Source organism: Microbacterium algeriense, from assembly GCF_008868005.1.
GTDB classification, from domain to species: domain Bacteria; phylum Actinomycetota; class Actinomycetes; order Actinomycetales; family Microbacteriaceae; genus Microbacterium; species Microbacterium algeriense.
Window position 1 is genome coordinate 1 of sequence record NZ_WAAO01000002.1, and the last position, 113879, is coordinate 113879.

The following is a 113879-nucleotide window of genomic DNA, read 5'->3' on the forward strand; positions in this document are numbered from 1 at the left end:
CCACCACCGCACCCTCCCCACCAGCGGATGGGACATCCGCATGCACCACGGCACCCCCCACATCCGCGGCCCCGCCTGGTGGGACCCCACCCGACAATGGCGCACCCCACACGTCAAACCACATCGGAGCGGCCCGTCGCGGGACAGGCACGCGACCGTTCGGGCCTGAACCGGCGGGCGTGGCACACTGAGGCTGTGAGTCAGACGGTCGAGGGCGCGGCGCAGCCGGCGAAGCGCGGACGTCCGGGGTACGACCGCAGCGGCCTGCTCGACGCCGCCGTCGCCGTGTTCAACGAGTCCGGCTATGACGCGACGTCCGTCTCCGCACTCGCCGCGCGCCTCGGCCTCTCTAAGGCCGCGCTCTACCACCACTTCTCCTCGAAGGAGGAGATCCTCGAGACCGCGCTGAGCGAAGCGCTCGACGGACTCGAGGGTGTGCTCGTCCGCACGCAGTCGGTCGTTCCGAGCGAACGCCTCGCCGCGGTGCTGGAGGGTGCGGTGCGCGTCCTCGCCGCGCACCTGCCCGCGGTCACGCTGCTGTTGCGCGTGCGAGGTAACAGCGAGATCGAACGTCGCGCGCTCGAACGACGCCGGGCGTTCGATCAGCAGGTCACCGGCATCGTCCGCGCGGCGCAGAAGGAGGGCACCGTGCGGGACGACGTCGACGCCTCCGTCGCGACCCGGCTCCTGTTCGGCATGGTGAACTCCCTCGTCGAGTGGTACCGGCCGGGCGGGGCCGAAGACGCCGACGCCCTCGCGCGCGACGTGCTCACCGTCGCGCTCGACGGTCTCCGCACGCGCTGACCCGACGGTCCGCCGCGGGCAACCCTTCGCACTCGGACATCTGCGGCGCGCTCCGCGACAAGTGCGGCGCGAGACCGCGCCCGACAATGAGAGAGGCGACCGCTTCCCCACGGCCGTCGACCAGCGCCACGCTCGAAGGAGAGTCCCTGATGTCCGATTCCGCCGTTTCCGTCCCCGTCGCATCCGGACCCGCCGATTCCGCGGCAGCCGCCGCGGCCGCGCTGCTCGACCGCATCCAGGCGCCGGAGGGCGCGGGCCGGGAGATCCCGGACGCCGCGACCCGCGAGGTCATCGGCAGGGCTCCCGTCGCCTCGGTCGAGGATCTGGACGACGCGATCGCCCGCGCGAAGGCCGCGCAGCCCGCGTGGGAGGCGCTCGGACACGAGAAGCGGAGTGAACTGCTCCTGGCCGCCGCCGACGCCATCGATGCGAACGCCGAGGGCCTGGCGTACCTCCTGTCGCGGGAGCAGGGCAAGCCGCTCAACGGCCCCAACGCACGGTTCGAGCTCGGCGCGTGTTCGGCGTGGCTGCGCACCAACGCCACCACCGTCATCGAGCCGCAGGTGCTCGTCGATGACGAGACGCTGCACGCCGAGCTCGTCTACAAGGCGGCCGGCGTCGTCGGCGCGATCGGACCGTGGAACTGGCCGCTCATGATCACGATCTGGCAGATCGGGCCATCGCTGCGCATGGGGAACACCGTCGTCGCGAAGCCCAGCGAGTACACACCGCTGAGCGTGCTGGCGATGCTCGCCGTGATGAACGAGGTGCTCCCCGCCGACGTCCTCATCGGGGTCTCCGGCGATCGCGAGGTCGGCGCGCGTCTCGCCTCGCACCCCGACATCGACAAGATCATGTTCACCGGTTCGACCGCCACGGGCCGTCGCATCATCGAGAGCTCCGCGGGCAACCTCGCCCGTCTCACGCTCGAGCTGGGCGGCAACGACGCGGGCATCGTGCTTCCGGGCACGGATGCTTCGGCCATCGCGGAAGACCTCTTCTGGGGCGCGTTCATCAACACCGGACAGACCTGCGCCGCCATGAAGCGCCTCTACGTGCACGACTCCGTGTATGACGAGGTCGTGGACGCGCTCGCTGCCATCGCCGAGCAGGTGCCGATGGGCAACGGCCTCGACGAGGGCAACGTGCTCGGACCGCTGCAGAACCGTCCGCAGTTCGACATCGTCAGCCGTCTGGTCGACGACGCGAAGAGCCGCGGCGCGCGCATCGTCACCGGCGGCGAACCGGCATCCGACCTCGGCGAGCTGTTCTACCGTCCGACGATCGTCGCCGACATCGACAACGACGCCGCGCTCGTGCAGGAGGAGCAGTTCGGCCCGGCGCTCCCGGTCATCCGGTACAGCGATGTCGACGAGGCCTTCGAGCTGGCGAACTCGCTCGACGTCGGCCTCGGCGCCTCGGTGTGGTCGAGCGACCCCGACGAAGCGCGGGCCGTCGCCGCACGCATGCAGTCCGGCACGGTGTGGATCAACTCCCACGGCGGCCTGCACCCGATGGTGCCGTTCGGCGGGGTGAAGAGCTCGGGGTACGGGTTGGAGTTCGGCGTCGAGGGGCTCAAGTCCGTCGCCGTCACCCAGGTCGTCTCCGGACCCGGCCGGAAGGCCTGACCGTGACCGGCGCGAACAGCGGGGTCCGCTCCGCCATCGTCGTCGGAGCCGGCACCTCGGGGGCCATCGTCGCCCGGCGGCTCACCGATGCCGGCGTCGCGGTGACGCTCGTCGAGGCGGGCGGCTACGACACGAACCCGGCGATCCATGACCCGTCGCGGGCGGGGGAGCTGTGGCACTCGACCGAGGACTGGGACTTCTTCACCGTGCCGCAGCCGCACGCCGGCGGCCGGCAGCTCCACCTCCCGCGAGGCAAGGTGACCGGCGGCTCGCACGCGCTGAACGCCATGATCTGGGTGCGCGGCGCGGCCTCGGACTACGACGCCTGGGAGGCCGCGGGGGCGACGGGGTGGGGTTGGGCCGACGTCGAGCCGATCTACGACGCGATCGAGAACGATCTGCTGCCCGTGACCGACGACTACGCGCTCTCGCCCATCCAAGCCTCGATCATCGATGCCGCGGTCGAGGAGGGACTGCCGCGCAACCCGAACTACAACGGCGGCACGCTCGACGGGGTCTCGCAGGAGCAGGTCACGATCAAGGACGGCCGGCGCGTCAACACCTGGACCGCCTATGCGCAGCCGGTCGCCGAGCGGATGACCATCCTCACCGGCCGCGCCGTCCACTCCGTGATCGTGCGCGACGGGCGCGCGGTGGGCATCCGGCTGGGGGAGGGCGACGAGGCCGAGGAGGTCTTCGCGGACGAGGTCATCCTGTCCGCAGGCGCGCTCGGCACGCCCGTCATCCTGCTCCGCTCAGGCATCGGCCCCGCCGCCGAGCTGGCCGCCCTCGGCATCCCCGTCGTCCATGACGCCCCCGGAGTGGGCAAGAATCTCCACGACCACCTCCTCTCGCCGGTGATCTTCGCGACCGAGAAGAAGCCGGTAGGGCCGCCGCAGCCGGGCGTCTCCGTCACGCAGAGCCACCTGTTCTGGCGCAGCCGTGACGGGCTCCCGCAGCCCGACACGCAGCCCATCCACTTCTCCGTGCCGATGTGGGGCGAGCTGGAGCCGCGCGGCACCGACGGGTTCACGCTCATGGCCGGCCTGGTGACGCCGTACAGCCGCGGCGAGCTGCGTCTCACCGGCCCCGGCCTCGACGACCTGCCGCACATCGACCTGGCGGCGCTGGAGGATCAGCGCGACGCCGACGCCCTGGCCGCGTCCGTGCGCCAGTGCCGCCGCATCGGCGGGCAGCCCGCGCTCGCCGAGGAGTGGGGAGCGGTCGAGGTCTACCCCGGGCCGGACGTGGCGGACGACGACGTGGAGGAGTGGGTGCGCCGCACCGCCATCACCTACCACCACCAGGTCGGCACGTGCCGCATGGGCTCCGATCCGCAGGCCGTGGTCGACCCGCAGCTCCGGGTGCGCGGGATCGAGGGGCTCCGGGTGATCGATGCCTCGGTCATTCCGACCGTGCCCACGGGCAACACCAACGCACCCGCGGCCATGATCGGCGAACGCGGCGCGCGGTTCCTCCTCGCCGGGTGAGGGAGGGCGGCGAGGACGCGGGGCGGCGCGGCGCGAGCCGCGGTCGCCCCGCGCTCCCGCGCCACCCCTTCGGACGAGGGCTCAGCCGGTGAGCAGTGCGACCATCACGAGCGCCAGCGCGACGACGCCGAAGCCGGTCGCGAACACCGTCAGCACGAGCGGGAGCACGCCGCCCGGCAGCGGTCCGCTCCTGCGCGCGGTGAGCACCGCGGTCGTCCGACGCTGCCGCCGACGCGCGGCGATCCAGAGCAGCGCCGCCGTGCCGACGCCCAGCACGCCCGGTACGAGGCCCCACCCCTCGGCGCCGGCCGGCAGCACCAGGGGGAAGACCCGCAGCGACAGCAGCGAGCCGATCGCGATCGCGAGGGCCGTGCGCCGCCAGGCCAGCTCGGTCCGCTCCGGCTGCAGCCCGGGGTCGTACAGATCGGGCGCGGGGGTGTCGGGCGTGGTCATCGTCTCCGCTCCGTCAGCGCCACAGCACCCCGGCGAGGACGAGCAGCCCCGTCGCCACCACGACCACGGCGAGCACCACTGCCGACAGCGCGCCGGGCAACGGTCGTCCCTGCCGCAGGGCGCGCTCGGCCCGCATCCACTCGAACCAGGCGAGCGGCGCCACGGCCGTGCCCGCGATGATCAGCAGCAGCGATGCGGCCAGGCGGAAGCCCGGGTGCAGATCGAGCCCGAGGACCTCGAGCGCGACGCCGCCCGCGATCAGCGCCAGGCCGGTGCGGGTCCAGGCCAGGAACGTGCGCTCGTTGGCGAGGGAGAACCGGGGATCGGGCTCGTCCCCGACCCGGTAGACGGAGGCGGGGAAGCGGCGCATGCGCCCATCGTACGGCGCGGCCCGCTCAGCGCTCGTGCACCGCGCGTCCGGCGAACCACGTCGAGACGACCTCGGTGTGCACGATCTCCTCCGCCGGTCCGCCGATCGCGTCCCGTTCCAGGATCACGAAGTCGGCCGATTTGCCGGGGGTCAGGGAACCGGTGTCGGCGCCGAGCCCCATCGCCGTGGCGGCATTGATCGTGAAGACCTCGAGCGCCTCCTCGGCCGAGATCGCCTGTTCCGGCCAGAGCGTGCCCGCAGCCCGGCCGAGCGGATCGGCCCGTGTCACCAGCCCCTGCAAGCCCTCGAGCGTGTTCGGCGACTCGCTCACCGGCCAGTCCGAGCCGCCGGCCACCAGGGCCCCCGCGTCCAGCAGCGCGCGGTTGGGCTGGGAATGCTCGGCCCGGTCGCCCAGCACGTCTGCCAGCGCCTGCGGGATCACACCCGGGTACCAGATGAAGGGCGAGATATCCGCCGAGACGTCCAGCACGGAGAGTCGGGGGATGTCGCTCTCCGCGAGGAACTGTCCGTGCGCAATCTGCACCGGCGTCGTGAAGCCGTCCGCGCGCAGGCGCTCCGCGGCGTCGAGCACGAGGCGCGCGGAGCCGTCCCCCGTGCAGTGCACCTTGGCACCGAGGCCACGCTCGGCCACGGTGCGCAGCCACCCCGTGAGCTCGTCGAGGGTCATGGTCGTCTCGCCGTGGAAGTGCGCCCCGTGCACGGGATCGGCCGGATACGGGTCAAGGAAGGAGGCCGTCCGGGCGGGCGGCACGCCGTCGAGGAAGATCTTCACGAAGTCGGGACGGTGATGCGGCGTGCGGAACTCCTCGCCGCGGTCGAGCAGGGGAGCGCCGATGGGGTCGAACCCGAAGATCTCGTCGTTGATGAGGAGCGAGGAGACCACCCAGGCGTGCAGCTCGTCGGCGCGGTCGAGTCCGGCGAGCGCGGCGAGGATGTCGATGGAGACCCCCGCGTCCTGGAACGCCGTGATCCCGAACGAGTTCAGCAGCTCGATCCCGCGGCGGGAGGCGGCCGCGTGCTGCTCAGCGGTGAGTCCGCCGCTGCGGTCGTATGCCTCCTGCACCGGGATGCCGGCGGCTTCCAGGAGCACTCCCGTGGGGGTGCCGTCGTCGGGGTCGAGCACCGTGACCCCGGAGGTCGGGATGCTGGCCGCCGTGATGCCGGCGAGCTCCAGCGCCCGGGTGCTGGCCCAGCGGTTGTGGCGGGAGTCCTCCATGAGCGCCACGGGCCGTCCGCCCGCTGCCTCGTCGAGACGCAACCGCGTGGCGGTGTTGGCGAGGGTGGGAAGCAGGGTCGTGGCCACGGCGCCGCCGACGATCCACGCGTCCTCGGGCAGGGTCTGCGCCTTCTCCCGCACTCGGTCGAGGATCTCGTCGAGCGTGAGGGAAGGGGCCAGCGACAGTTCGAAGAGCTCGGTCCGTCCGGCGAGCGCGTGGTGGTTGTGCACGTCCACGAACCCGGGATAGACCGCCGCGTCGCCGACCTCGACCAGCCGCGTGCGGCGGCCCCGCAACGGCTCCACGTCGGCGCGGTCGCCGACGGCGAGGATCCGTCCGTCGCGCACGGCGAAGGCCTCGGCGCGCGGACGGGCACGGTCGGACGTGCGGATCACGGAGCCGGTGACGATGAGGTCGGCGACGTCGGTCATGTCAGGCGTCTCCGAAGGTCGCGGGCTCGAGCGACGGGGTGTGGTGGGTGGTCGACAGCAGGCGGCCGTGCGCGCCGAACGTGAAGTGCGTCGGCACCTCACCGCTCTCGTCCAGGCCGAACAGCACGCCGTGGGAGCGGATCGCGTTGACGTCGCGGTGGTCGGCGATCGTGACCGAGGCGCACGGGATCACCTTCTCGCGCCACGCGAAGATGTAGATCCCGGGGCGCACCTCCCACACACTGTTCTCGTCGGTGTCGGCGAGCCCGCGCTCGGGACCGGCCAGGCACTGCCACGAGTACCAGCGCGGGGAGAGGTACACGTGCTCGTAGGCGTGCTCCTCGCTGTAGACCCACTCGACGCGGCGGCCGATGAGCGTGGTCGTGGGGGCGGCCTCGGCACCGGTGACGGCGGCGCCCTCGATGGTGCCGGGGGCGAAGTGGTGCTGCACGCGGGTGCGGCCCTGCTCGGGCGCGGGGAGGATCTCGGAGATCACGGCGAGGGAGCGTCCGTGCCGTAGATCGAGCACGAGCGAGACCGCCTCGTTCGGGAGGTAGCGGTGGTGGAACTGCACGAAGTAGAGCTCGTCGTCGACCTCGAACGCCTCGTAGTCGTCGGTGTCGGACGCGGCCTCCGTGGGGTCCTCGGTGCCGGGCTGGTACTCCCAGGCGACCGTCGAGTCGTCGAAGCGGTGGACGATGCGGGTGCCGCGGGCGTCGACGACAGCGATCTCGCGACCGCTGAGCGCGGTGCTGTGCGGGGCCTTGTTGGCGTCGAAACCGGGGGCGAGGCCTTCCAGCGGCAGCCAGGTGGAGGTGTCGGCGGGGTTGAGGGTCGTCATGGGGATTCCTTCCTTCGGAGAACGGGGTCGGGGCGGACGTCAGCGATCGCTGAACCGCTCCAGGTCGGTGGCGAGGCCGTCGTACACGGCGGGCTTGGCGCGGCGGAGGTAGGCGGCGTAGACGATGCCGCCGATCAGCGCGAGCACGAGCAGGAGCGGCATCAGGCGGATCGCCAGCTCCTCGGAGCCGGCCACGATGTTGAAGTTCACGATCGCCAGGATCGAGATGGCCGCGATGCCGAGGAAGCCGATGCCCGGCGCGATGAAGGTGCTCCACCACCGCGGGTCGTTCCGGCGCCGGAAGTACACGACGATCGAGATCGCCGCGAGCCCCTGCAGGATCAGCACGCTGAGGGTGCCGAAGCCGAGCATTGCGGGCACGAGCGTGACGATGGGGTCGGCGCCGGCGAGGGCGAACAGGATCGCCATGATCGCCGCGAAGCCGGCCTGCACGATGCCCGCGAGCTGCGGGGCGCCGTTCGGCCGGGTGCGGGCGAGGGCCTGGGGGAGGATCTTCGCGCGACCCAGCGAGTACAGGTAGCGGGTGGCCGAGTTGTGGAACGCGAGCATCGCCGCGAACAGGCTCACCAGGAGCAGCACCATCATCACGGTCGTGAGCGGACCGCCCAGGTACTGCTGCGAGAGCGAGAAGATGAGGTCGCCGGTGGGCAGGTGCTCCAGCGCCGTGGCCTGCGCCTGTGCGACGCCGGTCGCGCTCACCACGGCCCAGGTCGTGACGCCGAGGATCACGCCGATCGCGATGATCGAGGTGTAGGTCGCCCGCGGGATGGTGCGCAGCGGCTGCTTGGCCTCCTCGCTGAAGAGCGCAGTGGCCTCGAAGCCGAGGAAGCCGGTCGCCGCAAGCAGCAGGCCGATGGGCAGCGAGCCGGAGAACACGGCCTCCGGGCTGAACGCCGACACGTCGTAGCCGGTCTGCACGAGCACAGAGACGTCGAACACGACGAGCATGAGCACCTCGAGCACGAGGCACACGCCGAGGATCTTCGAGCTGAAGTCGACGCCGATCCGCGCGAGGATGAAGCACACGACGATCGACAGCAGGCCCCAGACGAGCCAGTGCACGTCGAGTCCGGTGAGGTCGCGGATGATCGTCTGCATGAAGAAGCCGCTGGTGCCGATCGTGCCGACGACGAAGAAGTTGTAGCCGAGCGTGGCGATGAGGCCCGCGACGAGTCCGCCGGTGCGGCCGAGGCCCTTCACGACGAAGGCGTAGAAGCCGCCCGCGTTCACGAGCTGCTTCGACATCTGGGCGTAGCCGATCGCGAACAGCAGCAGGATGGCCGCGACGAGGAAGAATGACATCGGGGTGCCGCCGCCGTTGCCGAGGGCGATGGCGAGGGAGGCGACGACCACGATGCCGGTCAGCGGGGCCACCGCCGCGAGGACGAGGAAGACGATGCCCGCGACGCCGAGGGCGCCGGGGCGGAGAGAGGTATGGGTGTGCGTCGTGGACGCGGATGTCGGGTCTGCCACGTCGGCTCCTTTGCTGGGTGACGGCCGTGCGGACACGGCACCGACGACGAGGGGAATCGTCGATAGAGCGAGTCTGCTCGCGCGGTCGCCGTCGCACTTGACCCTGAGGGAAGGACGATGGTGCCAGCGTGCACAGCCCGCACTCGCGCGTCGCCGCGACCGAGCAGGGGGAGCAGGATGACCGGGAAGACACCGCCGTCCTCCCTGCGCACCACCGGGTGCCGGACGGCACGCGAAGGACGAGATGGATCTGCAGCTGCTCGGCACCACGGCCCTGATCACGGGCGCCGGAAGCGGCATCGGCCGTGCCACGGCGGTCGCGCTCGCCGCAGAGGGGGTGAGAGTGGCGCTGCTCGACCGCGATCCCGACGCGCTCGAGAGCACCGCGGATCTGCTCCGGGGGGAGGGGAGCGCGCTTCCGGTCGTGGTCGTGGCGGACGTCACCGCCGAGGACCAGGTGCAGGTCGCCGTCGCCGCCGCTGTCGCGGAACTGGGGCGACTCGATGCGGTCGTCTGCTGTGCCGGGGTCTCCGGGCCCGTCGGCTCCTCGATCGAGAAGATCGACCTGGCCGCGTGGAACGCCGTGTTCGCGGTGAACGTGACCGGGCCCTTCCTCGTGCTCCGACACGCGCTTCCCGCCCTGCGTGCTGCAGCTTCAGCGTCGGTCGTGCTGCTCGCGAGCGACTCCGCCTCGGTCGCCTCGCCCGGCATGGTGCCCTACTGCGCGTCGAAGGCCGCTCTCGTCCAGTTCGGACGCGCGTTGTCGGTCGACCTCGCCGGCACCGGCATCCGGGTGAACGCCGTGGCCCCCTCGATCGTCGACACCCCGATGAGCCGAGGCGACCTGGGAGCGCAGGCCTTCGTCGATCCCGGGTTCCCCGTGCAGACGGCGGCAGAGGTCGCCGCCCACGTCGCGTACCTGGTCTCGCCGCGTGCGAAGGCCGTCAACGGGACGACCCTCCTCAGCGACTTCGGGTATGCCGCCCGTTCCGGATTCCCGGCCTGACGCGACCGCGGCAGGCCGACAACCACCGCGCGAGTTCGCGCCAGAGCAGTGCAGGAGAAGACATGGGACTGGTCGTCGGATCGAGCGTCTCCGGACGCGTCGTCGTCATCACGGGAGGCGGCACCGGCATCGGCGCGTCGATCGCCGAGCGGTACGCCGCCGAGGGCGCGCACGTCGTCGTGGTCGGTCGCCGACCCGAGCCGCTGCACGAGGTCGAGCGGGCCGTCGGCGCGATGCCCATCATCGCGGACGCGGCGGACACGGAATCCGCCAAGGCGGCGGTCGCGGAGGTGCTCGCCCGGTTCGGACGCATCGACGTGCTGGTCGCCAACGCGGGCGGTCACGGGTTCTCACCGGTGGCCGAGACCGACGACGCGAGCTGGGAGGCGGCGATCCGCGCGAACCTCACCACCGCGTTCACGATGGCGCGGGAGGCGCTTCCCGCATTGATCGAGGCGAAGGGCCAGATCGTGATCGTCTCGTCGCTCGCCGGGCTGTTCGCCGGGCCGTCGGTGGCGGGGTACACGGTGGGCAAGCACGCGCTGATCGGCCTGACCCGCACGCTCGCGCGGGACTACGGCCGGCACGGGGTGCGGGTGAACGCGATCTGCCCCGGGTGGGTGCAGACGCCGATGGCGGACGAGGAGATGGACGAGTTCGCCGCGCACGCCGGGCTCGCATCACGGGAGGAGGGCTACGCCACGGTGACGGCGGATGTGCCGCTGCGCCGACCGGCGCGCCCGTCCGAGATCGCGTCCGTGGTGCGGTTCCTCGGGTCGGGGGAGTCGTCGTACATCACCGGCGCGGTGATCGTGGCGGACGGCGGGTCGCACGTGGTCGACGTTCCGACGATCGCGTTCGACCACGCAGGGATGTAGCCGGAGGGCGCGTCAGGAGGCCTTGTCGGCCGCGGAGCGGTAGCGGAGTCCGTCCACCAGCAGCCCGACCAGGATCTGGCTCTGCTCCTCCGATCCCGCGGAATGGCAGAGGTTCGCCGCGGCGTACAGGAGCTGCGTCGCGTCGACGTCGGGACGGATCGTCCCCGCCTCAGCGGCGGCGTCGAGGAGACGTTCGAGGGCTCCGCCGAGCTCGGCGGTGAAATAGGACGGCAGGGCCTCGAAAGCCGGGTCGCCGGAGTGCAGCGCGGCGGCGAGGCCGCGCTTCGTGGCGATGAACTGCGTGAAGCGCTGCAGCCACTGGGCGAGCGCTTCATCCGGAGCGTGCGCCGCGGCGAGTTCGTCCGCCGCCGCTGCGGTGGCGTCGACGGCGTGCCGGAACACGGCGACCACGAGATCCGAACGCTGCGGGAACCGCCGATACAGGGTGCCCACGCCGACACCTGCGCGCTCGGCGATCAGCCGCGCGGGCGCATCGACCCCCTCTGTCGCGAAGATCTCGCGCGCGGCGTCGGTGAGAGCGTCGGCATTGCGGCGGGCGTCGGCGCGCATGGTTCCTCCCGGGGTTGCGTAAACGGAACAACGTTCCGTATGCTTCCGGAAAGGCGTTCCACTTCGGTCAAGGATAAGGCACCGGACAGCAGGGCGCCATCGACGGAAGGAACACGACATGCAGTACCGCACTCTCGGCCGGACCGGCATCCAGGTCAGCCCCTTCGCTCTCGGCGCCATGATGCTCGGGACCGACGGCAGCATCGGCAACGGCGACGAACGGGATTCGATCCGCATCGTGCACCGCGCCATCGACGCAGGCATCAACATCATCGACACGGCCGACCGCTACTCGCAGGGCGGCTCCGAGGAGCTCATCGGCAAGGCGCTCGCCGGGCGCCGCGACGACGTCGTCCTCGCCACGAAGTTCAACGGGCCGATGGGCGATGACCCCAACAGCCGCGGCAACTCGCGCCGGTGGATCATGCGCGCCGTCGAGGGCTCGCTCCGTCGGCTGGGAACCGACTACATCGACCTGTACCAGGCGCACCGTCCGGACGACACCGTCGACCTCGAGGAGACGCTCTCCGCGCTGACCGATCTGGTCCGCAGCGGCAAGGTGCGGGCGATCGGCAGCTCCGACTTCCCCGCATCGATGCAGGTCGAGGCGCAGTGGACCTCGGAGCGTCGGGGCCTCGAGCGCTTCCGCACGGAGCAGCCGACCTACTCGATCCTGAACCGGGGCATCGAGCGGGAGGTCCTGCCCGTCGCACAGCGCTACGGCATGGGCGCTCTCGTCTGGAGTCCTCTCGCCGGCGGCATGCTGACCGGGCGGTTCCGGAGGGGACAGCAGACCGACCTCGCCCGCGCGACCATGTTCCGGCACAACCAGGACGAGCGGAGGATCGACGCGGTGGAGCAGGTCGTCGCGCTCTCCGAGGAGACCGGCATCCGGATGACCCACCTCGCGATGGCGTTCGCGATCGCGCATCCCGGCGTCACGAGCGCGCTGATCGGCCCGCGATCGATGGAGCAGCTGGACGACCTGCTCGCGGGAGTGGACGTCGCGCTCACGGATGAGGTGCTCGACCGCATCGACGCGATCGTCCCGCCCGGCACCGACGTCGGGCGCCTCGACCAGCAGTACAACCCGCCCGCCGTGCTCGAGTCCGCCCTGCGACGGCGACCCGTGGCGCAGCGCTCCGCCGCCTAGCCGGCGCGGCGGGCGCGGCTGCGGCCGATCAGCCGATCCGGAGCTCGAAGCCCTCGTCGCGGGCGGCGATCGACACGTGCGTGAGGTCGTCGACGTGCGCGGTCGGGGCGTGGGCGGCCGCGTGCGGGCCGACCCCGATCACGCGCATGCCCGCGGCGTGGGCGGCCTGGATCCCGGCGCCGGAGTCTTCGAACACGACGCAGTCGGCCGGGTCGATGCCGAGGGTGCGCGCGGCCAGGAGGAAACCCTCCGGGTCCGGCTTCGAGGCGGACACGTTCTCGGCTGTCACGGCGAGGGCGGGCACGGTCAGTCCGGCCTGCCGCATCCGCGCGGTCATGAGGGCGACGTTGGCCGAGGTCACCACGGCGTGGGGGAACGGCTCCAGGGCGTCGAGCAGACCGTCGGCGCCCGGGATCATGATGACGCCGTCCACGTCGGACGCCTCGTTCGCGAGCATGACCTCGTTCTCGCGGAGGTTGATCGCGTGATCGCGCTCGGGCAGCATGATCGCCATGCTCTGGTGGCCCTGACGCCCGTGCACGACGCTCAGCACCGTCTCGGGGGCGATCCCGTGCGGCTCCGCCCAGGCCAGCCACAGCCGCTCCACCACAGCTGTCGAGTCGACGAGGGTGCCGTCCATGTCGAGGAGGGCGGCGCGGGCGTGGATGGTCTGGGTCATCGTCTCAGGCTAATCCCCACGTCCCGTTCATCGCCGCCGGTCGCTCGCCCCTGACACGTGCTCAGCCGCCGAGGTACGCGCGGTGGAGGAGGGCGGGGTCGGCCTGCAGGGCCTCGGCCGTGCCCTGGAACGACACGCGACCCCCGGCGACCACCACCGCTTCCTCGGCCAGCCCGAGAGCGAGCTGGGTGAACTGCTCGACGAGCAGCACACCCACCCCGGACTCGGCGATCGACTGCACGATCGGCATCAGCCGCATGAACACCACGGGTGCCAGCCCCAGCGACATCTCGTCGATGAGCAGGATCCGCGGCTTCGCGGCGAAGGCCCGCGCCAGCACCACCATCTGCTGCTCGCCCCCGGAGAGGAGGGCCGTCGGCGCGTCGATGCGCTTCTCCAGCTCCGGGAACTGCGCCAGCACCGCGTCCTGCTCCGCAGAGGTGCGCGCCGTGAGGGAGATGTTCTCGCGCACGGTGAGCGAGGGGAACACTGCCCGCCCCTGCTCGATGTGAACGATCCCGCGACGGGCCCTGGCGACGCGGGACAGCCTGTCGATCGGCTCCCCGTCGAGCGTGATGGTTCCGGCCGAGTGCGGTGTCACACCCGACACCGATTCGATCAGGCTGGTCTTGCCTGCGCCGTTCGGGCCGACCAGGGCCAGCACCTCTCCGCCGGCGACGCGCAGGGAGACGTCGGAGATCACCGGACCGGCGCCGCGGCTCACGGTCACGGCGTCGAGGACGAGTTCGCTCATGTCAGCAGCTCCGTCTCTCCCATGTACGCCTTGACGACGTCGGGGTTCGCGAGGACCTCGGCCTGGGGCCCGGTGGCTAGCACTCGACCGAAGTCGAGCACGGTCAGGGTCGGGCACACCGAGCGGACGAGGTCCAGGTCGTGTTCGATGATGATGAGGGCGACGCCGTAGCGCGTCGGCAGCTCGCGCAGCCGGGCGGCGAGGGCGAGGTGCTCCTCGTGAGAGAGCCCGGCAGCGGGTTCGTCGAGGATCAGCAGGCGAGGGCGGGCCGCGACGTTCGCGGCCACCTCGACCAGTCGGCGCGTCCCCACATCGACGCTCGACAGCCGCGATCGGGCGGGCGGGCAGCCGAAGAACGCCAGCACCTCATCGATGTCCGCGGTGGCGAGACGACGCCGGGCGACGAAGCGCACATACGCCCCGACGGTGAGGGATGGAGGGACGCGATCCTGTTGGAACGTGCGACGCAGGCCGAGCCGGGCGCGCCGTGTCGGGGAGAGGCCGGCGAGGTCGCGGTCGCCCAGCAGCACCCGGCCGCCGTGCTTGGGAAGGAATCCGCTGATCGCATCCACGAAGGTCGACTTGCCTGCGCCGTTCGGGCCGATGAGCCCCATGATCGAAGCGGCCGGCACCGTGAACGACACGTCGTCCAGCGCCTTGAGGGCCCCGAACTGCACCGTGAGCCCCTCGACGGTCAGCACGGGAGCGCCGTCGAGGGCGGCCTCGTCCACGGTCGCCGTGGTCGTGGTGGTGATCGCTGCGGCATCCGTCCCTGCGTCGGGTGGCAGTGCGGAGAGCTCGGCGTTCGCCGTCCGCCGGTCGGCGCGCCGGTAGAGCAGATTGCGGATGCCCTGGCCGAGGTTGGTGCCGCTGGTGAGGGCCTGCACCCCGAGCACGCCGAAGACGACGAAACCCCAGTCCTGCGGCACGCCCCAGCGCTTCAGGAGCTCCGGCACGAGCACCCAGAGCAGGCCGCCGAAGATCGACATGTCGATGAGGTGGGCGCCAGACATGATCGCCAGCACGTACAGGGCGAGCGACTGCAGCGGCGTGAAGCTCGACGCGAACGGCAGCTGCACCTGTCCTGCGAGGAGCCCCCCGGAGATGCCTCCGAGCGCGGCGGACACGGCGAACGCGGTCAGCTTCGCCGACTGCACGCTCTGGCCCGCGGCGGCGGTTCCCCGTTCGGAGAACGCCACGGCCTTCCAGCTCGAGCCCCAGCGGCCGCGCTGCAGGAAGAACACCCCGAGCGCGCAGACCGCGAGCACGATGATCGAGAGGAAGAAGAACTGGCGGTCGTTGGAGAACATCGCAGGCCGCTCGATGGCGGTGCCGTCGGCGGACCCGGGGAACTGGATCTGCACGAGCGTCACGTCGGCCGCGGCAGCGAACCCGAGGGTGACGACCGCGAGGTTCACGCCGCGCAGGCGCAGCGCGGGGAGCCCGACGAGGATGCCGACGAGTCCGGCGGCGATGCCGCCCAGGAGCAGCCACACGAGGAACCCGCCGGGCGCCTGCATCACGTTGAGCAGCGAGACGATCCACGCGCCGACGGCGGCGAAGGTGAGCTGGCACAGGGCGATCATCCCCGCTGAACCGGTGACGATGCCGAGGCCGAGGATCGCGATCGCCGCGGTGACGGCGCTGATGGCCAGGAACACGAAGTATCCCGGCAGCGCCGAGCTGAGGATGGCGCCGACACCGATCCCCGCGAGGGCGACGGCGAACGGCCAGGTGGCCCGGAACCAGGGGCGGTCAGCGAGCGGCATCCCACACCTCCTTGCGTTGCGTCCACAGCAGCAGGACGACGATGAACAGGAACGGGAGGAAGTTGCGCACCAGCGCCACCTCGTCGATCTGAGCGACGAGGCCGCCGAGCACTCCCAGGACGATGCCGCCGACCACGGCCAGGTCCAGGCGGCGGAACCCGCCCAGGAGCGCGGCCGCGGCCGCCGGCACGATCAGCATCGACAGGCTCGTGGCGTCGTTGGACTGCGAGGGCGCGACGATCATGATCGCGATCGCGCTGATCACGCCGGTGACGAACCACACCGCGATGGAGAGAGGGCGGGACCGGATGCCGAGCAGTTCGGCGGTCGTTGGCCGCTCCGAGAGGGCGCGCAGCTGCGTGCCGACCCTCGTGCGGCGCAGGACGATCCGCACGAGGATGGCGGTGACGATCGCCATCGCCACGGTCGCGACGGTTACCTGGCTGACGACGACGCCGCCCAGGGAGAAGGCGGGCCCGGCGATGATCGGCGCGAACGGCTGCGGCTTGTTTCCGAACAGGATGAACGACATCGAGATCAGCAGCAGCAGCGGTCCGACGGTCATGGCCGAGCGGGTGGTGGTGGAGGCTTCGGAGAGCCACGTCGCGGCGATGAACCCGATCGCCGCGGCCAGGAGCCCCGCGATCAGGACGCCGAGAACGGAGCCGAGCCAGATCGGGAGTCCGATCTCGCGGACGAACCAGACCGCGGTGAACGCGCCGAACATGCCGGTCGCGGCTTGGGCGAAGTTCACGACCCGCACCAGGCGGGACATCAGGGTGAGGCACACGCCGAGAACGGCGTAGAGGCCGCCGGCGGCGAGTCCGGCGATGGCGCCTTGCAGCATGAGGCGTCCTTTCTGGTGAGGGCCCTTCGACAAGCTCAGGGACCCAAGGGGCGACGGGGCGGGGGCTTCGACAGGCTCAGGGACGCACCGGAGTGGGTCGCTGAGCCTGTCGAAGCGCGGGTCACTCGCCGATGCGCAGCCAGTCGTCGGCGACCTGCTCCCAGGCGTGCGTGCCGGACTTCAGGATGATCGGCCAGCCCGCGGTGTTCTGCGTGCCGAAGGCGTACGGCGTGCCCACCATCGGGTTCTCGATCGGGTCCATGTCCTTCAGCGCCGCGGAGACGCTCTCCCTGGTGATGTCTCCGTCGATGCTCTTGAGAACCTCGATGAAGTAGGTCGCCGCGAGGTAGCCGCCCTGGCTGAACGAGGTGAGCGCGATGTCGTTCTTCTCCATCAGCTCGCGCCAGTCGGCGTTGATCTCGCTGTCGTCCGTGAACGGGTAGAACTCGGCGGGCACGTAGATGCCGGCGCCCGCGTCGTCGATCGCCTGCGCGAAGTTCTCGCTGTAGACGCTGGTGAGGTACAGCCAGGTGACGTCGTCCCAGCCCTGCGCGTTCGCGGCCTTGACCTGTCCGATCGCATCGGGCTCGACCGGGTTGATCGCCAGCGCCTTGCAGCCCTGGTCGCGTGCCTTGACGATGTAGGGCGTGTAGTCGGAGGCCCCGTACGGGACGGTGTCGTCGACGTACTTCGGCTCCTTGCCGGTGATCTCGGTCCACTTGTCGATCGCCGCCTGATAGGTCGGGCGCGTGGAGCCGGCGATCTCGAGCAGGATGCAGATGTCGTCGAGGCCGAGCACCTCGGACCCGTACTGCAGCGTGAGGGTCATGTCGTTGAAAGGACCGACGTTGGCGGGGGAGATGTTGTCGCTGTCGAAGCAGCCCGTGTCGACGCCGATGCCGGGCATGGAGAGGATGCCCTCCTGCTCGTAGTACTTCGCGTTGATCTCGCACTCGATCAGGCTCGCGGAGCCGACCAGCGCGACCGCACCGTCGCTGCCGACGAGTTCGCGGGCGGAAGCGGTGGCCGTGGCGGGGTCGCCCTTGTCGTCGAGCATCTTGTAGTCGATGGTCCGGCCGTCGAGACCGCCCTCCTCGTTGAAGGCGTCGAAGACGGCGGCGGCGGCCTGGGACGCCTCGGGGAACGTCGCCGGGCCGCTGATGGTGTTGACCGAGCCGACCACGATCGGGGATCCTTCACCCCCGGCTCCGTCTCCGCCGGCACAGCCGGCGAGGGTGAGGGCTGCCACGGCGATGAGGGCCGCGGTGCCGGATACTCGCTTGTTCATGTGATTCCTGCCTCTCGTGTTCGGGTCGTGCTGTCAGCTCGAAGGCTGGGTCGCGGAGCCTGTCGACGGGTCGCGCAGTGCGCGATTGACGAGCTCGGTGTCGGTGAACTGCTCGAAGGCGACGATCTCTCCGTCGGCCACGCGCCAGACGTGGGCGACGCGGGCGGCGAAGAAGCGTCCTGTGCCCTTGTAGGTGCCGGAATAGGTGCCGATGCCGACCACCACGTCGCCGCCGTCGACGACCTCGTCGATCGCGACGGTGTAGTCGTCCCACTCCTCCTGGATGCGGCCGAAGACGTTCTCGGCGACGGCTGCGGGGCCGATGTAGGTGCCGGCGTAGGGGAAGCCGGCGGCCTCCGTCCACTGGATGTCGGCGGCGAAGGGCGCCAGCATGCCGTCGAGGTCGCCGCGGTCGTTGGCGGCGTAGTGCTCGCGGATCAGGTCTGCGTTGCTCATGTGCTTGCTCTCTCTCGTTCTGGGTCCCTGAGCCGGTCGAAGGGTGGGTCCCTGAGCCTGTCGAAGGGCCTATCCCTGAGTCCCGGTCCTGGGTCCCTGAGCCGGTCGAAGGGTGGGTCCCTGAGCCGGTCGAAGGGTGGGTCCCTGAGCCTGTCGAAGGGTCGAAGGGTCAGACGGGCTGGGCGTCGGGGTAGGCGACGCTGCCCAGCGGGTAGATGTGCCCTCCGGCGCGGGAGTGCTCGGACTCGCCGTCGCCGTTGAGCCCGAGGAAGATCCCCGTGGTCATGAGCTGATAGCCGAGGTCGTGCAGCCAGACGCTCGCGACGGCGATGCGGAACTCGCGGAAGCAGAACAGGTACAGCCCGTCGGCGAACTTCCACACGGTCGACAGGTCCATATCGCCGTGCCCCCGCTGCACGCCCTCCAGGCACTGCCACGCGTAGCGCTGACTGGAGACGTACACGTGCTCGTACAGGTGATGCGGGCTGTAGCGGTAGATGTTGCGCTTGCCGATCAGGTCGCGGCTGGGGCCGGGGATCTCGCCGGTCGCGGGGCCCTGGTCGGTCGTCGCGGCCCAGAAGTCCTGACCGACCTGCGGCGTGCCCTCGACGGCCTCCGCGGCGATGCGGGAGCGGATGACCGTCGCCCGGTTCGTCGTGGTCGAGAAGACCACGGTGAGCGCTTCGCGCTCGCGGCTCGCCAGCGGGATGTTCACGAAGACGACGTCGTCGCGCACGCGGACGGCGTCATAGGGATCGGTCCCCGAGGCGTCCAGGCCGCTCCACGTGACGGCGTCCTCGTCGAAGCGGAGCGTCAGCGTGCCGCCGTCGTCCAGGGTCAGCGCGAGGTCGGTGCCGGCGAGCGTCGTGCTCGGCAGGCGGAAGGTGTCGATGCCGGCGGCGAACTCGTCGTAGGTGCGCCATTCGTCGAGTGCCGGGTCGGTGGAGATGTCGGTCATGCGGGTCCAGACGTCGCACGCGGCGGGGCTGCTGCGCCCCGGGCACCGCGTCTTCGCGGTGCGCTTGCCTCATGCTCGGTCCGGGGCCGTCATGCCCTCAAGGTCTCGGCCTCCATCGCGCGCCGAGAGTCAACCGGCGTGCCGTCCGGGGCAAGAGCCTGCGTGACCCGGTCCTGGCTCAGTGCGCGGCGCGGTACTCGCTGGGGGAGACGCCGAACGCCGACTTGAACGCGCGGCTGAAGTGCGCGGCGTCCACGAAGCCCCAACGGGCGGCGATCGCCGCGACCGGACGGTCGGCCAGCATCGGGTCGAGAAGGTCGCGACGGCACTGCTCGAGGCGACGCGTGCGGATCCAGGTGGAGACCGTCACACCCTGCTCCTGGAAGAGTCCGTGCAGGTGACGCGTCGAGATGTAGTGCGCCGAGGCGATCGATGCGGGGCCGAGGTCGGTCGAGGCGAGGTTGCGGTCGATGTAGCCCCGGATGCGCTGGACGAGCGCGCGATGCGGATCGGCGGACACCCCGTCGAGGCCGAGTTCTCGCGTGAAGACGGTGGTGACGAGGTCGAGGGCGCTGTGCGCGAGGCGGGCTCCGGTGGTGCCGGCGAGCTGGTCGAGGTTTCCCGCGAGCTGCGTGAGGTAGGGCACCACCATGCCGCCGAGGCCCTCCTGTCCCGAGATGCGCACGGCGGTGAGCTGGCCGATCATGGTCGACGGCAGGCTGATGAGGTGCTTCGGGAACATGACGACCATGGTGCGGAAGTCGGCGTCGAAGACGAGGGAGTAGGGGCGATCGGTGTCGTACACCGCGAGGTCTCCGGCTTCGAGCACGGCCTCCCGGTCGTCCTGGATGAGCAGGCCGGTGCCGGCGAGCATCAGGCTGACCTTGAAGTACGAGTTGTCCCCCCGGGCGATGAGCTCGGGCGTGCGCTCCACGACGTGCGAGGTCGCCCGCACCTCGGTCACGTGCACCTCGTCGACGGATGCGCCGCGGATGACGCCGCGGAAGTGATCGGGACCCCCGGTGGACACCTGCAGCGGGACGAACGACTCCGAGACGGCGGCGCGGAATTCGCTGATGTTGCGCGCGACGAGCGTGGACACCGATTCGGCAGGGGCGGCGGGTGCACCGTTCATGAATGATCACCTCGGGTGGTGGGAACGACGACGTTGTATACGATCCGTTCCGCGATGGTATCACCGGCGACGCGCGAACGGGACGCCTCCTAGGATGTGGACCGTGAGCGACGGGACGATGCGGGTGATCGGCGACAGGATCGGCCGGGTGCTGCGACAGGTGCGCGGGCCGGACACCTCGGCGGCCGTGTTCGAGGCGACGGCCCTGATCGTGGGCGCGGCGTTCCTCGTGCTCGGGTTCGCGGTGGCGCTCCCGGTCTTCTGGGGGCACGAACTGGCGATCAGCGGTTCCGGGTCGATCGGGGTGTTCGCGGCTTCAGGCGGGGCGATCACCGCAGCGGTCGCCTTCGCGCTCGGTCGGCTGGCGGTGCGCCCCGAGAACGTCGACGCGGAGGCGCTGCGCGACGGATTCAGCGTCCCGGGCGATCGCCTGCGCTGGTACGACCTCGTGGCGATCGCCTTCGCGCATGCCGCGATCGCCTACCTGGGCTGGCTGGGCATCGCCGAGCTGCTGGAGCGCAGCTTCACGGATGCCCCGGTCTTCGCATTCCCTGGTGCCGTGCTCGTGGCCGTCGCCTTCGCGCTCACCGCGTACGTGACGTTCCTCAGCTCGGTGGCGCTCACGCCGATGGTGCTGTCGCTCGTCCTCGCCGTGTTCCTCGTCGTCGGGGCCTTCGCCAGCATGCTCGCCTCGAGCGACGTGCACTGGTGGCGCGACAACCTGTCGGCGCTCGGCATGAGCACGAACAGCTCGTCGGTCGCCTTCAATGCGACCCTCATCATCGCGGGGATCATGGTGACCACGATCTCCCGCTACGCCACCGCGGGCCTCCCGGTCGGCGACGCTGCCGAGCGTCGCGGACGACGGATCGTGCGCGGGGGTCTCATCCTGCTGGGGATCTTCCTCGGATGCGTGGGGATCTTCCCCGTCGACGAGTTCTTCCTGCTGCACAACACCGTCGCGACAGGCATGGTCGTCGTCTTCGCCGTCGTCGTCGTGGGGCTTCCCTGGCTGCTGCCGTCGATCCCGCGGGTGTTCGTCGGGCTCGGGTGGGCCTACGTGCTCGTGATCGTGCTGCTCGCGGCCTTCTTCGCGGTCGGCTACTACAACCTCACCGCGGTGGAGCTCATCGCGGCCGTGCTCATCTTCAGCTGGATCATCGTGTTCCTGCGAACGGCCGGATCCGTCGGATCGGCGGCCGCCCCGCGTGATCAGGCGGTGCCGGCCGTCGGCTGACCGGTCGGCTGAGCGGTCAGCCTCAGCCGCGGAGGGCGTGCGTGGCCAGGCGGGTGCGCTGCAGCGCGTCGACGGTCTCGGCATAGCGGCGCTTGGCGACACCGATGAACAGGCAGTCGACGAGGGTCAGCTGCGCGATGCGGCTGACCATGGCGCCGGCGCGGAAGGCGGACTCCCTGACCTCCGTGAAAAGCGCATGGTCGGCGGCGCGGGCGAGCGGGGAGTCCTTGGCGGAGGTCACCGCGACGGTCGTGCTGCCGTTGGCTCTGGCGGTCTCGAGGAACCGCACGGTCTCCACCGTGGAGCCGGTGTGCGAGAAGCCGATGGCGACGGTCCCGGCGACGGGCAGCACCGTCGCGGCGACGGCCTCGTGCGGGTCGGCGAGCACATGGGCGTTCCGGCCGACGCGCAGGAGCTTGTGCGCCAGATCCTCCGCGACGAACTGGCTCGCCCCGATGCCGTAGAGGAGGATGCGCTCCGCACGGTCCATCGCGTCGATCGCTGCTTCGAGCACCCGGAAGTCGAGTTGGGCCACGGTCTCCTCGATGGCGAGCAGTTCGAGTCCGGCGAGTTTCGACACGGCCTCCTCGAGGGAATCCTCCTCGGAGATCTCCGAACCGAATGCACCGCGGGCGGAGAACTGCGCGGCCTCCTTGCCGAGCTCGGTGGCCAGCGCCATGCGCAGGGGCGCGTATCCGCTGAAGCCGATCGCGCGGCAGAAGCGCACGACGGATGCCACCGAGGTGTTCGACTTCTCGGCCAGCTCGTTGATGGTCAGGTCGATCACGACCGCGGGGTTCTCCCGGATCACGGCGGCGACGCGGGTGAGCGAGGGCGGCAGGGTCGATGCGGCGGCTTCGATCGTCGACTGGATGCTCAATCGGTCCTCCGGGGATGTGGGATTCTCAAGTATGTCGCGACGGCGGCTGCGACATCGATGGTAAATTCTTTTCGGCAGATCCTGCCGCCTTGTACTATCTTTTCAGACCTTCCTGACCGTGTCCCCGAGGAGAGCCGATGAGCGCGCCGACGACCGCCTCCGTCGACCTCGGCAAGTCCCGCTGTCGCATCGTCATCGACGCTGCGGGTGAGCGGAGCACACGAGACGGGATCGGGTCGCCCGGACTCACCGCCGCCGGGGGAGTGGAGGCGGCAGCCGCCGCGATCCTCCCTCTGCTCCGAGACGTCCCCGGACTCCGACTCCTGGGCGTCGGCGCCGCCGGGGCATGGCTGGCGCCCGAGGGCGCCGCAGAGCTGGCCTCCCGCCTCGCCGCCGCGACAGGGGCGCGGACCGTCGTCGCGTCCGATGTCGTCACCGCGCACGTCGGTGCGCTCGCCGGAGAAGCCGGAGTGCTCCTGATCGCGGGCACCGGTGCGGCGGCGCTCGGCATCGACCAGGAGGGCGCCCGCCTCGTCGACGGCTGGGGACCCGAACTCGGCGACCTCGGCAGCGGTTCATGGCTGGGGCGCGAGGCGCTGCGTGCCGTGCTGCGTCAGGCCGACGGCCTCGGACCCGCCACGACCCTGAGCGACGCCGTCGCCGGACCGGTGGGCACCGTCTCCGATGTGCAGGGCTGGCTGGCGCAGCCCGGTCCGCTTCCGCGTCGGCTCGCGACACTCGCACCGCTCGTGCTCGATGCCGCGGAGGGCGGAGACGCGGTCGCCGGCAGCATCGCCCTGGAGGCCGTGCGGCTGCTCACGGACACCGCGGTGGCGGCATCGGCCCAGACCGTCGACGTCGTGCTGCACGGCGGGCTCACCGGCCACGCGTGGTTCCGCGACGCTCTCGCCTCCTCTCTTCACACCGCCGGCCGCCGGGTCGTGCCCGCGCAGGGCGACGCCCTCGACGGTGCGCTGCTGCTGACGCGTCGCGCAGATCTCCCCCACGAAAGGTTCGTGCATCGTGCCGAATGACGACTCCCGCCTCTCCGCTCTGCTCTCGGTCCTCGAGAAGCTCGACACCGAGGCGTCGACCACCGAACGGGGCGACCTGGATCTGCTGGGCACCGCCGAGCTCGTGCGCCGCATGAATGCGGAGGACCGGAGAGTGCCGGAGGCGGTCGCCGAGCGAGCCGAGGAGATCGCGGCAGCGGTGGACGGCATCACGGAGCGGTTCCGTCGCGGCGGACGCCTGATCTACATCGGCGCGGGCACGGCGGGGCGCATCGGCGTGCTCGACGCCAGCGAGTGCCCGCCCACGTTCGGCACCGACCCCTCGATGGTGGTCGGTCTGATCGCCGGCGGCGAGACCGCGATCCGCTCCGCCGTCGAGAACGCGGAGGATGACGCGGAGGCCGCAGGCGCCTCGCTGCGGGAGCTCGACCTCGCCGAGAACGACACGGTCGTGGGCATCTCCGCCTCCGGCCGCACGCCGTATGTCATCGGCGGTCTGGAGTACGCCCGCCGCGTGGGCGCGCTCACGGTTGCGATCGCCTCGAACGCGGATTCGGCCATCGGCGCCGTCGCGGACATTCCGATCGAGGTCGTGACGGGTCCGGAGTTCATCTCCGGCTCCACCCGGCTGAAGGCCGGCACGGCGCAGAAGCTCGTGGTCAACATGCTCACGACGCTGTCGATGATCAACCTCGGCAAGACGTACCGCGGGGTCATGGTCGACCTGCTCGCCACCAACGAGAAGCTGCACGCGCGGTCGATCCGCACGGTCTCGCAGCTCGCCGGCGTGGGTGTCGACGAGGCGGCCGCCGCCCTCGAAGGCGCGGACGGATCGGTCAAGCTCGCGCTGCTGATGCTCGCCACCGGCGCGACGCCCGAGGCCGCGGCGACCGCCCTCGAACGAGCACACGGCATCCTCCGGGAAGCGATCACCGCCCTCGCCTAGTGCTCGCAGGTGCAGGCTGCGCCGCCCCCGCAGCAGGAGCCTGCCCCGGTCGCCGCGTGCGCCTGCGACGACTGCGGCACGTCCATCGCGGGGTTCTCGTCGAGGAAGCCGTTCGGCTTGAACCAGAACCCGGCGTAGTCGACCGGCATGATGGGCCAGTCCTCCGGTCGAGGGAAGTGCGTGAGGCCGAACGTGTGCCACAGCACGAGGTCTTCGCCGTCGATGGAGCGATTCCGGGCGGTGTACTCCGGGAGCCCCGCGCCGCCCTGGTGGGCGTTCGGGTAGCGTCCGGCCGGCCAGATCTGCCCCGACTCGTGGCGGGTCGCCCATAGATGCTTGGTGGCGAACGCGGCGCGCGCGGCCACCGATGACCCGGGATCCGCCATCAGCAGCGCGGTGGGCTCCGGGATGAGGTGGTAGGCGGTCGGGCGGCCGACGCGGTTGGTCCGCGACGCGCTCTGCACCTCCCACACCCGTGCCACGGAGGTGTCGGCCTCCCGCTGCGCCTCCTGCTCCGTCCGCAGCGGGGTCTCCGACCAGCTGAACGCATTGCCGAAGGGGTTCTCCGGTCCCATGGGCACCCGCTTCGCATCCACCTCGACGAGGCGGTTGTCCTCGCCGTCGATCGCGACGTCCAGTCGCGCGCAGAACAGATGCTGGTGGACCGGCGCGAAGACACCGGGAGCGAGTTCCGTGGCGTGCTGCTGCCGCACACCGGGTTCTCCCGCGGCGGCGAAGACGATGCCGGTGGCCTTGGCCGTGACCTCGATCGAGCCGTCGAGTCCGAAGTTCCAGTAGAAGCCGTAGTCGTAGTTTCCGATCGTGGAGAAGTACGAGACGACGAATCGGCGGGAGCGGCGCACGTCGGCGCGGCCGGAGAGGTCGGTGTGCTTCCAGAGGATGCCGAAGTCCTCCTCGTGCATGCAGACCACGTTCGGGATGCGCACGGGGTGGCCGTGGTCGTCGGCGACCCAGCCGTCGAGGTAGCGGATCACGCCGAGGCAGTCGCAGCCGAGTTCGAGGTGATTGGCGTTCTTGCCCAGCAGGTACTCCCCGGCGTCGAAGTAGCTGATCCAGAAGCGCCCCGGCGCCGTGTCGCCGTAGGGCACGACCATCTCGGGCACGCTCGCCCTGCTCAGCACGGAGCGACCCTGGAAGGTCACGTCGTGCAGCACCAGCCCCTCGCGCGCGTTGAAGTCCACGCGCATCGACCAGCCCTCCCACTCCACCAGGGATCCGGAGACCGTGAAGCTCGGACCCTCGGGCTGCGTGATCTCGATGGGCTTGAGCGACGTGCGCGCTGCGCCCTGCGTCTCGGGGTAGTAGTTGCCGTGGCCCTCCGGCACGGGCACGTCGCCGTGGTCCTCGACACGGATCACGGTGTTCGCGGTCAGGTCGATGTGCACGATGAGCCCCTCGACGGGATGCGCCCACGGCGAGTCCTGCTCGTCGTACTTGAGAAAGGTCAGCGAGCGGATCACCCGGCGGCCGACCTCGTCCGCCCGCCCGGTGTAGCCGGGGGCGAGGGGGCCGCAGAAGGCGAGCGCCATGTGCTGCTCGAGGCCGCGACGCCGCATGGCGGCCTGCCACTCGGGCGATGCCTTCGCGATGGCCTCCGCGCGCTCGTACTCCTCGAACAGGTATTGCGGCTGTCCGTAGGGCGGCGCGTCGTTCGGCACGCGGTGCGTGCGCAGCACCTCGCCGCGGGTGAGCGAGACGATCGCCTCGGTCGCGACACCGGTGGCGATGTCGAGCAGGGTGACGTCGACCCGACGGTCGATGGGGTCGCCGGGAGTCCACGCCGCGAACTCCTCCTTGGTCGGCTCGTCGGGCAGCAGCATGGGCACGCGCGTCGTCTCGGTCAGGAGACCTGCCGCGTCGAGGATGCTGCGCGCCGCGGCGATCTCGGCGCCGGTGAGCGGATCGTGCGGGTGCGGCGGCGCGATCTTCTCGATCGACACGGGCTGCGGAGCGTGGTGGGACATCATCGACCTCACTATTTTCGAGCGGACGCTCAATAAACGGGTTGGCACGATGATACGGCGCCACCGCGACCCGCACAAGCAACGGGTCAGCGGGTGGTCGCGAGGTTCGAGGCGGGGTCAGGCTCGCCAGGGGGAGAGGATGCCGTCGAGCACCGCGAGGTGCGCGGCGGGCGGCTGGGGTTCGGTGACCTCGACGATCTGCTGGCCGTAGGTGATCGAGCGCAGCAGCGCCATCAGCGCGTCGGTCGGAGTGTCGCTGCGCAGCTCGGCATCCTCGACAGCCTCCTGGAGCGCCGCCTGGATGCTGTCCTGCCACGTGGCGAGGGTCGGAGCGGAGGCGTCGGGCGTGGGGGCGAGGGTGGCGAGTCGGCCCCAGAACCCCACCACGACGCGCGCTTCGGTACGGGTTCCCTCGTCGACCGGAAGTACCTCGCGCATCAGGGCGTCCAAGCGGGCGAGTCCGCGCAGTCCGGTCGTGGCTGCGGCGATGCGTTCATCGGTGCGGCGGGTCACCTCGGCGGCGGCGGCGCGGATGACGTCGTCGAAACCGTCGAAGTAGTGCCACAGCGAGCCGGTCGCGACCCCGAGCTCCTTGGCGACCGCGCGGGATGACACGCTCTCGTGTCCGTCTCGTGCGGCGACGGTCAGGAGCGCCTCGGCGATCTGCCGGCGGCGCTCATCGTGGTCGACGATGCGGGGCACCTGCCCATCTTGGCGCATGGATACCTGGGCTCGCTTTTTTGAGCGCGCGATCAATATACTTCGGCTGTGGATCCTCTGCTCCCGGCAGCATCGTGGCTGATGGCGGTGGCGGCGCTCGTGTCAGCCGTCGCCTGCCTGGCCGCGCGGCGCGCCGTGCCGTGGCAGGGGCGGCAGGCCGCGCTCGTGATGGCCGCCGGCATGCTGCTGATGGCCACCGGCGTCCTCGACCCGCTGGGCGGGGTCGTCCTGGGAGCGCTACTGCTGCTCTCGGCCATGCTCGGGACGATGGGGGTGCGCGGGACGCCGTCCGCGCCCGCGTGCTGCCACCGGGCGCTCGGCTCGCTCGTGATGGCGGCATGCATGTTCGAATCCGCCTCGACCCCGGGGCCGGTCGCCGGCGTCGAGGCCGCTATCGGTCACGGCGGGCATGGTCTCGGCGGTGTGCTCTCGGCGTTCGTGCTGGTGGGGACGCTGGCGGTCGTGGGTTGGACGGTCGTGGCGCCGTGGCGCCGTCCGGAGCTGCATCGCGGGGGAGCGGTGCGGTCGCTGATGGTCGAGTCCTGGGCGATGGCCGGCGGTGTCGTCGCGATGTGCGCCGGGATGTGATCGTGGAGCGTGAGGGAGGTCCGCTACCGTGAACGCATGCCCCTTGCCCTGATCACCGGTGCCGCCCGCGCGAACAGCATCGCCGCCGGCATCGTCCCCCGTCTGCGCGCCGCGGGGTGGACGGTCGTCACCAGCGATCTGCGCGACGCCGACCACCTGGCGGACCTGTCGACGCCGGACGGCCCCGCATCCCTCGTGGCGGAGGTGAACGCGCAGCACGGTCCGATCTCGGCGCTGATCCTCAGCCACGCGCACGATGTCGAGTCCGGAATCCTCGACACCACGGCGGAGAGCTTCGACCTGCACGTCGCCGTGAACGCGCGGGCGAGCCTGCTCCTGATCGCAGCGTTCGCACGCCAGGTCGGTGAGGACGGCGGCGCGATCGTGGCGCTCACGAGCGATCACGTCACCGGCAACCTCCCGTACGGCGCTTCCAAGGGTGCGCTCGATCGGCTTGTCATCTCCGCCGCCCGCGAACTGGGTCCGCGCGGCATCTCCGCGAACGTGCTGAACCCCGGCCCGATCGACACCGGCTGGATGGACGACGAGACCCGCACCTCCCTGGGCGAGATGACGCCGCTGGGCAGGCTCGGTCGGCCCGCCGACATCGCCGCCGTCGTCGAATTCCTCGTGTCCGAAGAGGGGCGATGGATCTCCGGTCAGCTCCTGCAGGCGGACGGCGCCTTCTCGGCCCGCTACTGATCGCGGGGCGCGGGCGACGGATGCGGCGGAATAGTGGGGGAGCTATGAGGTGAAGTTCTTCGCGGGACTCTTGTGGTTCATGGTGCTTCTCGTCCGTGGGGTGCTCCTCTGGCTTCTGATCCCATTCGCGGTGGTTGCGTGGTTGACCGTTCACTGGTGGGCTCAACGCGCCTCGGTCGGACAAGCGGTCTGCTGGTATGACCAACTCCTCTGGGCCTTCTTGATACTGATTCCGTTTCGTCTCCTGCTGCTCCTCGAACCGAGGACAAGGGCCGCCAGATTTGTGAAGCTATCGGAGATGCGCGAACTCAAGACGTACCGGATTAGCGTTCTCAATGAACTCGCATAGGAACTCTTGGCTCCACGAACTCAGGCATGCGCAACAGCGGGCGGGCTGGGGGTCGGAGTTCTCCCTCGCGCATGCAGGTGAGACTCTGAAGCCCATCCTTCGAGAGATCGTCTGTGCCAGAACTACTTCGAGATGGATGCTGATCTAAGAGGAGGCGGATATGCACGCTGGGTTGCGGGGTCTCGCCGCGCTGATCATCGTGCTGCCGGTGGTCGCACTCACGGGGTGTCTCTGGAGCGCGGGCAACGAGAGGCCGATATCGCTGACCGTAAAGGATGGGGAGTATCTCTTCCATTGGTGCGGGAAACCCACGGAGGAGTTCCAGTACCTTCAGGTTAGTTACGCCACGTATAGTCCGCAGCGAGAAGACGCTCTCGCGCTCCGCGCGCGGGGAGAATTCAGCCTTCAAACGTCTGACGAGTTCTCGCTCTCCGACCCTCCGTTGGGCCTTGCGGTTGAACATGAGTCAGCGATCCCTATTGAAAGTTCACGGGTGCTTATCTTCCTCGACATAGGACGCTCAGAGACAGACCTCGGAGGGATTAACGCGACATTTAGGCCGGAGGATGCGGGAGCGCTTGACGGAAGATGGCTGTATCCCTCAGGGGCGGTCCACGACAGCCCCTGCGAGATGCGAGGAGCGCTGTAGCTCCCATCTTTCGGTGAAGCGTGGGCTCCCATGGCGTTGAAAGTGAGGTGGTCGCCAGGTCTGGGCGGACATGGGCTCGTGGCCCGCAGGGCGACGACGACCTGCGGGTTGGGGTATGGAACCCGTTCGGTCAACCGGCGGATCCGGTCTCGCGATCGGCACCACTGCGTCGGATGACTCGGGTCAGGTGGAGGGCAACACGTTGTGGCACAAGGGGGCGTTGACGTTCTCTCCCCCCGGGCGCCATCGTAGGCAGGTTGAGTATGTCGCGGGTGCGCAGAGGCGAGGTGACAAGTTCAAGCCACTCCACTCGAATGCTCACCGGACCGAGGGGAGGTAAACCCCAGGGGCCGGGAGGAACTACCGAACCGGGTTGACGAAGGTCAACTTCGGGCGCGCCAATGTCAAACACAGCTTCCATGTTTGGATAGGATGAACGAGCCAATACGTGAACAAGTTCTTCAGCGTGTGCTGGGGCGCGGAGCAGTAGGAATCGCCCGAAACGAAGTCTCTGGTGCGTTCTACGTGAACATTGAGATTGTCGAAAGTACTCACGAGGTATTTGCCGCGATAACGTTCAATCCAGAGTATGTCGCTCTCGAGAACGATAACGAGACAGATGTATACCTCGCGTGGGGGCGCTGGGAGGATGTGTCCAATGAGGTATCGCGCTTCATCGAGGAGATAGAGTTCCACCCTTGCCCACCAGAAATCGAAGATCGAGTTCGTGTGTATTGTTCGGCGAAGAACGCAAGGACGCTATTTCGCCCGACTTTGGCGACCCGTGGCATCGATTTGAAAGGCCGTCGCTCGGCACCTGATTCAAGCGACAGAAGCTAACAGTATTGCGGTGGTCGCGCGGGTTCTCGATCAGCATTGTTTAAGATGGGCAAAAGATGCATCACAGTGCAATTTGCGGATCGGCGCGCGGCGTGCGTGTCGCAGGAGCCGTTTGGGCGCTGTTTTCCATGGGCGGAGGCGTCCTCCTGCTTCTCGAGTATGATTTGTGGCCCGCAGCCCTCGCGTTCGCGGCCGTCGGTGGATTCCTGCTCATCCGCCCTTGGTTCATGGGGGTTTGGCTCGAGGGAGATTCGATCCGAGTCGGAGGTTGGTTTCATAGTTTTCGGTTGTCGCGGAGCGAGGTCACCGGCATAGAGCTTGAGAAATGCATGGGTTTGCTGGTGGGGTTCCAAACAGGTTTCCTGCCATTTGTTGGCCGTGTTCGAATGATCCAGGTTGAGATTGTTCGAAAAGGGCGGGTGCGCTATGTATCCCTCGCCGGCGCGATCGGTCGCTACAACACCGTGCTGAAAGTTGTGCGAGAAATGCGCGTGCACGTGGGGCTTCCGAAATGAGATGCATGCATGCGCCGACCGAGCGTGAGTCAACGGTGCAATGGGCGCCTCTGAGGTCACCCGTGGCGCCGGCGGGACCTCGGGGGAAAGGTGGCTGGCGATTTGCAATCGCGTAACTTTTCTCGGAACTCGCGGCCCCTTCCCTCCGGTCTGAGGGGGCGGGTCGCGATGCTCTTCGCGTCCACCCTCGTCGTGGGGGGCCTTTCTGCCGCCGTGATGATCGTCGGAATCGGGCTGCGTAGTGACGGGTGGTTTCTCGTCAGCATCTCTGCACCGGTTCTCGGCCTGTATATCTGGGCCTGGATCCGTGTCGGGCGTATAGGTGTGAGGTTCGAGGAAGAAGGCGTTGTCGCAAAATCCTGGTTTTCGACTACCCGATACGCGAATAATGACCTAGAGCGCTGGTCGGCCGAGCCTTACACCGGCGTGCTTTACGTATTGGGATGGCCAGTGGCAGGCGGAGCGCTGGAACCGGGCATCCTGAGCGTCGACTTGAAGGACGGAACGCGACGGCCGGTGGCAGGGAGCGTGACGTTTCGCACGACGGCCCGCGCGCAGGCGAGGGTCTTGAATGAGCCTTCGAGAGCTCCCCGGGCGACGATAGAGACACGGTTCGATCTCGACGCCCCTTAGAAACAGATGGACCCGTTTAGCCAAGGCGCAGGCATCGTTGACAGAGAGGAGTCTCGGCAGTGGATGATCAGATCACAATCAGTCTGAGTAGCGATCACGCGCTCGTCTTGTTCGAGTGGTTGTCGAGTCGGGACGAGCGAGACTTCTCGAGTGCGCATCCGGCGGAGCAGAGAGTCCTGTGGGACCTGGAGTCGCAGCTTGAGACGAAGCTGCCGATGCTCTTCGACCCGGACTATGCGGAGCGGGTCGACCGGGCCCGACACGCGATCGGGCGCTAGGCGGCCCGGTCTGGCGCGGGTTCGCCTACGCCAGCTGCAACTTAGAGATGACCTCGCGGCTGGTCTACGGCGCATCCGCCCGGGAATCGCCGGTTCATGGAGTGTGCACAGCAGCTCGCTGGCGTGACGTACGACGCGCTGCAGCCGTTGCAGCAGGTGGCGTATCCGGATGCGTCAGCGCTGAACGCCGTCAGCCGTGACGCCGCGCAGCGGGTGATCGGTCAGGAGTGGCTGGTCGGCGGGCAGGTGGTGTCTGACGCGGTGGTGCGATCGCAGTCGGGTCGCGTGGTGAAGCAGCAATCGTCGATGGGATCGACGTCGTATTCGTCGACGTACGCGTATGACACGGCGGGTCGGCTGACGTCGGCGGTGATTCCGGGGCACACGCTCACCTACGCTTTCGGGGCGACGAGCGGGTGCGGCCCGAACACGGCGGCGGGGATGTCCGGGAACCGGACAGGGGCGACGGATGTGTGGACGGCGCCGGGCCAAGCGGCGGTGACGACGTCGACGGCGTACTGCTACGACTGGGCGGACCGGTTGGTCTCCTCGTCTGTGACGGAGGTCATCCCGGACGCGACGACGGTTGCGGGTGGTTTGACCGCTTCGGAGGTCGTGTATGACGTGCGCGGGAATACGGTTCGTCTCGGTGACATGCAGTTCTCTTACGACGCGGTGAACCGTCATGTGGGGACGACCCATGACGACGGTACGGTGGTGCGGATCGTGCGCGATGCGTCAGGGCGGATCGTGTCGCGGACGACGGATCCGGCGGGGGCCGATCCGGCGGCGACGACCAACTACCTGTACGCGGCTGATGGCGACGCGGCGTGGGGTCAGAAATCCGGGGCGGAGCTGACTCGGAGTGTCGGGTTGCCGGGCGGCGTGTCATGGACGAACCAGGCTGGGGAGGTGACGTGGTCGTTCCCCGGTCTGGGCGGGCATGGTCTCGTGACCCGCACGGGGACGACGACGAGCGGGTTGTTGTTGTGGGACCCGTTCGGTCAGCCGGTGGATCCGGTGACGTTCGCGATCGGGACGGTGGCGTCGGATGACGCGGGTCAGATCGCAGGGAACACGCTGTGGCATCAGGGTGCGTTGAAGCCTGCGGAGTCCGCGGGGTCGGCGTTGGTGGTCGAGATGGGAGCCCGGTTGTATGTGCCCGCCCTCGGGCGGTTCCTGCAAGTCGACCCGGTGGAGGGTGGTGGGGCGAACGACTACTCCTGGCCCACCGACCCCATCAACGGACACGACCTCAGCGGGGAAAAATGGGCGGCGCAAAACTTCGATAGCAAAACTGCAGTGTCCGCGCCACGAGCCGAGCGACGGCTCGCAAGTTCGCCCTTCATTCGAACCAGCGCTGCGCAACGGTCGAAGTACGACAAGCCGCGCGATCGTTGGGTGAACCCGAAGTGGGTCTCGGGCACCGTAAACCTAGTCGTGGGTGCTCTCAGTATTGGGAACGGAATTGCGAGAATGATATTGTCGACACCCCTGTCGTTGTCAGTCCCGTATGTAGGATGGGCAGTGACCTTACCTGCGTGGGGCGTCGGAGCCTGGCAAATCATTACCGGGACAGCCAGAGCGATTCGCGGCGCCGGACAGCTCACGGGAGCAACGGAGAAGCCGTGGGTGGAAACCGCGGCAGGCCCGTGGGTGAGAGATGTAGCTTTCGGCATATTGCCTTCATTCTCCGAAGGTGTCATTGAGTTCGTGGGAGGCTTTTGAAATGAGATTTATCTATGGCCTCAGCTGGTTCCTTATCTATGTGATTCGCGCGTTCGTCTTGTGGATTTTGATACCTTACGCCGTCCTAGCTTGGTTATTCGTGCATTCATGGGTGCAAAAGTCAACGATCGGACAGTCAATATGTTGGTATGACCAAAACTTCTTAGCCTTTATGATCCTCGTGCCCTTCCGGTATCTGAGGTTCGTGAATCCTAAGCTCAGGTCGGCCAAATTCTTGCGTTTATCGGAGATGCGGGTGGTTAAGACATACAGGATCAGCTTCCTGAGCGAGATGGTTTAGTCGACGATGTTGGAGGATATTTGGCACGAAATCATCCAGTAAGCCCGCGTACTCCCTTCGTGTTGTAGTAGACTCTAGCGGCTAAGTGATCACCGCATTTCCATTTTGAGGAACATGGCTTTGATTGTCTTCGACTTCAAGGTTCTCCGTGAGACGGACCTAGACAACGTCATTTGGCATGAAATAGGGGCGGCGCCATTTTACTATTCTTGTTTCTTGGGTGACGTAATACTCGAGGTGGATGATGTCGATCTCAGTGTCAGCTGGGGATGGGTGCCGGTGTTCGATTTTGTGTTCCAAATGCGTTGAATAGCTGAAGCCCTCGCCGGCGGTGAGGATCAGGTGTACAGCTTCACCGAATCGGATTCTACGATCGAGTTCACGCTGCAGCGGGAGGGGGTCGAGATTCGAGCCGAGTACGCGGAAGCTACTGTGACGGTGTCTGTCAGCGAGTTCTCGCGGGCCGCGGAGGGCCTGCTCTCGAAAGTTCGCCATTAGATCGAGGCCGCGCATCCAGAGCTGCTCGAAAATCCCCATTACCGGGAGTTGCTCGGTTCGTACTGGTAGCGGTCGAAGCAGGTCGCACGTCAGGTTGGTGTCGGCGCTGATTTCGGGCATGAGTTGTGGCATGGCAAAGTTCCGAGAGGACTCTTCTTTCGGTGCTCACTACTAAATCCCCACTGGTTCTGGGCAAGGAAGCGTCGGCGGTAACGGACGAGACTGCCGGCAAGGCGATCAAAGCAGGCGGAATGGTGGTGCAAACGCTAGAGTGATTCGAAGTGCTCCAGGGGCGGTGACGCGAAATTCGCTCCATTCTTCGAACCGCGCGATTCGAATCTCCGCGAGAGGAGCAGAGGTCGTAGCCGCAACCTCGCTCAGCTCGACCTTGCGCCGACCGAGCGTGCGCAAGCCGCTTGCATCGGGTGTCACGAAGAAGCTGGGGAGGTACACGATCGATGCCGCTTGACCAGGCTTTCAGACGCGGCAGAGCCGGAAGGGCTCGCCGCCTTGGCGTTGCATCCCTGTTCATCGGTGTGCTTCCCGCAGCAGTTCTTCTGAACTACTCGTCAGCGAGCATGCCGAGCGTCCTGATCTGGTTCTCCGCGATCGCGCTCCCGCTGTGTATGTGGCTTTGGATTCGCCTGCCTTTCACGGGCGTCACTCTGACCTCCTCGCACGTGGTGGCGACATCGTGGTGGTCGCGACGAAAGTACGAGCGGGGGGCGGTCGAACGATTCCGCGCTGAGCCGTACACAGGATTCTTCTTCGTTTTTGGGTGGACGGTTTACGATGGAAGGTTCGAGAGCGGCCACCTCGTATTGGAGTTCGCCGATGGTCGCAGGCGACCACTTGGGGGGACCGTCTGCAATCGACGCGTCGCTCGAGAGATTGCGGAGGCGCTCAATCGCGACCTGGGGCTCGATGTCGGCGCGGGTGTCGGGCAGCGTCGAAGCTCGCGAGAAAGTCGCGCGCGGAACGAGTAGCCGTTCGTCCCCGCGCGTTCGTGGCGTTGGGGCTAGTGTGGAGCGCACTTCCCTCAGGCGCCGAGGGGGTCGCGAGTTCGCGCATGGTTTCGACGAAAGACGGGAGTGCTCGTTCCTGATGACGATCCGCGCTGGAATGTCACTTCCCTCCGGGCGAGGTGGCCGATCCGCGCGACTCGCGGTGACCTCCGTGGAACCCAGTGGCAGGTGATGCCGTGACCGGCTGGGCAGAGTATCCGTTGAACGAGTCGATGCCGTGGTGGGCGCTTTCCGAGTTGCCGCGCTCTGTCGCTCGCGCCGAGTTCGACCGCACAATGCGGGAGAAGGACGAACGTGTCGCGATCTTCCGGGATCTGTTGGCGGAGTCTGGTATCGAGTTCGACGGCAGCGATGGATCGGTTCAGTCATTGAATGACTGGTTCGTCGAGACGATGACGCCCGCCGCCGACCGGAATGACCCCGATCGGCGGTCACAGTCCGTGTGTGAGGACGTTACGTTGCTGCTCGGTGACGTGATGATCGATCGTCATCCGGAGTTGCGCTGGGAGTTCTTCATCTGGGGCAAGAAGAATGTCGCGTATCAGTCCCATGTGATCATGGGATTCTCGCTCGAAGACCCCAAATGGCACTCGAATTTCGATCTACCGCGGATCATCTATGGATACGGGGTTCAAGTCTTGGACACCCGCCGCGGGCTCCCCGTCGACGTGGGCGTGCCTGAGGGGCATCCGTTGCACGGAGTTCAGATTCCCCTGTCCCCACTCGATCGGTCCGAGTTCCTCTCCTTGCTGGCGGCCGTGGCTCGACGGTGTCAACCTAGACGAAGCGGCTGAAGCCGCCTATCGGGCGGGGATCGCCAGCGGTGACGCACACAGCGCGCACAACCTCGCGGTGATGCTGCGGGACAACGGTGAACTCGCGCGAGCGGCGGAGTTCCACGAGCTCGCGACGCAGATGGGCGATCTGACGCCTCTGCAGGCACCGAGCGACTGAGAGGCGCCCCTGCTGACGCACGGAGCCTTGGACGCCAGCAATGGCCGCAATCCCCCAACCGTCCCCGTCGCCCGCGGCCTACTGTTCGCGGGCCGCGGGCCGGACGAAGGCCCAGGCGGCGAACGCCGCTGCCGCAGCCGCGACCGTCATCGTCGCGGCCATCGTGATGGCCGTGGTCCCGCCGAGACCGGCAGCCACGGGGGCGAGCACGGGGCCGAACAGGAACGTCGCCATCCCGAGAAGCGCCGAAGCGGTGCCGGCACGGACCCCGTGATGAGCGAGCGCCAGCGTCTGGCCATTGGGCCCGCCGATGCCGGAGCACAGCATGAACCCGACCAACGCGATGACGACACCCATCATGCCGACGCCCAGAAGCGCCAGCACGAGGAAAGCCGTCGTCGCCAGGAGCGTCGCGGTGATCCCGCCAAGGTAGACGCGCAGGGGCCCCCAACGCCGCACCACGAGTCGGCTCAGCTGGCTGCCCGCGATACTCGCCAGGGCGCCGGCCGCGAAGGCGACGCTGAACTCCTGAGGGCTGAGACCGAACTCGTCCTGCAGCACGAACGACGACATCGACAGGTATGTGAAGAACGCGACACCGCCTCCGGCCGCGGCGCACAGCACGGCGACGAAGAGCCGGTCGCGGACGACCGCTCCGGCGTGCGCGCCCCAGACCCGGAGGCCCCCGCGGTGACGGGCGGATGGCGACAGGGTCTCCGGCAGGGCGAACACCACCACGAGCAGCAACAGCACGCCGACCCCACTGAGCACCCCGAAGATGCCGCGCCAGTCCATGATGCGGGCGAGTTGTCCGCCCACCACCGGCGCGATGATCGGGGCGGTGCCCGAGACGAGGAACAGCAGCGAGAGCATGCGGGAGAGCTCGACCCCCTCGAACTGGTCGCGGGCGATCGCCAGGCAGATCACGATGCCCGCCGATCCCGCCAGCCCCTGCAGGAAGCGCGCGACGAGCAGCAGCTCGATGTTCGGAGCGACGGCGCACACCGCGGAGAGCACCGCGAACGCCGCGACGCCGACCAGCAGTGGCAGGCGTCGGCCCAGCCGGTCGCTGAGAGGACCGGCCGCGAGCTGGCCCAGACCGAGACCGATCATGCACGCCGACATCGTCGCCTGCGCCAGGGCCTCGGTCGTGCCGAGCGAGGCCGCGAGCTGGGGGAGCTGCGGCAGGTAGAGGTCCATCGACAGCGGACCGAAGGCTTCCAGCATGCCCAGCACCAGCATCGCCCGCAGCGTGCCCATGCGGGGCCGCGGGGCGTCAGCGGCGAACGGAAGACTCATCCCTCGAGGCGCAGCACGCGGCGCAGCCAGCTCTCCCGCGCGGCGACCGCGGCCCGGGAGACCTCGGCATCGGGGGAGAACCCCGAGAAGCCGTGGTAGCCGCCGGCCCAGACGTGCAGCTCGGCCTGCCCGCCCGTGGCCCAGACTCGCAGCGCGTAGTCGACAGCCTCGTCGCGGAAGGTCTCGGCGGCGCCCACCTCGATGAACGCCGGAGCGAGTCCCGACAGATCCGCAGCCCGTGCCGGTGCCGTGTACGGCGACACGCGATCGGTGAACCGGTCGGCCCCGGCGATCGCGTCCCAGGCCGTGTCGTTGTTGTTCCGATCCCAGGCGCCGAAGCCGTCGTACTGGCGGCTCGAGGGAGTTTCGTTGCGGTCGTCGAGCATCGGGCAGCCGAGGAGCTGTCCGGCCAGCCGTGGCCCGCCGCGGTCGCGGGAGAGCAGCGCGACCGCCGCCGAGAGTCCGCCGCCGGCGCTCTGCCCGGACGCGATGATGCGGGAGGTGTCGATGCCGAGCTCGTCCGCGTGGGCGACCATCCACTCCAGTGCCGCGTAGCAGTCCTCCGCCTGCGCCGGTCCGGGGTGCTCGGGGGCGAGACGGTACTCGACCGCGACGCCGACGACACCGTGCCGCTCGGCGAGGTCGATGAGCTCGGCGGTGCCGAAGAAGCGCGTGCCGAGCACCATACCGCCGCCATGGATCGACAGCACCGCCGGTGCCGGGTCCGTGGGCGCCTGCGCCGGGCGCACGATCGTGATCTCGAGGTCCGGAGCCCCGACGGGGCCGGGGATCACCCGGTCCTCCCACGCGACGGCACGGCCGGCGGCCTGCACGGACATCGGCGGGATGATCGTGGCGAAGTGATCGCGGTTGGCGTGGATCGTGTCCGCGCGCAGCGGGATGACCTCGACGAGGTCGACGAAGGCGTCGAGCCCGGCGACGAGCTCCGGGTCGTAGGGCACCGGTTCGGGCGTGCTCATGCGGCGGTCCGCCAGATCCGTCGCAGCCAGGAGGCACGCGCGGCGAGGGCGGCGCGGGTGATCTCGGCGTCCGGCATGTACATGTCGAAGCCGTGGGCGCCGCCGCCCCAGACGTGCAGCTCGGCCTGCCCGCCGGTCGCCCAGATCCGCAGGGCGTACTCGGTGTCCTCGTCGCGGAACATCTCCGCCTCTCCGACCTCGATGTAGGCGGGCGGGAGGCCGGAGACGTCCGTCGCGCGGCTCGGAGCGGCGTAGGCGGGGGCCTCGGTGCTGAACGCGAGCTCCTCACCGAGGACACATGACCAGGCGAGGAGGTTCATGTCGCGCTGCCAGGTGCCGATGCCGTCGTACTGCCGACTGGCCACCGTGGTGTTGGTGTTGTCGATCATGGGACACAGCAGCAGCTGCCCGGCCATGACCGGGCCCCGCCGGTCGCGAGCTAGCAGGGCGACGGCCGCGGTGAGACCTCCGCCCGCGCTTCCCCCGCCCACGACGATGCGCGCCGGGTCGATCCCGAGCTCCGTCGCATGGGCGTGCGTCCACACGAACGCCGCGTAGCAGTCCTCCACGCCCGCGGGGTACGGGTCCTCCGGAGCGAGGCGGTACTCGACGTTCACGGCCACGACGCCGTGCTCCGCGACGATGTCGACGACGCGAGCCGTCTCCCAGGAGCGGTGGCCGACGATCATGCCGCCGCCGTGGATGTTCACGAAGCCGGCGAGCGTCGAGGTCTCGGAACCGGCGGGGCGGAAGATCGTGACCTCGATGTCCGGTGCTCCGGGCGGGCCGGGGATGACGCGGTCCTCCCAGGTGATGTCCCGGCCGGCGATCACGGCGTCGTTGTCCGGGAACATCCGGTCGACGCCGTCGCGCGGCAGGGTCTCGCGGGTGAGGACGGGCTGCGGGGTCTTCGCGATCTCGTCGAGCACGGCCTGCACATCGGGATCGAAGGGGACGGGGATGGTCATGGTTCTCCTCGGGTGGGACGGCGTCAGGGGCCTTCGGGGTCGACGACCCCGCGGTCGGCCCAGAAGGGCTCGACGAGACGGCGCAGCTCGGCGGCGCCGATGCGGTCGACGAGGGCGGCCGCGTCGAGGTTCGCCCGCAGCTGCGCGACGCTGGAGGCACCGAACAGGGTCGTCGTCAGGGCGGGGTGGGTGAGGGTGAAGGCGATGCCGAGCTGGGCCGGCGTCACGTCGAGATCCTCCGCGACCGCGGTGAACGCGGGGACGTCGGCGATGATCCGTTCGCGGATGCCGCCGTGGTCACGCCCGATCTGCCGGTCGCTGTTCACCTTCCCGGCGAGGATCCCGCCCTCCAGGCAGTCCGAGGCCTGCAGCGTGAGGCCCTGCTCCCAGAGGCGCGCGAAGGGCTCGCCGTCCGGGATCGACCGCCGCGAGACGCTGTACTTGAGCTGCGCGATCTGCGGACCGGGCACGCCCTCCGCGGCGGCGAGGTCGATCAGGGTCTGGATGCTCCCCGCCGACCAGTTGTTCACGCCCCACGCGCGGATGAGCCCGGCGTCGGTGAGGGCGGCGAGGTCGAGCACGAGGTCGCGCAGATCGAGGTCGTCGCGACGCAGGTCGCCGAGGATCACGAGGTCGGCGTGTTCGGTGCCCACCCGCATCAGGGCGTTCTCGAGCTGCGGGCGGAAGCCGTCGCTGCCGAAGGCCTCGAGCCACAGCTTCGACGACAGCAGCCACTCCTCGCGACGGAGCCCGGCCGCGCGCACCATCGCCGAGAAGATCACGTCGGTGAAGACGGGCGGGGCGTCGGGCGCGGAGTACACGCCCACGTCGAAGAGGTTCACGCCGCGGTCGGTGGCCTCACGGAGGAGCGCGACAGCGTCGGCGAAGTCCATGCGGTCGTAGGTGTGCCACGAGCCGAGGGAGAACAGGGAGGCGTGCAGGCCGCTGCGGCCGATCTCGCGCAGGGGGAGGGAACTGGTCACGATGCTCCTCAGAGGCTCGGGTCGATGACGGCCTTGACCTCATCGAGGTGGTGCATGTGGGCGATCTGGGCGGAGGCGTCGGCGAGTCCGACCGGAGCGCTGAACAGGTCGTCCCAGGGGAAGCGGTCGGCGAACGCCGTGAAGAAGGCGATGGCGCGGGCGTAGTCGGAGATGTCGCCGTTGAGCGAGCCGACCACCGTGAGCTCCTTGCCCATGATGGTGCTGAGGGCGAAGCCGTCTCCGGCCGGACCGGTCGAGCCGACGATCGCCACGGTGCCGCGCTGGGCGGCCATGCCCACGGCGTCCGGGCCGACGCTCGGGGCTCCGGCGAAGTCGAACACGTGGTCGGCCCCCTGGCCTCCGGTGAGCGCCATCACCTGGTCGACGACGGGACCGTCGCGGAAGTCCACGACGGCGTCGGCGCCGAAGCGGGCGGCGAGCTCCAGACGAGCCGCGGGGGCGCCGACGGTGATGACCTGACCCGCACCCGCGATGGTCGCGACCGCGGTGGCGAAGATGCCGAGGGCTCCGGAACCCTGCACCACGACCCGGGAGCCCGGACGGATCCGGCCGGCCCGCTCGAAAGCTCGCAGGACGGTCTTCGCGGCGCAGCGCGCCATCGAGGCCCAGGTGTCCTTGACGGCCGTCGGCAGCAGGAGCTTGGCGGCACCCGGAGTGACGTACGCGTACTCGGAGAGCCCGGCCGTCGCGAACGGCGGCACGTCCGCGCGCTGGAGGAAGCCGTAGCCGCGGCGGGAGCAGGCGACCGGCTCGCGGAGCACGACGCAGCCGTGGCACTCGCCGCAGGTGGACTCCGACCAGCCGATGCGGTCGCCGGGGGAGAGCGGGCGGCCGAGGGCATCGCGGGTGTCGGGACCGATGGCCACGATCTCGCCGACCATCTCGTGGCCGAGGACCATGGGCAGCATCCCGGGGAACGACATCTTCCCCTCCCAGATCTCGATGTCGGTGCCGCACAGCGTCGTGCAGGCGATGCGCACGAGGGCGGCGCCCGGCTCGATCTCGGCGGGCAGGGGGAGGTCCTGCAGGGTGAGCGGTTCGCCGTGCGCGGTGAGCACGGCGGCGCGGGTCGTCGCGGGCAGGTCGGTGAGGAGGGGCATCGTGTCGTCTCCGGGGTCAGACCAGGAGCTGTCCGCCGTCGACGGCGACGGAGACCCCGGTGATGTGGCTGGCGGCGTCGCTCGCGAGGAACAGCACGAGCGGCGTGATCTGGTCGACCTCGGCGATCGTGCCGAGGGGGATGCGCGACTCCCAGGCGGCGCGGGCGTCGGGGTTCGCGGCGAACTCCGCGGTCAACGGCGTGAGCACGGGCCCAGGGGCGACGGCGTTGACGCGCACGCCCGACCCGGCGAGCTCGATCGCCGCGGTGCGGGTGAGCGCGTCGACGGCGGCCTTCGTGGCCTCGTAGTGACCGAGGCCCGGAGTGGGCTGCCGCGCACCGATCGACGAGATGTTCACGATGGCGCCGTGACCGGAGTCGGCGAGCAGGGCGCCGAAGACCCGGAGCATGAGGAACGTGCCGCGGACGTTGACGCGCAGGGCCGCGTCGACCGCGTCGACGGCAACCTCCTGGAGCGTGCCGCCGCCCGCGACGACGCCGGCGTTGTTGACCAGCACGTCGAGCCCGCCGGCTTCCGCGATCCGCTCGCACGCCGCCTGCACCGACGCTTCGTCGGCGATGTCGAGGCCGAGGGCGGTGGCGCCGATCTCGTCCGCCACCGCGGCCGCAGCCTGCGCGTCCACATCCCCGATGAACACGACGTCACCGGCTGCGCGGAAGGCGCCGGCGATACCGCGGCCCAGTCCGGACGCGCCTCCGGTGACCAGGATGCGACGGGGGGAAGCGGTCATGATTCGTCCTCACTGACGGGTGCTCTGACGGGATGAGTCCGTTATATTCTACAAACATAGAAAAACACAACCCCGGTCCACCGGTCGGCGATGCGCGCCGCGCCGCGACGACGCACCAAGGAGCCTCATGTCCGCATCGACATTCCCGCGCACCCCGCTGCAACCCGGCGGGCGACCGGTCCCGCCGCTGGCGCTCGGATCGTGGAACACCTGGGACCGGATGACCGGCGACGAGGCGATCGCCCTGATCCACCGCGCCGTCGAACTGGACGCCGGATTCTTCGACGTCGCGTACTACAACATGGGCCCGCACGCCGAGAACTCCCGCACCGACATCCTCTTCGGGGAAGCGCTCCGTGCCAGCGGGATCAAGCGTGCCGACATCGTGCTGTGCGGCAAGCTCTGGCTGTGGGACTGGCCGAACCAGGGGTTCCGGGCGCAGCTCGTGGAATCCCTCGACCGCGCCGACTTGGACCGCTTCGACACGCTGGTGATCGGCGACTACCTCGACGCCCCCGATATCCCGCGGCTCGTCAGCGCGGTGAACGAGCTCATCGCTGAGGGGCTCGTGGACTCCTGGGGCATCAACAACTGGCGCATCGAGCACACGCGAGAGGCGCTCGCGGAATCCGCGGCGCAGAGTGCGGCCGGTCCCGCCTTCGCGCAGCTGAAATACGGCATCGCACGGCGCTCGATGGCCGAAGGTGACGCCTATGGACCGCTGTTCGCGGACGGCACCCTCACGCTGCAGGCCTCGGACGTGTTCGAGGGAGGGATCCTCGCCACGGGGCGCACGCCGCAGCGGAAGATCGGCGCAGACGTGGGCGGAATCCGCGGGCGCATCGCCGCTGTCTATCCCGAGGTGGCCCGCGTGGCCGCCGAGTTCGGCGTCACCCCCGCGGCGCTCGGCATCGCCTTCTGTCTGGCGAACCCCGCGACCGTGAACGTGCTGTTCGGGGCCTCACGCGTCGCGCAGCTGGAGCAGAACCACGCCGCTCTCGCCCTCGTCCGTGATCACGGAGCCGAGGTGCGCGCCGCGCTCGCCGCATGCTGGGTCGACCGAGACGTGCGGGCGGACGGCGCGTGGTGACGGCGGCCGTCACGCCGGGGCGTCAGTGCGCGCCGCCGAATTCGATCATCGCGACGCCGACCGCGATGAGCGCGACACCGACGGCCATCATCGCCGAGAAGTGATCCTTGAAGATGACCCGGCCGAGCACCGCGGTCACGGCCACGCCCGCGGCCGCCCAGATGCCGTAGGCGACCCCGATCGGCATGCCCATCGCGAGGATGGTGCCGAGCAGGGTGAACGCCGCGAGATAGCCGACGACGATCACCGGGATCCACCGCCGGCGGCGCAGCCCCTCGGATGCGCGCAGGCTCAGCGTGGCGGTGACCTCGCTCGCGATCGCGAGGGCGAGCAGCAGCCACGTCACGAGGCGACCTCGGTCTTCCGCTCGTGCGACCCGAGCTCGACCAGGAGCACGCCGATCACGATGACCCCGACCCCCACGATCTGCACGGGGCCCAGCACCTCGCCGAACAGCGCCGTGCCGAGCACCGCGGTCAGCACGACCCCGATCGCCGACCAGATGCCGTATGCCACGCCCACCGCCATGCCGCGATCGAGCACGACCGACAGCAGCCACAGGGAGCCGATGTAGCCGAGCACCACCACAATCAGCCACAGGGGATGGGTGAATCCCTCGGCGGCGCGCAGCGAGAGCGTCGCCGACACCTCCAGCGCGATCGCGATCAGCAGAGGGGGCCAAGCCGACGGGCCGGGGCGAGCGGTCATCGCATGCCTTTCGTGGAGGGTTCGAGGGAGGGAACGCGAGGGGAGGGCGCGGGATTCCCGGCGGGCGGAGGGGCACGCGGTGTGCAGGACTGCGCGCTGAGACAAGCCTGGTGCATCCCCGGGCATGGGGGCGAGCCACCGTGAGCGGAATGGCTCTTGCGCTCTTTTTCCACACATGTAGACTAACCACCACGACACATCGAAGTGGCGTCGGACCCGGCTCCCGGTCAGCGGCACTCCGAACCTTCTTCACCACCCCCTGCACCCGAGAGAAGGAACCATGAAACGAATGCCCCTTGCGCTCGCCGCAGCCGTGGCCGCGACCCTCGCGCTCGCCGGCTGCAGCGGCGGCGGAACGCCCTCGACCTCCGAAGACGGTGGCGCCGAAGGCCCGGACGCCCTCAACATCGGCAACTTCCTCGATGTCACGTCCTGGGACCCGTCCCTCGCCGACATCGGCTTCGACGGCCCCTACCTGTCCGCGGTGTACGACGCCCTGATCGCCCTCGATGCCGACGGCACCCCGATCCCGTCGCTCGCGACGGAGTGGACCGTGGCCGACGACGACCTCAGCATCGACCTCGACATCCGCACCGACGCCGTGTTCAGCGACGGCACCGCGGTCGACGCGGATGCGGTGGTCGCCAGCCTCGAATACCTCAAGGAGGGCGCGCGCTCCGGTGAGGCGTACGTCAACGTCTCCGGCTTCGCGAAGGTCGACGACGACACCGTCCGCATCACGCTCACGCAGCGCGACGACACGATCCTGTACCTGATGGGTCTCGGCCGCAGCTACGTGATGTCGCCCGCCTCGATCGAAGCCGGCACGCTCGGCGCCGAGCCCATCGGCTCCGGGCCCTATGTGCTCGACGACACCACCAGCGTTCCCGGCGCGGAGTACCACTTCACCAAGACCGAGGACCACTGGGACGCGAAGACGTATCCGTTCTCCGAGCTCGCGATCTACCCGATCACCGACGCGACCGCCCGCCACAACGCGATGCTCAGCGGTCAGATCAACGTGCAGTACGGTGACGTCGCGAACCTCGAGCAGGCCGAGCAGCAGGGGTGGAACACCGCGCAGCGGGTCTCCGGCTGGGCCGGACTCGTCATCACCGATCACACCGGCGCGAAGAGCGAGCCCCTCGGCAAGCTCGAGGTCCGCCAGGCGCTGAACTACGCGTTCGACGGCGCGACCGTGCTCGCCGCGGTCGGCAGCGGGGCGGGTGTGGCGACCAACCAGGTGTTCCCGGACGGCGGCGACATCAACGACCCGGGACTCAACGACGCGTACGCGTTCAACATGGACAAGGCCAAGGAGCTGCTGGCCGACGCCGGGTACCCGGACGGATTCGACATCTCGATGCCGATGTCCCCGATCTTCGAGATGTGGAAGCCGTCGGCCGAGCAGGCCCTCAACGAGCTCGGCATCACGGTCACCTGGGACAACATGCAGATGCCGGACTATCAGCTCAACGCCCCGAACTACCCCATGTTCATCTCGTTCCTCGCGATGGACGGCAACGACGTGGCCACGGTCTCCCGGCAGCTGACGAGCGTGCAGTGGTTCAACCCCGAGCCGGACTACGCGCAGAACGAGGTCATCGCCCCGCTCGTGGAGAAGGTCCAGACGGAGCGCGGCGACGCGCAGACCGACGCCATCAAGGAGCTCAACGAAGCCCTCGTCGACCAGGCCTGGTGGTCGGTCTGGTACCAGGCGAACAACATCTACTACACGGCGCCCGGCATCCAACTGCAGCCCGTCGTGGGGATGATGTTCCCGACGCTGCGGTACATCACGCAGGGCTGATCGCCCGCCGGGGCGGTCCTTCCGTGACCGCCCCGGCACCCCTTCCCCCTCCGACCCTCCCTCCGAGAGGCCCCCATGCTCCTCTTCACGGCGAAGCGGGTGCTGTCCGGCATCCTTCTCCTCGTCGCGGTCTCGATCGGCACGTTCTTCCTCGCCCATCTCGCGATCAGCGATCCGACCGCCTCGCTCCTCGGCACGACCGCGAGTCCCGCGCAGCAGCAGGCCCTGGCGGCGAAGATCGGTCTCGACCGTCCGCTCCTCGTGCAGTTCTGGGACTGGTTCTCCCACGCCGTGCTGCTCGACTTCGGCGTCTCCTGGAGGAACTTCCAGCCGGTCGGCGCGCAGCTCGCGGTGAAGGTGCCCGTCACGCTCTCCGTCGTGACCCTCGCAACCCTCATCACCGCGGTCATCGGCGTCGCGTTCGGCATGATCACCGGACTCCGCCCCGGCACCTGGTTCGACCGCATCATCAAGGGGATCTCCGTCGTCCTGTTCGCGCTCCCCGGGTTCTGGGTGAGCCTGGTCCTCGTGATGTGGCTGGCCGTGCAGCTAAAGTGGTTCCCCGCCGTCGGCTACGTCCCGCCGACGCAGTCCGTCGAAGGCTGGCTGCGCTCGATCACCCTGCCCGCGATCTCCCTCGCGCTCGGCGGCATCGTCGCGGTGTCCGAGCAGCTGCGGAACGCCGTGATCGCCCAGAGCCGTCAGGACTGGGTGCGCACCCTCCGCAGCCGCGGGCTGTCCGCCGCCCGGGTGAACGTGCACATCCTCCGCAACGCCTCGCCCGCCGCGCTCACGGTCATCGCCCTGATGTTCGTGGGTCTGCTCTCCGGCGCCATCGTGGTCGAGCAGATCTTCAGCCTCCCGGGACTGGGCCAGCTCACGAACCAGTCGTCGCAGAACGGCGACATCCCCATGCTGCTCGGCATCACGGTCATCTCGATCGTGTTCGTCGTGCTCATCAACCTCCTGCTCGACCTCGTGCTCGGCTGGATCAACCCGAAGGTGCGCGTCGCATGACCACGACAGACATCCGCGTCGCCTTCGACCGGGCCGCTCAGAAGCGCCGGTCGAGCCTGTTCCGGCGCTTCCTCCGCCACCCCGGCGGCTACATCCCGCTCGCGATCTTCGTGCTCATCGTGCTCGTCGGGGTGTTCGCCCCGCTGCTCGCCCCGATGGATCCCAACCTCGTCGACCTCGCGGCAGCCAAGGCGCCGCCGTCGTCGGAGCACCTGCTCGGCGGCGACTCCACGGGCCGCGACATCCTCAGCCGCCTCATCTACGGCACCCGGACGACCCTGTGGGGCGCGCTCATCACGATCGTCACCGCCCTCGTCATTGGCGTGCCGTCGGGTGTCGCGGCCGGGTACTTCGGGGGAGTCTTCGACCGCGTCGCCACCTGGATCAGCGATGCGCTCCAGTCGATCCCCGGGATGATCATCCTCCTCGTGGTCGCCGCGGGCAGCCGCAACAACTTCGAGCTGCTGATGGCCACCGTCGGCGTCTTCATGGTCCCCGGCTACTTCCGCATCGCGCGGTCGCAGACACTCGCCGTGCGCAGCGAGCCCTATATCGACGCGGCCCGGGTCTCCGGGCTGTCCGACGCGCGGATCATCTTCCGCCACGTCATAACGGCCGTCTACCCGCCGGTCATCATCCAGACCGCGCTCACCGCCGGCATCGCGATGGGCATGCAGGCCGGACTCCAGTTCCTCGGCATCGGCGACTCGAACGTGCCGAGCTGGGGTGCGATGATGCTCGAGGGCTTCCGCCTCATGCTCACCTACCCCCTCATGCTGCTGTGGCCCTCCGCCGCGCTCGGTCTCACGATCGCCGTCCTCGCGATCATGGGCTCCACGCTCGCCGAGCTCGTGCAGGTGCGCACGCCGCGTGCGGCCCGACGGCGGCGGCGCGGGGTGCTCGAGGCCGCCGACGAGATCGCCGCGGCTCCCGCCACGGGCAGCGTCCGCCACGAGGCCCCGAATTCGGCCCTCCGCGTCGAGAACCTGCACGTCGTCCACGCGACGCCGACGGGGGAGACCGAGGTCGTGCACGGCGTCACCCTCGACGTCGCGCCAGGGGAGGTCGTCGGCATCGTCGGCGAGTCCGGGTCGGGCAAATCGCAGACCGTGTTCTCGGTGCTCGACCTGCTCCCCGCGACCGGCCGGGCGACCGCCGACGCGATCTGGGTCGGCGGCGCGGAGGTGACGCACGCGACGCCGAAGGAGCGACAGGCGCTGCTCGGCCGCACGATCGGCTACGTGCCGCAGGAGCCGATGAGCAACCTCGACCCCTCGTACACGATCGGGCATCAGCTCATCGAGCCGCTGCGCCGGACGCACGGGCTCGCGAAGGCCGCCGCCCGGCAGCGCGCGCGGGAGGTGCTCCTGCGGGTCGGGCTGTCCGACCCCGATCGCGTGATGCGCAGCTACCCGCACCAGGTGTCCGGCGGCATGGCCCAGCGTGTGCTCATCGCCGGTGCGATCGCGGGGCGCCCCTCGCTCCTCGTCGCGGACGAGCCCACCACCGCCCTTGACGTGACCGTGCAGGCCGAGGTCCTCGAGTTGCTGCGGGAGCTGCAGGCCGAATACGGCATGGCGCTGCTCATCGTGACGCACAACTTCGGCGTCGTCGCCGACATCTGCGACCGCGTGATCGTCATGCGCGGCGGCGACATCGTCGAATCCGGCCCCGTGGACGACCTCTTCGCCGCTCCCGACCAGGACTACACGCGCGAACTCATCGCCGCGTCGCTCGACGAGGCCGAGGGGCGCGCCGAGGTCGACCGGCACAGGACGGAGGTCCCCGCATGAACGCCGCTCCGGTGAACCCCCTGCTGCAGGTCGACGACCTCGTGGTCGAGTACGGCCGCGGACGACACGCCTTCCGCGCGCTGCGCGGCGTCTCCCTCGACATCGCCCCCGGCGAATGCCTCGGTCTGGTCGGGGAGTCCGGATCCGGCAAGTCCACCTTGGGCAAGGCGATCCTGGGCCTCGCGCCGATCACGGCGGGCAGCGTCCGCTTCGACGGCCGGGAGATCAGCCGCCTCAGCGGGCGTGCCCGCCGTGCGCTCGCCGACGACGTGCAGGTGGTCTTCCAGGATCCCTACGGCTCGCTGAATCCGGCCATGACGATCGGTGATGTGCTCGCCGAGCCGCTGCTCACCACGGGAATGGGGCCGAAGGCCGCCGAGGGCAAGGTCCGCGAGATGCTCGACCGGGTCCGGCTTCCCGCCGCCGCGATGGACAGATATCCGAGCGAGTTCTCCGGCGGTCAGCGTCAGCGCATCGCGATCGCCCGTGCCCTCGTCCGCGGTCCTCGCCTGGTGGTGTGCGACGAGCCCGTCAGTGCACTCGACCTCACGACGCAGGCCGCCATCCTCGACCTGTTCATCGAGCTGCAGCGCGACACCGGAGTGGCCTACCTGTTCGTATCGCACGATCTCGGCGTCGTGCGCAGGGTCTGTCATCGGGTCGCCGTGATGTACCACGGCGAGCTCGTCGAAGTCGGCGACGGCGAGCAGGTGACCCGTGCGCCGCGGCATCCGTACGCCGAGCGGCTGCGTCTGGCGTCGCCGGTGGCCGATCCCGCCGCACAACGCGAACGCCGCCGCCAGTGGCTCGCTCTGCGGGAGGTGCCCGATGCGGCGGTACGGTAGCTCCAGGCCGGAACTCGCCACACCCCGGACTCGGCCGGAAGGACGCCATGCCGAAGATCATCGACCACGACCAGCGGCGACGGGACATCGTCGAGGTGGCCAAGAGCATCATCCTGAAGGGTGGGTTCGAGGCGGCGACCATGCGCAGCATCGCCGCCGAGGCGGGCTTCGCGAACGGTGCGCTGAAGCACTACTTCCCCGGGAAGGAGAGCATCGTCGCGGCGACGTTCGAGACGATCCTCCAGCAGATGTCCGAGGGCGTGCAGGCGGCGGGCGAGGAGCCGGCGTCGGCGGATGCGGCCCTGCAGGGCTTCCTGCAGGCGACGATCCCGCGCGATCGGGAGCAGATCGCCGCGGGGCGCGTGCTGCTCGCCCTCTGGGAGTACGCCATGGCGAACGAGTCCTTGGCCGAGCTGTACCGCGGACATCTGGCCTCCTGGCGCGCCTCGCTCATCGAGCGGATGGAGGCCGCCCGCGACGAGGGGGCGATCCGCGACCAGGACTACGGTCCGCTGGCGGACGAGTACATCTCGGCGGCGGTCGGGGCGACGGTGATCAACCTCATGTACCCGGACGGCGACCGCATCGCCGACTACGAGAACTACATCGACCGGTTCCTCGCGCGGCTGCGCTGAGGATGCGGGGCCGGTCCCGAGAGGACGGCCCGTCATGACCCTCACCCCCGAACCGCCCGTGGTGTTCCTGCACGGCCTCGCCTCGCGCGGCACGCAGGATTGGCCGGAGAGCGAGTGGACGGCGGTGCTCGGCGACCGATCGCGCCGCGTCCTCGACCTGCCGGCGCACGGCGATGCGCCAGGGCTCGGAGCCGTCTCGACCTCCGCCGTGCTCGATGCGCTCGCCGAAGCGATCGGTCCGCACGAGATCGACCTCGTCGGATACTCGCTCGGCGCCCGGCTCGCGTGGGACCTCGCCCGACACCCGGGCGTCGCGGTGCGGCGCCTCGTGCTCGGCGGCCTCAGCGCGGGGGAGCCGTTCGCGCTGGTCGACCTCCCCGCCGCCCGGAGCGCGATCGGCGGCGGGCCGGCCCCCGTCGACCCGCTGACCGGGATGATCGTGCACATGGCGAGCCTGCCAGGCAACCGTCCGGGCGATCTGCTCGACCTCATCGAAGGGCTCGCGACCGAGCCGTTCGCGCCCGAGGCCGGAGCGCCGGCGATGCCGGTGCTGCTGCTGGGCGGTGTCGACGACCCCATGGCCGCGGGCATCGACGAGCTCGCCGCGCGGCTGCCGGACGTCCGCGTGCGGCGCGTACCGGGCGATCACCTCGCGGCACTGCACACCCCCGAGTTCCGCGACGCGGTGCGCGGGTTCCTCGCGGACTGACCTGCGCGACCCACGCCGGGCCTCTTCCTGTTCTTTATTTCCCACGTTCGTAGACATACCGAAAGGCATCCGCCATGACCGACACCCCCACTCCCGACGCCGCCCGCATCCTCGACATCGCGACCGGCTACATGGCCGCGAAGCAACTCTTCCAGGCCAGCCGCATCGGCCTGTTCGCCGCCATCGCCGCAGGCGCCGACACGGCCGCGGCGATCGCCGAGCGCTGCGGGGTCAGCGAGCGGATCGCCCGGCTGCTCGCCGACGCCCTCGCCGCGAAGGGGCTCCTCGTCCGGACGGAGGGGCGCTACGCCCTGACCCCCGACGCCTCCGCCTACCTCACGGGGGAGGACGCGGTGATCGACCTCGCCCCGTTCCTCACCTTCCTCGACGAGATCAGCTACCCGCACTGGCTGCAGTTCGCCCACACCGTCGACACGACCGAGCCCGGCGACCTGCAGATGGACGACGCGCGGTGGGGCACGTTCATGGCCGGCGTGATGACCTACAACCGGCTGCACGCGCAGGAGTTCGGCCGCCGCGTCGACCTGGCCGGCGCGACGAAGGCCCTGGACTTCGGCGGTCTCTCCGCCGACTTCGCCCTCGCGGTCATGGCCCGCAACCCCGAACTGCACACCACGTTCGTCTACGCACCCGGATTCGAGGACGGCGTCGCCGAGGCCGTCGCCGCAGCGGGCGTCGCCGATCGTGCCGAGGTGCAGGTCGGCGAGACGGCCACCGCGACGCCGCAGGGCGACTTCGACGCGGTGTTCGCGAACCATGTCATCCACCGCTTCTCGGCCGAGGAGAACGCCCGCATCTTCCGCAACCTCCGTGCGGCCGCCGCTCCGGGTGCGACGCTCACGGTGCTCGACTTCTTCCTCGACGACGACCCGGAGCAGCGCGCGCTGGACGCGCTGCACGCGGGGGAGTATCTCGTGATCGACGGCACGGTCGTGTACCCGGAGGCCGAGGTGCGCTCTTGGCTCGCGGACGCCGGGTGGCAGGTGCAGGACAAGATCGCACTGGCGGGCAGCCCCCGCGTGCTCGTCGCCACGGCGATCTGAGATCCGCCCCGGCGCCGCGACGCGGCGTCGGGGCAGCAGGCTGGTCCGAGGGGGATCAGAGGCGGGCGGCATGCGTGAACATGCCGCCCGCCGTTTCCGTCCGCCCGCTCAGCGTGTGGACCCGCCCGGACGTGCGTCGACGCCTGCGCGCGCGTAGACCGTGCGTCCGTCGACGATCGTGCGGGAGACCGCGATCCCGGCGAAGGGGCGGCCCGGTGTCAGCGGGTCCTCGTCCAGAACCGTGAGGTCGGCCACCTTCCCGACTTCCAGCGAGCCCTTCCAGGCGGAGGCGCCGTCCTGGCGTGCGGCATCGACGGTCAGGGTGCGCAGCAGTCGCGTCCGTGTCCCTCGGTCGTCGCGGAGGCCCGCACCTGTGAGCAGTCCGAGCGAGGCGTCCAGGCCGAGCCGCCAGTCGGGGCTCGCGATGGGGGAGTCGCTCGTCACGGTCGTGAGCGCGCCGGAGCCGAGCATCTCGGCGAGCGGCCAGGCCGCGGCGGTGCGTGCCTCCCCGAGCTGCAGTGCGGCCCAGGAGTGGGTGTGGGCTGCGATCAGCGGCTGCACGGCGAAGCCCGCGCCGATGCGGCTCATACGGGCGATCTGCGCGGGTGTGGCCAGGTCGCCGTGCACGACGTAGTGCGGCGCGGCCGGCGCGGGTGCTCCGGCCAGGTTCTCGAGCACCGCGAGGAACTCCGCGATCGAACGATCGCCCGTCGCGTGCACCGCGATCTGCAGGCCGCGGGCGGCGGCGAGTTCCACCATGCGCCGGAACGCGAAGAGCGCGCCGCGCTCCCCCCGGGTGAGGAGGGCGCCCGTCGTCCCGTCCGGGTACGGCTCCTCGACCCACGCCGTCGCCATCGGGGGGATCCCATCGGCGAAGATCTTCACGCCGGGGATCGCGAGCCATCGCGCGTCGGTCTCGGGTGCGGACGTGCGGATGCCGCGCTCGAAGTCCTCGAGCGTGCTCTCGCCGTCGATCGTGCCGAACAGCCGGAGGAGGGTGACCCGGGAGGTCTGTGCGCGCTCGCGGTGCAGCTCGACATAGGCGTCGAGCATGTCCGAGCCGAAGCATCCGGTCTCGCCGTCGTCCTCCCCGGGGCCGATGCCCGGTTCGGTGTAGCTGGTGATGCCGAGCTCGGCCAGCAGGCTCCACGCGCGGCGGAGCGCGGAGCGGCGTTCGGCGGCGGTCGACACGAGTCGTCCGGACGGCTGCTGGTCAGGAGGGGTGTCGGAGAAGAAGAGGTGCGGCCACCGGGCGCCCAACCACGCGCCGTGCAGGTGGGCGTCGTTGATGCCGGGGACGACGGTGCGTCCGTCGAGCTCGATGATCTCGCGCGCCGCGAGCGCCTCGGCCTCGGCGTCGAAGGCGATGATCACCCCGTCCCGCACGGCCAGGGCGCCGACCACGGCGTCCGCGGGGTCGAGGGTGTGGATGCGACCGCCGCGGATGATCAGATCGGCGTCGTCGCCGTGCAGTGAAGGGCTCATTATTCCACCAGTGTAGACGTAAAGATCGTCCCGAGACGAGAGCGTGAGGCGGGCGATTCGGTGCACCCCGATGCGGCTTGTACCCTGGACTCATCCCCCGAAACACCCGGCAACCTCGTGCGCGCCGGCGACCTCGGCGCGCGCTCACACATGCAAGGACGCAGATGAACGATTCCGCGGCACACCGCGACGACTGGACCGAGAGCGAAGAGCTGGCGGAGCGGATGATCCCGCTCATCGGGGCGCTCCGACGGGAGCACGACGTGGTCACCTCTCTCCACGGGCACCGCCTGCTCGGGCTGTCGGCGACGGGGCTGGTCGAGGTGCACGAGCGCGTCGCGCAGCTCGGACACGAGCGGCTCCCGATCGAGGACACACTGGCGGTGCTGGAGGCGATCCACGCCCTCGCGCCCGGTGCCTCATCCCTCGACGTCGCGCGCCTCGTCGCCGGGCACGCCGAGAGCGGTCAGCCGCTGGAGACCTACCTCGCCGAGGTGCTCGCCCCCGCGATGGGGGCGGTCGCAGCCGAGCCGACCGATGTCGTGCTCTACGGTTTCGGGCGCATCGGCCGACTGCTCGCGCGCATCCTCATCGCGCACACGGGCGGAGGCAGCGGTCTGCGTCTGCGAGCCATCGTCGTCCGACGCGGCGCCGAGAACGACCTCGTCAAGCGCGCCTCCCTGCTCCTGCGCGACTCGGTGCACGGACGCTTCGCCGGCTCCGTCACGGTGGACGAGGAGGCCGAGCAGATCATCGCCAATGGCACCCGCATCCAGGTCATCTACTCCGACGACCCTTCGACGATCGACTACACCGCGTACGACATCAGGGACGCGATCGTGGTCGACAACACCGGACGCTGGCGCGACGAGGAGGGCCTCTCGCAGCACCTGCGCTCGACGGGGGCCGCCCGCGTGCTGCTCACGGCCCCCGGCAAGAGCCCGCTCAAGAACATCGTGCACGGCATCAACGACGACACCATCGCCGACTCCGACCGCATCCTCTCGGCCGCGTCCTGCACGACCAACGCCATCACTCCCGTGCTCGCGGCGATCGATGAGGCGTACGGCGTCGTCAAGGGACACGTCGAGACCGTGCACTCCTTCACGAACGATCAGAACCTGATCGACAACTTCCACAAGGGCGACCGTCGCGGACGCTCGGCGGTGCTCAACATGGTCATCACCGAGACCGGCGCCGCGAAGGCCGTCGCGAAGGCGCTCCCGCAGCTGGAGGGCAAGCTCACGGGCAGCTCCATCCGCGTCCCCACCCCCGACGTGTCGCTCGCGGTGCTGCACCTGACGATCGAGCGACCCGCCACGAAGGACGAGGTCAACGACTACCTGCGCCGCGTCTCGCTGCACTCGAAGCTGCGCCAGCAGATCGATTACGTGGAGAGTCCCGACGTCGTCTCCACGGACTTCGTCGGCTCGCACCGGGCCGGCATCGTCGACGGGCTCGCCACCATCGCCGACGAGGACACCCTCATCCTGTACGTCTGGTACGACAACGAGTTCGGCTACTCGTGCCAGGTGATCCGCGTGCTCGAGGTGATGGCCGGCTCGCACCCGATCGTGCTCCCCGAGCGCCGAGAGGTGACGCTGCGGGGCTGACCCCGCGCGCCGCGTCGGACGCGCCCGGCATGATGGGGGCATGAAGACCGCGACCCTGCGCGCCGAGCGCCTCCGATCGCACCGTCTGAGCGCGCCGACGCGCACGGTGACCGATGCGGCCGCCCACATGCTGGCCGTGCAGAGCCAGGACTTCACCGCGGGCCGGTGGGCACTCGCGGTCCGCACCCGCGGCGACGTGCGGCTGCGCGATGTCGACCGGGCATTCGACCGGGGCCGGCTCGTGCGGGCCTGGACCATGCGTGGCACGCTGCACACCGTGCCGTCGCGTGATCTCGGCTGGGTGCTGCAGGTCACGGCGGACCGGCAGCGGCAGCAGGCGGCGTCACGGCAGTGGGATCTGGGGATCGACGAGGCGATGATCACCGCCGTCGTGGCGGCCCTCACGCCGAGGCTCCGCGACGGCGGCCTCACCCGCGGGGAGGTGTTCGAGGTCCTGCAGGGCATCGGCATCGACCCGACGGGGCAGCGGGGCATCCACCTGCTCTTCCGGCTCACGATCGACGGGCTGATCTGTCAGGGCCCCGTCGTCCCTCGGGAGGGGATCACGCGGGAGCAGCGCTTCGTCCTGGTCGAGGAGCACATCCGCGAGCACGCCGCCCCCGACGACCCCCTCGGCGAGCTGTTCGTCCGGTACATCGACGGTCACGGACCGGCGAGCGTCGCGGACTTCGCCTGGTGGTCAGGACTCACGCTGGGACAGGCGCGCGAGGCTGCGGACCATGCATCCGGTCGTGTCGAGCAGGTCGAGGAGGGGCTCTTCTCCGCCGCCGCTCGTCCGCGACGGACGTCGGCAGCGACAGCCGTCCACGCGCTCGGCGCCTTCGACGAGTACTACATCTCCTACGCCGACCGCACCGGGGTGTGCGCGCCCGAGCATCTGGCGGCCGTCGGCCCCGGCAAGAACGGCATGGTCAGGGCCACGCTCATCGAGGACGGTCGGGTCATCGGCTGCTGGACGCACGCCGTCGCCCTGCGCGACACTCCGCCGGAACTGTTCGAGGGGCCGCGCGACCCTGCCGCGGTGGACGCCGCCCTCGCCCGTTTCGCGTCCTTCGCCGGAGACTGAGCGGGCGGACCGAGGGGCGGACCGTGGGGCGGAGGCGATGCCGGACGGCTACTCGCTCGCGTGCCGGCCGAGGAAGTTGTAGACCTCGTTGTCGTCCACGCCGGGGAACGCGCCGCGGGGGAGCGGGGAGAACATGTGCGTGTGCACGCGGGCGCTGGGCCAGGCCTTCCCGTTCCAGCGCTCCGTCAACTCGGTCGAGGGGCGCCGGCAGCACGACTCGTCGGGGCAGGTCGACACGGCCCGGTCGTTCGTCTCGCGTCCCCGCCACCAGCGGGCGTCGTCGAACGGCACGCCGACCGTGACCGAGAACTCCCCGTCCGTCGAGGAACCGGTCTGCGTCGAGCACCAGAACGTGCCCGACGGGGTGTCGGTGTACTGGTGGTGCTCGACCGTGCGGTTCTGCTGGGTGAACGCGGCGCGGGCCTGGAACTTGCGGCACACCCGCTGGCCCTCCACGGCTCCCGTGACGTCCATCGGCAGTGGCAGGTCGTCGTTCTCGTAGACGCGCGTGATGGCCCCGGTCGAGTCGACGCGCAGGAAGTGCAGAGACATCCCGAGGTGCTGCGTGAGCAGGTTGGTCATGCGCATCCCGGCGGCCTCATGTGTGACGCCGAACCCGTCGCGGAAGTCCTCGACAGCGAGGTTGCGGTCCTTCTTCGCCTGCTGCAGGAACGCGACGGACGCCGTCTCCGGCATGAGGCAGCACGCGGCGAAGTAGTTGATCTCCAGGCGCTGCTGCAGGAAGTCGGCGTAGTCGGTGGGCGGGGTGTGACCGAGCAGACGGTGCGCCATGGCCTGCAGCGCCATCGAGCGGAGGCCGTGTCCCCCGGGGATCGACGCCGGCGGCAGGTAGATGCGCCCGTTCTCGAGGTCGGTGACCGAGCGGGTGGAGTGCGGGAGGTCGTTGACGTAGATGAGTTCGAAGCCGAGCTTCTCGGCCATGATGCTCACGGTGCGGTGGGTGAGCGCGCCCTGTGTGTGACCGGCGGCCTTGAGCTGCTTCTCGGCGAGACGTTCGATGTCGGGGAGGTAGTTGTTCTGCGCGCGCATCCGCAGGCGCAGCTCGGTGTTGGCACGGCGGGCCTCCTCCGGTGTCGCGATGGCTTCGCGCTCACGGCGCTCCAACTCGCGGTGCAGACCGAGGATCGACTCGATGGTCTCATCGCTCATGCCCTTGGTGACGCGCACGGGGGCGATGCCGAGCTGTCGGAACAGCGGACTCTCCTGCGCGCGCTCCAGAGCGATCTCGAGCGCGGCTCTCCGGTTCGGCGGCTCTCCCGAGATGAGGTCGGTCACCTCGGTCTTCGTGGCGTGGGCGATCGCCTGCAACAGGGAGAGCTTCGGTTCGCGCTTGCCGTTCTCGATCAAACTCAGCTGCGATCCGGCGACGCCGACCTGCGCGCCGAGTTCGTCGAGGGTGAACCCGTTCTCCAGCCGGTGATGACGGATGCGGTGGCCGAGGGTCGTGAGGTGGATGCCGGAGGACGCCATTGTTTGAGTCTAGCGAAAGAACCGCGATTCTTATCATCCGATTTGGCGAAAACTTCGCTCGGACTCCGAAGAAGATGGATGCAACGCCCCCACTTCTAAGGAGCAGTCATGGCCATGGCCGAAGTCCTCACGCCCCGCACGTCCCCCGTCGCCGCGACGCGCACGTTCGGTACCGCGCCGACCTATGACACTCCCGCGATGGCCGAGCTGGCCGCCTGGGTCGAGGAGATCCGGGAGCTGACGCAGCCCGACGCGGTGCACTGGGTGGACGGATCGCGCGCCGAGAACGACTGGCTACTGCGCGGGCTCGTCGACGAGGGCAAGCTCATCAAGCTCAACCCGGAGTGGCGCCCCGGCTCCTACCTGGCTCGCTCGCACCCCAGCGACGTCGCGCGCACCGAGGGTCGAACGTTCATCTCCTCCGAGCGCGAGGAGGACGCCGGCCCCACGAACAACTGGGCCGATCCGGCCGAGATGCACGCCAAGATGGACGAGATCTTCGAGGGCTCGATGCGCGGTCGCACGATGTACGTCGTCCCGTTCTCGATGGGCCGCGTCGGCGGGCCGCTCTCGCACATCGGCGTGCAGATCACCGACAGCGCCTACGCTGTCGCCTCGATCGGCATCATGACGCGCGTCGGCGACGAGGTCACGCGACAGATCGCCGAGGGTGCGCCGTGGGTCAAGACCGTGCACTCGGTCGGGGCGCCGCTGGCTCCGGGTCAGCCCGACGTCGAGTGGCCGTGCAACGACGATAAGTACATCGTGCACTTCCCCGAGACGCTCGAGGTCTACTCCTACGGCTCGGGCTACGGCGGCAACGCGATCCTGGCCAAGAAGTGCTTCGCGCTGCGCATCGCCTCGGTGATCGCCCGCGACGAGGGCTGGCTCGCCGAGCACATGCTGCTCATCCGCGTGATCGACCCGCAGGGCAAGGCGTACCACGTGGCCGCCGCGTTCCCGTCGGCCTGCGGCAAGACGAACCTCGCGATGCTGCGCCCGACGATCCCCGGCTGGAAGGTCGAGACCCTCGGCGACGACATCGCCTGGATCCGCCCCGGCGAGGACGGCCGCCTGTGGGCCATCAACCCCGAGGCCGGCTTCTTCGGCGTCGCGCCGGGAACCGGCGAGTCGACCAACGTCACCGCGGTCGAGACCCTGTGGGGCAACACGATCTTCACCAACGTCGCGCTCCGCCCCGACGGCGACGTGTGGTGGGAGGGCCTGACCGACGAGGCGCCCGCGAACCTGATCGACTGGGAGGGCAACGACTGGACCCCCGAGTCGGGACGCCCTGCCGCGCACCCCAACTCCCGTTTCACGGTGTCGGCGGCCCAGTGCCCGCAGATCTCCGAGGACTGGGAGGAGGCCGTGCCGCTCGACGTGATCCTGTTCGGCGGACGCCGCGCGAGCAACGTGCCGCTCGTCGTCGAGGCCACCGACTGGACGCACGGCGTGTTCCTCGGCTCGAACATCTCCTCGGAGCGCACGGCGGCGGCCGAGGGCACCGTGGGCGAGCTGCGCCGCGACCCCTTCGCGATGCTGCCGTTCTGCGGCTACAACATGGCGGACTACTTCGGCCACTGGCTCTCGGTCGGCCGCGGTCTGCGCTTCGACCGTGCACCGCGGATCTTCCAGGTCAACTGGTTCCGTCGCGGTGCGGACGGCCGCTTCCTGTGGCCCGGGTTCGGCGACAACTCGCGCGTCGTGGACTGGATCATCCGCCGCGTGGCCGGTGACGTGCCCGCGGTCGACAGCCCGATCGGACGCCTGCCGCGCGTGGAGGACCTCAACCTCGACGGGCTCGACCTCCCCGCCGCCGACCTCGACGAGCTGTTCTCCGTCGACGCGGAGGCGTGGAAGACCGAGGCCGACCTCACCGAGGAGTTCTACGACACGTTCGGCGACAAGGTTCCGGCGGCGCTGCGCGCCGAGCTGGCCTCGCTGCGCTACCGCCTCGCGAAGGCGTAGCCCCCAGACCGGTGCCGGTTCGGGGGAGCCGGCACCTTGGGGCCCCGTGCCCCGCAGATCCGCGAAGGCGGGACATCCGAGACGAACCCATGGCTGAGTGGTCTCGGACGTCCCGCCTTCGTGTTGCCGTGCTCTCGCGAGCCCCCGGTTTCACGGCGAAACCCCGCCCTGCGCACGCGCGCAGGGCGGGGTCTCGACGGAAGGCCGGGGTTTCGGCGAGCTGGGGGAGTGCTATGCCAGCAGCTGGTGCCGGGCGAGGTCGCGGTACAGCGGGGTCGACTCCACGAGCTCGGTGTGGGTGCCCTGGCCGACGACGACGCCGTCCTGCAGCACCACGATCAGGTCGCTGTCGACCACGGTCGAGAGGCGGTGGGCGATCACGACGAGTGTGCGGTCGGTGGACACCGCGTCGATCGCCTCCCGCATCCGCTGCTCGTTCACGCCGTCGAGCGACGATGTGGACTCGTCCAGCAGCAGGATCGGGGCGTCCGTGAGCAGCGCGCGGGCGATGGCCAGGCGCTGACGCTCGCCTCCGGACAGCATCACGCCGTCCTCGCCGACCGGGGCGTCGATGCCCAGCGGGTTCCGCTCGAGCACGTCGCCGAGGTTCACCGCTCGGAGCACGCGCTCGCAATCCGCGGCAGAGGCATCCGGAGAGGCCAGCCGCAGGTTCTCGGCGAGGGTGCCTGCCAGCGTCGGGGCGTCCTGCTCGACGTAGCCGAAGTGCGCGCGCAGCTCGTCGCGGGGATAGGTGCGCGCATCGTGGCCGTGCAATCGGATGGACCCGCCGGTGGGGTCGTAGAAGCGCTCGATCAGCGACAGGATCGTGCTCTTGCCCGCACCACTGGGCCCGACCAGGGCGACTCTGGCGCCGCGCGGGACCGCGAAGGAGACGCCGCGGAGAACCTCGTGATCCTGCACCGTCGGGGATTCCGCCTCGGCCGACTCGAGGTGGGCGTCCGCGAGCAGGGTCTGCGCGGCCTTCGCCGCCGCCTGGCGGGCTGCGACCACGTTCTCGGGGTAGCGGAAGCGCACGTCGCGGAACTCGAGCGCGGGAGCGTCGGGTGCCGCGGTTTCGCGGGGGAGGGCTGCTGCGATCGCCTGGTCGTCCTGCGTCTCGGTGGGCAGGTCGAGCACCTCCTGGATGCGGCCGAGCGCGCCCAGCGCCTGATTCACGGAGGTGATCGCACCGAAGGTCGTGGCGAGCGGCATCACGAGCAGGAACAGGAACATGATGAACGAGATCAGCGAGGCGATCGTGATCGCTCCGGCGGCGACACGGAACCCGCCGACGCCGAGGACCACGAGCAGCGACAACTGCAGCGCGATGCCGGAGACCGGGACCACGAGCGAGGAGATCTTGGCGATGCGCACGCCGATGCCGTAGGCGTCGGCGGCGAGCTCCGATACGGAGGCGGTCTCGCGCTCCGTCGCTCCGGACGCGCGGATGGTGCGGATCGATCCGACAGCGCGTTCGACACCGGAGGCGAGTTCGCCGACCTTCTCCTGCTGGGCGGTCGAGGCGGTGCGGATCCGGCCGCTGAGCAGCACGACGACGGCGACCGAGACGCCGATCACGACCACGATGAGCAGGAGCAGGACGGGGTCGATCAGCAGCATCGCGATGAGGGCGCCGAGGAAGAGCACGGCGCTGCCGACGGCATCCGCGAGCCCTTGCGTGAGCACGGCGTACAGCAGCGTGGTGTCGGTGCCGACGCGGGAGACGAGGTCTCCCGTGCGGCGTGCGTCGAACTCCGAGGTGGGCAGGTGCAGGATCCGTGCGATGAGCTTGCGACGGCTGGAGTACACCACCGCGGTGCCCGTGCGCTGCAGGAGGTAGTGCTGGAAACCGGAGATGATCGACGACACGATCACGAATCCGACGAGCAGCCAGACGAGGATGCCGATTCCGGTGTCGGACGGCACCGCCTCGATGACCTGCCCGACGAGCAGCGGTTGCACGAGCGACGTCGCAGCGCCGACGACGCTGAGGACCGCGACCACGATGAGGGTGCGCTTGTGCTCGAAGAGGAAGGGGAGGAGCTGGCGGAAGGTGGCGCGGGGGCCTTCGGACTGTGCGCCACGGCCGCGGCGGCGTGCGGTCGCCGAACCGGACATGGGGGACCTCGATCTGGAGATGGTACTTCGACCGTACTTCGTTCGCGGGGGAATCCTATGGAGGGGCTGTATGGCTCAGGATCGACCGAAGCGGCGGTGCGCGGCCTGCTTGCTGACGCCCAGCGCGCTCGCGATCGCCTGCCACGAGTAACCCTGGTTGCGAGCGCGGCGCACCTGAGCCTCCTCGGCCCGGGCGAGCTCCGTGCGGGCCTCGGTGAGTCGGTGCAGCGCCGCGAGCGGTTCGCCGCCGTCATCCTGGGCGAGAGCAGTGGTGTGTGTCATCGGAGAACCTCCACCGTCAATTTATATTGACGCCGGTTCGAAGTCAACATGGATTGACGAGAAGTTGTCCACAGATCGACCTTCCGCGCATGTGCGTCACATGCGATCCTGGGAGCATGGGACGCATGCTGCAAGTCAGGAACCTCCCGGACGCCGTCCACGCGAAGCTCAAGGAGCGTGCCGCCGCGGAGCGCATGACGCTGTCCGATTATGTGGCGCGGGAACTCGAAGACCTCGTGCGCTACCGCAGCAACGTTCAGGTCATCGCCGCGGCGAGGGAGCGAGCACGCGCAGCCGGCGTCGCGCTATCGCGGACGGACATCCTCACGGCGCGCGACCAGGAGCGGGCGGAGCATGACGGGGCATCCCTCCGGTGAGCGCGCGTGGACCGGTCGTGCTCGATGCCTCCGCCGCGATCGAGGCTCTACTCGGCGAGGAGCCCTGGGTCGGAGGCGAGGACTTCCACGCCCACGCCGGTCTCGACATCGAGGTCGTGTCGGTGCTACGGCGGCAGACGCTTCGCTCGCAGCTTCCCTCCCATGTCGCGCGGGAGGCACTCGATGCCTTCGGGGACCTTCAGATCACGCGGCATCCGCTGCGACGGCTGATCCCGCGCATCTGGACCCTTCGCGATGAGGTGTCCGCGTACGACGCGGGGTACGTCGCCCTCGCCGAGGCGCTCGGACTGCCGCTGCTCACTCGGGACGGTCGCCTGGCGAGAACCGCCTCCCGCTACTGCGAGGTCGTCGTCCTCTGAGGTGCCTTCGCAGACACAAGACGGCGCCCGTGTCCGCAGACACGGGCGCCGTCACTGCGCTGCCTAGAGCTCGACGGCGGACGCGAGACCGAGGTCTTCCTCGTAGTCGTGGTCCTTCGTCTCCGGAGTGAAGATCAGTGCCACGAAGGTCAGCACGGCCATCGCCGACAGGTACAGCCCGACCAACCAGGGCTGGCCACCGACCGCGGCCCACAGCGCCACTGCGATGAACGGGGCGACAGCCGCGCCCAGGATCGACGACACGTTGTAGGCGATCGCCGAGCCGGAGTAGCGCACGTTCGTCGGGAACAGCTCGGGCAGCAGCGCGCCCATCGGTCCGAAGGTCGTTCCCATCAGCACGAACCCGAACACGAGGAACGCCTGCGTCAGCGCACCGGTGAACTTCGGGTCGGCCTGCGGCAGCAGGAAGAGGTTGAACGTGAGACCGAACACGATGATGAGTCCCGTGACCCAGAGCAGCAGCTTCCGGCGTCCGATCGCGTCGGCGATGGGGCCGGACAGCAGGGTGAAGACACCGAAGAACACCACGCCGATGATCTGCATCAGCACGAAGTCCGTGTAGCCGAAGCCGAGACCGGGGTAGAACTGCTGCGCGAACACGCTCGGGTCGAACGGCTTGCCGGTCGCCTCGGCGGCAGCCTGGGCGGCGGCGGACGCGGTCTCCAGGTCGGCGGCCTTGGTGCCGTACGTCAGCGTGAAGTTCGTCATCAGGTAGAACAGCACATACGTCGCCAGCATGATGAACGTGCCGAGGATCAGCTGCTTCCAGTGGTGACGGAAGACGGTCGCGAGCGGCAGCTTCCGGATGGTGCCCTTCTCGGCGGCCTTCTTGAACGTGTCCGATTCGACGAGCTTGAGTCGCACCCAGAGGCCGATGATGACCATGACCGCGGAGAAGAGGAACGGCACACGCCAACCCCATGACAGGAACGCCTCGGACTTGAGGACTGGGTTCTCCGGGTGCGGCAGGGCGAAGTTGATCGCCAGGAACAGGCCGTTCGCGATGATGAACCCCAGCGGGGCGCCCAGCTGCGGGAAGGAGCCGTACCAGGCGCGCTTGCCCTTCGGGGCGTTCTCCGTCGCGACGAGAGCGGCGCCCGACCATTCGCCGCCGAGCGCGAAGCCCTGCGCGAGCCGCAGGACCAGCAGGAGCAGCGGTGCGACCCAGTTGATCTGCTGGAAGGTGGGGAGGAGTCCGATCACGAAGGTCGCGATGCCCATAGTGAGCAGCGACGCGACGAGAGTGGCCTTGCGTCCGAACTTGTCGCCGAAGTGGCCGAACACGACGGCGCCGATGGGGCGGGCGACCATGGCGGCGCCGAACACGGCGAACGACGCCAGCAGCGATGCGGTGTCGTTGTCGCTGGGGAAGAACAGCGTGGGGAACACGAGCACGGCCGCCGTCGCATAGACGTAGAAGTCGTAGAACTCGATGGTGGTGCCGACGAGGCTGGCGGTGATGACGCGCGAACGCGGGTTCGCGGGTGCCGGGGCTGTGGTCATGTCTCTTCTCCGATCGGCCCCGGTATACCAGGGGACTCGGGCGAGTTTACGCCTTCCTGAGTGTTTGCTGTGCGCAATGACGGCCGGTGTCCGCGCGTAGAGTCGGAGTCGACAGGGAGGCACGCCGCGATGACCACACGCATGCTGCTGCTGGCCGACACCCACGTCCCGAAGCGTGCGAAGCGGCTGCCGGATGCGGTCCTGCGCGCAGTCGACGACGCCGACCTCGTGGTGCACGCGGGGGATTGGGTCGACGAGGCCACGCTCGACCTGCTCGAGGCGAGGGCCGCGGTGCTGCACGGCGTGTTCGGCAACAACGACGGCGAGGGGCTTCGCGCACGCCTGCCGGAGGTCGCCCGCTTCACGGTGGAGGACCTCGAGGTGGCGGTCGTGCACGAGACAGGGCCCTCTCTGCGTCGCGAAGCCCGGATGGACGAGGAGTATCCCGGCATCGATCTGCTGGTGTTCGGGCACTCGCACATCCCCTGGGACACATTGGCGCCCTCGGGCATGCGGCTGCTGAACCCCGGCTCGCCGACGGATCGTCGACGCCAGCCGGTCTGCACCCTGATGTGGGCGATCGTCGACCGGGCCGTGGTGGACCTCACGCTGGTGCCGCTGCCGTGATCCATCCCCCCGTCTACCGTGCTCCGATGCGCTCCCGCGATGACCGCGTCCCGGACGGGCCGGCGGTGGAACGGGCCCTGGCACTCGGAGTCTGCGGCGTGGGAGGGCGGCTCGACGCGGCGCCCGCATCGTTGACGGAGGCGCTCGCCCTGGTCGACGCCGCCCACGGAGAGCGCGTGGCCCGTCGGCTCGAACGGTTCGCGACCGCTCCGGACGGCGCGCACGTCTGGACCCGCGACGAGGACGGTCTCCTGTGGCTCGGCAGGCTCGACGGCGCGTGGCGGTACGACACGCGGGCCGCGGCCCACGAGGTCGACCTCGTGCACGTCAGACCCTGTCGCTGGCTGGCCGATCCCGTCCCGCCGCGCGATGTCCCCGGCGCCGTGAGGGCCGCGTTCGCCCGAGGCGGCCGCAACTGGCAGCAGATCCGAGATGCCGAGGTCTCCAGCGCCTCGGTCGCCCTGTGGGAACGTTTCTCTGGCGCGTGACGGCGACGGGTCGCGTCGGCGGCCTTACTCCTCGGTCGCCCCGAGCGCGAGACCGCCGACGAAGCGCACGACCGGATCGAGCACCTGCTCGAGCTCCAGCACGACGAGGCTGTTCGCGCCGGCCCGGGTCACCGGTTCCGGGACGTAGAGCGTGCGCTGCGGACCGTTCCGCCAGTACCGGCCGAGGAAGAAGCCGTTCACGAAGGCGAAGCCTTTGCTCCACGCTGCGGTGTCGAGGAAGAGATCGGCAGCGGCATCCAGGGCGAACTCCGCGGTCCAGGCACTCGGCCCGTCTCCGCCGCCGTCCGCGGTCGCGCGCGCGGCGACACCTGCGGCCAGCTCCGCGACGTCCAGCGGAGTGGAGCGCCAGCCACCCAAGGGAGCGCCGTCGAGAGTGATCTCGCCGATCAGCCCCTTCTCCTCGCCGAGCCGGTGGTCGTAGTTCACGCGCCCCTGGTCCTCGACCAGGATGCTGAGCGTGCGTCCCGGGGGAATCCGAAGCGTCCGGTCCTGGCGCGTGCGGGAGAGGGTGCCGACAGGGCGGCCGTCGACGCTCGCCCACGCGAGATCGCGCACCTCGCCGATGAGGAGGAGTCCGCCGTGTTCCGTCGGCAGCTCGACGTCGTACCGGATCAGAGCGCTGCGGTGCCCGAGCGCGTCGAAGGTCTGCGGCAGTGCGGTGCGGGGCTCGATTCCTTCCCCCTCGGTCCACGCCCCTGCCGCGCGGAGGTCGACCTCGAACGCGGGAGCCGCCGGGGCCGCGGGGGGCAGTTCGTCGGGAACCGGTGCGTGGCGGGCGATCACCTCGCGGAAGGCGAAGAACTTCGCCGTCGGGTTTCCCGCCTCGTCGAGCGGGGCGTCGTAGTCGTAGGAGGTGACCAAGGGCAGGTATCGCCCCTTGTCGTTGGCGCCGTTGGTGAGCGCGAAGTTGGTGCCGCCGTGGAACATGTAGATGTTGACGGACGCTCCGGCAGCCAGAAGCGCGTCGAGGTCGGCTGCGGCCGCGTGCACATCCGTGGTGTGGTGCACTCCGCCCCACCAGTCGAACCACCCGTCCCAGAACTCCGAGCACATCAGCGGTCCGGTCGGCTGGTGGCGGCGCAGCGTCGCGAGGCGTTCCGTGCTGCGCGAGCCGAAGGACGCGGTCTTGTGCAGCTCGGGCAGGCTGCCGTCGCGCAGCATCCGATCGACCGGCTGATCGACGGTCGTCAGCGGCACGGTGATCCCGGCATCGCGCGTGACGGCGACGAGGGCTTCGAGGTACGCCTGGTCCGCGCCGTAGGCGCCGTATTCGTTCTCGATCTGCACCAGCACGACGGGTCCGCCGCGCTCGATCTGCCGCGGGGCGACGATGTCGTACACGCGGCGGAGGTACGCGCTCACCTCGGCGAGGAAGTCCGGGGCCGAGGAGCGCAGCCCGTCGACACTGCCGGTGAGCCAGACGGGGAGGCCACCGTTGTGCCACTCGGCGCAGATGTACGGGCCGGGACGGACGATCGCGTCCAGCCCCTCCTCGTGCACGAGATCGAGGAAACGGCCGAGGTCGTTCCATCCGGTCGTGTCCCAGGCGCCCCGCTCCGGCTCATGCGCGTTCCACGCGACATAGGTCTCGATCGTGTTCAGCCCCATCAGCCGGGCCTTGCGGATGCGGTCCTGCCATTGATCGGGGTGCACCCGGAAGTAGTGGATGGCGCCGGAGATCACCTGGTGCGGCTGGCCGTCGCGGAGGAAGTCGGTGTCACCGAGGGAGAAGGAGGTCACGTGTCGTGGTGCTTTCGATGAGGCGGGTCGAGCCGGTCCCGGCACGGGGATCCGGGACCGGCTCTGCCGCGGTCCTACTTGTTGACGGTGAAGCCCTGCGCGTTGCCGTACTCGACCAGCGCGTCCTGCCAGGACACGAGGCCCTCGTTCAGGTCGGTTCCGTTCTGGTACGACTGTCCGACGGTGTCACCGAAGATGCTGTTCGCGTACACCTGGTACGGCAGGTAGCTCCAGCCCTCGACCACGTCGTCCGCGGCGGCGGCCAGCACCTCGTTGATCTTCTGCCCACCGAAGTACTCCGGGGCCTCGGCGAGGAACTCGTCACTGGAAAGCTCGGCGGTCGTGGACGGGAAGCCGCCCGACTCGAGGAAGATCGAGATGCTCTCCTCGGAGTTGTTCAGCCACCACAGGAATCCGGCAGCCAGCTCCGGGTTCTTGCTCTGCTTGGTGACCGCCTGACCGCCGCCGCCGTTCTCCGCCGTCGCAGGGGAGCCGTCGTAGGTGGGCATCGGTGCCACGCGCCAGTCGCCGGAGCCGTCAGGGGCTCCCGAGATGAGGTTGCCGGGCATCCACGCGCCGATCACGAGGCTGGCGAGGCTGCCGTCGCCCAGGGCGCGGAACCACTCGTCGCTCCAGCTGCCGTAGGGGGCGAGCAGGTCGTCCTCGACGAGGCGGTTCCAGTTCTCGGTCCACTTCTTCGAGCCGTCGTCCTGCAGATCGATCGTGACGTCGGTGCCCGAGGTCTCGAACGGCTTGCCGCCGGCCTGCCAGATCATCGAGGTGGCGAAGCCCGCATCTCCCGTGTCGTTGGTGATGTAGGCATCCGGGTTCGCCGCGTGGATCGCCTTCGCGGCCTCGTAGTACTCGTCCCAGGTGGTGGGCACGGCGACGCCCGCGGCGTCGAACACGGTCTTGTTGTAGAACAGCGCCATGGGGCCCGAGTCCTGCGGCAGGCCGTAGATCGCATCGCCGTCGCTCACCGAGTTCCATGTCGAGGCGGTGTAGTCGTCCTCGAAATCGGCGAACCCGTACTGCGAAAGGTCGGTGAACGCATCCGTCAGAGCGAACTGCGGGAAGGCGTAGTACTCGATCTGCACGACGTCGGGGGCGCCGGAGCCCGCCTTGATCGCGTTCTGCAGCTTCGTGTACTCCTCGTTGTTCGTGCCGGCGTTCACGAGGTTCACGGTGACGTTCGGGTACTCCTTCTCGAAGGCCTCGACCTGAGCCTCAGCCGACGGCGTCCACGACCAGTACGTGATCTCGCCGCCCTTCTCGAGCGCGGCCTCGACGGAGTCGAACGAACCGGAGCCCGCGCTGCCGTCGGAGCCGGCGTCGCCACCGGTGCTGCATCCGGCCAGCGTCAGCGCTGCCACGGTGCCAGCGGCCAGCACCGCGAAGGTGCGCCGGGTCGATGAGGGAAGGTGCTTCATTGCTGTGTCCTTTCGGGAGGTGCGGCCCAGCGTCGGGTCGCGGGGGTGATGCAGAGGATGCGGGGAGTCACTGCTTGACGCTCCCCGCGGTGAGCCCTGACTGCCAGAAGCGCTGCAGCAGCAGGAAGGCGATGACGATCGGGACGATCGTGAGGAGCGAGCCCATGATCACGAGGTTGTAGATCGGCTGGGATCCGGCGCCGACGGCCTGGGCGCTCCACTGGTTCAGTCCGACGGTGAGCGGATACCAGGCGGGATCGGACAGCATGATCAGCGGCAGGAAGTAGTTGTTCCAGGTCGCCACGACCGTGAACAGCGCGACCGTCACGATGCCCGGGGCGAGCAGCCTCATCGAGATCGTGAAGAAGGTGCGGAACTCGCCGGCGCCGTCGATGCGCGCGGCCTCGAGCAGCTCCGTCGGCACGGATTCCGACGCGAACACCCAGATCAGATACAGGCCGAACGGGCTGATGAGCGAGGGGATGATGACGGCCCAGGGGGTGTTCGTCAGACCCAGCTCGCTGAACAGCAGGAACGTCGGCACGGCGAGGGCTGTGCCCGGCACCGCCACCGCGCCGAGGACGACGGCGAACACCGCGCGGCGTCCGGGGAACCGGAACTTCGCGAGGCCGTATCCGGCCATGGTGGCCAGCAGCGTGGCTCCTCCGGCGCCCACGACGACGTACAGCAGGGTGTTGCCGAGCCAGCGCAGGAAGATGCCGTCGCGGTAGGAGAACGTGGCCACGAGGTTGTCGAAGAAGGCGAAGTCGTCGGCGAACCACAGTCCGAACGAGCTGAACAGTCCCGCCTGCGTCTTGGTTGAGCTGAACAGCAGCCAGACCAGCGGGACGAGCGTGTACAGCGCGTACACGATCATCACGATCAGCAGCGTGTTCGACTTCCGCGGATTCATCGGGTCGTGGCGTCGGCGGGAGGGGCGGGCCAGGGGGAGTGCCATGTCAGCGCACCTCCGACTTCGAGCCGCGCAGCTGCACGACGTAGGCGATGACCGCGGTGATGACGCCCATGATGATGGCGATGGTCGCGGCGTAGTTGAACTGCTGGCCGGCGAACGACAGGTTGTAGGCGTACATGTTCGGGGTGAAGAACGTCGTGATCACGTTCGGGGCGAGCGGACGCAGGATGTTGGGCTCGTTGAAGAGCTGGAAGCTGCCGATGATCGAGAAGATGGTCGCGATCACCAGAGCCCCGCGGACGGACGGGATCTTGATCGAGAAGACGGTGCGCCATGCGCCGGCGCCGTCCAGCGACGCGGCCTCGTACATGTCGCTCGGGATCGTCTTGAGCGAGGAGTAGAAGATCAGCATGTTGTAGCCGACGAACTCCCACGTGACGATGTTGCCGATCGAGAGCAGCATCCACTCTTTCGCGAAGGGCGTGATCGCATCGACGCCGAGGAAGTCGTTGATGTTGCTCGTGAGGCCGAACTGGTCGCCGTAGATGTAGCCCCACATGAGAACGGCGACCACCGCGGGGACCGCGTAGGGCAGGAAGATCAGGATGCGGAAGAAGGACGCTCCGCGCAGGCGGGCGCTGTCGAGGGCGAGTGCGGCGCCGAGGGCGAGGATCAGCATGATCGGCACCTGCACGACCAGGAAGACGAGCACGCGGCCGAACGCCTCCCAGAACTGCGGGTCGGTGAGCGCGCGGGCGTAGTTGTCCAGGCCCACGAACGCGGTGCCGCCGATGAGCTTCTCCTGAAAGAGGCTCAGGTACAGGGCGTAGGCGAGCGGTGTCAGGAACACCAGGGCGAACACGACCATGAAGGGACCGACGAAGGCCCAACCCTTCCAGTCGCGGCGGTCGCGGCGTCGGGGGCCGAGGGCGCCCTGTGCTGCGGGGATATCAGTCGTCATCGACGAGTCCTTCTCACGTTGCGGGCGCTCCGTGCGCCGTGTGTCAACGTCAACATATGCGATGCGCTGGTAGTGTGTCAACGTCAACACATGAGGGGATGGGTGATCATGACCCCAGAGCATCCGACCGAGACGTCGCTTCGTCGCCGGGAACCCTCGATGGAAGACGTGGCCAGGGAAGCCGGGGTCTCCGGTCAGACGGTGTCGCGTGTCGTGAATGCCAGGGGATACGTGGGCGCCGCCACGCGCGAGCGCGTCGAGGCCGCGATGCAGCGCCTCGGGTATCGGCCGAACAGCGCCGCCCGGGCGCTGCGCTCAGGACGATTCCGCACCATCGGCGTCGTGATGTTCTCGTTCAGCTCCTACGGCAATCAGCGCACGCTCGACGCGATCGCGGTGCGCGCCGCGCAGCTCGGCTACGCCCTGACCCTCATCCCGGTCGAGTCCACCGCCGGCGAGACCGTGGCAGGAGCGTTCCGGCGTCTCGAGGAGCACGCGGTCGACGGCATCATCATCGTGATCGAGGCGCACCAGCTCGATGAGGCGGACATCGAGATCCCCGAGGCCCTCCCGGTCGTGTTCGTGGACTCGAACCGCGCGGAGACCCACCCGTTCGTCGACACCGATCAGGCCCAGGGGGCTCGGCTCGCGACCGAGCACCTCCTCGAACTCGGCCACGACACCGTCTGGCACGTCGCCGGCCCCGCACGCTCGTACTCCGCGGAGAGGCGTCGGGAAGCCTGGCAGCAGACCCTCGAGGCACACGGGCGTGAAGTGCCGGAGCCGCTGTCGGGGGACTGGACCGCCGCGTCGGGCTATGCCGCGGGCCGAGCGCTGCGCGAGCTCGACGACGTCACCGCCGTCTTCGTCGCGAACGACCAGATGGCGATCGGAGTGCTGCGGGCCTTCCGCGAAGTCGGGCGCGCGGTGCCGGAGGACGTCAGCATCGTCGGGTTCGACGGGCTGCCGGACGCCGCGCAGCTGTGGCCACCGCTCACGACCGTTCAGCAGCATCCTGAGCGCGTCGGCGCTCTCGCCGTGGACGCGCTGCTGGCCGAACTGGACGGCGCGGGACGACGGCAGACGCCCCTGGTCGCCACCGAGCTCATCGTGCGGGAGAGCACGGCAGCGCCGAAGGGCGGGCGCGGGATCAGCGCCAGATGACGGCGAGGCCTGCGTTCAGCAGCGCGAGGATGCCGATGAGCCAGAACACGGCGGGGGGCACCGCCGCACCGCGCTTCTGACGCGCGGAGCCGATGCCCAGCAGGGCGCCGATGATCAGCAGGACGACGAGCTTCACGCCGATCTTGACGTAGTTCAGGTCGTATTCGATGCCCCACGGAGCGGCCAGAGCGAGGCCGGCGACACCGGCGATCGCCAGACCGTAGTCCATGATCCTGGTGATCTGACGCTTGCCGCCGAACGCCTGTGCGGCCCACGCTCCGAAGAGCACGGCGAAGCCGATCAGGTGGATGAACACGACAATATGACGCAGGATCTCCATGTCCTCACCGTAGAAGTCGAGGGCTCTCCTGCGCTAGCAAGGGCAGGCTGACCTCAGCCGCGAAGCTCCCGGATCACGAGCGCCGTCCGCAGCGCGGCATCCGCGGCCTCGGCACCCTTGTCCTCCTTGGAGCCTTCCAGCCCCGCACGGTCGAGCCCCTGCTGCTCATCATCCAGAGTGAGCAGTCCGAAGCCGACCGGCTTGCCGGCGTCGAGCGAGACGCGCGTCAGGCCGTCGGTCGCGGCGGAGGACACGTACTCGAAGTGCGGAGTGCCGCCGCGGATGATGACGCCCAGCGCGACCACCGCGTCCGCTCCGCCGGCGAAGGCGGCCTGCGCGGCGACCGCGAGCTCGAACGAGCCCGGAACCCGCACGACGCGGGACGTGGCGTGCGCCTCGTCCAGCACGCGCTGCGCACCGGCGATCAGGCCGTCGGAGATCGTCTCATGCCATGTGCCCGCGATCACCACGACGTTCAGCCCGCGTCCGTCGATGCTGCCGGTATTCGGTGCTCCTGCGCCGCTCATTCCTCGTCCTTTCCGTGGGCGAGCGCCGCTGCGAGCTCCGCTTCGCCGATGATGTGACCCATCCGGTCACGCTTGGTCTCCAGATACTGGTGGTTGTTCGGGCCGACGCCCACGATCAGCGGCACCTGCTCGATCACGTCGAGACCGAGCTCGCGCAGCTGATTCACCTTGTCGGTGTTGTTCGTGAGCAGACGCACCTTCGTCACGCCGAGGTCGGCGAGGATCCCGGCCGCAGCGGCGTAGTCGCGCGCATCGGCCGGCAGTCCGAGTGCGAGGTTCGCGTCGACGGTGTCGAGCCCCTCCTCCTGCAGGCTGTATGCGCGCAGCTTGTTGATGAGGCCGATCCCTCGTCCTTCGTGTCCGCGCATGTAGATGACGATGCCGCCATCCTGTTCGATCGCGTCGAGCGCGGCGTCGAGCTGCGGGCCACACTCGCACTTCAGGGATCCGAAGGCCTCTCCGGTCAGGCACTCGGAGTGCACGCGCACGAGCGCCGTGTCTCCGGGTTCGCCGGACACGACGGCGATGTGATCCGTGCCGGTGACCCTGTCCTTGTAGGCGAGGAAGCGGAACACGCCGTGGTCGGTCGGAACCGTGGCGTCGGCGCGCAGGCTCACCCGACGGCCGCGGTGGGCGGACGGGGTCGCGCCGTCCGGGTCGATCTCGTTCAGGTGGGCGATGAGCTGCTCGATCGTGATGACCGGCACGCCGTCGCGGGCGCCGAGCTCGAGCAGTCCGGGAAGGCGCATCATGCTGCCGTCCTCGGCCACGACCTCGGCGATCGCGCCGACCGGTCGGAGTCCGGCGAGCTTCATCAGCTCGACCGCGGCCTCGGTGTGGCCGCTGCGCTCGCGCACACCGCCGTCCACGGCACGCAGGGGCAGCACGTGGCCGGGGCGGATGATGCTGGTGGCCGTCGACCCGGGGTCCGCGAGCACGTTGAGCGTGTGGGCGCGATCGTGGGCGCTGATGCCGGTCGTGACGCCCTCCGCCGCATCGACGCTCACGGTGTAGGCGGTGGAGCGGGCGTCCTCGCTGGCGGCCACCATGGGGGGCAGGTTCAACTGATCGGCGAGGTCGGTCGGCATCGGGGCGCAGATGAATCCCGAGGACCAGCGCACGGTCCAGGCCACCCATTCGGGCGTCGCGAGCTCGGCGGAGAGCACGACATCGCCCTCGTTCTCGCGGTTCTCGTCGTCGGCGACGAGGACGGGGCGCCCCGCGCGCAGCGCGTCCAGGGCTTCGGGGATCGTGGAAAGGCTCATCGCGAGCCTCCTTCCGGTGCGGCGCGGAACGCGAGCAGCCGCTCCACGTGACGCGCGAGGATGTCCGTCTCCAGGTTGACGCGGTCGCCGACGGCGCGGAGTCCCAGCGTGGTCGCGGCGAGCGTCTCCGGGATCAGGGAGACCTCGAACCAGTGTCCGTCCTGGGTCCCTGAGCCGTCCTGGGTCCCTGAGCCGTCCTGGGTCCCTGAGCTTGTCGAAGGGCTCACAGCGCTCACCGTCAGGGAGGTGCCGTCGACCGAGATGGACCCCTTGTCGACGACCAGGGGAGCGAGGTCGGCGGGAAGGCTGATGCGCAGCACGCTCCACTGGGCGCCGGGGCGCACCTCGAGCACGTCGCCTGTGCCATCGACGTGGCCCTGCACGATGTGTCCGCCCAGCCGCGCACCGACGGGCATCGCCTTCTCGATATTGACCCTGGTGCCGATCGTCGCGGAGCCGATCGCCGAGACGTCGAGCGTCTGCTTCATGACATCAGCGTCGAAGGTGTCGGCCGTCGAGCCCACCACCGTCAGGCACACGCCGGAGACCGCGATGGACTCTCCGTGCACGGCATCCGCCGCGGCCCGCGGCGCACGGACGGTGAGGCGCCAGCCGTCACCCGAGGGCGCGACCGCCGTGATCTCGCCCATCTCCTCGATGATTCCGGTGAACATCAGGCGGCTCCTTCGTTGTGCGATTCGTTCTCTTCCGCAGGGCGCGCGACCACGAGCAGGTCGTCGCCGAGCGGAACCCATCCGTCGACCGTCAGCCGACGCGCTGCGGCGATCGAGGGGACGCCGATATCGGTGAGGGCGAGGCGTTCACCTCCGAGCAGGACCGGCGCGATGTAAGCGAGCACCTGATCTGCGAGTCCTGCGGCGAGGAAGGCGCTGGCCAGCGTGGGGCCGCCTTCCACGAACAGGCGCTGGATGCCGCGACCGTGCAGATCGGCCATCACCGCTGCGAGGTCGTGCGTGTCGAAGAAGAGCGGGGGGTGCGGATGCCGATGCACAGCGGCGTCTTCCGGCGTCGAACGCGTCCCGATCACCACCGGCACGGGTTGGTGCGGGAGCAGTGTGTCGCCGTCGCGGGCGGTGAGCGCGGGGTCGTCGGCGAGAACGGTCCCGGTGCCGACCGCGATGGCGTCGGCCTCGGCACGGCGTCGGTGCACGTCGGCTCGGGCGACGGGACCGGTGATCCACTGGCTCGAACCGTCGGCGGCGGCGGCACGGCCGTCCAGACTCTGCGCCCACTTGACGGTGACGTGCGGGCGTCCGAGGCGCTGGGCCGTGAGCCAGCCCTCGATCAGTGCGCCAGCGGCGTCCGCCTGCTCGCCGGACTCCACCTCGACCCCGGCGGCGCGCAGCCGCTCGGCCCCGCCGCCCGACACGGCGCCCGGGTCGTCGAGGGCGTAGACGACGCGGGCGACGCCGGCCTCGATCAGCGCGACGGCGCAGGGACCGGTGCGCCCGGTGTGGTTGCAGGGCTCGAGCGTCACGACAGCGGTGGCACCGTGCGCCGCCCCCGGGGCCAGCTTCGACAGGGCGTCGACCTCCGCGTGCGGAGTGCCCGCACCGCGGTGCCAGCCCTCGGCCAGAACATCGCCGGTGGAGGAGAGGATGACCGCGCCGACCTGCGGGTTCGCTCCGCGCGGCCCCCGGGCGGCGAGCTCGAGCGCGCGACTCATCGCGGTGCGCTCTGCCGCATTCACTGCCATCCGTCGTCCTCCTCTGAGGCTCCGGGGTCGAGCGGGGATGGCGGAACGGACGCACGGATGCGTCTCGTGCTGCCTCCCTTCCGGACTAGCGAGGTCTCCCTCGCATCACCGTCGGTCCCGGAATTCCACCGGATCGGCATCCCGATCTCTCGAGACGCTCGCGGACTGTCACCGCCGGTTCGGATTCTCACCGACCCCGGAGCACGTTGTTGCTCTGAGTGTACTCAACGCGTCTGCGCAGATTTCATTCCAAGACATGGAACTGCGCCACGCCGGGCTGCCGGTCACTTGAGCAGGCGGGAGAGCCGGCGGTCCGCGAGGACCTTGCCGCCCGTCTGGCAGGTCGGGCAGTACTCGAGGGAGCGGTCGGCGAAGAACACGCTGCGGATCGTGTCCCCGCACACCGGGCAGGTCTCACCGCGGCGCGCATGCACCTGCATTCCGCGCCGTTTGGCGTCTTTGAGGTCAGCGGGCGGCTTGCCCGAGGCCGCCGCGACGGCATCGGTCAGGGTGGTGCGCATCGCGTCATACAGCCGCTCGACGTCGGCCCCGTCGAGGTTCCCGGCGATCGCGTACGGTGACATGCGCGCGGCATGCAGGATCTCGTCGGAGTATGCGTTGCCGATCCCGGCGATCACGGCCTGGTCGCGCAGCAGGCCCTTGATCTGCATCCGCCGATCGGTCAGCAGGGCCGAGAAGGCATCCAGGGTGAAGTCGGCGGCGAGCGGGTCGGGCCCGAGCCGGGCGATGCCGGGAACCTCCTGCGGGTCGCGGACGACGTAGACGGCGAGCGACTTCTTGGTGCCGGCCTCGGTCAGATCGAATCCGCTGCCGTCGTCGAGCGCCACCCGCAGCGCGATCGGCGACTTGCCCGGCTTGATGAGCGTCGTGGGCAGGGCGTCGTACCAGCGCAGCCAGCCCGCCTTGGCGAGGTGGAACACCAGATGCAGGTCGTCGCCGCAGGAGAGGACGAGGAACTTGCCCTGTCGCGTGGACGCCGTGATCGTCGCGCCGTACAGGGCCGTGTTCGGTGGGTCGTAGGTCTTCAGTGCCGCGATCGCGCCCACGTTCGTGCGCGTGATGGTTCGTCCGACCGCGCGCTCCGCGAGGAACGCAGCGAGTCCCTGGACCTCCGGCATCTCGGGCATGCAGCCATCCTGGCATCGAGGTCCGACGCTGTCACGCGACGCGAGGCGGACGCCTCCTCGTCAGAGCACGGGCCAGTCCACCGGGGCGCGGTCGTCGGAAGGGAGGAGACCGGCGATCCAGCCGTCGTCGCGGCCGCGCGGGCTGGTCAGGGCTTGGCGCAGAGTGCCCTCGAAGCGGAAGCCGAGCGTCCGTGCGGCCCGAGCCGAGGGGATGTTGCCGAGCACGGCCTGCCATCGGATGCGCGCGAGCCCGAGTTCCCCGAATCCCCAGTCGATCGCTGCGCGGGCGGCTTCGACGGTGTAGCCCTTCCCGCGCGCTTCCGCCGCTATCCAATAGCCCAGCTCGGCCTGACCCCCGGCGTCGTGCGGCGTGATGTGGTGCAGGCCGACCGTGCCGACCAGCACGCCGTCCGCGAACACGGCCCACACCGCCTGGCTGTCGCTCTCCCACCACTGTGCGACCAGCGAGACGAAGCCCTCGCCGTCGGCGCGGGTGTACGGACTCGGCACCGGCGTCCACCGCGGGATCTCGGGATCCTGGCACGCGGCGGTGATCGCATCCACGTCCGCCGCTGTCGGGGCGCGAAGCACGAGACGTTCCGTGGTGAGGACGACCGGTTGCATCCCTGCACTCTATTCGGACGGGCGGTCCGGCCGGAGTGTCGGCGGGCCGGACTAGTCTTGTCCGGTGACTGTTCCGGGGATTCTGCGCGCCTTGGAAGAGGCGTCTCTTTTTCGTGACGCCCTCGCCTGGGCGCAAACCGACGCCGACCTGGGGATGGTCGACGGGCTCGATGCGCCCACGCTCGCAGGGCTGCTGAACAAGCGCGCCGCCGCCGGACAGCCCGCGGCGGTCCTCGCGGTCGTCCCGACCGGGCGCCGCGCCGAGACGCTCGCGCTGGCCATGGGGGCGTACCTGCCCGACGCCGACGTCCTCACCTTCCCCGCGTGGGAGACGCTCCCGCACGAGCGGCTCAGCCCGAGTCCCGACACCGTGGGACAGCGGCTCCAGACGCTGCGCCGCATCGCCGAATGGGAGGGGGAGCACCCGCTCGTGGTCGTGGCCTCCGTGCGTGCGGCGCTCCAGCCCATCGCCGGCAACCTGGGCGAGATCGAGCCCCTCGAACTGACCGTCGGATCACGCGGCAACGAACTCGACCGGGTCGCGGAGCAGCTCGTGGAGCGCGCGTACTCCCGGGTCGACATGGTGTCGCGCCGTGGCGAGTTCGCCGTGCGCGGCGGCATCCTCGACGTGTTCCCTCCGACGTCGGAGCATCCGTTCCGCGTCGAGTTCTTCGGCGACGAGATCGACCAGATCCGGGCGTTCTCCGTCGCCGATCAGCGTTCGCTCCCCGGCGACGTGCCCGGTGTCGATCTGCCGCCGAGCCGCGAGCTCCTGCTGACCGCGGAGGTCCGTGACCGGGCGCGGGCGCTCATCGGAGGCTTCCCCGCGATCGCCGGGATGCTCGAGAAGATGGCCGAGGGCATCCCCGTCGAGGGCATGGAATCGCTGCTTCCGGCGGTCGCCGGACCCCTCAAGTCGCTGGTCGAGTATCTGCCGGAGGGCAGTGCGACCGCCGTGATCGACCCGGAGCGGTCGACGGCCCGCGCCATCACTCTCGGCGACACCAACCGGGAGTTCCTCGACGCGGCCTGGAGCGCCGCGACATCGGGTGCCTCCGCCCCGATCGATCTGGGCGCCGGAGACTTCCTCACGATCGCCGACCTCCGCGAGGTCGTGCACGACCGGGGCGGCGTCTGGTGGCGGCTCAGCCCGTTCGGCATCGGCGACGCCGACCCGGAGAGCATCGAGGCCTCCGCCGTCATCCCGTCCTTCCAGGGCAACGTCGACGGGGCGATCGCCTTCGTCGACGCCAAGGTCGCCGACGGCTGGCGTGTCGTCGTGATCGCGGCCGGCCACGGACTGGTCGACCGCGCACGCGACGTGCTCTCCGATCGGGGCATCGCCGCCCGCGTCGTCGAGTCGCTCGAGGATGCACCGGACATCGGGGTCGCGACGCTCGTGACCGGCTCGGTCGAGGCGGGCTTCCAGGTGCCGGAGGCGAAACTCGCCGTCCTCACCGACAACGAGTTCTACGGCCGCACGATCGGCGGCGACCAGCGCGTCGTCCGCAAGCTCGCTTCGCGGCGCAAGAACGTCGTCGACCCGCTGCAGCTGAAGCAGGGCGACTACGTCGTGCACGCCACGCACGGCATCGGCCGGTTCGTGGAGATGACGCAGCGCGAAGTCTCGACAGGCGGACGCAACGCCACCAAGTCGGTGCGCGACTACCTCGTGCTCGAGTACGCGCCGTCCAAGCGCGGGTATCCCGGCGACAAGCTCTTCGTCCCGACCGACCAGCTCGACGCCCTCTCCAAGTACGTCGGGGGCGAGGCGCCGACCCTGTCGAAGATGGGCGGCAGCGACTGGGCGCAGGCCAAGGGCAAGGCCCGCAAGGCCGTCCGCGACATCGCGGTCGAACTCGTCAAGCTGTACTCGGCGCGCATGAGCGCCAAGGGGCACGCGTTCGGTCCGGACACGCCCTGGCAGCGCGAGCTGGAAGAGGCGTTCCCGTTCGCGGAGACGCAGGACCAGCTGCAGACGATCGACGAGATCAAGGCCGACATGGAGCGGCCGATCCCGATGGACCGGCTGCTCTCCGGCGACGTGGGCTTCGGCAAGACCGAGGTCGCGGTGCGGGCCGCGTTCAAGGCGATCCAGGACGGCAAGCAGGTCGCGATGCTCGTGCCGACGACGCTCCTGGTCAAGCAGCACATGGAGACGTTCACGGAGCGCTTCGCCGGTTTCCCGGTGAAGGTGCGGGCGCTGTCGCGGTTCCAGACCGACAAGGAGGTCCGGCTGACGCTGCAGGGGCTCCTCGACGGCACGGTCGACATGGTGATCGGCACGCACCGCATCCTCACCGAGCAGGTCATCTTCAAGGACCTGGGCCTGATGATCATCGACGAGGAGCAGCGGTTCGGCGTCGAGCACAAGGATGCGCTCAAGAAGCTGAAGACCAACGTCGACATCCTCGCCATGAGCGCCACCCCCATCCCGCGCACGCTGGAGATGGCGGTCACCGGCATCCGCGAGATGTCGACCCTCGCGACGCCGCCGGAGGACCGGCATCCGATCCTCTCGTTCGTCGGACCCCGCAGCGACAAGCAGATCGCGGCCGCCATCCGCCGCGAGATCCTCCGCGAGGGGCAGGTGTTCTTCGTGCACAACCGCGTGCAGTCGATCCAGCGCATCGCGGCACAGCTGTCGGAGCTCGTACCCGAGGCGCGTGTCGCCGTCGCCCACGGGCAGATGGGGGAGCACCAGCTGGAGCAGGTCGTGGACGACTTCTGGGAGCGCAAGTTCGACGTGCTCGTGTCGACGACGATCATCGAGACCGGCCTCGACATCTCGAACGCGAACACCATCATCATCGACCGCGCGGACAAGTACGGCCTCAGCCAGCTGCATCAGCTGCGCGGGCGGGTCGGTCGCGGCCGGGAGCGCGCCTACGCGTACTTCCTCTACGACGAGATGAAGCCGCTGTCCGAGACCGCGGCCGACAGGCTGCAGACGATCGCGGTGAACAACGAGCTCGGCTCGGGCATGCAGGTCGCGCTGAAGGACCTCGAGCTGCGCGGGGCAGGCAACATGCTCGGCGCGGAGCAGGCGGGACACATCGCGGGCGTCGGCTTCGACCTGTACCTGCGCATGATCGGCGAGGCCGTTGCGACCTTCCGCGGCGAAGACGTCGAGACCGGGCAGGAGCTGCGGCTCGAACTGCCGCTGGACGCCCGGATCCCCGAGTACTACATCGACAGTGAGCGTCTGCGGCTCGAGGCCTACCAGAAGCTCTCCGCCGCGTCGGCCGCGACCGCGAAGGACGACGCGATCGACCTCGTGATCGAGGAGCTCGTCGACCGGTACGGCAGCCCGCCGGAAGAGGTCGAGGGGCTCGTCGCGATCGCGCGTCTTCGTCGTCGGGCGGCCAGAGCCGGACTCACCGACGTCGTCACGATGGGGTCGAACCTCCGGATCGCGCCCGCGCGCCTGGAGGACTCGATCAAGGTGCGTCTGCAGCGGCTGTATCCCAAGGCGAAGCTCGTCGCCGGGGGAGAGGCGCTCGTCGTGCCGATGCCGACCGTGCCGGCCGCGATCGGCGTGGGCGTGGAGCCCCTGCCCGACGCGGAGCTCCTGGAGTGGGTCGCCCAGCTCTTCACCGCGATCTTCCCCGACCCCCCCAAGCCCGAGTAACCCCCCCCGCCCCCCCCGAGCCCGACCCCGAGCCCGAGTATCAGTCCGCGTCGCGACTTCTTCGGCACAACTTCGGAGACCCGGGACGACACGCCGATGCCAGGCCGACACAGCGCGGCGTGTCGCCCTGGATCTCCGAAGTTGTGCAGGGGGTGGCGTGTCGCCCGCGATCTCCGAAGTCGTGCAGGGGCAGAGGGAGGGGGAGACGCGGGAGGGGCGGCGGGGACTAGTCTGGCGGCATGTTGTACGAGCACCTCGGGGCTCGGCCCCGCATCCACGACAGCGCTGTCATCGCCCCCACCGCCGTGATCTCCGGAGACGTGGAGGTCGGACCGGGGTGCCAGGTGCTGCACGGCGCCGTCATCACGGCTGAGGGCGGACCGATCACCCTCGGCGAGCACGTGATCGTGATGGAGAACGCGCTGATCCGCGCGACTGCGGCGAACGCGGTGCACATCGGTGCGCACACGCTCATCGGCACGCTCGCGAGCATCGCCGGCGCGACGGTGGGCGAGGAGGTGTTCTTCGCGTCGGGCGCCCGCGTCTTCAACGGGGCGCTGGTCGGGAACCGGTGCGAGGTACGGGTGAACGCGATCGTGCATCGCCGCGCCGTGCTTCCCGAGGGCACGGTGGTCCCGATCGGCTGGGTGGCCGTCGGAGACCCTGTGCAGCTGCTGTCACCGGATCGCGATGACGAGATCGCCGCCGCGCAGCCCGAACTCGACTTCCCCGGTCATGTGTTCGGGGTCGACCGCGACACCCCCGACCTGATGGTGCAGCTCACCGAGCGCTACGGCAGCTCGCTGGCCCGGCACGCCGACGATCGGGAGGTCGGTCTGTAGCGCGGACACGACGATGCCGGACGCCCCTGGACGCCCGGCATCGTGTCGTTCGGGTCAGATGACGCCCTGGGCGAGCATGGCCGCGGCGACGCGCTCGAAGCCCGCGATGTTGGCGCCCGCGACGTAGTCGCCGGGGACGCCGTGGCGCTCGGCGGCCTCGAAAGCGGCGCTGTGGATGTCGGACATGATCTCGCGGAGCTTGTTCTCGCTGTCGCCGAAGGTCCAGCGCTGACGCGACGCGTTCTGGCTCATCTCGAGCGCCGAGGTCGCGACACCGCCGGCGTTCGCGGCCTTGCCCGGGGCGAACAGCACGCCGGCCTTCTGGAAGGCCTCGACGGCCTCCGGCACGCAGGGCATGTTGGCGCCTTCGGACACGGCCCGCACGCCGTTCGCGATCAGAGCCTCCGCGTCGGCCAGGCTCACCTCGTTCTGGGTGGCGGACGGCACCGCGATGTCGACGGGCACCTCCCACACGCTGCCGCCCTCGACGAAGCGTGCGCTCGGACGACGGTTCGCGTACTCGACGATGCGGGCGCGCTCGACCTCCTTGAGCTGACGCAGCAGGTCGAGGTCGATGCCGGCGTCGTCGACGACGTATCCGGAGGAATCGGACGCGGTCACCGCGGTCGCGCCGAGCTGCGCGGCCTTCTGGATCGCGTAGATCGCCACATTGCCGGAGCCCGAGATGCCGACGCGCTTGCCCGCGAGGGAGTCGCCGTGCACGCCCAGCATCTCCTGTGCGAAGAACACCGCGCCGTAGCCGGTCGCCTCGGTGCGCACCTCGGCGCCGCCCCATCCGGTGCCCTTGCCGGTGAACATGCCCGACTCGTGGCGGTTGGTGACCTTGCGGTACTGGCCGAAGAGGTAGCCGATCTCCCGGCCCCCGACGCCGATGTCGCCCGCAGGGACGTCGGTGTGCTCGCCGAGGTGGCGGTACAGCTCGTTCATGAACGACTGGCAGAAGCGCATGACCTCGGCGTCGGACTTGCCGTGCGGGTCGAAGTCGGAGCCGCCCTTGCCGCCGCCGATGCCCTGGCCGGTGAGCGCGTTCTTGAAGATCTGCTCGAAGCCGAGGAACTTGATGATCGACAGGTTCACCGAGGGGTGGAAGCGCAGACCGCCCTTGTACGGACCGAGCACGGAGGAGAACTGGATGCGGTAGCCGCGGTTGACCTGCAGCTTCCCGGAATCGTCGATCCACGGCACGCGGAACAGGATCTGCCGCTCGGGCTCGACGAGACGTTCCAGGATGCCGCCGTCGATGTACTCCGGGTGGCGCTCGAGCACGGGGGCGATCGAGTGCAGCACCTCGTGGACGGCCTGGTGGAACTCCGGCTCGTACGGGCTGCGGGTCAGCACGGTGTCGAACACGGGCTGCACGGCGGGAGCGAGCGGGTGGAAGTCGGCAGTGGTCGGAGCGGTCACGCGGGAGCTTTCTGGGGTGGGGGATGGTGGTGCGGGCGATCGTGTCGCGTGAGGCTGCGCCGGATCGGCGGAGTTTTCACTCTAGCGGGGACCGGAGGGGGCGATTTCCCTCCGGCCGGCTCCCGATCATCCGGTGTTCTGCAGGCCGGCGGCGACGCCGCTGACGGAGAGCAGGAGCAGGCGCTGCTGCTCCGCGTCGGCACCGGATCCGGTGGGACCCTCGGGAGCCGATCGCAGGGCGCGCAGGGCACGCAGCTGCAGGAGGGAGAGGGCGTCGACGTAGGGGCTGCGCAGCTGCACGGCGCGCTGCAGGATCGGCTTGTTCTCCAGCAGGCCCTCGCCTCCCGTGAGACGGATCACCCAGCGCCGGGTGATGGCGAGTTCGTCGAGCACGAGCTGAGCGAGATCGTCGCGGTCGCCGAGGGCGAGGTACTGGCGGGCGATGCGCTCGTCGGTCTTCGCGAGGCTCATCGCGACGTTGTCGATCATGGTGCGCAGCAGCGGCCACTCGCGATAGGCCTCGGAGAGCATGTCCGCGTCGCCGACCGCGTCCAGCGCCGAGCCGAGCCCGAACCAGCCGGCGAGGTTGATGCGCGCCTGGGTCCAGGCGAACACCCACGGGATCGCCCGCAGGTCCTCCAGCGACTCCACCGACAGTCCGCGCCGGGCAGGACGGGACCCGAGGGCGAGCAGACCGATCTCCTCCATCGGCGTGACCGTGGCGAACCACGACGCGAACCCCTCGGCCTTCACGAGCGAGAAGAAGCGCTCCCGCGAGGCGGCGTCCATGGTCGCGGCCACCTCGGCGTAGCGTTCGGCGGCGCGGCTGGTGCGCTCCTCGACCGACGGCGAGGAGGCGAGCAGGGTCGCCGCGGCGACCTGGTCGATGTGCCGCATCGCGATGGCGGGCTCGCCGTAGCGGGCGAAGATGACCTCGCCCTGCTCGGTGAGCTTGAACCGGCCGTCGACCGAGTGCGGCGGCTGGGCGAGGATCGCGGAGTTCGCGGGACCGCCGCCGCGGCCGAGGGCGCCGCCGCGGCCGTGGAACAGGGTCAGCTCGATACCCGACTCCTGCGCCCAGCGGGCGATCTTCTCCTGCGCCTCGTACAGCGCCAGGTTCGCGGCCACGGGCCCGACGTCCTTCGAGGAGTCGGAGTAGCCCAGCATGACCTCGAGGCGGTTGCCGGTCGCGGCCATGCGCTCGCGGAACTGCGGGAATGTGACGACCTCGGCGAGGATGCCGGGCGCCGCCTGCAGGTCGGCGAACGTCTCGAACAGCGGCACCACGTCGAGCACCGGGGCATCGTCGCCGAGGGCGTAGCGGGCGAGACGGTGCACGTTGGCGAGGTCGGAGGCGGCCTGCGTGAAGGAGACGACGTAGCGCCCGGCTGCGCGCAGCCCGCGGTCGCGCTGGATGTCCGCGATGGCGCGGAACACCTCCAGCACCTCTTCGGTCTGCGCGCTGATGGCCTCGCCGGCATCGAGCTCGGCCAGTGCCTTCGCGTGCACCTGGGAGTGCTGACGCACCTCGAGCTCGGTGAGGTGGAAGCCGTAGGTCTCGACCTGCCAGATGAGGTGCTGCACACCGCCGAAGGCGTGGCGCTTCGCCCCCGCGGCCGCGAGCGACGCCTGCACGGCGCGGAGGTCCGCGAGCAGCTCCTCCGGGCGCGCGTAACCCTGCGCCCCATCGCCGTGCCTGGTGGCAGCGACGCGCCGCGCCAAGGTCAGCAGCACGCGACGGTGGGGCTCATCGGGGGAGCGCGTGGCGAGCTCGGCCGCGAGCTCGGGCTCCGCGGCGGCGTACCGATCCCACAGCGCGGTGACCTCCGCACTGGGCGGGGTGTCGTCCGCGGCGAGGGTGAGCGTCCGGCCGATGCGCTCCAGGGCCCGCTCGAGACCGCGCAGCACGTGGTCCGCGGCGATCTGGGAGGCCTCGCGGGTGACCGATGCCGTCACGAACGGGTTGCCGTCGCGGTCGCCGCCGACCCACGAGCCGATCCGCACGAACGCGGGGACGACCGGGGCGCTGGCGCCGGACTCCTCACCGCGAAGCGCGTCGTCGATGCGACGGTAGACGTGCGGCACGGTGGTGAAGAGGGTCTCGTCGAACACGCCCATCACCGTGCGGACCTCGTCCGTCGGGGAGGGCTTCTGCGAGCGCAGCGGAGCCGTGCGCCACAGCGTGTCGATCTCCTCCAGCATCCGGCGGCGCGCACGATGCTCCTCGGCACCCCCCGCGCTCGCCGCGTCGTGCTGCGTCAGCAACTCGGACAGGCGGCGGATGCTCGACGACACCGCACGCCGTCGCGCCTCTGTCGGGTGGGCCGTGAAGACGGGGTGGAAGCGGAGCCCCTCGAGGCGTCGGCGAGCCTCCGCGTCGCCCACCTCGGTGCGCAGCTGCGCGTACGCCCCGGCGACGGTGTCCGCCGCCTGGTTCTGGGTCCCTGAGCTCGTCGAAGGGGACCCCGCCTGGTTCTGGGTCCCTGAGCTTGCCGAAGGGGACCCCGCCTGGTTCTGGGTCCCTGAGCTCGTCGAAGGGGACTGCCCGGCGCGCTCGCGGAGCACTCGCACGCGCTGGTGCTCCTCGGCGAGGTTCACGAGGTGGAAGTAGCACGTGAAGGCCCTGGCGACCTCGTCGGCGCGAGCGATCGTGAAGGACTCGGCGATGGCGGCGGCCCGCTCGAACGCGTCGGAGGACTCGTCCTCGTACGCCTGGATGGTCGCCAGCCGGAGCCGCTCGACGTCTTCGAAGAGTCCGTCGCCGCCGGCTTCGCGCAGCACCTGGCCGAGGAGCGCGCCCAGCATCCGGACGTCGGAGCGCATCGCATCGGGGATGCCGCGGCCGGCTTCGAAGCGGCCGATCACGCGGATGGCCTCGGTGTTCGTGGGCTCGGAGAAGGAGTGTGCGGGGGTCACCCCTCGAGAGTATCCCTCGTCGCAGTGGTGCCCTGCACGCATGACGACACACGGCGATGCGACCCCGTGGCCGCACCGACGGCGGGGTGGGCCGCCGCGGCGCGACCTACGATGGAGGGGATGCGCATCTCACCGAACCCGCTCCGCGGGCAGCAGTTCCCCGCCGTCCTCCTGCTCGTCGCGGCCGGTCTCGGCCTCCTGTTCGCGAACCTCCCGACGCATGATGCGATCGCCGGCCTGTTGGACTTCCACATCGCGGTCCCCGGCACGTCCCTCGATCTGTCCGTCGCGCACTGGGTGTCCGACGGTCTGCTCGCGGTCTTCTTCCTCGTGGTCGCCATCGAGCTCCGCCATGAGCTCACCCACGGGGAGCTCGACTCGCCGCGCAAGGCCGTGCAGCCCGCCATCGCCGCGACTGGCGGCGTGCTGGTGCCGATCGCGGTCTACCTGCTCATCGCGGGGGACAGCGCGACCGTCTCGGGCTGGCCGATCCCGACCGCCACCGACATCGCCTTCGCCCTCGGCGTGCTGGCGATGTTCGGCCGCGGGCTCCCGTCTCGGGTGCGGGTGTTCCTGCTCGCCCTGGCGATCCTCGACGACATCATCGGCATCATCTTCATCGCCGTCCTCTTCGCCCATGACGTCCAGTGGCTCTTCTTCGGCCTCGCGATCGTCGGAGTCGCCGTCTTCTGGGCGCTCAGCCGGCTCCTGCACGCGAAGGGGCACCCGCTCATCGCGATCGCGATGGCCGTCGTGGGGATCGTCACGTGGGCGCTCGTCGCGTCCTCCGGCATCCATGCCACGATCGCCGGCGTGATGCTGGGACTGGTGATGGCACCCGTGCCGGCCGGTCGCACCCGACACGCCCTCGAGCCCACCGTGAACGGCGCGATCCTTCCGGTCTTCGCCTTCGTGGCGGCGTTCGTCGTGATCCCCGCCGTCTCGCCGACCCAGCTGTCACCGGCGTTCTGGGGCATCGTCGTCGCGCTGCCGGTCGGCAAGGTCATCGGCATCTCGCTGTTCGGCTGGCTCGCGATGCGGATCCGCCCGCGCGGCGCCGACCCCGCGCTGCCGTTCGCCGACATCCTCGCAGCCGGCGCGCTCGGCGGCATCGGCTTCACGGTGTCGCTGCTGCTGGCCAACCTCGCCTTCGCCGCTGACGCGGGCATCCGTGATCAGGCCATCCTGGGCGTGCTCGTCGGATCCCTGATCGCGCTCGCCGTGTCGGGTGTCTTCGTGTCGCTGCGGGCGCGCTGGTACCGTCGGGTCGCATCCGCGGCGTCGTGAGCGCGGCGTCCGGCTCCGGACCCATCCGAGGAGGAACGATGACCTCACTGCCCGAGATCCCCGGTGCTCCGGAGGACCCGCTCCGCACCGCGGCGGAGACGATGCGCGCGGTCAGGGAGCGCTGCGTCTGGTCGCAGCGCATCACCCACCGGGACCTCGTGCCGTATCTGATCGAGGAGTCGCACGAGGTGATCGACGCGGTCGAGACCGGCACGCGCGACGACCTCCGCGAGGAGCTGGGGGACCTGCTCTGGCAGGTGCTGTTCCACGCGGCGATCGCGGCGCAGGACACCGACGACCCGTTCGACATCGACGACGTCGCCCGCACCCTGACCGAGAAGATGGTGCGTCGGCACCCGCACGTGTTCGCCGGCGAGGTCGCGGAGACGCCGGAGGAGGTTCTGGTGCACTGGAACGCCGCGAAGGCCGCGGAGAAGCGCACGCGCACCAGTGTCCTCGACGGCGTGCCGCCGGGGATGCCGGCCCTCGCCCGCGCCCAGAAGCTCACCGGCCGTGCGGCGGGGGCAGGTGTCACGGTCGCGCCCGCGAGCACCGCTGCGGCTCCCGCATCCGAGGCCGAGCTCGGTGACGCGCTGCTCTCCCTCGTGGCCACCGCGCGCGCCGAGGGGTGGGATGCCGAACGCGCCCTGCGTGAACGGCTCCGCGCGCTCGAGGACGACGTGCGGGCCGCGGAAGCCGCGTCCTGACCGGTCGGCACGTCCGCGTCGGCAGACCTGGGAAGATGGAACCGTGGCTACCGTGAACCCGCCGCGCGGCATGCGCGACATCCTCCCCGCCGACAAGGCCCGCCGTGAGCGCGTGCTCTCCGTCATCCGCGACCGCTACCTGGCGCACGGGTTCGACGAGATCGAGACGCCGGTCGTCGAGGACTACGACCGGCTGCATGCCGGGATCGGCGGCGACAATGAGAAGCTCTCCTACAACATCCTGCGCCGCGGCCTCGACGCCGACGCGATCAGAGCGGCGGCCGACGACCCGGCCGCTCTCTCGGACCTCGGGCTCCGCTACGACCTGACCGTCCCGCTCGCCCGGTTCTATGCCAGCAACCGCGGCCAGCTCCCCTCGGTGTTCCGCTCGATCCAGATCGGCCCGGTGTGGCGCGCCGAACGCCCGCAGAAGGGCCGCTACCGCCAGTTCGTGCAGTGCGACATCGACATCATGGGCGACGACTCCGCGCGCGCCGAGGCCGAACTGATGGTGGCTTCGCTCGACGCCGTCGACGCGCTCGGGCTCGAGGGCGCGACCGTCCGCATCAACGACCGCCGGATCCTGGACTGGATGCTCGACAGCTTCGGGTTCACCGACGCCGAGCGCCCCGGCGTGCTGATCACGATCGACAAGCTCGACAAGATCGGACCGGAGGGGGTCGCGGCGGAGCTTCGCGAACGGAGCGCGTCCCCGGCGGCGGCCGACGCGTTCGAGGCCTTCCTCCGTCGCCCGCAGACGATGGAGTACCATCCGTTCGGCGAACGCCAGATCCGCAAGGCGCTGCCGGAGGGGGCTCCGGCCGAGCTCGTCGAGCATCTGGTCGGCATCGGCGAGGCCGTCGCGGTCGGTCGCGGGCAGTCCGACATCCCGCTGGTGTTCGACCCGTTCCTCGTGCGCGGCATGGGCTACTACACGGGCACGATCTTCGAGCTCGCGCACCCCTCCGTCGGCTACTCGCTCGGCGGAGGCGGCCGCTACGACGGGATGATCGGCCGTTTCCTCGGGCAGCAGGTCCCCGCGGTGGGCTTCTCCCTCGGCTTCGAGCGCCTCGTCGACCTCGTGACCGAGACCGCCGACGCCACGGCGCAGGCGGTCGTGCTCATCCATGACGCGGATGTCCCTGTCGCGGAGCTCATCCGCCACAAGGCCGCACTCATCGCGGACGGCGCCCGCGTGCGACTGGAGCGGCGCACCAAGAACCTCAAGGCGCTGCTGGAGCGCTCCGCCGCCGACGGCTACACCGCCTTCGCGACCGTCACCGCCGGCGGCGACCTGGAGCTCAAGCCCCTCTCCTGACCCCGGCTCCGTCACCCGCCCTTCGAACCCGGGACGGATGTCGGACCGAAGGACGGCTGTCGGACCGGATGCCGTGTTCCGGTCCGACATCCCTGCATCCGTCCGACAGGTGTGCGGCTGAGCGTCGGGCCGCCGGGGAGGGCCGCCGGGGAGGTGCGGCGGGCGTTCACCCGGAGTTCACGGGCGGGGGATGGGATGAGGATGTGAGCCGCATCCGCCTCGTGATCGCCGTCGGGACGGCCGTCGGCGTCGCTGTCGCCGTGTTCCGCCTCGCCTTGACGCAGCAGGCCGCCCTTGCCCGGCGTCGGATCGGGAAGCCGCTGGGCGAGCGGTCGCTGGATGCGGATCGGGTCTGGCGACCGCGCCTCGAGGGGGAACCGCTGCAACTGGTGCTGCTCGGAGACTCGCTCGCCGCCGGCCTCGGGGCCGAGCACCGCAAGGAGACCCTCGGCGGGAGACTCGCCAAGGCGACGGCGCGGCGACTGCAGCGGCCCGTCCGCCTGCGCACCCTCGCGGTCGTCGGCTCCGAGTCGCCCGACCTCCCCGCCCAGCTCGCCGCCCTCGAGCCGGACTGCCGGCCGGACGTGGCGGTCATCGTGGTCGGCGGCAATGACGTGACGCATCGGCTTCCCGTGGCGCTGTCGGCCCAGCACCTGCAGGAGACGATCCGCAGGCTGCGAGCGCGAGGCGCCGAGGTCGTGGTCGGCACCTGTCCCGACCTCGGCGCTCTGCGCGCGGTGCCGCAGCCCCTGCGCCGGATCGCCTCCAGCCTGTCCAGACGGCTCGCGGACGTGCAGGCCGAGACCGCCAGGCACGCGGGGGCGGAGCCGGTGGATCTGCGCCGCGCGGTCGGGCCGATGTTCTTCGACGAGCCGGAGGCGATGTTCAGCCTCGACCGCTTCCACCCGAGCGCGCTCGGCTACCGTCGCACCGCCGAGGCCCTGCTTCCCGCCGTGTGCCGGGCGGCGGAGGCTGCTGTCAGCTCGCGTCGTCCGCCGGAGCCGCGCTGAACGACGCCGCCCACTCCGCCACCCGGCGGCTGCTCTCCTCTTCGGAGATGTCCTCGACCCTGGTCATGATCGACCACCGCACGCCGAACGGATCGCGGATGCTGGCGAAGCGGTCGCCCGAGACGAACGGTGCCGGAGCCTCGCGCACGGTGGCCCCCGCGGCGACCGCCTTCTCGACCACGGCGTCGACGTCCGAGACGTACAGGCCCATCGAGTAGCAGTCGTCGTCGCCTCCGGGAGCGGGCACCAGGTGGTACTCCGGATTCGGCTCGCCGAGCTGGAGGAGACCGAGCCCGAAGTCGAGGTCGGCGTGCGCCACGACGCCCTCGAACTCGGTGACGTCGACGACGCGGGCGCCGAGCACGTCCCGGTAGAAGGCGATCGCGCTCTTGGCATCCGGGATGGCCAGGAAGGGCGTGAGGGAGGTGGCGCCGTTGGGGCGTCCGTCGGTGGTGTACGTGCCGGTCGCACCGGTCGTGGGAGTGTCGTGGGTCATGCCGCCACGCTAAGCGGCCCGCGGGCTCCGCCGCTTGAACTTGCGCGACAGGCTCCGCATGTCCGTCCCGGCGCCTACGCTGGGCGCATGGTGAACCCGACCGGCGGCGTGCTGTATCCCGCCCGCCTGCCGCAGTTCCACCGGCTGCCACCGCCGGCGGAGGCCGCGGAGCTGGTCGCGTGGTTCTGGATCCCGGAGTGGGACATCGCCCCCGGTCGTTCGTCGCGCCAGGAGGTGGTCTCCTTTCCCGCGCTCAACCTCGTGGTGGACCCGCATGCCGTGACGCTGTCCGGCGCGACGACGCGCGCGTCCCATCGCGATCTGCGCGGGAGCGGCTGGGCCGTGGGCGCGCTGCTGCGTCCTGCAGCGGTCGCGGCGCTGATCGACGATCCCGCGTCGCTGGTCGACGCCGAGCGCGTCCTCGACGAGCGGTTCGGCGACGTCGCCGGTCTCCGCGAGCGGGTCGTCGGGGCGATGGGCACGGGGCAGGGCCATCGGGAGCGTGCGGTCGCGGAGTTCGCCCGCTGGCTCGCCGCGCGTGCGGGTGCCGTGGACGACTCGTCGCGTCAGGCGAATGCGCTGATGGACGCGCTGATGGGCGATGACGCCGCCCTCACACCGGAGGAGGCGGCGACGCGACTCGCCGTATCGGTGCGCACACTGCAGCGGATGACGCATCGTCACGTGGGTCTCTCGCCCGCGGCGATGATCCGCAGACGGCGTCTGCAGGAGGCGGCGCGGCGCGTGCGGGAGGAGCCGGGCACGGACCTCGCCTCGCTCGCCGCGGAGCTCGGCTACGCGGACCACGCGCATCTGACCCGCGACTTCCGGGCCGTGCTGGGCGTGGCTCCGCGGGTCTACCGCTCGGAGGCGGCGGACTGATCGTCGGCGCGGGCCCGGCGCAGACGCAGCAGTCGATATCCGACGCCGACCAGCACGACGACCATCCCGATCAGCGAGGCCAGGACGGGGAGCGTGCTCACGAGCACCAGGCACCCGAGCGCGCCGACCACCTGCAGGGCGCGGGGGTAGCGCCGCGCGGGCCCCGTCTGCCGGAAGGCGGAGGCGTTCGCGATCAGGTAGTACAGGAGCACGCCGAACGACGAGAACCCGATCGCACCGCGCAGGTCGGCGGCGAGCACGATGACGATCACGATGACGGCGATCGCGATCTCGGCGCGCTGCGGCACCTGGTGGCGCGCATCCACCTTCGCGAGGAAGCGGGGGACGTCGCTCTCCCTAGCCATCGCCAGGGTCGTCCGGCCGATACCGGTCAGCAGGGCCAGCAGGGCGCCCAGCGACGCGGTGGCGGCGGCGATCCGGACGAGGGGACCGAGCTGGGGCCACCCCGCGCGCTCCAGCAGATCGACGAGCGGCGCGGCGGATCCGACGGCGTCGGCTCCGAGCACGAGCACGACGGCCGTGCCGACGACGGCGTACACGACCACCGCACCGCCGAGGGCGAGCACGATCGCCCGGGGGATGGTGCGCGCGGGATCGACCACCTCCTCGCCCATGGTGGCGATGCGGGCGTAGCCGGCGAAAGCGAAGAACAGCAGCCCTGCCCCCTGGAGCACGCCGTAGACGGTCGCGTCCGGAAGAGGCGGCGCTCCGGCAGGAACGGCCGTGAGCCCGAAGCCGACGGCCACCGCGAGTCCGAGGAGCGAGCACACGACGAGGATGCGCGTCAGCAGCGCGGTGCGCGTCACGCCGAAGCAGTTCACCACGGCGAGGGCGGCGACCGCGGCGACCGCGACCGGCACCTGCCACCCGGCGGGCGCGGCGTAGGCGGCGAAGGTCATCGCCATGGCCGCGCAACTCGCGATCTTTCCGATCACGAAGCTCCATCCGGCGACGAAGCCCCACCACGGGCCGATCTCGGCTCTGGCGTAGGCGTACGTGCCGCCGGCCACCGGATGCACCGCGGCGAGCTGAGCGGACGAGGTCGCATTGCAGTACGCGACGACGGCGGCGATCGCGAGCGCGATCAGGACGCCGCTGCCGGCCACGCCGATCGCGGGGGCCCAGACGGCGAAGACGCCGGCGCCGATCATGGAGCCGAGGCCGATCGCGACGGCGTCGACGAGACTCAGGCGGCGGGCGAGGGGCATCCCGTCATCGTGGCACGTCGCGGTGAACGGCGGGTGACGCGGAGGGCGTCTGCCTCGGCGTCGTGGTCACCGCGGGCAGCGTCAGCAGGGCGGGAGCGTCTCCGCCCAGGCGCAGGGTCTGCTCGCTCGGGATGAGGCGCGAGTGGTCGCGCACCGGGTCCTCCGTCCCCGGGTTCCGCAGGTGCAGGGGGTGCGCGCCGGAGGACACCTGCACGCGCAGGCGGGATCCCGCGGCGACACGGTGGGCGAGCGGGGCGAGCTCGAGCCGGATGCGCCCGCTCCCGTCCTCCGAGACCTCGGGCGACAGCCGCCGATAGCCGTCGGTCAGGGTGCGCGAGACCCCCCTCGCATCCACCTCGCAGAGCCGCACGAACAGGTCGACGCGCGGGTTCGACGAGGTGAGGGCCAGCGCGACCTCGGGCGTCCCCATCAGCAGCAGATCCTCGCGGAGGGGCTCATCGGTGAAGACGAGCACGTCGGCGCGCTGCTCGCGCCGACGCTGGACGCGACGGCCGGCCGAGAACGGATTGAGGGTGCGCCCGCCGGCGTCCGGTGTCGGATCGCCCGGGTCGTATCGGTAGGAGAGCGCGCCGGCGGGGTGGGCGTCGCCGCTGCGGTCGAGGCGGCCGTCGGCGGTGAGCTCGGCGCTGAGGCGCGTGTGCGGCGGCGGCCAGCTCTCCAGGTCTCGCCACCCGCCGCCGCCGGTGACCTCGATGCGAGCGCCGGTCGGCGGCGCGGTCTCGGGGAACGATCGCAGCGCCTCCCGCACGCCGATCACGGTGATGTCCGGCGCCCCGTGCACCCAGTCGCCGACGATCAGGCGGACAGGGCGGCCGGCCTCGTGGAGCGCCGCGTGGTCGGCGAGCTGTCCGACCAGGAAGAGGTCCTGCCACCCGGCGACGAGGGTGACCGGGGGGATCGTGTCGACATCCTGGGCGAAGTGCATCGGCTGCCACCACGGGTCGCCCGCATCGCTGTGTTCGACCCAGTCGCGGAAGAACTGCGGATCCGCTCCGCGAGCGACCCGCACCGCGTCAGCGGGAGGGACGGCGAGAGCGCCGCGGCGCAGGGCCCACCGCGCCCGCACCAGCGCCCCGATCCGGGACGGCAGCGCGCGCTCCTGGATGTCCAGCGCGTACGCCCAGGTGAGCGGGGTGTCGATCGAGAACCCGCCGCCGGGATACAGGATGGCGTCGTCGAAGCGGCGCGCCGAGATCGCGATGCCCATCGCATCCGGACGGTCGTCGCCGTCGCAGTACGCCCACTGGGTCACGCCGAAGTAGCTCCCGCCCCAGGAGTGCACGCGTCCGGTCGCCCAGGGCTGCGCGCGCAGCCACCGCAGAGTCGACTGTCCATCCGCGGCCTCGTCGTGCAGCGGGTCGAAGGCTCCGGATGAGCCGAAGGTGCCGCGACAGCTCTGCACCACCACGTGATGACCGCGCTCGGCCAGGAAGAGCGCGACGCCGCCGATGCCGTCGCGCCCGTACGGAGTGCGGATCAGCACGGTGTCCCCGCCGGCGCCGTCCGCGTGCCAGTGGTCCGTCAGGAGCACGGTCCCGTCGCTCGCGCGGACGCGGATGTCGCGTGTGCGGTGCACGGACGGATGCGTTCGCGGTGGCATGTCCGCGGCGCGCGCCAAGCGCCGGTACTCGCGGCGGGCCGCACCGCGGAGGCGGGGTGACCCGGTCATCGCACGCCCTTCACTCGGGTGACCGCGAACGCGGCGATCACGGCCATCACGACCGCGCCGATGTACAGGGCCGCGAAGTTCTCACCTGTCGGCGAGCCTATGCGCGTGGCGAAGAAACCGAAAACGGGCACCAGGATCCCTGGGAGCAGGTAGGCCAGGGCGACGATGCCGAGGTCTTTGCCCGCATCCTCGACGGACGGCAGGCACTCGGTCATCAGCGCCACGTCCGCCGCGATGTAGGCGCCCTGCCCGGCTCCGACGATCGCGATCCCGATGAGGAAGAACGCGATGTCTCCGAAGGAGACCGCGAGGACGAGCCCGCCGGCGCTCGCGAGCGCGCCGATCACGACGCTCGGCTTGCGGCGTCCCGTCCGGTCCGAGATCACGCCGAAGACGAACGCCATCACGAGGTTCATGAGCGTGAAGGCGGCGGTCGCCTGCGTCTGCACACCGGCGATCTCGGTGGGGTCGTCGATGCCGAACCGGCCCGAGATCGTGAGGTAGAGGTAGCTCGTGACGGACACAATGGATGCCGTCATGAAGAAGCGGCACATCCACGCCCACGCGAAGTCCGGGTAGCGCCGCGGGCTGAGCCAGAACGTGGCCAGCACGCCGCGCCAGTCCATCGGCTCCGCGGGCTGACGGCGACGGATGTCCTTCAGCGCGAAGAAGAGGCTGATCGCGAGGAGGACGGACAGTCCCCCGGGGATCAGGAACATGCCCAGCTGGCCGGTCGGGGCGACGACGCCCGCGAGCGCGACACCGCCGAGGATCCCGATGGCGGTGGCGGCGCCCGTGACGGCCGACATGATGGCCCGGATGCTGCGGCGGATCTGGTCGGCGAACAGCGTGTGCACGGTCATCGACACCGCACCCCACCCGACCAGGACGAGGATCGTGCCGGTCCCGAGCACCGGCAGGGACGCAGCGGTCGCCTGGATCGCGTAGCCGGCGAGGGCGATCAGCGATCCCGAGAGGATCCACGGGCGGCGGATGCCGAGGCGGGACATCGAGCGGTCGCTGAGGCGCCCGAAGATCGGTGTCGTGATGAGGATCGCAGCGCCGCCGAGGGTGAGGATGATGCTGAGGTTCCCGGTCGCCTGATCGGGATCCCATTCCTTGAGGAGCTGCGGGATGGCCACACTGGCGACGCCCTGGGCGATGCCGGAGCCGAGCCAGGCGAGGACGAACGTCACCCAGAACCACCGCGTCTGCCGCTGGCCGGGGATGGCGTCCGCGGTGAGCGGAGGTGCGGGGAGGGAGGGGAACACGGGATCTACGGCGTGGGTGGACATCATCGTCTCCTGGTCTCGGTCGGGTGCGGGCATGGCAGTGCGGTCGTCGGACGGGTGCGGTCTTCGGGCGGGTGCGGTGGTCAGGCGTCCGTGGCGGCGGCGGTCGTGGCGGGGCGACGCGAGGCATCGTCTCCGCTCCTGGTGCGGTAGGCGATCGCGAGCTCGTCGGCGAAGACCGCCTGCCAGTCCCGTGCTCCCTGCCAGCGGGCGGTGAGCCCGGGGGAGCCGTGCACGTGCCCGGGTCCGACGTGCAGCCGGACGGGCACTCCCGCCTCCCGCAGCACGCGAGCGTAGGCGATCGCCCCGTCGCGGAGGGGGTCGAACTCCGCCGCGAGGATCAGTGCGGGAGCGAGTCCGCGGTGGTCCGCCGCGTCCAGCGGGGAGGCGGCGGAGAGCGGGGCACCGGCGCGATAGAGGTCGGCGAGTCTCTCTGCGCCCTGCATGCCCGACGCGGCGCGATGCCGATGCCCCGACGCTCCCACCAGGCGGAGAGCCGCCGGCAGCACCTCGAGGGCCTGGTGGTGCAGGCGTCGTCCGGCATCGCGCTCGCGCAGCGCCGTCGTCGCCGCGACGGTCGCTCCCGCGGAGTTGCCGCCGACGCCCAGGCGCTCGGCGTCGATCCCGAGGTCGTCGGCGCGGCGGCGCAGGTCCGCCAGGGCGGCGACGGCGTCGTCGACCGGTGCGGGGAAGGGGTGCTCGGGGGCGAGCCGGTATTCCAGCGCGATGATCTGCACTCCCGAGCGGAGTGTCCGGTCGGCGCAGATGCGGTCGTTGAGAAGCTCGTCGATCGTGCCGCCCGTCCAGCCTCCGCCGTGCAGCCACAACAGGGTCGGCTGCGGCCCGACCGCTCCTCCGGTGCGGAACACGCGAGCGCGGCAGGGGCCGGACGCGCCGTCGACCTCCCGATCGCTGATCTCCACCCCGGTCGGCGCCGGATCGGTGAACTCGGCCGCGAGGAGATCGCTCAGCTCGCGCTCCGCCCGGCGCCGCTCGGTCGGCTCCTCGGATCGGAGACCGGGAAGAGCGGCGGAGATCTCCGCGGCGCGCTGCAGCCACTCCAGGATCGCGGGGCTCAGCGGCGGCAGGTCCTCGAGAGGGACGGTCATGCCGCCGCCTCCTCGTACAGGGTGCGCAGCTGCGCCACGATGAGCCGGTGCGCGACATCCGCGGCGGGGACGAAGCCGGTCGAGCCGAGGGAGCCGTGGGTCTGTCCGACGAAGCGGAGCGCGGTGACGGGGACGCCGGCTGCCGAGAGCGCTCGTGCGTAGGCCTCACCGTCTCCGCGCAGCGGGTCCAGCTCCGACGTGAGGATCAGGGTCGGCGGGAGTCCCGCGTGCGATGCGGCGCGCAGAGGCGATGCGTACGGCCGGCGCGCGATCGCCGCGTCGTCTCCGAGGTACTGCCGCACCAGGTTCCGTCCGGCCGCGCGCACGATGACGCCGGGCATCCGCGCGTCGATGCCGGCCATGTCGACGTGGCCCATGGTGAGGTCGAGGGCCGGGTTCTCCAGCAGTTGGAAGGCGATCGGGTGCGCGGAGCGGTCGCGGTTCATCAGAGTCACGGCAGCGGCCAGATCGCCTCCCGACGAGGAGCCGCCGACGGCGATGCGGTCGCGGGATGCGCCCAGCTCCGCCGCATGCGCGTGCGTCCATTCGAATGCGGACCAGCACTGCTCCGGCTGCGTGGGGAAGCGCTGCTCCGGCGCGTGCGCGTAGTCCGCAGCGACGATCACGATCCCGGCGTCGCGAGCGCGGGTCCGCAGTCGCGCGTCCCAGGAGACCCAGTCGATCCCGGCGATCGTGAATCCACCGCCGTAGAAGTACACCAGCACGGGCAGCCCCGCACCGGGAGGGGTGCGCTCCTCGCCGGGCCAGTACACGCGGACGCGCACATCAGGGTGGCCGTCGACCGGCACGATGTGCTCCTCGGCCGCGGTGCGCGGCGGGGCGATGCCGAGCGCGGCGCTCACCGCGACGTCGTTCGCCGCCGCCACACGCCGTCGTCCTGCGGGGTCGGCGGGCTCCGGGGCGAGCAGCGGCGCGACGCGCTGCTCGAGGGCGGCCACCGCGCTGTCCAGCGCGGGACGACGGAATCGGGATCGATGTGCGTGCATCCGGCATCTCCTTCGACGAGTTCCGCACTAGTCTGAGCAATCGAAGAACTTCGATGAAGCAGGAGGCGGGGGATGCGCGCACGCCCCGGTCGGGTCACGATCTACGACGTCGCCGCGCGCGCCGGAGTGAGCATCTCGACGGTCTCGCTGGCCGTGAGCGCTCCGCACCGCGTTCGTCAGGAGACCCGTGAGCGCATCGTCGCGGCAGCCACGGAGCTCGGCTACCGCATGACCTCCGGACGCAGAGTGGGGGCCGCTCGCATCGCGGTCGCCGCCCCTTTCACGACGTACCCGTCGTACCTCCGCCGGCTGTCGGGGATGCTCCGCCGTGCCAGGGACGCGGCGGTGGACATCATCCCGTACGACCTCGACTCCGCCGCCGCCGCGGAGGAGCCGCTGCTGGACGTGCTGCCGACGCGCACCGACGTCTCGGGGCTCGTGGTGATGGGCGTGCCGCTGGGAGGTGCCGCCCGGCGCGCGAGCAGGGCGGCCCGCATCCCGGTCGTGTACGTCGACGTCGTGCCGACCAGAGCCGAGGCGGGCGGACCCGTCATCCTCGTGGACGATCGGGACGGCGGCGCGCAGATCGGGCGTCACCTCGCCGAGCTCGGACACCGGAGGGTCCTCTTCGTGCACGAGCCGCAGCGGTCCCCGGCGTACGTGTCCGCGGGCATGCTGCGCGTCGACGGGCTGATGCCGCACGTCGCGGTGACCGATCTGCCGGTCGATGCTCCCGCGTCCGTCGATGGGCGCGTGATCGCCGCGGCACGGTCCGCCGGGGCGACGGCCATCGTGGCGAATCACGACCAGTTCGCCGTGGCGGTCCTGACGGCGCTGCATGCGGAACCGGGGGGCGCTCCGCTCGCCGTCGTCGGATACGACGACGGCGAGGCGGCCGCAGCTCTGGGCATCACGACGGTGCGTCAGCCCTTCGAGGAGAGCGGGCGCACGGCTCTCGAGCTCGTCCTCGGGCTGGTGTCCGGCGCATCGAGGGAGCACGGGACCATCCGACTCGCCCCGACACTCGTTCCGCGGGCGTCGACGCTGTCGGTCCCGATCGCGGCCGCCGTGCCCCCGGAGGTCAGGACCGAGAAGAAGCCGTGACCCGCTTCTTCTCGCGGATGTAGACCTCGCGGCGCACCTTGGCGACGACATCGCCCTCGCGATCGGTGATCACCGTCTCGAACCACTCGAGCACCTTGGCCCCGCCGCGCGCACGCTCCCGGATCTCCTCCGCCTTCTGCTTCGACACATGGAACTCCGCCGTGAGCACGCCGCGGCCCGGCTTGAGGAACTCGATCTCGCCGCGAGTGTCCCACACGACGTGGTCGCGGCCGAGCTGGTGCATCACGAGCATGAAGAAGTAGGGGTCGGTCATCGCCGACATGGAGCCGCCGAACGCGGTCTTGACGTAGTTGCGCGTGAACACGTTCACGTGCAGTTCGACGGTGGCGTGGGTCCAGTCCTCGCTGAAGCGGCGCACCCTGATGCCGCTGAAGAGGTTGGGGATCCACAGGCTCATGCCGATCGCGAGACGGCGGGGAGTGATGCGCATGCGGCCAGTGTGGAGCAATCCGCCATGGGTGGGGAACTTCTGTGGAGGGTTGCCACATAAGTTCTAGTTCACATAGAATAACTAGAGATCACGACGAGAGGGGGACCGGATGCTCATCCGCGTCGATGCCGACAGTCCGCGGGCCCTCTACGACCAGGTCGCCGCGTCCATCCGCTCCGACATCCTCGCCGGCGTGCTGTCGCCGGGCGATCGGCTCCCCGCCGCGCGCGACGTCGCGGAAGCGCTGGAGATCAACCAGCACACCGTGCTGCACGCGTACCAGCGGCTCCGCGACGAGGGGCTGGTCGATCTGCGTCGAGGTCGGGGCGCCGTGATCGCGGCGACCGCCGCCCCTCTCGCCGAACTCGCCCACGACATCGAGGAGCTGGTGCGCCGGGCAGCGGCGCTCGGCGTCTCGGTCGACACTCTCGCCGGCATCGTGCACGCGCACCGCGATCCCCGCAACGCCCCCACGCCGTCCGCACCACCTGAGGAGGACTCGCCATGACGACACACGACCTCACCCGCACACCGCCCGCGCTGCTGCGGCGCGCCAGAGTGCGGTTCTTCCTCGTGGCGCTGGTCGTCCCCGTCCTGATCACCGCGGCTGCCGTCATCGTGCTCCTCACCTGGTTGCCCACGCTGCCGGAGCAGGTGGCCACGCACTGGGGCATGAACGGTGCCGACGCCTTCGGCCCCGTCTCTGTCTACCTCTGGATGCTCCTCGCCATCGGCCTCGGGATCCCCGTGCTGATGGCGGTCACGACGCTTCTCGCGGTCGGCGCGCACTGGGGTGGCGCTGCGCGACTCATGGGCGCGCTCGCCGCGGGCATGGCCGCCTTCGCCGCGGTCACGACCCTCGGCTCCCTGTGGATCCAGCGCGACCTCGTCGACACGACCCGGGTCCCCGGCATCGGCGGCGTCGTGGCCGTGTCGTTCGCGGCCCTCGTCCTCGTCGGCGCTGCGGCCTGGGCCGTGCAGCCCCGGGTGCGCCCCGAAGCGGGTCGGACGCTGCAGGCCCGGCACGTGATCGACATCGCGCAGGGGGAGCGGGTGGTCTGGGTGGCGACGACCTCGATGCCGCGCGGGGCCCTCCTCTTCCTGATCGTCGTCCTGCTCGGCCTGGTCGCGCTCGCGGGCTACATGCTCGGCACCGGCGTCGCCGGCGGCGGGATCGTCGCGGTGGTGGTGGTGCTCGTCGCCCTCGCCCTCGCAGCCACCGCATCGTTCCGGGTCACGATCACCCCGGAGGGCTTCGCGGCCCGCGGACGCCTCGGATGGCCGCGCACCCGCATCCCGCTCGACCAGATCGTCTCGGCGCGCGCGGTCGACATCTCCCCGTTCGGCGAGTTCGGCGGCTGGGGCTGGCGCATCGCGGTGGACGGACGCTCCGGGATCGTCATGCGACGCGGGTCCGCGATCGAGGTGTCGCGCCGCGATCGACGACCGTTCCTCGTCACGATCGACGGTGCAGAGGAGGGGGCCGCCCTCCTGCAGGCATACGTCGACCGCGGACAGGCGCCGTCAGGATCGGCTTCCGGCACCGGGGAGGTGACGGCGTGACCTCTCGGACGACGCGTGCGGAGAGTGTGCACTGGCCCGCCGTCGCGGCCTTCGTCCTGATCGCCTGCGCTCTCGCCTGGGTGGTCGTGCTGCCGCTGTGGCTGGGGCGGGGCCTCGCCGAGCCGATGTCCACGGTGCTTTTGCCGGTGATGATGTTCACCCCGGCGATCGCGACGCTCGTCGTGACGTTCGTGATGAAGGTCCCCGGGCCCGGGAGGCGCGCGCGCTTCCTCGGGGTGTGGCCGCTGCGTCCGGCCAAGCGCGTGGTGTGGCTGATGGTCGCGGGCTGGCTGGTGCCGCCGCTGCTGGTCGCCCTCAGCATCCTGCTGTCCGTCGCCCTCGGTTTCGTGCAGCTGGACCTGACCTTCTCGGCGTTCGCGTCTCAGCTCGAGGGTGCGCTTCCCGACGGAGTCCCGGTACCGCCTGTCGGCGCCGTGGTGCTGGCCCAGCTGGCCCTGCTCCCGGTGGGTGCGCTGTTCAACAGCGTCTTCGCCGTCGGAGAGGAGATCGGCTGGCGCGGCTGGCTTCTTCCGGCGCTGCGCCCGCTGGGCACCTGGCCGGCGCTCGTGCTGAGCGGTGTGATCTGGGGGCTGTGGCACAGTCCGGTCATCCTGCTCGGCTACAACTTCGGGCGGACGGACATCACGGGCGTGCTCTTCATGATCGGCGGATGCGTCGCCTGGGGTGTGCTGCTCGGCTGGCTGCGCCTGCGCTCGGCTTCGGTCTGGCCAGCGGTGATCGCGCACGGATCGCTCAATGCCGCAGGCGGCCTCATCGTGCTGTTCGCCGCCGCGCAGCCCGACCTGGCTCTGGCCGGACCGCTGGGCGTCGCCGCCTGGATCGTGCTCGCCGTCGTCGCGGCGGTGCTGGTGCTGACGGGGCAGTTCCGCCGGCAGCCCGCCCTCGCCGATACCGCATCGCCGGCGCCGGCGCCGCGCCCTTGACGGCGCGCGGCGCCGGCGGTTGGCTGAGGGCATGGAACCCACCCCCGCCGCCTGGTCGCACGCCGACGACTTCCTCGCAGACATGCTCGTCGGAGACGACGACGCCCTCGCCGCGGCGCTCGACGCGCAGCGCGCCGCCGGTCTCCCCGAGATCGAGGTCGCACCCGTGGCCGGGAAGCTGCTGAACCTGCTGGTGCGCATCAGCGGCGCGCGGCGAGTCCTCGAGATCGGCACGCTGGGCGGCTACTCCACCATCTGGATGGCACGCGCGGTCGGCCCGGAGGGTCGCGTCGTGACGATCGAGGCGGAGGCGGTGAACGCGGGGATCGCCAGGGCCAGCATCGACGCAGCTGGTGTGGGGGAGCGGGTCGACATCCGTGTCGGCCGAGGCGCGGACGTGCTGCCCACTCTCGTCGGCGGTTTCGACCTGGTGTTCATCGACGCCGACAAGGAGTCGAACACGATCTACCTCGACTGGGCCGCGAAGCTCGGCCACCCGGGGACGGTGATCGTGCTGGACAACGTCGGTCGCGAAGGGGAGATCGTCGACGAGCACACGACCGACCCGAAGGTGATCGGCACGCGCGAGGGGCTGCGGATGCTGCGGGAGGACCCGCGGTTCGACGCCACCGCCCTGCAGACCGTCGGGGCGAAGGGATGGGACGGCTTCGCGCTCGCCGTCGTGGTCGAGGCAGCCGGGCTAGACTGAGCGCGGATCGACGACGCTCCACACCACGTTTTCCCCCTGAGCAAGGAGCACATCAGTGGCACTGATCGAGGCTGTAGGCGCACGCGAGATTCTCGACTCGCGCGGAAACCCGACCGTCGAGGTGGAGGTGCTCCTCGACGACGGCATCGTGCAGCGCGCGGCCGTCCCGTCCGGGGCGTCCACCGGTGCGTTCGAGGCGTACGAGCTCCGCGACGGCGACAAGAGCCGCTACGGGGGCAAGGGCGTGCTGAAGGCCGTCGAGGCCGTCATCGACGAGCTCGGCCCGGCGCTGGAAGGCGTGGAGGCGAGCGAGCAGCGCATCGTCGACGAGGTCCTCATCGACGTCGACGGCACCGAGAACAAGAAGCGCGTGGGCGCCAACGCCATCCTCGGCGTGAGCCTCGCGGTCGCCAAGGCCGCCGCCGACTCCGCCGACCTGCCGCTGTTCCGCTACCTGGGCGGCCCGAACGCGCACGTCCTGCCCGTTCCGCTGTTCAACGTCATCAACGGCGGCGAGCACGCCGACAACGGCATCGACATGCAGGAGTTCTTCCTCGCCCCGATCGGTGCCGAGACGTACTCCGAGGCGCTGCGCTGGGGTGTCGAGACCTACCACGTGCTGCGCGCCGAGCTGAAGGCCGCGGGCTACGCGACCGGCCTCGGCGACGAGGGCGGCTTCGCCCCCGACCTGCCCAGCAACCGCGAGGGCCTGGACTTCCTGGTCAAGGCGATCGAGAAGGCCGGCTTCACGCCCGGCACCGACATCGCGCTCGGCCTCGACGTCGCCGCCACCGAGTTCTTCAAGGACGGCGTCTACCGTCTCGACAACAAGGACTGGGACGCCGCCGCGCTGACCGAGTACTACGTCGGGCTGGTCAACGACTTCCCGATCGTCACGATCGAGGACGCCCTCGCCGAGGACGACTGGGACAACTGGAAGCACCTCACCGACGCGCTCGGCACCAAGGTGCAGCTCGTCGGAGACGACCTGTTCGTCACCAACCCGCAGCGTCTGGCCGACGGCATCAAGCGCGGCGTCGCGAACTCGCTGCTGGTGAAGGTGAACCAGATCGGCACGCTCACCGAGACGTTCGACGCGGTCAGCCTGGCCCAGCGCTCCGGCTACACCGCCATGCTCTCGCACCGTTCCGGCGAGACCGAGGACACCACGATCGCCGACCTGGTCGTCGCGACCAATGCCGGACAGATCAAGGCCGGCGCGCCCGCTCGCAGCGAGCGCGTCGCGAAGTACAACCAGCTGCTGCGCATCGAGGAGGAGCTCGGCGACGCCGCGGTCTTCGCCGGGCGCTCGGCGTTCCCGCGCTACCAGGCCTGAGCGCAGCCGAGAAGACGAAGCACGCCGCCGTCCGGGCGGTGAGATCCGCCGCGGAAGCGGCATGACGAAGGAGGGGCCGTGGCACGACGACCGGCTCCTCCTTCGCCGTCTCCCGCGGCGAAGGGCTCCCGTCCGGCGGAGCGGACGTCGACGCGAGCGGCCTCTCCGACCCGAGGGCGCGGGGCAGCGCCGCGTGTCGATGTGCGGGAGTGGACCGCCGGCATCCGGCTGTCCGCCTTCTCGGTCATCATGCTCTCGCTCGTGGTGCTCGGTGCCTGGGTGCTCGTGCCGACGCTCGGCACCTACATCGATCAGCGTCAGAAGATCGCGGCGCTCGAAGCCTCGGTGCAGGTCAGCCAGGACCAGATCGCCGCTCTCGAGGCAGAGCGCGAACGCTGGAACGATCCGGCGTACATCACCACGCAGGCCCGCGAGCGCCTGTACTACGTCAAGCCCGGCGAGGTGGTCTACCTGGTCGACAACGACCTCGACCCGTCGGCGCTGCCCCGCGAGCAGGAGCCCGTGAGCGACACGCTCGAGGAGAAGCCCTCGGACTGGATGCCCCAGCTGCTGCGCACACTCGTCTCGACGGGTCTCAGCGACACCGCTGCCGCCACCCGCTGAGGGGCGCGTCGAGCATCCTCTCGGTCGGCTCCCCTACGCTGGAGGGGTGACCACGCCCCCGTTCCCCGCGCCCACGCCCGCCGAGCTCGCCGTCGTCTCGGCCCAGCTCGGCCGCCCCGCCCGCGGAGTGGTGGGGATCGCCGCCCGATGCGCCTGCGGCAACCCGACCGTGGTCGCCACGACGCCGCGCCTTCCGGACGGCACCCCGTTCCCGACCTTCTACTACCTGACCCACCCGGCCGCGACCGCGGCGATGTCGACGCTCGAGGCCACGCAGGTGATGCCAGAGCTGGCCGCCCTGCTCGCCGAGGACGAGGACACGGCCGAGGCCTACCTCGCCGCCCACCGGGCCTACCTGGCCGACCGTGCGCAGTTCGGGGAGGTCTCCGAGATCGACGGCATCTCCGCCGGCGGAATGCCGACGCGCGTGAAGTGCCTGCATGCCCTCGCCGGTCACGCGCTCGCGGCCGGTCCCGGCGTCAACCCGATCGGCGACGCGGCTCTCGCCCGCTCCGCCTGGTCCCCTTCGGTCTGCCGCTGCGAGGACCCCGGCGCCGCTCTCCGCGCCGAGGCGGCTGCTCCGGCATGACCGCGCGCCGCACGCTGCGCAGCGCCGCCGCCCTCGCGGTGGTCGCGGCATCCGTGCTGCTCCTCGGAGCCACCCCGACCCCCACACCGCCTCCGGTGCCCGACGACCCCAGCGACCCGGTGCGGGCGTCGGAGTACTGGCTCGACGGGGCGCGGATCCGCGAGGCGTGGCAGACGACCCGCGGCGAAGGGGTGACGATCGCCGTGATCGACACCGGCATCGGCAAGGTCCCGCAGACCTTCGGGGACGCGGTGGTCGGCGGTACCGACGTCTCGGGCGCGGGACGTGCGGACGGCCGCACGCCGCTCGGCGCCGTCGACGGCGACCACGGATCCTGGGTCGCCTCGCTCGCGGCGGGCCGTGGTGCTCCCGACGGGACTGGCATGATCGGCGTGGCGCCGGAGGCCAATCTGCTGTCGATCTCGGTGGGCTTCGGCGCCGCCGCCGCCGTGCCGTTCACCGAGCAGGTCGCGAAGGGCATGCGCTGGGCGGTCGACCACGGCGCCGACATCATCAACCTCTCGTTCACGACCAACACGCTGGACTGGGACGAGAGCTGGGACGACGCGTTCCTCTACGCGTTCGAGCACGATGTCGTGGTCGTGGTCGCCGCCGGCAACCGGGGCAGCGGCACCAACATCATCGGGGCACCGGCCACGATCCCCGGCGTGCTGACGGTCGGCGGCGTCGACCAGACCGGAACCGCGAGCGTCGAGGCGTCGACGCAGGGCATCACGATCGGCATCTCCGCGCCGAGCGAGGGGCTGCTCGGTGTCTCGGCCGACGGCGAGGTGGTCCGCTGGCGCGGGACCAGCGGCGCTGCGCCGATCGTCGCGGGCATCGCGGCGCTCATCCGCTCGGCGCATCCCGACATCGCCGCGATCGACGTCATCAACCGCATCATCAAGACCGCCATGCCCGTCGCGGATGCGACCAGGCCGCAGGACCCGCTGTACGGGTACGGCCTGGTCGACGCCGAGGCGGCCATCTCGGCCAGCATCCCCACGGTCACCGAGAACCCGATGGGCGATCTGGCGGAATGGATCCGCGTGTACCGCCGCGCGGAGACCGAGCCGCAGCCGGAACCGACCGTGACTCCGGTCGCGATCCCTCCTCTTCCGGCCGCCGACGCGCCCACCGAACCCGGTTCACCGTTGCTTCCCAGCCCGGATTCGCTGCGCTACGGTACCCTGCCGCTCATCGCGCTCACGGTCCCTGGTATCCTGATAGCGCTTGGCGTCACCGCAGCTGCCCGGCGCATCCGATCGGCGCGCGTTCCCGTACGCCAAATTCCCGACTCCGAGGAGTAGTTCTTCTGTGCCTCAGAACAGCACTGTGCCCAAGATCCTGATCGTCGGCGGAGGGTACGCGGGTTTCTACACCGCGTGGAAGCTCGAGAAGCACCTGCGCAAGGGTGAGGCCGATGTGACCATGGTCGACCCGCTGCCGTACATGACGTACCAGCCGTTCCTGCCCGAGGTCGCCGCCGGTTCGATCGAGGCGCGCCACTCCGTGGTCGCGCACCGCCGTCACCTCAAGCGCACGAACGTGGTCACGGCCAAGGTCACGAACATCAACCACGCGCAGAAGGTCGCCACGATCACGCCGCCCGTGGGCGCGCCCTACGAGTTCGCGTACGACCAGATCGTCGTGACCGCGGGTGCCGTCTCCCGCACGTTCCCGATCCCCGGCATCGCCGACAACGCGATCGGGCTCAAGACGATCGAAGAGGCCGTCGCCATCCGCGACAAGGTCATGTCGAACTTCGACAAGGCCGCCTCGCTCCCCGCCGGTCCCGAGCGTGACCGTCTGCTGACCGTCGTCGTGGTCGGTGGTGGCTTCGCCGGCATCGAGGTGTTCGCCGAGCTGCGCTCGCTCGCCTCCTCGCTCGTGGGCAAGTACCCCCAGCTGCGCTTCGAGGACACGCACTTCCACCTGATCGAGGCGATGGGCCGCATCATGCCCGAGGTCTCGCTGGAGACCAGCAAGTGGGTCATGAAGGACCTCGGCAAGCGGGGCGCGTTCATCCACCTCGACACCCAGGTCACGGGAGCCATCGACGGCAACGTCGAGCTCTCCACCGGCGAGGTCATCCCGACGGATGTCATCGTCTGGACCGCCGGCGTCATGGCCAACCCGACCGTCGTGCGCGGCGGCGACCTCCCGGTCGAGGAGCGCGGTCGCATCCAGACCCGCGCCGACCTGCGCGTCGGCACGCCCGAGGCGTTCGTCGAGGGCGCCTGGGCCGCCGGTGACGTGTCCGCCGTCCCCGACCTGTCCGGCGGCGGTGTCGGCGGTTTCTGCGTGCCGAACGCCCAGCACGCGGTCCGCCAGGCGAAGCTCCTCGCGAAGAACCTCGTGGGCGTGCTCCGGGGCGAGAAGCCCAAGGACTACTTCCACAAGAACCTCGGCGCTGTCGCGGGTCTCGGCCTCTACAACGGTGTCTTCCAGTCCGGCAAGATCGCCCTGAAGGGCTTCATCGCCTGGCTCGCGCACCGCGGCTACCACGGCCTCGCGATGCCGACGTGGGAGCGCAAGTGGCGCGTGCTGTGGGGCTGGTGGAACAACCTGTGGCTCGGCCGCGACCTCGTCAACCTCGAGACCGTGCAGAACCCGCGCTACGTCTTCGAGGAGTTCGCCGCACGTCCGCGTCCTGCCGCTCCCGCTGCTCCGACCGCAGATGCACCGGCGGCGAAGACCGAGCCCGCGAAGAAGCCCGCGGCGAAGAAGGCATCCGCGAAGTCGGCCGACCAGCCTGTCGAGGCTGCGGCGAAGTAACGGCTCTCCGTACCACCTGGATCGGCCCCGACGCGTCTGCGTCGGGGCCGATCCTCGTCTGCGGGTACGTCTCGGAGGCGATGCACAGGTGCGGACGGTAGCTTCGGTCGGACAAGGGGAGTACTCCCGTCTGCAGCGTCGTCGTCATTACGAGCATGAGGTCATGCTCCGGCCCGCTGGCCCGCGAGGGTGGAGGAGACCTTGGCACCCGCACTGCGGGCTGCCGAGCGCCCCTGCCGTCCCTGCGACGTCGTGGAACCGGTGGCCCGCCCCACGAAAGCGACCACCCATGGGCAAGCTCTCCCGTCTGATCGGCCTCGCCTCCGAAGCGCTCGACAAGGGCGCCGGCACCGGGCGGAGCGGCGCCGCACCGGCTCCCCGGTCGGCCGACCCCTACGCGCCGCCGCCCGCCGGTGCGTCGCGGGCCCGGCAGGCGCCGTCCGAGGCAGATCGCGCCGCGATCGCCCGCTACGACTACCTCCTGCAGACGGCTGATCCGCAGCGGATCGAGCAGATCCACCGCGAGGCGTTCGCGCGGCTGAGCCCGGCGCAGCGGAGCCTCGTCGAGGCGCGCATGCGCGAAGAGCTCCCATCGCACGAGCGTCCGCGCTCGTCCTCGCCCGACGACCTGGCCCGCGCCGCAGGGCGCGCCGAGGCGATGACGCCGGGGCGGATGCGCGGCCTGCTCTCCCGCGTGCGCGGTGCGGGTGTCGGAGGTGCGGCCGTCGCCGCCGGCGGTGCCGCGGTCGGCATCCTCGGTGTCGTCGCCGGAGGCGCGGTGCTCAGCACCGTGGCCGGTCCGATCCTCGAGCAGGCGGCCGGCATCGGAGTCGACTTCGGCGCGCTCGCGGAAGGCGTGGATATCGAGTCGCTCGCCGCGGGCGTGGACGTCGATGCTCTGTCCGGGGGAGCCGAAGGCCTCGTCGGGTCCGCGGGTGAAGCGGTGTCCGGGCTCGGCGACGCGGCTTCCGGATGGGGAGACCGGCTCGGTGACCTCGGCGTCCCGGGCCTCGGCGATCTGTTCGGGCGCTGATCGGGCATGCTCGTCATCAGCGAGGCCGAGCACGGCTTCACGGGTCTGACCGGGTTCGCCGCCGACGTCCTCACGGCGCTCGGCGACATCGGAGTCGGGGTTCTCGTCTTCCTCGAGGTCCTCATCCCGCCGATCCCGAGCGAGGTGATCCTGCCGTTCGCGGGCTACCTGAGCCAGAGCGGCGAACTGCACCTGGGGTGGCTGATCTTCTGGAGCACTCTCGCGTCCTGGCTGGGCGCCCTCCTGCTCTACGGCCTGGGGGCGGCGATCGGCATGGACCGCGCGATCCGACTGCTCGCCGCGACCCGCCTGGTGAGCCGGACCGATCTGCAACGCGGCTCGGACTGGTTCGTGCGCAGCGGCGGATGGACCGTGCTGGTCGGCCGGATGGTGCCCGGTGTGCGCAGTCTGATCTCGATCCCCGCCGGCGCGTCCCGGATGAACCTGGCCCTGTTCAGCGTCTACACCGTGATCGGCAGCGGGCTCTGGAACACCCTGCTCATCGGCGTCGGTGCAGCGCTCGGAACGCAGCATGAGCAGCTCGAGCACTACCTCGGATACCTCGACTACGTCGTCTATGCCGCGATCGCGATCGCCCTCATCGTGCTCGTCATCCGTCGGATGCGGGAGGCGGCGGGCGAGCGGCGGGCTGCCGCCGAGGACGGCGACGCGACGTCGACACCGGCGTGACGGCGGGGGTGCCCCCGCTGGGACTCGAACCCAGACTGAAGCGATTTTAAGTCGCCTGCCTCTGCCATTGGGCTACGGGGGCCGCGCGGCCAGCCTATCGTCGCGGTGGGCGTGCGACGCCGTGCCATCGGGGGTGATCCGCGGTGCCGTCAGGCCGTATGGTGGGGGAGTGCTCGACCTCATCGATGAACTGAGCCCCGCCTCCGGTGCCTCCGCGGTCGCGCCCGAGTGGGAGGATCCCGCCCGCTACTGGCCGCGCCTGTCGGCGGCCACCGGACATCTGCCGGCGCCCGTCGCCGTGATCGACCGGGAGGCTCTGCGGTACAACGCGATGGACCTGCTGGTGCGGGCCGGCGGCCTTCCGATCCGCGTGGCCTCGAAGTCGGTGCGGGTGCGCGCCGTGCTCGATGCCGTGCTGAAGCTCCCCGGATTCCGCGGCATCCTGGCCTTCACGCTCGAGGAGGCCCTCTGGCTCGCGGAGACGCACGACGACATCGTCCTCGGCTATCCGACGGTCGACCGTGCGGCCCTGGCGCGTCTCTTCGCCGACGAGCAGGCCGCTCGGCGCATCACGCTGATGATCGACGACCTCGCTCATCTCGACGTGATCGACAGCGTCGCCGGTCCCGGCACCCGCCCTCCGATCCGGGTCGCCATCGACGTCGACGCCTCGTGGCGTTCGCCGCTCCTCGGGCACATCGGTGTCCGGCGCTCGGCGCTGTTCTCGGCCGGAGAGGTCGCCGCTTTCGCGCGCAAGGTCGTCGCGCGGCCCGGCGTCGACCTGGTCGGGCTGCAGATGTACGACGCCCAGATCGCGGGGCAGGGCGATGCGGCCGGACCGGACGCCCCCGTGATCCGGATGGTCCAGGCCCGCTCCCGGAACGAGCTGCGCGAACGCCGAGCGGCGATCGTGGACGCGGTCCGCGGGATCGCTCCTTTCGAGTTCCTCAACGGAGGAGGGACCGGCTCGCTCGAGTTCACCGGGAGCGATGAGTCCCTCACCGAGGCGAGCGCGGGCAGCGGCCTCCTCGGCGGACACCTGTTCGACGGGTATCGGTCCTTCCGCCCTGCCCCCGCTTCCGCCTTCGCCTTCGATGTCGTCCGCCGCCCGGCCGTCGACATCGCCACCGTGCTCGGCGGGGGCTGGATCGCCTCCGGGCCTGCCGTGGCCTCGCGACAGCCGCGCCCGGTCTGGCCCGAGCGGCTGCACACCCTTCCGCGGGAAGCGGCCGGCGAGGTGCAGACGCCGCTGCAGGGCCCCACGGCCGCCGCGCTCGGAGTGGGCGACCGGGTCTGGTTCCGGCATGCCAAGAGCGGCGAACCGGCCGAGCGCATCGACCGGTACCACCTGGTCTCGGGAGACGAGGTCGTCGACGAGCTGCCGACCTACCGTGGCGAGGGGAAGGCGTTCCTGTGACGCGGATCGGCGGCACCTGGCAGAACTGGGGCCGATCGGCATCGGTGCGGCCCGTGCGAGTGGAACGTCCGCGGACCCCGGAGGGTGTGCAGCGCGCGGTGATCGCCGCGGTCAAGCACGGACTCCCGGTGAAGGCGGTCGGCGCTGGGCACAGCTTCACCGGGATCGCCGTGGCCCCGGGCGTCCTCCTCGAGCTGGACGACATGCAGGGGCTCGTCTCGGCCGACGTCGGCACCGGACGAGTGACGCTTCTGGCGGGAACCCGGCTGCATCGCATCCCCGGCCTCCTCGCACCGTACGGTCTCGCGATGGAGAACCTCGGCGACATCGACCGGCAGTCCATCGCCGGTGCCATCTCGACGGGCACGCACGGCACGGGCGCCGGGTTCGGCGGCCTGGCGACGCAGGTCGTCGGCGTCACCCTGGTCACGGCATCCGGAGAGTTCCGGCGGATCGACGAGGAGCACGACGCCGATCTGCTCCCGGCCGTCGCCCTCGGCCTCGGCGCGCTCGGCATCATCGTCGAAGTGACGCTGCAGTGCGTGCCGGCCTTCGTGATGCACGCGATCGACGAGCCGGTGCCGCTGGACGACGTCCTCGCCACGCTCGGTGAGCGCGTCGCAGGCTCCGATCACTTCGAGTTCTACTGGTTCCCGCACACGGAGGTCGCGCTCACCAAGCGGCAGACGCGCCTGCCCGAATCGACCGTGCGCAGACCGCTCCCGGTCGTCGGGCGCTGGATCGACGAGACGCTGCTCTCCAACGGCGTCTACCGCGTGGTCTGCGCGGCGGGCCAGGTGGTTCCGGCCCTCACTCCGCCGTTCAGCCGGCTCGCGGTCAAGCTCACCGGCGACCGCGAGTACACGGAGCTGTCGCATCGCGTGCTCATCCAGAGCAGGACCGTGCGCTTCCGGGAGATGGAGTATGCGATCCCGGCCGAGAACGTGGTCCCGGCGTTCCAGGCGGTCCGCGCCCTCATCGCCCGACGCGGGTGGCGGATCGAGTTCCCGATCGAGGTGCGCTTCGCGGCAGCCGACGACCGCTGGCTCTCGACCGCCCACGGTCGCGCGAGCGCCTACATCGCGGTCCACCGGTACTGGCGCGCCGACCCGACAGAGTACTTCGGAGCGGTCGAGGAGATCATGGGCGAGCACGGTGGGCGTCCGCACTGGGGGAAGCTCCACACGCTGACGGCGGAGACGATGCGCGATCGCTATCCGCGGTTCGACGACTTCCTCGCGTTGCGTGACCGGATGGACCCGGACCGCCGTTTCGGGAACCGCTATCTCGAACGGGTCCTCGGCGCGTGAACCGGGTCTCCCGAGCCCGCGCATGCCCAGTCCACGTGCAGACTGCGCGTCTAGGATGAGAGAAACACGAGGAAGGGTGGGCCTCTGATGGAATGGCTCGTGCCGGTACTGATCGTTGTCGGAGTGATCCTGCTCGTCGGCATCTATCTGTGGGCCACGTACAACTCGCTGGTGCAGCTGAACGTCCGCGTCGATGAGGCGTGGAGCGGCATCACCGTGCAGCTGAAGCGACGAGCCGACCTCATCCCCAACCTCATCGAGACGGTGAAGGGATACGCCTCCCACGAGAAGGCCGTGTTCGAGAACGTCACCCGCGCCCGCGCCGAGACCCTGACCGCCTCGGGACCGGGCGAAGCGGGCATCGCGGAAGGACACCTGCAGCAGGCTCTGCGCAGTCTGTTCGCCGTCGCCGAGGCGTATCCGCAGTTGCAGGCCAGCACGAACTTCCTGCAGCTGCAGCAGGCCCTGGTCGACACCGAGGACAAGATCCAGGCGGCGCGCCGGTTCTACAACGGCGGCGTGCGCGAACTCAACACCAAGATCAAGGTGTTCCCGAACAACCTGTTCGCCAAGGGCCTCGGCTTCACCGAGCGCGAGTTCTTCGAGGTCGCCGACAGCAGCGCGATCTCCGAGCCGCCGCGCGTGCAGTTCTGACCGCACCGGCGCTCACCAGACCGAGAGCTCGATCCCGTCGGCGCTGAACGCGACGTCGCCGCGCACGCTCCAGGAATCCGTCCGGTACGTGGTCGTCCGCGGTGAGCCGTCCTGCCCGGTGCCGGTGATCGTCGCCACGAGGATCCCACCGTCGGCGACGAAGGCCGTCGGCGTCAGGGTCACCGTCGGTGACCGCTCGATGCGGTAGCGGATCTCGCTCACCTCGCGGAACTCCGTGCCCCACGGGATCCGGATCCCGCACCCCGCCGCCGCCGTGTCCGCGGGCTCCGTGCAGGTCGCGAGGTGCGCATCCAGCTGCTCCTGCGCGGCCGTCGTGGCCTCCGGGCGCAGTCGTGCGTCCACGGTCGCGGCGACGTTCTCGCCGGGCAGCACGCGCACCGTGCTCTCACCGGCGAGCAGCCCGGTGGGCGCGGCGGTGACCGCGTAGGCGGCGGGGACGAGGGGGAGGGCGTCGCCGACGGCGGCGGACGCCGTCCCGACGGCGACGTGCGTGCCGATCGCCGAATCGGCGGTCACCGTGCCGAGCCCGGACTCGTCGACGACCCAGCGTCCATCGACGGACTCGAGCGTCAAGCGAGCCGTGTGCTCCTCGCCCTGGAGGTGGAAGGCGATGTCGACCGATGCGGACGCGGGGGGCCCGCCATCGGCCCGGTGAGTGACCTC

At 70.2% G+C, this 113879-nt stretch carries 105 protein-coding genes, 1 tRNA gene and 1 riboswitch (1 of these 107 running past the window's edge); of the genes, 53 read left to right on the plus strand and 53 right to left on the minus strand.

The genetic code is table 11. The features are described from left to right. Positions 1-195 precede the first annotated feature (195 nt). The 3 genes from F6A08_RS07605 to F6A08_RS07615 all read left to right on the plus strand — a co-directional run bounded on the left by F6A08_RS07605 (position 196) and on the right by F6A08_RS07615 (position 3922). Complete coding sequence (locus tag F6A08_RS07605) at positions 196-804, plus strand: TetR/AcrR family transcriptional regulator (protein WP_151459141.1); 609 nt, start codon at positions 196-198, stop codon at positions 802-804. Positions 805-953: 149 nt separating this feature from the next. Next, the gene (locus F6A08_RS07610; RefSeq protein WP_225855780.1) at positions 954-2432 is read left to right on the plus strand and encodes an aldehyde dehydrogenase family protein; all 1479 of its coding nucleotides are present in this window, start codon (positions 954-956) and stop codon (positions 2430-2432) included. Between the two features lie 2 nt (positions 2433-2434). After that, positions 2435-3922, plus strand: coding sequence for a GMC family oxidoreductase (locus F6A08_RS07615; RefSeq protein ID WP_151459142.1), 1488 nt, complete (start codon positions 2435-2437; stop codon positions 3920-3922). An 81-nt stretch (positions 3923-4003) separates the two neighbouring features. Here F6A08_RS07615 and F6A08_RS07620 read toward each other — a convergent pair whose 3' ends face one another. From F6A08_RS07620 to F6A08_RS07640, 5 genes are read right to left on the minus strand one after another with little or no spacing between them, the layout of a single operon-like run. Then, the gene (locus F6A08_RS07620) at positions 4004-4375 is read right to left on the minus strand and encodes a DUF202 domain-containing protein (protein WP_151459143.1); all 372 of its coding nucleotides are present in this window, start codon (positions 4373-4375) and stop codon (positions 4004-4006) included. A gap of 13 nt (positions 4376-4388) precedes the next feature. Continuing rightward, positions 4389-4745, minus strand: a complete 357-nt coding sequence (locus F6A08_RS07625) for a YidH family protein (protein ID WP_017204744.1) — start codon at positions 4743-4745, stop codon at positions 4389-4391. Between the two features lie 25 nt (positions 4746-4770). Beyond that, positions 4771-6414 (minus strand): amidohydrolase, encoded by a 1644-nt coding sequence (locus F6A08_RS07630; protein WP_151459144.1) that lies wholly within the window; start codon positions 6412-6414, stop codon positions 4771-4773. A gap of 1 nt (position 6415) precedes the next feature. Then, positions 6416-7255 (minus strand): molybdenum cofactor biosynthesis F family protein, encoded by an 840-nt coding sequence (locus F6A08_RS07635; RefSeq protein ID WP_124895065.1) that lies wholly within the window; start codon positions 7253-7255, stop codon positions 6416-6418. 39 nt (positions 7256-7294) lie between these two features. Then, the gene (locus F6A08_RS07640; RefSeq protein WP_124895066.1) at positions 7295-8749 is read right to left on the minus strand and encodes an APC family permease; all 1455 of its coding nucleotides are present in this window, start codon (positions 8747-8749) and stop codon (positions 7295-7297) included. 244 nt (positions 8750-8993) lie between these two features. On the opposite strand from F6A08_RS07640, the gene F6A08_RS07645 reads away from it, so the two are divergent. Both F6A08_RS07645 and F6A08_RS07650 read left to right on the plus strand, forming a co-directional pair. After that, complete coding sequence (locus tag F6A08_RS07645) at positions 8994-9755, plus strand: SDR family NAD(P)-dependent oxidoreductase (RefSeq protein ID WP_151459145.1); 762 nt, start codon at positions 8994-8996, stop codon at positions 9753-9755. Positions 9756-9817: 62 nt separating this feature from the next. Then, positions 9818-10633, plus strand: coding sequence for an SDR family NAD(P)-dependent oxidoreductase (locus F6A08_RS07650; RefSeq protein ID WP_017204039.1), 816 nt, complete (start codon positions 9818-9820; stop codon positions 10631-10633). A gap of 12 nt (positions 10634-10645) precedes the next feature. On the opposite strand, the gene F6A08_RS07655 is transcribed toward F6A08_RS07650, so the two are convergent. Next, positions 10646-11203, minus strand: coding sequence for a TetR/AcrR family transcriptional regulator (locus tag F6A08_RS07655; protein WP_151459146.1), 558 nt, complete (start codon positions 11201-11203; stop codon positions 10646-10648). 118 nt (positions 11204-11321) lie between these two features. Here F6A08_RS07655 and F6A08_RS07660 point away from each other — a divergent pair, with 118 nt between their 5' ends. Beyond that, positions 11322-12356 carry an aldo/keto reductase gene (locus F6A08_RS07660; protein WP_017204037.1) on the plus strand — a complete coding sequence of 345 codons (1035 nt, stop codon included), beginning with the start codon at positions 11322-11324 and terminating at the stop codon, positions 12354-12356. 28 nt (positions 12357-12384) lie between these two features. On the opposite strand, the gene F6A08_RS07665 is transcribed toward F6A08_RS07660, so the two are convergent. From F6A08_RS07665 to F6A08_RS07700, 8 genes are all read right to left on the minus strand, one after another. Next, positions 12385-13035: an HAD-IA family hydrolase gene (locus F6A08_RS07665; RefSeq protein WP_151459147.1), complete on the minus strand. Its 651-nt coding sequence runs from the start codon at positions 13033-13035 to the stop codon at positions 12385-12387. 61 nt (positions 13036-13096) lie between these two features. Then, positions 13097-13789 carry an ABC transporter ATP-binding protein gene (locus F6A08_RS07670; RefSeq protein ID WP_017204035.1) on the minus strand — a complete coding sequence of 231 codons (693 nt, stop codon included), beginning with the start codon at positions 13787-13789 and terminating at the stop codon, positions 13097-13099. Further along, positions 13786-15558 (minus strand): branched-chain amino acid ABC transporter ATP-binding protein/permease, encoded by a 1773-nt coding sequence (locus F6A08_RS07675; protein ID WP_151459148.1) that lies wholly within the window; start codon positions 15556-15558, stop codon positions 13786-13788. The genes F6A08_RS07670 and F6A08_RS07675 overlap by 4 nt, the downstream gene beginning before the upstream one ends. After that, the gene (locus F6A08_RS07680) at positions 15545-16405 is read right to left on the minus strand and encodes a branched-chain amino acid ABC transporter permease (RefSeq protein WP_017204033.1); all 861 of its coding nucleotides are present in this window, start codon (positions 16403-16405) and stop codon (positions 15545-15547) included. The genes F6A08_RS07675 and F6A08_RS07680 overlap by 14 nt, the downstream gene beginning before the upstream one ends. A 121-nt stretch (positions 16406-16526) precedes the next feature. Beyond that, a complete protein-coding gene (locus tag F6A08_RS07685) occupies positions 16527-17693 on the minus strand; it encodes an ABC transporter substrate-binding protein (protein ID WP_017204032.1) in 1167 nt (388 codons plus the stop codon). Between the two features lie 33 nt (positions 17694-17726). Further along, on the minus strand, positions 17727-18149 hold the full coding sequence (locus F6A08_RS07690) for a nuclear transport factor 2 family protein (protein ID WP_124895073.1): 423 nt from the start codon (positions 18147-18149) through the stop codon (positions 17727-17729). 169 nt (positions 18150-18318) lie between these two features. Then, positions 18319-19107, minus strand: a complete 789-nt coding sequence (locus F6A08_RS07695) for a MoaF C-terminal domain-containing protein (protein WP_017204030.1) — start codon at positions 19105-19107, stop codon at positions 18319-18321. A 178-nt stretch (positions 19108-19285) separates the two neighbouring features. Then, a complete protein-coding gene (locus F6A08_RS07700; RefSeq protein ID WP_017204029.1) occupies positions 19286-20242 on the minus strand; it encodes an AraC-like ligand-binding domain-containing protein in 957 nt (318 codons plus the stop codon). A 94-nt stretch (positions 20243-20336) separates the two neighbouring features. Between F6A08_RS07700 and F6A08_RS07705 the strand changes: the two genes are divergently transcribed. Then, on the plus strand, positions 20337-21479 hold the full coding sequence (locus F6A08_RS07705; RefSeq protein WP_225855781.1) for a DUF998 domain-containing protein: 1143 nt from the start codon (positions 20337-20339) through the stop codon (positions 21477-21479). 22 nt (positions 21480-21501) lie between these two features. Here F6A08_RS07705 and F6A08_RS07710 read toward each other — a convergent pair whose 3' ends face one another. Beyond that, the gene (locus tag F6A08_RS07710) at positions 21502-22359 is read right to left on the minus strand and encodes a MurR/RpiR family transcriptional regulator (protein ID WP_017204027.1); all 858 of its coding nucleotides are present in this window, start codon (positions 22357-22359) and stop codon (positions 21502-21504) included. 137 nt (positions 22360-22496) lie between these two features. Between F6A08_RS07710 and F6A08_RS07715 the strand changes: the two genes are divergently transcribed. Next, a complete protein-coding gene (locus F6A08_RS07715; protein ID WP_151459150.1) occupies positions 22497-23393 on the plus strand; it encodes an N-acetylglucosamine kinase in 897 nt (298 codons plus the stop codon). After that, a complete protein-coding gene (gene murQ, locus F6A08_RS07720) occupies positions 23383-24318 on the plus strand; it encodes an N-acetylmuramic acid 6-phosphate etherase (RefSeq protein ID WP_151459151.1) in 936 nt (311 codons plus the stop codon). The genes F6A08_RS07715 and murQ overlap by 11 nt, the downstream gene beginning before the upstream one ends. Here the strand turns inward: murQ and F6A08_RS07725 are convergent. Both F6A08_RS07725 and F6A08_RS07730 read right to left on the minus strand, forming a co-directional pair. After that, on the minus strand, positions 24315-26306 hold the full coding sequence (locus F6A08_RS07725) for a primary-amine oxidase (protein WP_151459152.1): 1992 nt from the start codon (positions 26304-26306) through the stop codon (positions 24315-24317). The genes murQ and F6A08_RS07725 overlap by 4 nt on opposite strands. Positions 26307-26420: 114 nt before the next feature. Continuing rightward, entirely contained in the window at positions 26421-27005 is a 585-nt protein-coding gene (locus F6A08_RS07730) for a TetR/AcrR family transcriptional regulator (protein ID WP_151459153.1), read from the minus strand. A 66-nt stretch (positions 27006-27071) separates the two neighbouring features. Between F6A08_RS07730 and F6A08_RS07735 the strand changes: the two genes are divergently transcribed. The 5 genes from F6A08_RS07735 (at position 27072) to F6A08_RS07755 (ending at position 33305) form a co-directional block, all read left to right on the plus strand. Further along, complete coding sequence (locus F6A08_RS07735) at positions 27072-27611, plus strand: hypothetical protein (protein ID WP_151459154.1); 540 nt, start codon at positions 27072-27074, stop codon at positions 27609-27611. Between the two features lie 36 nt (positions 27612-27647). Then, a complete protein-coding gene (locus F6A08_RS07740; protein ID WP_151459155.1) occupies positions 27648-28313 on the plus strand; it encodes an SDR family oxidoreductase in 666 nt (221 codons plus the stop codon). Between the two features lie 1894 nt (positions 28314-30207). Further along, positions 30208-30666, plus strand: coding sequence for a hypothetical protein (locus F6A08_RS07745; protein ID WP_151459156.1), 459 nt, complete (start codon positions 30208-30210; stop codon positions 30664-30666). Between the two features lie 692 nt (positions 30667-31358). Then, positions 31359-31577, plus strand: a complete 219-nt coding sequence (locus F6A08_RS07750) for a hypothetical protein (protein ID WP_151459157.1) — start codon at positions 31359-31361, stop codon at positions 31575-31577. A 123-nt stretch (positions 31578-31700) separates the two neighbouring features. Next, a complete protein-coding gene (locus tag F6A08_RS07755; protein WP_192576721.1) occupies positions 31701-33305 on the plus strand; it encodes an RHS repeat-associated core domain-containing protein in 1605 nt (534 codons plus the stop codon). 460 nt (positions 33306-33765) lie between these two features. Here the strand turns inward: F6A08_RS07755 and F6A08_RS07765 are convergent, their stop codons facing one another. After that, positions 33766-34224, minus strand: a complete 459-nt coding sequence (locus F6A08_RS07765) for a hypothetical protein (RefSeq protein WP_151459159.1) — start codon at positions 34222-34224, stop codon at positions 33766-33768. A gap of 1081 nt (positions 34225-35305) precedes the next feature. Here F6A08_RS07765 and F6A08_RS07770 point away from each other — a divergent pair. Then, a complete protein-coding gene (locus tag F6A08_RS07770) occupies positions 35306-35923 on the plus strand; it encodes a hypothetical protein (protein ID WP_151459160.1) in 618 nt (205 codons plus the stop codon). A 238-nt stretch (positions 35924-36161) separates the two neighbouring features. Here F6A08_RS07770 and F6A08_RS07775 read toward each other — a convergent pair whose 3' ends face one another. From F6A08_RS07775 to F6A08_RS07800, 6 genes are read right to left on the minus strand one after another with little or no spacing between them, the layout of a single operon-like run. Further along, positions 36162-37382 (minus strand): multidrug effflux MFS transporter, encoded by a 1221-nt coding sequence (locus tag F6A08_RS07775; RefSeq protein WP_225855782.1) that lies wholly within the window; start codon positions 37380-37382, stop codon positions 36162-36164. Then, on the minus strand, positions 37379-38362 hold the full coding sequence (locus F6A08_RS07780; RefSeq protein ID WP_151459161.1) for an alpha/beta hydrolase: 984 nt from the start codon (positions 38360-38362) through the stop codon (positions 37379-37381). Before F6A08_RS07780 ends, F6A08_RS07775 begins: the two co-directional genes overlap by 4 nt. Next, positions 38359-39330, minus strand: a complete 972-nt coding sequence (locus tag F6A08_RS07785) for an alpha/beta hydrolase (protein ID WP_151459162.1) — start codon at positions 39328-39330, stop codon at positions 38359-38361. The genes F6A08_RS07780 and F6A08_RS07785 overlap by 4 nt, the downstream gene beginning before the upstream one ends. Before the next feature lie 23 nt (positions 39331-39353). Then, positions 39354-40313, minus strand: a complete 960-nt coding sequence (locus tag F6A08_RS07790) for an aldo/keto reductase (protein ID WP_151459163.1) — start codon at positions 40311-40313, stop codon at positions 39354-39356. Positions 40314-40321: 8 nt separating this feature from the next. Next, the gene (locus F6A08_RS07795) at positions 40322-41434 is read right to left on the minus strand and encodes a zinc-binding dehydrogenase (protein WP_192576722.1); all 1113 of its coding nucleotides are present in this window, start codon (positions 41432-41434) and stop codon (positions 40322-40324) included. Positions 41435-41450: 16 nt separating this feature from the next. After that, positions 41451-42185, minus strand: coding sequence for an SDR family NAD(P)-dependent oxidoreductase (locus F6A08_RS07800; protein ID WP_151459164.1), 735 nt, complete (start codon positions 42183-42185; stop codon positions 41451-41453). A gap of 127 nt (positions 42186-42312) precedes the next feature. Here F6A08_RS07800 and F6A08_RS07805 point away from each other — a divergent pair, with 127 nt between their 5' ends. Next, complete coding sequence (locus F6A08_RS07805; protein ID WP_151459165.1) at positions 42313-43275, plus strand: aldo/keto reductase; 963 nt, start codon at positions 42313-42315, stop codon at positions 43273-43275. A 22-nt stretch (positions 43276-43297) separates the two neighbouring features. Here F6A08_RS07805 and F6A08_RS07810 read toward each other — a convergent pair whose 3' ends face one another. Both F6A08_RS07810 and F6A08_RS07815 read right to left on the minus strand, forming a co-directional pair. Continuing rightward, positions 43298-43621 carry a DMT family transporter gene (locus F6A08_RS07810; RefSeq protein WP_151459166.1) on the minus strand — a complete coding sequence of 108 codons (324 nt, stop codon included), beginning with the start codon at positions 43619-43621 and terminating at the stop codon, positions 43298-43300. Then, positions 43618-43983: a DMT family transporter gene (locus tag F6A08_RS07815; protein ID WP_151459167.1), complete on the minus strand. Its 366-nt coding sequence runs from the start codon at positions 43981-43983 to the stop codon at positions 43618-43620. Before F6A08_RS07815 ends, F6A08_RS07810 begins: the two co-directional genes overlap by 4 nt. 280 nt (positions 43984-44263) lie before the next feature. On the opposite strand from F6A08_RS07815, the gene F6A08_RS07820 reads away from it, so the two are divergent. The 7 genes from F6A08_RS07820 (at position 44264) to F6A08_RS07850 (ending at position 51856) form a co-directional block, all read left to right on the plus strand. Then, entirely contained in the window at positions 44264-45793 is a 1530-nt protein-coding gene (locus F6A08_RS07820; RefSeq protein WP_225855783.1) for an ABC transporter substrate-binding protein, read from the plus strand. A gap of 75 nt (positions 45794-45868) precedes the next feature. Next, positions 45869-46810 carry an ABC transporter permease gene (locus F6A08_RS07825; protein ID WP_017204007.1) on the plus strand — a complete coding sequence of 314 codons (942 nt, stop codon included), beginning with the start codon at positions 45869-45871 and terminating at the stop codon, positions 46808-46810. Continuing rightward, on the plus strand, positions 46807-48603 hold the full coding sequence (locus F6A08_RS07830; protein WP_151459168.1) for a dipeptide/oligopeptide/nickel ABC transporter permease/ATP-binding protein: 1797 nt from the start codon (positions 46807-46809) through the stop codon (positions 48601-48603). The genes F6A08_RS07825 and F6A08_RS07830 overlap by 4 nt, the downstream gene beginning before the upstream one ends. After that, complete coding sequence (locus tag F6A08_RS07835; RefSeq protein ID WP_151459169.1) at positions 48600-49448, plus strand: ATP-binding cassette domain-containing protein; 849 nt, start codon at positions 48600-48602, stop codon at positions 49446-49448. Before F6A08_RS07830 ends, F6A08_RS07835 begins: the two co-directional genes overlap by 4 nt. A 47-nt stretch (positions 49449-49495) precedes the next feature. Then, positions 49496-50083: a TetR/AcrR family transcriptional regulator gene (locus tag F6A08_RS07840; protein ID WP_017204003.1), complete on the plus strand. Its 588-nt coding sequence runs from the start codon at positions 49496-49498 to the stop codon at positions 50081-50083. Positions 50084-50117: 34 nt separating this feature from the next. Next, on the plus strand, positions 50118-50792 hold the full coding sequence (locus F6A08_RS07845; RefSeq protein ID WP_151459170.1) for an alpha/beta fold hydrolase: 675 nt from the start codon (positions 50118-50120) through the stop codon (positions 50790-50792). 74 nt (positions 50793-50866) lie between these two features. Continuing rightward, complete coding sequence (locus tag F6A08_RS07850) at positions 50867-51856, plus strand: methyltransferase family protein (RefSeq protein WP_151459171.1); 990 nt, start codon at positions 50867-50869, stop codon at positions 51854-51856. 108 nt (positions 51857-51964) lie between these two features. Here the strand turns inward: F6A08_RS07850 and F6A08_RS07855 are convergent, their stop codons facing one another. Continuing rightward, positions 51965-53341 (minus strand): amidohydrolase family protein, encoded by a 1377-nt coding sequence (locus F6A08_RS07855; RefSeq protein ID WP_151459172.1) that lies wholly within the window; start codon positions 53339-53341, stop codon positions 51965-51967. Positions 53342-53505: 164 nt separating this feature from the next. On the opposite strand from F6A08_RS07855, the gene F6A08_RS07860 reads away from it, so the two are divergent. Continuing rightward, on the plus strand, positions 53506-54954 hold the full coding sequence (locus tag F6A08_RS07860; protein ID WP_124895095.1) for a glyceraldehyde-3-phosphate dehydrogenase: 1449 nt from the start codon (positions 53506-53508) through the stop codon (positions 54952-54954). Positions 54955-54994: 40 nt separating this feature from the next. Continuing rightward, entirely contained in the window at positions 54995-56041 is a 1047-nt protein-coding gene (locus F6A08_RS07865) for a winged helix DNA-binding domain-containing protein (protein WP_151459173.1), read from the plus strand. A 48-nt stretch (positions 56042-56089) separates the two neighbouring features. Here the strand turns inward: F6A08_RS07865 and F6A08_RS07870 are convergent, their stop codons facing one another. After that, complete coding sequence (locus tag F6A08_RS07870; RefSeq protein WP_151459174.1) at positions 56090-57532, minus strand: helix-turn-helix transcriptional regulator; 1443 nt, start codon at positions 57530-57532, stop codon at positions 56090-56092. A 108-nt stretch (positions 57533-57640) separates the two neighbouring features. Between F6A08_RS07870 and F6A08_RS07875 the strand changes: the two genes are divergently transcribed. Beyond that, positions 57641-59503: a phosphoenolpyruvate carboxykinase (GTP) gene (locus F6A08_RS07875; RefSeq protein WP_151459175.1), complete on the plus strand. Its 1863-nt coding sequence runs from the start codon at positions 57641-57643 to the stop codon at positions 59501-59503. 231 nt (positions 59504-59734) lie between these two features. On the opposite strand, the gene F6A08_RS07880 is transcribed toward F6A08_RS07875, so the two are convergent. Together F6A08_RS07880 and F6A08_RS07885 are read right to left on the minus strand one after the other, a co-directional pair. Next, positions 59735-61621 carry an ABC transporter ATP-binding protein gene (locus tag F6A08_RS07880; protein ID WP_151459176.1) on the minus strand — a complete coding sequence of 629 codons (1887 nt, stop codon included), beginning with the start codon at positions 61619-61621 and terminating at the stop codon, positions 59735-59737. A 75-nt stretch (positions 61622-61696) separates the two neighbouring features. Beyond that, positions 61697-61903 (minus strand): hypothetical protein, encoded by a 207-nt coding sequence (locus F6A08_RS07885; protein WP_017203994.1) that lies wholly within the window; start codon positions 61901-61903, stop codon positions 61697-61699. A 125-nt stretch (positions 61904-62028) separates the two neighbouring features. On the opposite strand from F6A08_RS07885, the gene F6A08_RS07890 reads away from it, so the two are divergent. Further along, a complete protein-coding gene (locus F6A08_RS07890; RefSeq protein WP_124895100.1) occupies positions 62029-62280 on the plus strand; it encodes a FitA-like ribbon-helix-helix domain-containing protein in 252 nt (83 codons plus the stop codon). Beyond that, a complete protein-coding gene (locus F6A08_RS07895) occupies positions 62277-62660 on the plus strand; it encodes a type II toxin-antitoxin system VapC family toxin (RefSeq protein ID WP_017203992.1) in 384 nt (127 codons plus the stop codon). Before F6A08_RS07890 ends, F6A08_RS07895 begins: the two co-directional genes overlap by 4 nt. 63 nt (positions 62661-62723) lie before the next feature. On the opposite strand, the gene F6A08_RS07900 is transcribed toward F6A08_RS07895, so the two are convergent. After that, complete coding sequence (locus F6A08_RS07900) at positions 62724-64184, minus strand: MFS transporter (protein ID WP_017203990.1); 1461 nt, start codon at positions 64182-64184, stop codon at positions 62724-62726. Between the two features lie 129 nt (positions 64185-64313). Here F6A08_RS07900 and F6A08_RS07905 point away from each other — a divergent pair, with 129 nt between their 5' ends. Both F6A08_RS07905 and F6A08_RS07910 read left to right on the plus strand, forming a co-directional pair. Continuing rightward, positions 64314-64811 carry a metallophosphoesterase family protein gene (locus tag F6A08_RS07905; protein ID WP_151459177.1) on the plus strand — a complete coding sequence of 166 codons (498 nt, stop codon included), beginning with the start codon at positions 64314-64316 and terminating at the stop codon, positions 64809-64811. A gap of 26 nt (positions 64812-64837) precedes the next feature. Then, complete coding sequence (locus F6A08_RS07910) at positions 64838-65299, plus strand: GAF domain-containing protein (protein WP_151459178.1); 462 nt, start codon at positions 64838-64840, stop codon at positions 65297-65299. Positions 65300-65323: 24 nt separating this feature from the next. Here the strand turns inward: F6A08_RS07910 and F6A08_RS07915 are convergent, their stop codons facing one another. The 4 genes from F6A08_RS07915 to F6A08_RS07930 form a co-directional block, all read right to left on the minus strand. Further along, on the minus strand, positions 65324-67060 hold the full coding sequence (locus F6A08_RS07915) for a glycoside hydrolase family 35 protein (protein WP_151459179.1): 1737 nt from the start codon (positions 67058-67060) through the stop codon (positions 65324-65326). Positions 67061-67134: 74 nt separating this feature from the next. After that, complete coding sequence (locus F6A08_RS07920) at positions 67135-68490, minus strand: ABC transporter substrate-binding protein (protein WP_017203986.1); 1356 nt, start codon at positions 68488-68490, stop codon at positions 67135-67137. A 67-nt stretch (positions 68491-68557) separates the two neighbouring features. Beyond that, on the minus strand, positions 68558-69403 hold the full coding sequence (locus F6A08_RS07925; protein ID WP_017203985.1) for a carbohydrate ABC transporter permease: 846 nt from the start codon (positions 69401-69403) through the stop codon (positions 68558-68560). A gap of 46 nt (positions 69404-69449) precedes the next feature. Beyond that, the gene (locus tag F6A08_RS07930) at positions 69450-70367 is read right to left on the minus strand and encodes a carbohydrate ABC transporter permease (protein WP_124895105.1); all 918 of its coding nucleotides are present in this window, start codon (positions 70365-70367) and stop codon (positions 69450-69452) included. 159 nt (positions 70368-70526) lie between these two features. Between F6A08_RS07930 and F6A08_RS07935 the strand changes: the two genes are divergently transcribed. Beyond that, the gene (locus tag F6A08_RS07935) at positions 70527-71531 is read left to right on the plus strand and encodes a LacI family DNA-binding transcriptional regulator (RefSeq protein ID WP_017203983.1); all 1005 of its coding nucleotides are present in this window, start codon (positions 70527-70529) and stop codon (positions 71529-71531) included. Here the strand turns inward: F6A08_RS07935 and F6A08_RS07940 are convergent. The 7 genes from F6A08_RS07940 to F6A08_RS07970 all read right to left on the minus strand — a co-directional run bounded on the left by F6A08_RS07940 (position 71518) and on the right by F6A08_RS07970 (position 77152). Continuing rightward, positions 71518-71871 carry a hypothetical protein gene (locus tag F6A08_RS07940; RefSeq protein WP_017203982.1) on the minus strand — a complete coding sequence of 118 codons (354 nt, stop codon included), beginning with the start codon at positions 71869-71871 and terminating at the stop codon, positions 71518-71520. The two genes, F6A08_RS07935 and F6A08_RS07940, sit on opposite strands and share 14 nt — an antisense overlap. Positions 71872-71924: 53 nt before the next feature. Further along, positions 71925-72398, minus strand: coding sequence for a 6,7-dimethyl-8-ribityllumazine synthase (gene ribH, locus F6A08_RS07945; protein ID WP_151459180.1), 474 nt, complete (start codon positions 72396-72398; stop codon positions 71925-71927). Further along, positions 72395-73663: a bifunctional 3,4-dihydroxy-2-butanone-4-phosphate synthase/GTP cyclohydrolase II gene (locus tag F6A08_RS07950; protein ID WP_017203980.1), complete on the minus strand. Its 1269-nt coding sequence runs from the start codon at positions 73661-73663 to the stop codon at positions 72395-72397. Before F6A08_RS07950 ends, ribH begins: the two co-directional genes overlap by 4 nt. Then, the gene (locus F6A08_RS07955; protein WP_151459181.1) at positions 73660-74337 is read right to left on the minus strand and encodes a riboflavin synthase; all 678 of its coding nucleotides are present in this window, start codon (positions 74335-74337) and stop codon (positions 73660-73662) included. The genes F6A08_RS07950 and F6A08_RS07955 overlap by 4 nt, the downstream gene beginning before the upstream one ends. Beyond that, positions 74337-75380 carry a bifunctional diaminohydroxyphosphoribosylaminopyrimidine deaminase/5-amino-6-(5-phosphoribosylamino)uracil reductase RibD gene (gene ribD / locus F6A08_RS07960; protein ID WP_151459182.1) on the minus strand — a complete coding sequence of 348 codons (1044 nt, stop codon included), beginning with the start codon at positions 75378-75380 and terminating at the stop codon, positions 74337-74339. Before ribD ends, F6A08_RS07955 begins: the two co-directional genes overlap by 1 nt. A 63-nt stretch (positions 75381-75443) precedes the next feature. Further along, positions 75444-75588: riboswitch (FMN riboswitch) on the minus strand. A gap of 76 nt (positions 75589-75664) precedes the next feature. Then, the gene (locus tag F6A08_RS07965) at positions 75665-76528 is read right to left on the minus strand and encodes an Fpg/Nei family DNA glycosylase (RefSeq protein ID WP_151459183.1); all 864 of its coding nucleotides are present in this window, start codon (positions 76526-76528) and stop codon (positions 75665-75667) included. Between the two features lie 60 nt (positions 76529-76588). Further along, positions 76589-77152: a GNAT family N-acetyltransferase gene (locus tag F6A08_RS07970; RefSeq protein ID WP_151459184.1), complete on the minus strand. Its 564-nt coding sequence runs from the start codon at positions 77150-77152 to the stop codon at positions 76589-76591. Positions 77153-77216: 64 nt separating this feature from the next. Here F6A08_RS07970 and mfd point away from each other — a divergent pair, with 64 nt between their 5' ends. Both mfd and F6A08_RS07980 read left to right on the plus strand, forming a co-directional pair. Beyond that, a complete protein-coding gene (gene mfd / locus F6A08_RS07975; protein ID WP_151459185.1) occupies positions 77217-80783 on the plus strand; it encodes a transcription-repair coupling factor in 3567 nt (1188 codons plus the stop codon). Positions 80784-81022: 239 nt separating this feature from the next. After that, positions 81023-81625 (plus strand): gamma carbonic anhydrase family protein, encoded by a 603-nt coding sequence (locus F6A08_RS07980; protein WP_124895110.1) that lies wholly within the window; start codon positions 81023-81025, stop codon positions 81623-81625. 54 nt (positions 81626-81679) lie between these two features. Here the strand turns inward: F6A08_RS07980 and gdhA are convergent, their stop codons facing one another. Together gdhA and F6A08_RS07990 are read right to left on the minus strand one after the other, a co-directional pair. Then, a complete protein-coding gene (gene gdhA / locus F6A08_RS07985) occupies positions 81680-83050 on the minus strand; it encodes an NADP-specific glutamate dehydrogenase (RefSeq protein WP_017203973.1) in 1371 nt (456 codons plus the stop codon). Positions 83051-83176: 126 nt separating this feature from the next. Next, the gene (locus tag F6A08_RS07990) at positions 83177-85966 is read right to left on the minus strand and encodes a phosphoenolpyruvate carboxylase (RefSeq protein ID WP_151459186.1); all 2790 of its coding nucleotides are present in this window, start codon (positions 85964-85966) and stop codon (positions 83177-83179) included. A gap of 120 nt (positions 85967-86086) precedes the next feature. On the opposite strand from F6A08_RS07990, the gene F6A08_RS07995 reads away from it, so the two are divergent. From F6A08_RS07995 to F6A08_RS08010, 4 genes are all read left to right on the plus strand, one after another. Next, positions 86087-87253, plus strand: coding sequence for a Na+/H+ antiporter NhaA (locus F6A08_RS07995; protein WP_017203971.1), 1167 nt, complete (start codon positions 86087-86089; stop codon positions 87251-87253). Positions 87254-87291: 38 nt separating this feature from the next. Next, positions 87292-87960, plus strand: coding sequence for a nucleoside triphosphate pyrophosphohydrolase (locus F6A08_RS08000; RefSeq protein WP_017203970.1), 669 nt, complete (start codon positions 87292-87294; stop codon positions 87958-87960). Between the two features lie 70 nt (positions 87961-88030). Beyond that, positions 88031-89278 (plus strand): histidine--tRNA ligase, encoded by a 1248-nt coding sequence (gene hisS / locus F6A08_RS08005; RefSeq protein ID WP_225855832.1) that lies wholly within the window; start codon positions 88031-88033, stop codon positions 89276-89278. 203 nt (positions 89279-89481) lie between these two features. Then, positions 89482-90288, plus strand: a complete 807-nt coding sequence (locus tag F6A08_RS08010) for an SGNH/GDSL hydrolase family protein (protein WP_151459187.1) — start codon at positions 89482-89484, stop codon at positions 90286-90288. On the opposite strand, the gene F6A08_RS08015 is transcribed toward F6A08_RS08010, so the two are convergent. Continuing rightward, positions 90257-90784 (minus strand): VOC family protein, encoded by a 528-nt coding sequence (locus F6A08_RS08015; RefSeq protein WP_017203967.1) that lies wholly within the window; start codon positions 90782-90784, stop codon positions 90257-90259. The two genes, F6A08_RS08010 and F6A08_RS08015, sit on opposite strands and share 32 nt — an antisense overlap. Before the next feature lie 87 nt (positions 90785-90871). Here F6A08_RS08015 and F6A08_RS08020 point away from each other — a divergent pair, with 87 nt between their 5' ends. Further along, positions 90872-91666 (plus strand): AraC family transcriptional regulator, encoded by a 795-nt coding sequence (locus tag F6A08_RS08020; RefSeq protein ID WP_151459188.1) that lies wholly within the window; start codon positions 90872-90874, stop codon positions 91664-91666. On the opposite strand, the gene F6A08_RS08025 is transcribed toward F6A08_RS08020, so the two are convergent. The 5 genes from F6A08_RS08025 to F6A08_RS08045 form a co-directional block, all read right to left on the minus strand. Next, positions 91642-92895, minus strand: coding sequence for an APC family permease (locus tag F6A08_RS08025; protein ID WP_151459189.1), 1254 nt, complete (start codon positions 92893-92895; stop codon positions 91642-91644). The two genes, F6A08_RS08020 and F6A08_RS08025, sit on opposite strands and share 25 nt — an antisense overlap. A gap of 4 nt (positions 92896-92899) precedes the next feature. Next, on the minus strand, positions 92900-94492 hold the full coding sequence (locus F6A08_RS08030; protein ID WP_192576723.1) for a CocE/NonD family hydrolase: 1593 nt from the start codon (positions 94490-94492) through the stop codon (positions 92900-92902). An 89-nt stretch (positions 94493-94581) separates the two neighbouring features. Continuing rightward, entirely contained in the window at positions 94582-95880 is a 1299-nt protein-coding gene (locus tag F6A08_RS08035) for an MFS transporter (RefSeq protein ID WP_225855785.1), read from the minus strand. Positions 95881-95960: 80 nt separating this feature from the next. Beyond that, complete coding sequence (locus F6A08_RS08040) at positions 95961-96986, minus strand: alpha/beta hydrolase (protein ID WP_151459192.1); 1026 nt, start codon at positions 96984-96986, stop codon at positions 95961-95963. After that, positions 96983-97993: an alpha/beta hydrolase gene (locus tag F6A08_RS08045; RefSeq protein ID WP_225855786.1), complete on the minus strand. Its 1011-nt coding sequence runs from the start codon at positions 97991-97993 to the stop codon at positions 96983-96985. Before F6A08_RS08045 ends, F6A08_RS08040 begins: the two co-directional genes overlap by 4 nt. Before the next feature lie 72 nt (positions 97994-98065). On the opposite strand from F6A08_RS08045, the gene F6A08_RS08055 reads away from it, so the two are divergent. After that, a complete protein-coding gene (locus F6A08_RS08055; protein ID WP_151459195.1) occupies positions 98066-99097 on the plus strand; it encodes a LacI family DNA-binding transcriptional regulator in 1032 nt (343 codons plus the stop codon). Here the strand turns inward: F6A08_RS08055 and F6A08_RS08060 are convergent. Beyond that, positions 99075-99548 carry a PaaI family thioesterase gene (locus F6A08_RS08060; protein ID WP_017203961.1) on the minus strand — a complete coding sequence of 158 codons (474 nt, stop codon included), beginning with the start codon at positions 99546-99548 and terminating at the stop codon, positions 99075-99077. The two genes, F6A08_RS08055 and F6A08_RS08060, sit on opposite strands and share 23 nt — an antisense overlap. Positions 99549-99657: 109 nt before the next feature. On the opposite strand from F6A08_RS08060, the gene F6A08_RS08065 reads away from it, so the two are divergent. From F6A08_RS08065 to F6A08_RS08115, 11 genes are all read left to right on the plus strand, one after another. Beyond that, positions 99658-100056, plus strand: a complete 399-nt coding sequence (locus F6A08_RS08065) for a GntR family transcriptional regulator (protein ID WP_017203960.1) — start codon at positions 99658-99660, stop codon at positions 100054-100056. Then, the gene (locus tag F6A08_RS08070; protein WP_151459196.1) at positions 100053-101111 is read left to right on the plus strand and encodes a DUF1648 domain-containing protein; all 1059 of its coding nucleotides are present in this window, start codon (positions 100053-100055) and stop codon (positions 101109-101111) included. The genes F6A08_RS08065 and F6A08_RS08070 overlap by 4 nt, the downstream gene beginning before the upstream one ends. Further along, a complete protein-coding gene (locus tag F6A08_RS08075) occupies positions 101108-102055 on the plus strand; it encodes a CPBP family intramembrane glutamic endopeptidase (RefSeq protein ID WP_151459197.1) in 948 nt (315 codons plus the stop codon). The genes F6A08_RS08070 and F6A08_RS08075 overlap by 4 nt, the downstream gene beginning before the upstream one ends. A gap of 31 nt (positions 102056-102086) precedes the next feature. Next, positions 102087-102764: an O-methyltransferase gene (locus tag F6A08_RS08080; protein ID WP_151459198.1), complete on the plus strand. Its 678-nt coding sequence runs from the start codon at positions 102087-102089 to the stop codon at positions 102762-102764. A 55-nt stretch (positions 102765-102819) separates the two neighbouring features. Next, on the plus strand, positions 102820-104100 hold the full coding sequence (eno, locus tag F6A08_RS08085) for a phosphopyruvate hydratase (protein WP_151459199.1): 1281 nt from the start codon (positions 102820-102822) through the stop codon (positions 104098-104100). A gap of 78 nt (positions 104101-104178) precedes the next feature. Beyond that, positions 104179-104724, plus strand: a complete 546-nt coding sequence (locus tag F6A08_RS08090) for an FtsB family cell division protein (RefSeq protein ID WP_151459200.1) — start codon at positions 104179-104181, stop codon at positions 104722-104724. Between the two features lie 46 nt (positions 104725-104770). Further along, entirely contained in the window at positions 104771-105313 is a 543-nt protein-coding gene (locus F6A08_RS08095) for a DUF501 domain-containing protein (RefSeq protein WP_151459201.1), read from the plus strand. Continuing rightward, positions 105310-106623, plus strand: coding sequence for a S8 family serine peptidase (locus F6A08_RS08100; protein ID WP_151459202.1), 1314 nt, complete (start codon positions 105310-105312; stop codon positions 106621-106623). Before F6A08_RS08095 ends, F6A08_RS08100 begins: the two co-directional genes overlap by 4 nt. Positions 106624-106648: 25 nt before the next feature. Beyond that, positions 106649-108091: an NAD(P)/FAD-dependent oxidoreductase gene (locus F6A08_RS08105; RefSeq protein WP_151459203.1), complete on the plus strand. Its 1443-nt coding sequence runs from the start codon at positions 106649-106651 to the stop codon at positions 108089-108091. Positions 108092-108380: 289 nt separating this feature from the next. Further along, complete coding sequence (locus F6A08_RS08110) at positions 108381-109124, plus strand: cation-transporting ATPase (RefSeq protein WP_151459204.1); 744 nt, start codon at positions 108381-108383, stop codon at positions 109122-109124. Between the two features lie 6 nt (positions 109125-109130). Next, on the plus strand, positions 109131-109814 hold the full coding sequence (locus F6A08_RS08115; protein WP_151459205.1) for a DedA family protein: 684 nt from the start codon (positions 109131-109133) through the stop codon (positions 109812-109814). 9 nt (positions 109815-109823) lie between these two features. Here F6A08_RS08115 and F6A08_RS08120 read toward each other — a convergent pair. Beyond that, positions 109824-109896: transfer RNA gene (locus F6A08_RS08120), tRNA-Leu, on the minus strand. Positions 109897-109983: 87 nt separating this feature from the next. On the opposite strand from F6A08_RS08120, the gene F6A08_RS08125 reads away from it, so the two are divergent. The 3 genes from F6A08_RS08125 (at position 109984) to F6A08_RS08135 (ending at position 113195) form a co-directional block, all read left to right on the plus strand. Beyond that, positions 109984-111231: an alanine racemase gene (locus tag F6A08_RS08125; RefSeq protein ID WP_151459206.1), complete on the plus strand. Its 1248-nt coding sequence runs from the start codon at positions 109984-109986 to the stop codon at positions 111229-111231. Beyond that, complete coding sequence (locus F6A08_RS08130; protein WP_151459207.1) at positions 111228-112541, plus strand: D-arabinono-1,4-lactone oxidase; 1314 nt, start codon at positions 111228-111230, stop codon at positions 112539-112541. Before F6A08_RS08125 ends, F6A08_RS08130 begins: the two co-directional genes overlap by 4 nt. An 87-nt stretch (positions 112542-112628) precedes the next feature. Beyond that, positions 112629-113195 carry a LemA family protein gene (locus tag F6A08_RS08135; protein WP_017203946.1) on the plus strand — a complete coding sequence of 189 codons (567 nt, stop codon included), beginning with the start codon at positions 112629-112631 and terminating at the stop codon, positions 113193-113195. 12 nt (positions 113196-113207) lie between these two features. Here the strand turns inward: F6A08_RS08135 and F6A08_RS08140 are convergent, their stop codons facing one another. After that, positions 113208-113879, minus strand: the 3' portion of a protein-coding gene (locus tag F6A08_RS08140; RefSeq protein WP_151459208.1) for a hypothetical protein. It continues 234 nt past the right edge of the window; only the last 672 of its 906 coding nucleotides appear in the window; the start codon falls outside the window, past its right edge; the stop codon is at positions 113208-113210.

Coding starts and splice junctions, on each gene's coding strand:
- F6A08_RS07610 (WP_225855780.1), top strand. CDS start 954: ATGTCCGATTCCGCCGTTTCCGTCCCCGTCGCATCCGGACCCGCCGAT.
- F6A08_RS07620 (WP_151459143.1), bottom strand. CDS start 4,375: ATGACCACGCCCGACACCCCCGCGCCCGATCTGTACGACCCCGGGCTG.
- F6A08_RS07625 (WP_017204744.1), bottom strand. CDS start 4,745: ATGCGCCGCTTCCCCGCCTCCGTCTACCGGGTCGGGGACGAGCCCGAT.
- F6A08_RS07630 (WP_151459144.1), bottom strand. CDS start 6,414: ATGACCGACGTCGCCGACCTCATCGTCACCGGCTCCGTGATCCGCACG.
- F6A08_RS07635 (WP_124895065.1), bottom strand. CDS start 7,255: ATGACGACCCTCAACCCCGCCGACACCTCCACCTGGCTGCCGCTGGAA.
- F6A08_RS07645 (WP_151459145.1), top strand. CDS start 8,994: ATGGATCTGCAGCTGCTCGGCACCACGGCCCTGATCACGGGCGCCGGA.
- F6A08_RS07650 (WP_017204039.1), top strand. CDS start 9,818: ATGGGACTGGTCGTCGGATCGAGCGTCTCCGGACGCGTCGTCGTCATC.
- F6A08_RS07655 (WP_151459146.1), bottom strand. CDS start 11,203: ATGCGCGCCGACGCCCGCCGCAATGCCGACGCTCTCACCGACGCCGCG.
- F6A08_RS07660 (WP_017204037.1), top strand. CDS start 11,322: ATGCAGTACCGCACTCTCGGCCGGACCGGCATCCAGGTCAGCCCCTTC.
- F6A08_RS07665 (WP_151459147.1), bottom strand. CDS start 13,035: ATGACCCAGACCATCCACGCCCGCGCCGCCCTCCTCGACATGGACGGC.
- F6A08_RS07670 (WP_017204035.1), bottom strand. CDS start 13,789: ATGAGCGAACTCGTCCTCGACGCCGTGACCGTGAGCCGCGGCGCCGGT.
- F6A08_RS07675 (WP_151459148.1), bottom strand. CDS start 15,558: ATGCCGCTCGCTGACCGCCCCTGGTTCCGGGCCACCTGGCCGTTCGCC.
- F6A08_RS07680 (WP_017204033.1), bottom strand. CDS start 16,405: ATGCTGCAAGGCGCCATCGCCGGACTCGCCGCCGGCGGCCTCTACGCC.
- F6A08_RS07685 (WP_017204032.1), bottom strand. CDS start 17,693: ATGAACAAGCGAGTATCCGGCACCGCGGCCCTCATCGCCGTGGCAGCC.
- F6A08_RS07690 (WP_124895073.1), bottom strand. CDS start 18,149: ATGAGCAACGCAGACCTGATCCGCGAGCACTACGCCGCCAACGACCGC.
- F6A08_RS07695 (WP_017204030.1), bottom strand. CDS start 19,107: ATGACCGACATCTCCACCGACCCGGCACTCGACGAATGGCGCACCTAC.
- F6A08_RS07700 (WP_017204029.1), bottom strand. CDS start 20,242: ATGAACGGTGCACCCGCCGCCCCTGCCGAATCGGTGTCCACGCTCGTC.
- F6A08_RS07705 (WP_225855781.1), top strand. CDS start 20,337: ATGTGGACCGTGAGCGACGGGACGATGCGGGTGATCGGCGACAGGATC.
- F6A08_RS07715 (WP_151459150.1), top strand. CDS start 22,497: ATGAGCGCGCCGACGACCGCCTCCGTCGACCTCGGCAAGTCCCGCTGT.
- F6A08_RS07725 (WP_151459152.1), bottom strand. CDS start 26,306: ATGATGTCCCACCACGCTCCGCAGCCCGTGTCGATCGAGAAGATCGCG.
- F6A08_RS07740 (WP_151459155.1), top strand. CDS start 27,648: ATGCCCCTTGCCCTGATCACCGGTGCCGCCCGCGCGAACAGCATCGCC.
- F6A08_RS07745 (WP_151459156.1), top strand. CDS start 30,208: ATGCATCACAGTGCAATTTGCGGATCGGCGCGCGGCGTGCGTGTCGCA.
- F6A08_RS07765 (WP_151459159.1), bottom strand. CDS start 34,224: ATGCCCGAAATCAGCGCCGACACCAACCTGACGTGCGACCTGCTTCGA.
- F6A08_RS07775 (WP_225855782.1), bottom strand. CDS start 37,382: ATGAGTCTTCCGTTCGCCGCTGACGCCCCGCGGCCCCGCATGGGCACG.
- F6A08_RS07780 (WP_151459161.1), bottom strand. CDS start 38,362: ATGAGCACGCCCGAACCGGTGCCCTACGACCCGGAGCTCGTCGCCGGG.
- F6A08_RS07785 (WP_151459162.1), bottom strand. CDS start 39,330: ATGACCATCCCCGTCCCCTTCGATCCCGATGTGCAGGCCGTGCTCGAC.
- F6A08_RS07795 (WP_192576722.1), bottom strand. CDS start 41,434: ATGCCCCTCCTCACCGACCTGCCCGCGACGACCCGCGCCGCCGTGCTC.
- F6A08_RS07800 (WP_151459164.1), bottom strand. CDS start 42,185: ATGACCGCTTCCCCCCGTCGCATCCTGGTCACCGGAGGCGCGTCCGGA.
- F6A08_RS07805 (WP_151459165.1), top strand. CDS start 42,313: ATGTCCGCATCGACATTCCCGCGCACCCCGCTGCAACCCGGCGGGCGA.
- F6A08_RS07815 (WP_151459167.1), bottom strand. CDS start 43,983: ATGACCGCTCGCCCCGGCCCGTCGGCTTGGCCCCCTCTGCTGATCGCG.
- F6A08_RS07820 (WP_225855783.1), top strand. CDS start 44,264: ATGAAACGAATGCCCCTTGCGCTCGCCGCAGCCGTGGCCGCGACCCTC.
- F6A08_RS07825 (WP_017204007.1), top strand. CDS start 45,869: ATGCTCCTCTTCACGGCGAAGCGGGTGCTGTCCGGCATCCTTCTCCTC.
- F6A08_RS07830 (WP_151459168.1), top strand. CDS start 46,807: ATGACCACGACAGACATCCGCGTCGCCTTCGACCGGGCCGCTCAGAAG.
- F6A08_RS07835 (WP_151459169.1), top strand. CDS start 48,600: ATGAACGCCGCTCCGGTGAACCCCCTGCTGCAGGTCGACGACCTCGTG.
- F6A08_RS07840 (WP_017204003.1), top strand. CDS start 49,496: ATGCCGAAGATCATCGACCACGACCAGCGGCGACGGGACATCGTCGAG.
- F6A08_RS07845 (WP_151459170.1), top strand. CDS start 50,118: ATGACCCTCACCCCCGAACCGCCCGTGGTGTTCCTGCACGGCCTCGCC.
- F6A08_RS07850 (WP_151459171.1), top strand. CDS start 50,867: ATGACCGACACCCCCACTCCCGACGCCGCCCGCATCCTCGACATCGCG.
- F6A08_RS07855 (WP_151459172.1), bottom strand. CDS start 53,341: ATGAGCCCTTCACTGCACGGCGACGACGCCGATCTGATCATCCGCGGC.
- F6A08_RS07860 (WP_124895095.1), top strand. CDS start 53,506: ATGAACGATTCCGCGGCACACCGCGACGACTGGACCGAGAGCGAAGAG.
- F6A08_RS07865 (WP_151459173.1), top strand. CDS start 54,995: ATGAAGACCGCGACCCTGCGCGCCGAGCGCCTCCGATCGCACCGTCTG.
- F6A08_RS07870 (WP_151459174.1), bottom strand. CDS start 57,532: ATGGCGTCCTCCGGCATCCACCTCACGACCCTCGGCCACCGCATCCGT.
- F6A08_RS07875 (WP_151459175.1), top strand. CDS start 57,641: ATGGCCATGGCCGAAGTCCTCACGCCCCGCACGTCCCCCGTCGCCGCG.
- F6A08_RS07880 (WP_151459176.1), bottom strand. CDS start 61,621: ATGTCCGGTTCGGCGACCGCACGCCGCCGCGGCCGTGGCGCACAGTCC.
- F6A08_RS07885 (WP_017203994.1), bottom strand. CDS start 61,903: ATGACACACACCACTGCTCTCGCCCAGGATGACGGCGGCGAACCGCTC.
- F6A08_RS07890 (WP_124895100.1), top strand. CDS start 62,029: ATGCTGCAAGTCAGGAACCTCCCGGACGCCGTCCACGCGAAGCTCAAG.
- F6A08_RS07900 (WP_017203990.1), bottom strand. CDS start 64,184: ATGACCACAGCCCCGGCACCCGCGAACCCGCGTTCGCGCGTCATCACC.
- F6A08_RS07905 (WP_151459177.1), top strand. CDS start 64,314: ATGACCACACGCATGCTGCTGCTGGCCGACACCCACGTCCCGAAGCGT.
- F6A08_RS07910 (WP_151459178.1), top strand. CDS start 64,838: ATGCGCTCCCGCGATGACCGCGTCCCGGACGGGCCGGCGGTGGAACGG.
- F6A08_RS07920 (WP_017203986.1), bottom strand. CDS start 68,490: ATGAAGCACCTTCCCTCATCGACCCGGCGCACCTTCGCGGTGCTGGCC.
- F6A08_RS07925 (WP_017203985.1), bottom strand. CDS start 69,403: ATGAATCCGCGGAAGTCGAACACGCTGCTGATCGTGATGATCGTGTAC.
- F6A08_RS07930 (WP_124895105.1), bottom strand. CDS start 70,367: ATGACGACTGATATCCCCGCAGCACAGGGCGCCCTCGGCCCCCGACGC.
- F6A08_RS07935 (WP_017203983.1), top strand. CDS start 70,527: ATGGAAGACGTGGCCAGGGAAGCCGGGGTCTCCGGTCAGACGGTGTCG.
- F6A08_RS07940 (WP_017203982.1), bottom strand. CDS start 71,871: ATGGAGATCCTGCGTCATATTGTCGTGTTCATCCACCTGATCGGCTTC.
- ribH (WP_151459180.1), bottom strand. CDS start 72,398: ATGAGCGGCGCAGGAGCACCGAATACCGGCAGCATCGACGGACGCGGG.
- F6A08_RS07950 (WP_017203980.1), bottom strand. CDS start 73,663: ATGAGCCTTTCCACGATCCCCGAAGCCCTGGACGCGCTGCGCGCGGGG.
- F6A08_RS07955 (WP_151459181.1), bottom strand. CDS start 74,337: ATGTTCACCGGAATCATCGAGGAGATGGGCGAGATCACGGCGGTCGCG.
- ribD (WP_151459182.1), bottom strand. CDS start 75,380: ATGGCAGTGAATGCGGCAGAGCGCACCGCGATGAGTCGCGCGCTCGAG.
- F6A08_RS07965 (WP_151459183.1), bottom strand. CDS start 76,528: ATGCCCGAGATGCCGGAGGTCCAGGGACTCGCTGCGTTCCTCGCGGAG.
- F6A08_RS07970 (WP_151459184.1), bottom strand. CDS start 77,152: ATGCAACCGGTCGTCCTCACCACGGAACGTCTCGTGCTTCGCGCCCCG.
- F6A08_RS07980 (WP_124895110.1), top strand. CDS start 81,023: ATGTTGTACGAGCACCTCGGGGCTCGGCCCCGCATCCACGACAGCGCT.
- F6A08_RS07995 (WP_017203971.1), top strand. CDS start 86,087: ATGCGCATCTCACCGAACCCGCTCCGCGGGCAGCAGTTCCCCGCCGTC.
- F6A08_RS08000 (WP_017203970.1), top strand. CDS start 87,292: ATGACCTCACTGCCCGAGATCCCCGGTGCTCCGGAGGACCCGCTCCGC.
- hisS (WP_225855832.1), top strand. CDS start 88,031: ATGCGCGACATCCTCCCCGCCGACAAGGCCCGCCGTGAGCGCGTGCTC.
- F6A08_RS08015 (WP_017203967.1), bottom strand. CDS start 90,784: ATGACCCACGACACTCCCACGACCGGTGCGACCGGCACGTACACCACC.
- F6A08_RS08020 (WP_151459188.1), top strand. CDS start 90,872: ATGGTGAACCCGACCGGCGGCGTGCTGTATCCCGCCCGCCTGCCGCAG.
- F6A08_RS08025 (WP_151459189.1), bottom strand. CDS start 92,895: ATGCCCCTCGCCCGCCGCCTGAGTCTCGTCGACGCCGTCGCGATCGGC.
- F6A08_RS08035 (WP_225855785.1), bottom strand. CDS start 95,880: ATGTCCACCCACGCCGTAGATCCCGTGTTCCCCTCCCTCCCCGCACCT.
- F6A08_RS08040 (WP_151459192.1), bottom strand. CDS start 96,986: ATGACCGTCCCTCTCGAGGACCTGCCGCCGCTGAGCCCCGCGATCCTG.
- F6A08_RS08045 (WP_225855786.1), bottom strand. CDS start 97,993: ATGCACGCACATCGATCCCGATTCCGTCGTCCCGCGCTGGACAGCGCG.
- F6A08_RS08055 (WP_151459195.1), top strand. CDS start 98,066: ATGCGCGCACGCCCCGGTCGGGTCACGATCTACGACGTCGCCGCGCGC.
- F6A08_RS08060 (WP_017203961.1), bottom strand. CDS start 99,548: ATGCGCATCACTCCCCGCCGTCTCGCGATCGGCATGAGCCTGTGGATC.
- F6A08_RS08065 (WP_017203960.1), top strand. CDS start 99,658: ATGCTCATCCGCGTCGATGCCGACAGTCCGCGGGCCCTCTACGACCAG.
- F6A08_RS08070 (WP_151459196.1), top strand. CDS start 100,053: ATGACGACACACGACCTCACCCGCACACCGCCCGCGCTGCTGCGGCGC.
- F6A08_RS08080 (WP_151459198.1), top strand. CDS start 102,087: ATGGAACCCACCCCCGCCGCCTGGTCGCACGCCGACGACTTCCTCGCA.
- F6A08_RS08100 (WP_151459202.1), top strand. CDS start 105,310: ATGACCGCGCGCCGCACGCTGCGCAGCGCCGCCGCCCTCGCGGTGGTC.
- F6A08_RS08110 (WP_151459204.1), top strand. CDS start 108,381: ATGGGCAAGCTCTCCCGTCTGATCGGCCTCGCCTCCGAAGCGCTCGAC.
- F6A08_RS08115 (WP_151459205.1), top strand. CDS start 109,131: ATGCTCGTCATCAGCGAGGCCGAGCACGGCTTCACGGGTCTGACCGGG.
- F6A08_RS08135 (WP_017203946.1), top strand. CDS start 112,629: ATGGAATGGCTCGTGCCGGTACTGATCGTTGTCGGAGTGATCCTGCTC.